The organism is Ferrigenium kumadai (genome assembly GCF_018324385.1).
Classification (GTDB): Bacteria; Pseudomonadota; Gammaproteobacteria; order Burkholderiales; family Gallionellaceae; genus Gallionella; species Gallionella kumadai.
In genome coordinates this window covers 1,823,294-1,935,037 of the sequence record NZ_AP019536.1, presented here as the reverse complement: position 1 = coordinate 1,935,037, position 111,744 = coordinate 1,823,294, and the positions used below count along the sequence as shown (strand labels likewise).

The window sequence follows — 111,744 nt, the reverse complement described above, 5'->3', positions numbered from 1 at the left end:
CGTCCATGGAGTAGGGGGAGCCGCCTTGCTTGTGCTTCATCTCGATGGGGATGCCGTGCTTCTCGGCATAGGCCAGCAGCTTCTCGCGGGAGAGCAGATCCCACTCGCGCCACGGCGCGATGATCTTGATGTTCGGGTTCAGCGCGTATGCGCCCAGCTCGAAGCGCACCTGGTCGTTGCCCTTGCCGGTCGCACCGTGCGAGATGGCCTGTGCGCCGGTCATGGTGGCGATCTCGATCAGGCGCTTTGCGATCAGCGGACGCGCGATCGAGGTGCCGAGCAGGTATTCGCCTTCGTAAACGGTGTTGGCGCGGAACATCGGGAACACGAAGTCGCGAACGAATTCCTCGCGCAGGTCATCGATGAAGATGCTTTCCGGCGCGATGCCGAACTTCAGTGCCTTCTGGCGTGCGGGTTCCAGCTCTTCGCCCTGGCCGAGGTCGGCGGTGAAGGTGACCACTTCGCATTGGTAGGTGTCCTGCAGCCACTTGAGGATGACCGAGGTGTCGAGTCCGCCGGAGTAGGCCAGGACGGCTTTTTTGATGTCGCTCATGATTGATACCCGTTAATTAAAGATCAGTTTGCTTGTTTTCTGTCGCGCTTGTCGCGCACCTTGTTGTCGAATCTCTCTTTGTCGACCACGAAGCGCTCGTGGGTGCCTTGTGCGATAACATCCACGCCGTCGTGCGCCGAGACGGCGAAGGTGACGCGTCGTCCTTCGACCGCAGTCACTTCCACCGTCGCCGTTACTTCCAGTCCCGGCGGGGTGGCCGCCTCGTGGCTGACATTGATGTGGGTGCCCAGCGATTGCTCCTGCGGCCAGTTCAGGTGGGGCTTGATGCACATGATGCATGCCCATTCCAGAAACCCGACCATGTAACCGGTGGCGAACACCTCCGGCATGGCTTGGAACTCGGGCGATTCCGGATACAGCGCGGGCACCGTCTTGGTCGGGGGAACCACGAACTTATGTTCGTAGCGTATGCCCGGCTTCAGGGAATCTTTCATGTGCATCTATTTTCAATAGCGGCCGATTTTGGCTTCGGCCACCGCTACGCGGTTCAACTTGCTGCGCAAGTTAGCCTTCGCCGAAACAGGCTGCACCCATCGAGTATCGCTTCGCTTAGCCGTTTATTTTTCCCAACAGTAAATATTCCATAAGGGCTTTTTGTACGTGCAGCCTGTTTTCCGCCTCGTCCCACACGACGCTTTGAGGGCCGTCGATGACCTCGGCGGAGACTTCCTCGCCGCGGTGCGCGGGCAGGCAGTGCATGAATACGGAGTCCTTGGCGGCGACGCGCATCATGTCGCCGTCCACTTGCCAGTCGGCGAAGGCCTTCAGGCGCTCCTCGTTCTCGGCCTCGTAGCCCATGCTGGTCCACACGTCGGTGGTCACCAGGTCGGCGCCGCGCGCGGCTTCCATCGGGTCGGCGAATTCTTCATAGTGGTCTTCGCCGAACAAGCCGGCACGTTCGGGTTCGACTTCATAGCCCGGCGGGGTCGAGACATGGACGTTGAAGTCCAGGATCTCGGCGGCCTGCAGCCAGGTGTTGCACATGTTGTTCGAGTCGCCGATCCACGCCACGGTCTTGCCTTTGATCGAGCCGCGATGCTCGATATAGGTGTAGATGTCGGCCAGCACCTGGCAGGGGTGGTATTCGTTGGTCAGACCGTTGATTACCGGCACGCGCGAGTTGGCCGCGAAGCGTTCGATGATGCTCTGTTCGAAGGTGCGGATCATCACGATGTCGCTCATGCGCGAGATCACCTGCCCGGCGTCTTCCACCGGCTCGCCGCGCCCCAGCTGGGAGTCGCGCGTGTTGAGGTAGATGGCCGAGCCGCCGAGCTGGTGCATGCCCGCCTCGAACGAGAGGCGGGTGCGCGTGCTGGCCTTCTCGAAGATCATCACTAGGGTGCGGTCTTCCAGCGGCCAGTATTTCTCATAGCGCTTGAAGCGTTCCTTGATGATGCGGGTGCGTTCGAACAGGTATTCGAACTCCTCACGGGTGAAGTCTTTGAACTGCAAAAAGTGTTTTACGTTTGCTGCCATGATTGCTTCCTATCAGGATTGCAGGAATTCTTTGATCAGCGGGCACAGGATGTTCAGCATCTGCTGTGCTTCATCTTGCGACATGATGAGCGGCGGCAACAGACGGATCACACTGTCGGCGGTGACATTGATCAGCAGGCCTTGCGCCAGCGCCTTGCCCACCAGTTCGCCGCAGGGTTTTTCCAGCTCGACGCCGATCATCAGCCCCTGTCCACGGATCGCCTTGACGCCGTCAACGCCGGCGAGTTGTGCGGTGAAGCCATCGCGAATGAACTTCCCAAGCTGCTCGGCATGCGCCAGCAGCTTGTCCTCTTCAAGAACATTCAGCGTGGTCAGGCCTGCGGTGCAGGCCAGCGGGTTGCCGCCGAAGGTGGAGCCGTGGTTGCCGGGCTTGAACAGCCCGGCAGCCTTGCCTGCGGTCAGGCACGCGCCGATGGGCACGCCCGAGCCTAGGCCCTTGGCCAGCGTCATCACGTCCGGCAGGATGCCGGTGTGCTGGTGGGCGAACCACTTGCCGGTGCGGCCGATGCCGCTCTGCACTTCGTCCAGCATCAGCAGCCAGCCATGCTGGTCGCAAATCTTGCGCAGGCCTTGCAGGTAAGCCGCATCGGGCGTGCGGATGCCGCCCTCGCCCTGGATCGGCTCAACCAGCACGGCGACCACGTCGAGGTTATGCGATGCGACCAGCTCGATGGCGGCGAGGTCGTTGTAGGGCACGCGCACGAAGCCCTTCACCAGCGGCTCGAAGCCGGCCTGCACCTTGCGGTTGCCGGTGGCGGAGAGGGTGGCCAGTGTCCGTCCGTGGAAGGATTTCTCCATCACGATGATGCTGGGCATCTCGATGCCCTTGTTGTGGCCGTACATGCGCGCCAGCTTGATCGCGGCCTCGTTCGCCTCGCAGCCGGAGTTGCTGAAGAACACTTCCTGCATGTTGGACAGGGTGCACAGCTTGTCGGCGAGCCATTCCTGCTCGCGCACCTGGTAGACATTGGAACAGTGGATCAGCTTGCTGACCTGCGCATGGAGCGCGGTGGTGAGGCGCGGATGCGCATGTCCCAGCGTGTTCACGGCGATGCCGGACAGCGCGTCCAGATAGCGCTTGCCCTCGGTATCCCAGAGCCACGCGCCTTCCCCGCGTTCGAACGCGACGGGTTGGCGGGCGTAAGTGTTCATTACATGCGACATACAGACCTCTAAAAAGAAGACGGCGGACTCGTCCGCCGTTCAGCCATAAACAGGAAGCGTATATTGAGCCAAACAGCCCTACAAAGCAAACAAGCCGACATTGCTGTCGGCTTGTGCGGTGAATCAAAGCATTCGTGGCTTATGCCACGGGGCGATTACGCCATTGCCTTGATGGCCGCAGACAGACGGCTCTTGTGTCGAGCAGCCTTGTTCTTGTGGATGATCTTCTTGTCGGCGATGCTGTCCACGGTGCTGACCGAAGATTGGTAAACGGCTTGAGCAGCGGCCTTGTCGCCGGCTTCGATAGCCTTGATCACCTTCTTGATCGCAGTGCGCAATTCCGAGCGCAGACTGCTGTTGTGAGCATTCTGTTTAACTGCCTGACGTGCACGCTTGCGGGCTTGTGCGCTATTTGCCATGACTACTCCTTGAAAATTCGGTACGACGAAAGGCGCGCATTCTAGTAGCTGGCGCAAGGTTTTGCAAATTCTTTTTTCAGGGACAGGCGGTTAAGTGGGGTGAGGTATGGCTAAAACAACTGGATACCGAAAGACAAATCTCCTGGGTATCCAGTTGCTGGGGCGCTAATCTATTGAGGTTACGGGGTTACCAGCGATTTGAACTCGGGATTTTTAACGAGTTTGCCAATCAGATTTTGAACGGCCGGCAGGTATGCTTCTGCGGTCTGTTTGCAAGCCGTGTCTGCGACAAAACCGCTGTTGAATTCGTAATGCTCGGAAATATAAGTAGATTTTCCGTTCGAGGAGCTTACCTTGAGTCCTATATCCCATGAGCCGCCGGTCAATCCGCGGGACGATGAAAATTCAAGTTGTTCAACCGTGCCACTAAGCGTGACTTTGGGGGTGCTATCGTTGAACTTGCCCGCTACCTTTAGTTCATCTGCAAGAGCTTTTTGGATATAGGCCTCAAAGCTTAGGCTATCAGGAGGAGCTATAGGGCCGGCAGCGCGGCAACTATTGTCGAATTTTGCAGGGCCTTTAAATGAGCCTACGTTGATGTTCCCCGCATCGATCGTTTTTAAGGCAACATTCGTATCCGCATTAATGCTATATCGCTGAGGCATATAGGTCGAACATGCGCTGAGAGAAATGGCTACAACTGCAACGTACACTTTCTTCACTTTATATTGCTCCCTTGTCGTAAATGTATAACGGCGGAAATCAGGCGGCATGGTTGCCTGCCCGGTTGATCAGCCAAGAGGCACACTACTTACTCTCAGCAAGTGGGTCAATATGCCGAAATATATAGGCAGTTTTAGCATCCGATAGGAGGGGCATGGCGGTGCTAGTGGCGATGGTATGATGCGCGGCGTTTACAGCGGACAGTCCACGACCAGCATGAATCTCCTCAAAGCCCTCGCCACCGTCAGCAGTCTGACCTTGCTTTCGCGCATCCTCGCGTTCGTGCGCGACGTGCTGATCGCGCGGATATTCGGGGCGGGGGCGGCGACGGACGCGTTCTTCGTGGCGTTCAAGCTGCCTAACTTGCTGCGCCGCCTGTTTGCCGAAGGGGCGTTCTCTCAGGCATTCGTGCCGATCTTCGGGGAATACAGGAACCGCAAGGGGCACGACGAGACCAAGTTGCTGGTCGATCACGTTACCACCATGCTGGCGCTGATCCTGTTCCTGGTCACGCTTGTAGGCATCGTCGCCGCGCCGATCCTCGTTTATATCAGTGCGCCGGGCTTCATCAAGGATGTGGAGAAGTTCGATCTGACCGTGCAGCTGTTGCGCATCACTTCGCCCTACATTTTCTTTATATCACTGGTCGCGGTTGCGGCGGGCATCCTCAATACCTATAACAAGTTCTGGGTGCCGGCGTTTGCACCGGTGTTGCTGAACCTGTGTTTCATCGGCGGGGCGCTGTGGCTGGCGCCGTATTTTGACCCACCCATCCTGGTGCTGGCCTGGGCGGTGTTCGTGGCCGGATTCGTGCAACTGGTATTCCAGATTCCGTTCCTGAAAAAGATCGGCATGCTGCCGAGCATCCGCTTCAGCCTCAAGGACGAGGGCATGTGGCGAGTCATCAGGCAGATGGGGCCGGCGGTGTTCGGCGTGTCCATCGCGCAGATCAGCCTCATCCTTAACACCATCTTCGCATCGTTCCTGGTGGCGGGCAGCGTGTCCTGGCTGTATTACGCCGACCGCCTGATGGAGTTCCCCACCGGGATGCTGGGCGTGGCGCTGGGCACCATCCTGTTGCCGTCGCTTTCCAAGCTGCACGCCAGCAACGACATGACCGAGTATTCGAAACTGCTGGACTGGGGGCTGCGCCTGACCTTCCTGCTGGCACTGCCCGCCGCGCTGGCGCTGGGCATGATCGCCGTGCCGCTGCTGGCGACCTTTTTCCAGCACGGGGAATTCAGCTCGCACGACGTCCTGATGTCGCGCAACGCACTGGTGGGATACAGCGTAGGGCTGATCGGGTTGATTCTGGTGAAGATCCTCGCGCCGGGTTTCTATGCCAAGCAGGACATCAGGACCCCGGTGAAGATCGGCATTGTCACGCTGCTGGCTACGCAGGCGATGAACGCGCTGTTCATCGGCTGGATACAGCACGCCGGGCTGGCGCTCTCCATCGGCCTCGGCGCCTGCCTCAACTCTGCCATCCTGTTCCATTTCCTGCGCAAGCGCGGCATCTACCGGCCGGAGCCGGGCTGGGTCAAGTTCTTCCTCAAGGTGGCGCTCGCCTTGCTTGCGCTGGGACTGGCGCTGTGGTTCGGGAAGGGCAGCGAACAGCATTGGCTGGAGGCGCATGGTTGGGCGCGCATCCTGCATCTGTCTGCGCTGGTGGTGGGCGGTGTGCTGGTCTATTTCGCCGTGCTGTTCGTGTTGGGCTTCCGGCTCAAGGATTTCGCGAAGCGCGGGGCGAACTGAGATACAGCACAGGCTGCTAGCGCTCGAGGCGTTCCACCAGCCTGTCCACCTGCTGGGCGATGGCGTCCCAGATCGCCATCGGGCCCGCCTTCCTGAGTTCGTCCTCCCGCCAGTTCTCGGGAGGCTTGCACTTGGTTTCATCGAGCCAGCACGCTAGCCTGTCGCGGTTTTCCTTCAGCTTCTGCAGTTGCGCGCTGGCTTCGGCTTCCGCGGGACTTTGGGCCAGTTTCTTTTCGGCATGCTCCAACACCTCGTCGAGGTGCTTCAAGCGCAAGTCGTATTCCTTGATGCGTTGTTCTGCCAGCAAGCTATATATGTCCACCATTTGCGCCTCCGGGAATTGTCAGGATGCCTGGGCGCATTATTTTCCCCATATCCGGACCGCACAATGGGCAAAAGTACGCAGTGCGAGTGGCGCGGAGGCTACTTGTCGTTCAGCAACCCTTGCATCGCAGCGACGGGTTTGACTTGCGGGAAATAGATAGTGTGCAGGCGGCTCGCCAGGGTGGCCGACCAGGTCATCCCATCGCTGCGTTCCAGCTTGTTCCAGTACTCCATGATGGTCTGGTCGTAGGCGTCGATGGCGGCGGGATAGCCGGAGGCGTCGTAGCGTTCGTCGTGGCGGAAGGTCCCGATGTCCATGCGGGGCTTGAGCGGCATGTCGTCCTTGATGTGGCCGATAGTGAGGCCGACCAGCGGGAAGGTGAGGGGCGGCAGGCCCAGCAGATCGATCATGCCCTGCGGGTTGCGGCGGATGCCGCCGATGGGCACGACGCCCAGGCCCAGCGACTCGGCGGCGGTGATCAGCGTGCCGAGCACGATTCCCGCATCCACGGCGGCCACGCCGAAGCCTTCCATGCTCTCGTGGATGATCTGCGTCTGGCCCGCCTTGCGCACGCCGATGTCGGTCTTGTGGAAGTCGATCACGATCGCGATGAATACCGGCGCCTGCTCGACCCATGCCTGCCCGCCGGCGAGTTCCGCGATACGCGCGCGCCTCTCCGCATCGCGCACCACCACCAGCGATATCTCCTGCGCGTTCATCGAGGTCGGCGCCCGGTGTGCCGCGGCGATGATCTGGGCCAGCATCTCGTCGCTGACCGTGTCGGTCTTGTAGCTGCGGATGCTGCGGTGGGCTTGCTGGGTGCGTAAGGTTTCGTTCATTTATTCCTCAAAGTTTGATGTGCATGGCTTTCGCCACCACGTCGCGCGTCAGGTGCGGGGCGAACAGCTCGATGAAGTCGTAGGTGTAGCCGCGCAGGTATTCGTTCTTGCGGATGGCGATGCGCGTGGTGTTGGCCTTGAACAGGTGCTTGGCATCGAGCTTGCGCAGGTGGCGGTCGCGCTCGGGGATGAAGGCGATCTCGGCCAGGATGCCGATACCCAGCCCCAGTTCCACATAGGTCTTGATCACGTCGGCATCGATCGCGGTGAGTGCGATGTTGGGCTCGATGTCGGCCTTCGCGAAGGCTTCGTCGATCTTGCCGCGCCCGCTGAAGGCGAAGTCGTAGGTGATGATGGGGTATTGCGCGATCTTCGCCAGCGTCAGCCGTTTTTCCTCTGCCAGCGGGTGTTTGGGCGGGACCACCACGCAGTGGTGCCATTCGTAGCACGGCAGGGTGACGAGCTCGTCGTAGAGCGACAGGCTTTCGGTGGCGATGGCGACGTCGGCCTCGCCGTTCAGCACCTGTTCGGCGATCTGCGTCGGGTTGCCCTGGTGCAGGCCGAGCTTCACCTTGGGGTAGCGCTTGATGAACTGCTTGACCACCGGCGGCAGGGCGTAGCGCGCCTGGGTGTGGGTGGTGGCAAGGACCAGGTGGCCGCTGTCCTGTTCCTGATATTCCTGGCCGACCTGTTTAAGGTTGTCGGCTTCTTGCAGGATGCGCTGGGCGATGCCCAGGATGGTCTTGCCGGGTTCGGTAATGGCGACGATGCGTTTGCCGCTGCGCACGAAGACGTCGATACCCAGTTCTTCCTCCAGCAGCTTGATCTGCTTGCTGATACCGGGCTGCGAGGTATACAGCGATGCAGCCGCATCGGAGATGTTCAGCCCCTGCCGCTCGATTTCGCGCAGGTAACGCAGTTGCTGCAGGTTCATATGAATTTCCTTCATAACGATAGGTTATAAAATCCTAACATAAAACCATTTAGGAATATAACTGCGCCCGACTAGAATGCGCGCCGTAACTTATAAAGAGGCAAATATGGACTGGATGTACACGCTGTCCGGCTTTCTGGTCGGGCTGATCGTCGGGGTCACGGGGGTAGGCGGCGGGTCGTTGATGACCCCGCTGCTGGTGCTGATGTTCGGCGTGTCTCCCGCGACCGCGGTCGGCACCGACCTGCTGTATGCTTCGCTGACCAAGACGCTGGGCGGCTGGGTGCACGGGCGTAACGGCTCGGTGGACTGGAAGGTGGTGGGCCTGCTCGGCATGGGTAGTCTGCCGGCAGCGGTCGTCACCATCGCGCTGTTGAAGTATCTGGTGCTGGACGAGAAGACCTTGCGCGGCCTGGTGACCGGCGTGTTGAGCGTAGCGCTCTTGCTGACGGCAGCAGCCCTGCTGCTGAAGGATCAGATCAAGAAGTTGGCTCGACGCGCGGACGGCACGGTGTATGAGCTGCACCATCGCTACCTGCCCGCGGCGACGATCACCACCGGCGCAGTGGTCGGCACCCTGGTGACGATCTCCTCGGTGGGGGCGGGCGTGCTGGGGACGGTGGCCTTGCTGTTCCTGTATCCGCGCATGTCGGCAGTGAAGGTGGTGGGCACGGATATCGTGCATGCCGTTCCGCTGACCGCGATCGCGGGGATGGGGCACCTGGCGCTGGGTACGGTGGATCTGGTGCTACTGGTCAGCCTGCTGCTGGGTTCGCTGCCCGGGATATATATCGGCAGTCATCTGAGTGCGAAAGTGCCTGAAAAGGTACTGCGTCCGATCCTGGCAACCATGTTGCTGATCATCGGCCTCAAGATGGTGTTCTACAAGTAAGGGGAAAAACATGAGTGCGAACAAACCGAACAAACCCAAGCAAGTCAGCTGGTTCAACGGATGCGGCGGCCGCATCGGTGTGGTGGTCGGCCAGACCGGCGAACATGCATATATCGGCGCGGCTTTGCGCCACGATGAGGATGCAGATGTGGAGCATATCCTGATGTATGGCGCGAAGTTCCCGCTCGATGCCGCGCTGCTATTGCCCGTGTCCAAGCGTTATCCTGACGGGGAAAACTAAATGTATCGTTACGATCAATTCGATCACCAGATCACCGCCGAGCGCGTCGCGCAGTTTCGCGACCAGGTGCGCAGGCGCTTGTCGGGTGAGCTGAAGGAGGACGAGTTCCGCATCCTGCGCCTGCAGAACGGTCTGTATATGCAGATTCATGCCTACATGCTGCGCGTCGCCGTGCCGTACGGCCTGATAAGCGCCGCGCAGATGCGCATGTTTGCATCCATCGCGCGCAAGTACGATCGCGGTTATGGGCATTTCACCACGCGCCAGAACATCCAGTTCAACTGGTTCAAGCTGCAGGATGCGCCGGAGGCGCTGGCCGACCTGGCGACGGTGGAAATGCACGCCAATCAGACTTCCGGCAATTGCATCCGCAATATCACCTGCGATGAATTCGCGGGCGTGGCGCGCGACGAGATCGTCGATCCGCGCCCTTACGCCGAGATACTGCGCCAGTGGAGCACCTTCCATCCCGAGTTTGGCTACCTGCCGCGCAAGTTCAAGTTTGCGATCAGCGGGGCCGAGCACGACCGTGCCGCGATCGCGGTGCACGACATCGGCCTGTCGGTGGTGAAGAACGCGCAGGGCGAGGTCGGTTTCCGAGTGCTGGTCGGCGGCGGCCTTGGGCGCACGCCCATCGTCGGTACCGAGATATGCGACTTCGTGCCCTGGCAGCACGCCATCACGTACCTGGAATCCATCGTGCGCGTGTATAACGAACACGGTCGCCGCGACAATATCTACAAGGCACGCATCAAGATACTGGTGAAGGCGCTCGGCATCGAGGAATTCAAACGCCAGGTCGAAGCCGACTGGCAGTTCACCAAAAACGGTCCCTGCACCATCACCGAGGCGGAGTTGAATCGTGTCTCTGCTTGCTTTACCGTGCCGGCTTACGAGCAATTGCCGGAAGGCGATTCGGCTGTGGAGGCGTTGCAACGCGACAACAAGGCCTTCGCCAATTGGCTGCAGCGCAACATCAAGCCGCACAAAGTGCCGGGCTACGCGGCAGTGGTTTTGTCGCTGAAGAAGACCGGCATTGCGCCGGGGGATGCGACGGCAGAACAGATGGACGCCGCGGCGGAGCTGGCCGATCGTTTCAGCTTCGGCGAGTTGCGCATCACGCACATGCAGAACCTGGTGCTGGCGGATGTCAGACAATCCGATCTGGTCGCGTTATGGAAAGCCGCCGATGCGATGGGCATGGCGACACCCAATATCGGGCTGCTGAACGATGTCATCTGCTGCCCGGGCAGCGATTTCTGCACGCTGGCAAACGCGCGGTCCATCTCGTTAGCGAAGGCGATTGCCGAGCGTTTCGATAATATAGACTTCCAGCACGACATCGGCGACATCGAGTTGAACATTTCGGGCTGTATCAATGCCTGCGGGCATCACCATATCGGGCATATCGGCATCCTGGGTGTGGATAAGGACGGCGAAGACTGGTACCAGGTGTCGATAGGCGGATCGCAGGGCAATTCCGCCGGGGTGGGGAAAGTGATCGGAAGCTCGTTCGCCTTCTCGCAAATGCCCGAGGTGGTCGCCCGTTTGCTCGAGGTGTACGTGCGCGAGCGCCATGCCGACGAGCGTTTCATCGACACGGTGCGCCGGATCGGTCACGGCCCGTTCAAGGAGTATGTCTACGCGACGCCGATAGCCGGCGATGCGAAACTGGACGGGGCCGAATATGCCTCGCTGGAAAAGGGCACGCCCTATGACATGCCTTACTATTCGCGGAGGTTTTAATCCGATGATCATCAAAAATAAATCCGTCGTTGATGACGACTGGAGCGTGTTGCGATTGAATGAGGGCGATACGACGGAAAGTGTTGCCGTTCCTTCCGGCAAGATCATCGTGCCGCTGAAAGTGTGGCAGGCGCAACGCGACAAGCTGTCGCAACGCGCTGATCTGGGCGTGTGGCTGAACAGCGACGAGCGCGCGGAAGATCTGCAGGACGATCTGGCGAAGTTCGCCGTGATCGCGGTGAACTTCCCGAAGTTCGCCGACGGGCGCGGTTATTCCATCGCTTATCATCTGCGTACCCGATTGGGCTATCGCGGCGAATTGCGCGCCATAGGCGATGTGTTGCGCGACCAGCTGTTCTACATGCAGCGTGCCGGCTTCGACGCATTTGCCCCGAGGGCGGATAAAGACATACACGAGGCACTGAAGGGTTTGAGCGATTTTTCACTCAGCTACCAGGCTTCGTCAGATGAAGGACAACCGCTGTTTCGGCGGGTGCAACGCGGAGGTGCGGCATGAGCGCATTGCAGCAAAAGATCGAACAGACGGTTGCCGTACTGCAACAGGCAGTGCGTGAATTCGCGCTGGTGACGTTCGCCAACAGTCTGGGCGCGGAGGACATGGTGCTGACCGACCTGATCGCGAAGAACGGTCTGGATATCGAGATGTTCAGCCTCGACACCGGACGCCTGCCACAGGAGACCTACGACCTGATGCAGGAACTGCGCAAGCGTTACAGCGTGCCACTGAAGATATATTTTCCGGACAGCGTGCTGGTCGAGGAATATGCGGCACAATACGGCGTGAATGCTTTTTACGACAGCGTAGAGTTGCGCAAACGCTGTTGCCATATCCGCAAGGTCGAGCCGCTGAAGCGCGCGCTGGCAGGCAAGAAGGCCTGGATCACCGGCATGCGCCGTGACCAGGCAGTCACGCGCGGTGGGCTGGAAGTGTCTTCCTTCGATGCGGATCACGGCCTGCAGAAGTTCAACCCGCTGCTGGACTGGACCAACGCCGAGGTGTGGGAATACATCAAGGCCAACGACGTGCCGTACAACAAGCTGCACGACCGGTTCTATCCCAGCATCGGCTGTGCGCCTTGTACGCGCTCCGTCACGCCGGGCGAAGATATCCGCTCCGGCCGCTGGTGGTGGGAGGACCCGCAAAACAAAGAGTGCGGCTTGCACGTTGGCAAAAGTACGCCGCTGAAATTCACTGCAGCCAAGTAAGTTTGAGAATAGAGAGAGAAATATGAGCAGTCATACCTTCACCCATCTGGACGCGCTGGAAAGCGAATCCATCCACATCATGCGCGAGGTCGCGGCGGAATGTAAGAATCCGGCGCTGCTGTTCTCCGGCGGCAAGGATTCCATCGTGATGCTGCGCCTGGCCGAAAAGGCGTTCCGTCCGGCGAAGTTCCCGTTCCCGCTGGTGCACATCGACACCGAGCACAACTTCCCGGAAGTGATCGAGTGCCGCGACAAGCTGGCGAAGGATCTGGGCGAGCGGCTGATCGTGCGTTCGCTGGAGGACTCGATCAAGCGCGGCACCATTGTCATCAAGGATGAGAGCAAGCCTCGCAACCCCTACCAGTCGGTGACACTGCTGGAGACCATCGCCGAATTCGGTTTCGACGCCTGCATGGGCGGTGCGCGCCGCGATGAAGAAAAGGCACGTGCCAAGGAGCGCATCTTCTCGTTCCGCGACGAGTTCGGCCAGTGGGACCCGAAGAACCAGCGTCCCGAGCTGTGGGATATCTACAACACGCGAGTTCATGCAGGCGAGAACATCCGCGTGTTCCCGATCAGCAACTGGACGGAGATGGACATCTGGGAATACATCGGGCGCGAGAAGCTGCACATCCCGGAAATCTACTATGCGCACGAACGTGAAGTGATCCGCCGCGGCAACGCGGTGATTCCGGTGTCGCACCTGGTGCAGCCGAAGCCGGGCGAGAAAGTAGAAGTACTCTCTGTGCGCTTCCGCACGGTGGGCGACATGACGTGTACCGCGCCGGTGGAATCCACCGCACGCACGGTGCAAGAGATCATCACCGAGACCTCGACCACACGCATCACCGAACGCGGCGCGACACGCATGGACGACCAGACCTCGGAAGCCTCGATGGAACTGCGCAAGAAAGAAGGGTATTTCTAATCATGAGCAACACTACACAATTGTTACGTTTCATTACCGCCGGTAGCGTCGACGACGGCAAGAGCACACTGATCGGCCGCCTGCTGCACGACTCCAAGTCCATTTTCGAGGACCAGCTCTCGGCGATCTCGAAGACCAGCGAGCGCCGCGGCATGGCTGCGGTTGACCTGTCGCTGCTGACCGACGGCCTGCAGGCCGAGCGCGAGCAGGGCATCACCATCGATGTGGCCTATCGCTACTTCGCCACGCCCAAGCGCAAGTTCATCATCGGCGATACGCCGGGGCACGAGCAATACACTCGCAACATGGTGACGGCGGCGTCCACCGCCAACCTCGCCATCATCCTGGTCGACGCGCGCAAAGGCGTGTTGACGCAGACGAAGCGCCATTCCTACCTCGCCAGCCTGCTCGGCGTGCCGCATGTCGTGCTGGCGGTGAACAAGATGGATATGGTGGATTATTCGAAGGCGCGCTTCGAGGAGATCGTCGGTGAGTACAAGAGGTTCGCCGCCCAGCTGAACCTGCACGACGTGCATTGCATCCCGATGTCCGCGCTGATGGGCGATATGGTGGTGGAGCGCGGCGACAACCTGGACTGGTACCAGGGACCGGCCTTGCTGGAGCTGCTGGAAACGGTCGCCATCGACCACGACGTGAACACCAGCGACTTCCGCTTCCCGGTGCAGTGGGTATGCCGTCCGCAGACCGAGGAATATCACGACTTCAGGGGCTTCGCCGGGCGCATCGAGGCGGGCGAAGTGTCGGTGGGCGACGAGGTCACCATCCTGCCGTCCGGCCGCACGACCAAGGTCAAGGAGATCGTCACTTACGACGGCAGCCTGCAGACCGCGTTCGCACCCCAGTCCGTGACCATCACCCTGGAGGAGGAGATCGACATTTCGCGCGGCGACATGTTCGTGAAGAGCAGCGCCCATCTGCCCAAGGTGGAAAAGGAATTCGAGGCGACGCTGTGCTGGCTGTCCGAAGCGCCGCTGGACAAGAACCGCAAGTACCTCGTCAAGCACACCACGCGCATGGCGAAGTGCCTGTTCTCGCGTCTCGACTACCGCGTGGACGTGAACACACTGGAACAGCATGCGGTCGAAAAACTGAACATGAACGACATCGCCCGCGTTGCGCTCAAGATCCAGCAACCGTTGGTATTCGACAGCTACGCCACCGATCGCGCCACCGGCAGCTTCATCGTGATCGACGAGGCGACCAACAACACCGTCGCGGCGGGGATGATCGCCTGACCCTGTTGTTGTACGGAACCACCAGGTTGTAAAGCAGGCACAAAAAAACCTGCCGGAGTCGATCCGGCAGGTTTTTTCTTTCGCGCGGGTTATTGGTCGGGAGTGAGTCCGCATCCCGCAGGCAAATGGCGCGAGGCATGAAATCTGCTGAAATAGGCGCTAAAGGCTGACAAGGGAGGGCTCTTGGTTTTATAGTGGCGGCATGAGCCTTCTCGCATTAATCTCCGCCCTGCTTCTGGAGCAGTTTCAGCCGCTGTCCTCGCAAAAATACCTGCATGGCTGGCTGTCCGGCTATGTGAATTTCTTCCAGCACCACTTCAACGCAGGCGAATTCCGGCACGGCAAGATCGCCTGGCTGCTGGCAGTGCTGCCGCTGCTGGCGGGCGTGGTCGTGCTGTACTGGCTGATGTATCGCGCCCATCCGGTGTTCGCTTGGGCGCTCGACGTGCTGGTGCTGTACCTCACCATGGGTTTCCGCCAGTTCAGCCACTATTTCACCGATATCCACAAGGCGCTGCGCGACAGCGAACTGGACAAGGCCCGCCGCCTTCTGTCCGAATGGCGCGGCGTCCCCTCGCATGAGTTGAACGCCGAGGAAGTGGCGCGCGTCACCATCGAAGAGGCGCTGCTTGCGTCGCACCGCAACGTGTTCGGCGTGATTGTCTGGTTCGTGCTGTTCAGCGTGCTCGGTCTGGGCGGTGCGGCGGGCGCGCTGCTGTATCGTCTGGGGCAATTCCTGTATGCGCGCTGGGGCGAGGAGGATGCCGCCGAACTGGGCGAGTTCGGCGGTTTCGCAAGGCAGGCGTCCTATCTGCTGGAATGGCTGCCGCTCCGCCTGACTGCCGCCACCTTTGCCATCGTCGGCGACTTCGAGGATACGGCCTACTGCTGGCGGACCCAGGCAGCAAGCTGGCCCGATCCCGAAGCCGGCATCCTGCTCGCCAGCGGGGCCGGGGCGCTGGGCGTGCGGCTGGGCATGCCCATCCCTCAGGGCGGCCTGCCGCTGGACCGTCCGGAACTTGGCATCGGCGACGAAGCAGATGCCGACTTCATGCAAAGTACCGTCGGGCTGGTATGGCGTTCGGTGGTGTTCTGGATCATCCTGTTGTCGCTGCTGACCCTGGCAAACTTGCTGGGCTGAGCGATGGGAACCATCGCGCCGGCAGCAGCTCTACCGCTGCAGTAACTATTCTCGGCACTTCAAACATGAGCAAAGACCGTATAGGCAGCAAACTGCAATTGGCTCTGGGCAACCTGGACTCGCTGCCCGCCATGCCGGCCATCGCGCAGAAGCTGCTTGCACTGCCTCTGGATACGGATCGGGGCGAGGCGCAGATGCTCAGCCTGATCGAACAGGACCCGCAGCTTTCCGCGCGCATCGTCGGTCTGGCCAATTCGCCCGCCTTGGGCGTCGGGCGCAAGATCACCGGCATCCGCGATGCGGCGATGCTGCTGGGGCTGAAACGGTTGAAGTCGGTGGCCATCGGCATCGCAACCATGTCCAAGCTGACCAGTCAGCCCGCGGCAAAGAACTTCGACCCGCAGGACCTGTGGTCGCACAGTATGACCATCGCCATCGTGATGAATACGCTCGCGCGGGAAATGCCGAGGCGGATACGTCCGGATGAAAACCAGATCTTCCTGGCAGGCCTGTTGCACGATATCGGTTTCATGGTGTTGCATCACCTCGACTTTCAGGCCAGTGACGAACTGCACCGCCAGATGCGCCTGCAACCGAAGCGCCACATCCACGATCTCGAACTGGAGTTGCTGGGCGTGACGCATTGCCACATCGGTGCGCTGCTGGCGCGGCACTGGCATCTTCCTTCCGAAATCGCCGAGGTGGTGGAACTGCATCACTCTCCGCGACCCGGCGATGTGGCGCTTGCCAATCCGTTGGTCGCGCTGGTCAGTGTCGCCGAGAAGTTGCTGCCGGATTTCGGGATCGCCGAACATACCAACGAGGAGATCGGCGAGGACGAGTGGCGCGAGTTGTGCATCGACCCGGCGCGCGCGGATGAGATATCCGCATTGGTCAACGAATTGGCTATGCAGGTCGTGCAGTTGCCGGAAACACACCAGGTATCGGCGCCGGCCATCAAGATCCCCGAAGGGCAGGGAGCCGCCTCACATCGGCGAGCAGCGCCGCAACGCGCACCATCCGCCGCAGGCAGGCCCGCTGGCGAGACCAGGTCCCCTATACGTGCGCTGCTCAACTGGTTGGGCGGGTTGTGGCGTTGATGGCGGTTGAGCTCATCCGTGTCGTCGCTGCGTAGGTCGCATGCTGTATATTTCCCATAACATTTCCATCGCCGATCACGAGATCGAGATCACGGCCGTGCGCGCTCAGGGCGCGGGCGGGCAGAACGTCAACAAGGTCTCAAGCGCGGTGCACCTACGCTTCGATATAGTCGCATCGTCGCTGCCGCCGGAATTCAAGGCACGCCTGCTAAATCTCAACGACCAGCGCATCACCAAAGACGGCGTAATCATCATCAAGGCGCAGGAATTTCGCAGCCAGGAGAAGAATCGCGGCGAGGCGTTGCGGCGCCTGAAAGAACTGGTGCAAAGCATCGCTGTTCTACCCGCCGAGCGCCGCGCCACCAAACCGACACGCAGTTCGCAACGGAAGCGCATGGACAGCAAGGCGAAGCGCGGGATGGTGAAGAGCCTGCGCGGCAGGGTGGTGGAATAAGCAGACAATTTTTGCAGGACTGATAAGGGAATTCATGGCAATCAAAGCAACCGTCTTCAAGGCCAATCTGCAGATCGCGGATATGGAGCGTCACTACTACCAGGATCATTCGCTTACCTTGGCGCAGCATCCGTCGGAAACAGACGAGCGCATGATGGTACGCCTGCTGGCGTTCGCCCTGCATGCGCACGAGTACCTGGAATTCGGTCAGGGTATGACCAATGACGACGACGCGGACATATGGCGAAAAGATCTCACCGGGGCGATCGAGCTATGGATCGACGTCGGCATGCCCGACGAGAAGCTGATCCGCAAAGCCTGCGGCCGCGCCGACCAGGTGGTGGTGTACTGCTACGGCGGTCGCGTCGCCGACATGTGGTTCGCGCAGAACAGCGCTCAGTTAGAGCGGCAGAAGAACCTCACCATCATCAATCTGCCACCGGAAAGCACTCAGGCGCTGGCAGAGCTGGCGCAACGCACGATGAACCTGCAATGCACCATTCAGGACGGACAGGTTTGGCTGGGCGATGGTGATGCCAGCGTGCAGGTGGAGCGGGTGGTGCTGAAAGAGGCCGCAAGCGGGAAGTGACCTGCGGCGACTCGTGTTAGCCAACTGATTTTTAACAAGTAGTTTGAGTCTAACCGCTTGTCTTTGGCCGGCTGAATTAAATGTCACAAATTAGAACATGCTTATATTATTATATGCTTCAGCGCTGCTCTGAGATGGAACTCAGCGCATTGGAGCGGCGTACGAGATCTTCATTGGCTATCTGCCGGCCAGATTGATCTCGGACATGCCCGGCATCGTGCTGGTCATCTCTTGGGTCTTCTTCAGAGCCCGGCCGATCGCAGAGTGATCGCCGGATTTTGACTGATGATCTGTTTGTGATTGAAGCATCACTGGAGGAGAAGGAAATGTCGCGAGTTGTAATTTTGGGCGCGGGTATATCCGGTCACACCGTTGCCAGATATCTCAACAAATGGATAGGAAAACGTCACGAGATCGTCGTGGTGTCGCCCAATGCCAAATGGAACTGGATACCCTCCAACATCTGGGTGGGCGTGGGCCAGATGACCGAGGACGATGTCACTTTCGATCTCGCCGAGTTGTACAGCAAGACCAATGTCGATTTCCGTCAGGCCAAGGCGTTATCTGTCCACCCGGAAGGCAATGCAGAAAGCGCAAAGCCTTTTGTGACCGTCGAGTACACCAACCCGGCAAAGGCCGGCGCACAGGAAAACATAACTTACGATTTTCTGGTGAACGCCACCGGGCCGAAGTTGAACTTCGGCGCCACTGAGGGCCTGGGGCCTGAGCACGGACATACCGTTTCCGTTTGCTCGGCCAAGCATGCGCTGGAGGCGAACCAGAAATTGCAGGCGAGTATAGAGGCCATGCGAAAGGGGACGCGCCAGAACATCGTGATCGGTACGGGACACGGCATGTGCACCTGCCAGGGCGCGGCGTTCGAGTATATCTACAACGTGGACCATGCGTTGCGCGAGGCCGGCGTTCGCGACAAGGCGCGCATCATCTGGCTGAGCAACGAATACGAGCTCGGCGATTTCGGCATGGGCGGCGTGCATATCAAGCGAGGCGGATACATCACCAACGGCAAGACGTTCGCCGAGTCGCTGATGGTCGAGCGCGGCATCGAATGGATAACACGTGCACACGTGAAGAAGGTCGAAGCCGGGAAGATCCACTACGAGACTCTGGACGGCAGTTTCCACGAGCTGGAGTTCGATTTCTCCATGTTGATCCCTCCGTTTGCGGGCGTCGGACTCAAGGCCTTCGACAAGACCGAGGCGGACATCACCAGTCAGTTGTTTGCACCCAATGGTTTCATGAAGGTCGATGCGGATTACACCCAGCGTCCTTATTCGGAATGGAGCGCGAAGGATTGGCCAAGGACTTACCAGACTCCGGCCTACCGCAACATCTTCGCGGTCGGCATCGCCTTTGCGACGCCGCACTTGATCAGCAAGCCGATGCAAAGCGCCAATGGAACGCCGATCAATCCGACGGCCCCGAGAACCGGCATGCCCTCCGCCGCGATGGCAAAAGCCGTTGCCATGAGCATTCGCGACATGCTGAACGGTGCCGAAAAGCCGACTCACACTGCGTCGATGGCCGAAATGGGGGCTGCATGTGTCGCATCCACCGGGTCGCACATTTTCAGGGGAACCGCAGCAACCATGACCGTATTCCCGGTGGTGCCCAACTACGAGAAATATCCGGAATTCGGTCGCGACATGAACCTGACCTTCGGTGAGATCGGGCTGGCAGGCCACTGGATGAAGTATCTGCTGCACCATGCTTTCATCTATCAGGCCAAACTGCGTCCGGGCTGGTCGTTGATACCGGATTGATTGAATACGAACATACAAGGAGCAGAACATGGGCGACATCACCAACAGAGAGCCTTACCAACAGGCTTACTATCCCCCGGCACCGACGGGATTCACCCGCTTTATGAGGACGTGCCTGATTTGGCAGTTTTTCCGTTTTTTGGTTATCAACGCCAAGATGCTCAAGTTGATTGCCAAATCGCATCACTGATACCGGCGCAAGATCGAATCAAGATAGTCAGTTGCACAGATCACGCCCTTCCGGGCGTGATCTGCATTCAGAATACGCCCTAACACCTGGCCAGGTCTTTAGCAATCTAATTTCAAATGAACTGCACGCACCCGGTTGAATAGTGATCATGTGCCAGAAGCAGATACTCGGCATGACCGACCATAACGGGGTTGTGATGTAGTTTACGATCTACTGATCTGTGACTTACATATTTCAGCTTATATGTTGCTCGAAGTTTGGCTGATATTTTTCGAGATGATGATTTGGAGTTTCCTGGTGCTTCCAGCTCCTCATCGCCATCTGAAGATATGGGGGTACGCATGGATAAAGCACGAGGAATGCTTCTCTGGAGAAGGCTTCGCATTTCGAATTATGTCAACGTTACCCTGATCCTCATTTTTTTTGCATTGATTACTCGAAATGAGCCGCCTCCAAACGATGTTGTGGCTATTTGCTTACTTATCCTGATTCCTTCACATCTAAACTACCATTACCAATTAGCGGCAGTCGCAAGCTTCTTGGGGAAAAGCAGCATTTGGGTGATTATCTCCTTTACTACCTTCCCCTTAGGACCACTAATTTCGTATCTCGCCATTAAGCCTGCAGCAATGAAATTTGGGCTGACTGATTAGAATTGGTAAGAAACAAATGTCCCCCAAATTCTTATAGCACTAGTTATCGTGTGCGGTGCCGCTGCCATGGTTGGCTTGGCCTATTGGATTAAAACCCATAGTAGCGTTCAATCCGAGTCGAGCAGCATCGTCCGATGGACGATAGTCATGGCAATTGCGTCTTGGTTTGGTGTTGCCACTGCGATTTGGAGTGTTTGGCAGCTGCGTGTTGATTTGCGGGAGGTCGTAAATGCGACTATTTCCCTTGAATTGGATAAGGAGTTTGATAGTAGCGAAATGCGGCGAGCACGGCGTGAATTGGCAACAGAGCTTCTTGAGGGTAAACGGGACCTATCTGAAACGAGGGTGTTGGATTTCTTCGAAAAAGTAGCAACATACCAACGCCTTAATCGGGTTGATGTATATACGGTCGACAGCTCATTCTCGTATTTTGTCGAACGTTATTGGATTGCCTCTCAGGGATTCATCGCAGAGTTTAGACAAAAGCAAAACGATCGTACTTACTTCGAAGACTTTGAGCGACTTAATGCAGACATGCTCGGCAGAGAAGCTAAGACGAAGCATCGGGAAATATCTCAAGTCACACCATCCCAGTCAGAAGTGAAACGATTTCTCAGGGAGGAGGCTGTCTTACCATAGCCTTCGCTTCTGACCTGTCTGATTGTGCGAAACACGTCCAATTAGTTGAGTGTCTGCAAACCAATTTCAATCATTCGGTTTGGGTTGAATCCAGCCCTTCAGTGTAGATGCTAACACCCGGCCTGGCTGATCTGCTGGAACAGCTCCAGCCTGCGCGCATCGATCTTTCCAGCCTCGACGGCGTTGCGTATCGCGCAACCCGGTTCGTGCAGGTGGTGGCAGTCGTGGAAGCGGCACTGGCCGCGGTACGGCGCGAACTCGACGAATCCTTCTTCTATTCCGCCGAAGCTCAGGTGGTGCAGGCCGAACGCCTGCACGCCGGGGCAGTCGATCAGGCTGCTCTCGTCATCCAGTCGGTACAGGCGCGCATGGGTGGTGGTGTGCTTGCCGGAATCCAGCGCGCTGGAGATCTCGCGCGTGGCGGCCTGCGCCTCGGGCAGCAGCGCGTTGATGAGGGTGGATTTGCCCATGCCGGACTGGCCGACCAGCACGCTGCTGTGTCCTTGCAAGAGCGGACGCAGGGTCGATACGTCCTGCTTCGCGCTGAGTTCGAGCACGCGGTAGCCGATGGCGCGATAGGGTTCGAGGCGGGCGCGCGCCTGCGCGGCGGGTTCGGCCAGGTCGCACTTGTTCAGTACGATCAGCACTTCGATCTGCTGATCGTGCGCGGCGACCAGGCAGCGCGCCAGCAGTTCGTCACTGAACGAGGGTTCGGCGGCGACCACGACGACGATCTGCGTCACGTTCGCGGCGATGAGTTTTTCGCGGAAGGCGTCGGAGCGGTACAGCAGCGAGCGGCGCGGGGTGATGCGCTCGATCACGCCCTGGGCGCCGTTCTCCGCAGAGGCTTCGCCGGTGCGTTTGACTTCCACCACGTCGCCGCACACCACTTCGCTTTTCTTGCCGCGCGTCAGGCAGGCCAGTTCGCTGCCGTCTTCGAGACGCGTCAGGTACTGGCGGCCGAAGGCGGCGATGACCTGGCCGTGGACTGAGGCGCTCAAATCTTGAACAGCGCGTCCACTTTCGCGGCGCAGATGAAATCGTTTTCGGACAAGCCGTGGATCGAGTGGGTCGTGTATTCCACCTGGCAGCTGTTATAGGTGACCTTGAGGTCGGGGTGATGGTCCTCGCGGTGCGTCATCCAGGCCACGGCGTTGACGAAGGCGATGGTCTCATAATAGTTCTTGAAACGGTAGGTCTTGCTGATGATGTGATCGTATTGTTGCCAGCCGTCGAGCTGTTTCAGAAGTTTGTCGGCTTCCTGCGGCGTCATCGGTGCAGTCCCGCCTTCGCAGGGCTTGCATGTCTTGGTGGTCAGGTCGCATACGGTAGTGTCCATGATGCCCTCCTACTTCAGGTTGTAGTAACGGTTGAGATAGGCACCGAGGTGTTGTTCGTCCTGCGGCGTCAGGTTCGCGCCGACGTTGCCGGTGCAGAAGCGCATCTGCTCGATCAGATTCGGTACGCTGTGCACCTTGCGGTCGGGGCGGGTGAACATCGCGCTGCCGTCTCCGCCCAGCATCGCGGCGTGGCAGCTGCCGCACTTGTACTGCGCGAACAGCTTCTGGCCGGTCTGCGCGTTGCCACTGGGGAATGGGTCGGCAGAAGCCGCCGTTGCGGCACAGAGCAGTGCAATCGAAATCGCCAGTCTCATGGTGTCTCCTATTGGGCCTGCAAATGGGCGATGCGTTCCATTGCGGGAGGGTGCGAATCGTAGAACTTAGAATACAGCGGGTCGGGCGTCAGCGTCGCGGCGTTGTCCTGGTACAGCTTCACCAGCGCGTTCACCATATCCGTCTTGTCAGTCTGCTGTGCGGCATATGCATCCGCTTCGAACTCATGCTTGCGCGAATAGGCTGACAGCAGCGGGTGCAGCAGGAAGCTGAATATCGGCATCACCATGAAGAACAGCAGCAGCGCGAGCGCGGTGGATGGGGTGGTCACGCCCAAGCCTTCGTAGAACCAGCCGGTCTGCATCAGCTGGCCGAGCAGCCACAGGAAACCGAGGCTGAGGGCGAAGCTGGCGGCGATGCGCTTCATCACATGGCGGCGCTTGAAGTGGCCGAGTTCGTGAGCGAGGACAGCCTCGACTTCGCCGCCGCTCAGGCGCTCCAGCAGCGTGTCGAAGAACACGATGCGCTTGGTCTTGCCGAAGCCGGTGAAGTAGGCGTTACCGTGCGCGCTGCGTTTGCTGCCGTCCATCACGAACAAACCGCTGGCGGTGAAGCCGCATTTCGCGAGCAGGGCTTCGATGCGCGCCTTCATCTCTTCGTCCTGCATCGGCGTGAACTTGTTGAACAGCGGTGCGATGAACGAGGGGTAGATGAACAGCACCAGCAGGTTGAACGCCATCCACACCAGCCACACATAGAGCCACCAGTATGCGCCCATGCGCTCCATCAGCCACAGCACGCCGAACAGCAGCGGCAGGCCGAGCGCCGCGCCGAGCAACAGGCCTTTCAGCGCATCCTTGAGGTAGAGCGCGAAGGTCATCTTGTTGAAGCCGAAGCGCTGCTCGATGATGAAGGTGCGGTACAGGCCGAACGGCGTCTCCAGCAGCGAGGAGAGCAACAGCACCGCGACGATGGTCGCCACGCCTTGGGTGATCGGCGTGTCGAACCAGCCATTGCACAGGCCCGCGATGAACTGGATGCCGCCCGCGATGGTGAAGCCCAGCAGCACCGCGGCATCGAACAGCGTGCCCGCCATGTCGAGACGCGCCTTGGCCGATGTGTAGTCGGCGGCCTTCTGGTGGGCGGGCAGCGGGATCTTTTCGCGGAACGCTTCCGGCACGGCGGCGCGGTGCGCGGCGATGTGCGCCAGGTGGCGGCGCGCCAGCCACAGCTTGGCCAGCGTGGTGAGGGCGAGGGCGGCGATGAAGAAAACGGTGAATTGCGCAGCAGTCATGTGTGGGCGAGTGTCCGGAATGGGCGTGGTTGTGACACAATACGCGCCTTACCGTTCATATTTTTAGACGCGCGAATTATGGCACAGAACCAAAATTACCTGATCTGGATAGACATGGAGATGACAGGGTTGTCTCCGGACAACGACCGCGTCATCGAGGTCGCGTTGGTAGTCACCGACAGCAACCTGGAGACGGTCGCAGAGGCGCCCGTGCTGGTGGTGCACCAGCCGGACAGCGTGCTCGACGGCATGGACAACTGGAACAAGTCCACCCACGGCAAGTCCGGCCTGATCGACAAGGTAAAAGCCTCCACGCTGGACGAGGCCGCAGTGGAAGTGCAGATGCTGGCATTCCTCAAGGAATACGTGCCGGCGCGCATCTCGCCGATGTGCGGCAACTCCATCTGCCAAGACCGCCGTTTCCTCGCGCGCTGGATGCCGCAACTGGAAGAGTATTTCCACTACCGCAACCTCGACGTGAGCACGCTTAAAGAGCTGGTGAAGCGCTGGAAGCCTGAAGTCGCCAACGGACTCAAGAAGCACGGCAAGCACGAGGCGCTGGCCGACATCTACGAGTCCATCGCCGAGATGCGCCACTACCGCGACAACTTCATCAAGCTGTAGGCGCCGGCACAAGCGCGCCGGGTATCCCTGGATGAACGTGATCCGAAAGCAGTGGCTCAGGATCGGGGTGCAGGAAAAACTGCACATTCTGATCCAGGGCACGCTCATCATCCTGTTCTTCATCTTGATGGAATGGGTGGTCGACCGTTTCGAGGTGCAGATCGATCGCGCCGCCGAATCGCATGCCGAAGAGACGGCGGACGGTCTCATCAACGGCATGAACATGCTGATGCTGACCGGGCAGGTATCCGACCCCGGGAATCGCAGGCTGCTGTTGGACAAGATGTCGCAATCTCGCGGGATAGCCGAATTGCGCATCATCCGCGGCAGGTCGGTGGTCGAGCAGTTCGGCCCCGGGCTGCCCGAGGAGCAGGCGGCCGACGCCATGGATCGCGAGGTGCTGGCGACCGGCAAGACGCTGTTCCACAGGGTGACGCTCGCCGACGGGCGCGAGGCGCTGCGGGTGGTGGTGCCGTTCATCGCGCAACGGAACTTCCGCGGTACCGATTGCCTTGCCTGCCACAGCGCCGAAGCCGGCAGCGTCAATGGCGCCGCCAGCGTGACCATCGATCTGACGGAAGAAGAAGCCCAACTCGCCGAGATCAAGGACTTGCTTTGGATCGGCCACATCGTCCTGCAAGTGCTGCTGCTGGTCATCATCTCGCTGTTTGTGCGCATGGTCATTGTGCGCAACATTTCCCGTCCGGTCAGGAAGCTCCATGACACGATGGCTGAGATACAGCATGACATGGACCTGTCCAGGCGCGCCGATGTGGACGCCAACAACCCGGACATCGGCGAGATGGCGCAGAGCTTCAACGTGCTGGTCGGGAAGCTGGAGGACGCGACTGCACGCCTGCAGCTCTTCGCCAAGATGTTCGACAACAGCAGCGAGGCGATTGTCATCACCGATGCGCAGCGCAACATCGTCGCGGTGAATCCGGCGTTCGTCGAGATCACCGGTTATACCGCCGACGAGATGATGGGCAAGAATCCGAAGGTACTCAGCTCGGGCAAGCAGACGGCAGAGTTCTACAACACGATGTGGATGACGCTGAATGAGACCGGGCAGTGGAGCGGCGAGATCTGGAACCGGCGCAAGAATGGCGAGATCTATCCGGAGTGGCTGTCCATTGGCGTGGTGAAGAACCACAGGGGCGAGACCATCAACTACATCTCGCTGTTCTCGGACATCACCAAGCGCAAGGAGGCCGAGCAGCGCATCGAGTTCCTCGCGCATTACGACTCACTCACCAAACTGCCCAATCGTGCGCTGTTCGCGGATCGCCTGAAGCGTGCGCTAGTGATCGCCAGCCGTAACGGGAAAAAGACCGCGCTGATGTTCCTCGATCTGGACAAGTTCAAGGACATCAACGACAGGCTGGGCCATCTGGCAGGTGACCTGTTGCTGCAATCCGTCGCAGAGCGGGTGAAGTCCTGCGTGCGCGAGTCCGATACCATCTGCCGCCAGGGCGGCGACGAATTCATGGTCCTGCTGGAAGATATCGCCGGCGCTGACGACGTGGCAAAAGTCGCGCACAAAATCATTTCCGTCATGTCGGAACCGTATCAGATCGGTGAGCATAGCCTGACCGTGACGTTCAGTATCGGCGCGGCGATTTACCCGGACGATGCGGGTGATGACAAGGCGCTCATCCATCATGCCGACCACGCCATGTATCGTGCCAAAGAGAGCGGCAGGAACAACTTCCAGTTCTTCAAACGTGCCTAGCCCGACCGGGCGCGGGCAATTCAGCGATCAGGCGAACCAGCGCAGGAAGGCTGCTGCAGTCAGCGCAGTGGCGGCGAGTGTCGTCGAGGCAGGCCATACCAGCTTCCTGATCCGGTCCTGGCAGACCGGGCACGGCAGGAGATAGGCCGCCACCAGCAGGAAGCCAAACGCCACGCACAATATCTTTACCGCCAGGGCGGCCATCGCGATCCCGGAGATGTCGGGGAAGCGGTGATAGAAGAAGTAGCTCGTCAGCCCGAAGGCCGAGCCGCTGACGGCCTGGGTCGCCCACCCGGCGAAGGCTAGCCAGGCAAGTTTTTCGCGGGACTCGGGTGGCGCGAGCAGGGCGGCGAACGAACCGCCTACCGTCGCGACCGCCCCGAAATTATGCAGGACCTGGACGGCCGAATAGGCCAGGTTCTGCGCATCGCTCATTTTGCGGTGACGTTGACGCAGGCTCCGGGTCCGGTCGGAACGTGCCCCTTGGTGTTCACCGCGAGGCAAAGCTTGTGCTTGCCCGGTGCGAGCGCATCGACCTCGACGGTTCCCTTCAGCTGGCGGATGACGTCCATCCGCTTGCCGTCCACATTGAGGTGGAGATGGTCTCCCTCGTAGCCGGTATCGGCCATGTAACTTAACTTGATCTTTTGGCCTGCCGCGACCGTCGCGCCTTCCGCCGGCGAGGAGATGGTGACTTTGCCGTTTGCGGCAATCGCCGGGTGGGCACCGAAAAGCATGGCAAGCAGGACGGACGCCATCGCATGGTTGTTCATGATCGTTCTCCTCGATTGGTTGAACGGTGGCGGGCTATGCCGCATCGCTGCTGTCCCGCGCAGTTGCATCCTGCGCGTGCGGCATGCAGGGGGCAATACGCCGGATTGCTGAATGGGAGGCGGTGCCGGGTAGTATTGCGGTGGGTGGATTGCCCAGCCTAACGCTGGCAGTGCGGACAGTAGAAGCTCGAGCGCTGGCCCTGTTTGACCTGCTTGATGGAAGCGCCGCAACGGCGGCAGGGTTCGCCCGCGCGGCCGTACACCCAGTAGTGCTGCTGGAAGTAACCCGGCTTGCCGTCGCTGTTCACGAAATCGCGCAGGGTGCTGCCGCCTTTCTCGATCGCGTCAGACAGGGTCGCGCGTATCTCCCGCACCAATTGCGCGCAACGTTCGCGGCTGAGCTTACCCGCTGCGAGCTGGGGGCGGATGCCGGCGCGGAACAGCGCCTCGTTGGCGTAGATGTTGCCGACACCGACGACCACGCGGTTGTCCATGATGACCAGCTTGATCGCGGCGGTCTTGTTGCGCGTGGCTCGGTAGAGGTGTTCGGCGTCGAAATCCCTTTCAAGCGGTTCCGGGCCGAGCGCGGCGAGCAGCGGGTGCTGCGCGGCATCGCCCTCGTGCCACAGCACAGCGCCGAAACGGCGCGGGTCTCGTAATCGCATCAGCTTGCCGTCGGCCAGCACCAGGTCGAAGTGGTCGTGTTTCTCCGGCGGCGTCTTCGCAGGCAGAATGCGCAGGCTGCCGGACATGCCCAAATGCAGGATCAGTGTGCCGTGGTCGAACTCGACCAGCAGGTATTTCGCGCGGCGGTGCAGGCGGCGGATGGTCTGGCCGCGCAGCAGCTTGGGCAGGTTGTGTGGAACAGGCCAGCGCAACTGGGGATGGCGGATGACGACATCCGCGATGGTCTGGCCGACGAGGTGAGGTGCGAGTCCGCGCAGGGTGGTTTCTACTTCGGGTAGTTCGGGCATACCTCTCCCCTAACCCCTGATGAAACTATTAGCCATTCGACTAGGCGGCAACGCCGCCAAGTCGCTGGTTATCCCCCGCATGCGGGGGAGGGGAATCAACTCTATGCACGACGGCGTTTCCACCACACATAGCCTCCCGCGCCGCAGAGCAGCAGCGGCAGGCCGAGCAGGAAGACGATGCTGATGACGTTGAGCTGGGTTTGGCTCAGTACCAGGCTGCTGTCCTTCGCGGCGCGCGGCTGGATGGTGATGAGGCGCTCCTCGCTGGCGAGCCAGTTCACCATATTCACGCCCAGGTCCACGTTGCCGCCGTTGCCGGCGAAGCTGTTGGCGAGGAAGGCGCCGCTGCCGACGACCACGATGCGCTGTTCGCGATCGTCGACGCTGCGTTGCAGCGCCACGGCGATGGCGGCGGGGCCCGGCGTGTCGTGCTGTTTGTCGAAGCGCGGTTTGCCGCCTGGTTTGTTGCGGCTGACCCAGCCGCGCGGTGCGGCTTCGACCAGTACATGGTGCTCCCACTCTGGGCTCTCGCCCCAAGCGATGGAGCGCGCCTCGGGGAAGGCGGTGATCAGGTTGAAGTTGCGGGTCACCGCATGCGGCGGATAGGCCGCCCCGAGCGACCAGGTGGCGGGCGCATTCATCTCGGCGGCGGACGGGTCGATGACGATGCCGGGCGGCAGTAGCAGATCGAGTCTTTCGGCGAGGCGCTCCAGCCCGTGCAACGGCTCGGCATCCACCAGCCACAGCAGGTTGCCGCCGTGTTCCACGTAACGCAGCAGCTTATCCACTTCGCCAGGCATCAGGTCGAGCTGCGGCTGGGTGATGACCAGCATGCTGGCGTTGTCCGGAACTTCCTGCGCGAGTGCGAGGTTGAGGCTGGCGATGCGGAAGCCATTCCGTTTGAGCTTGGCGCCGAACGGCGACCCGAGATCGTAGTTGGCGATGCCGTCCAGTTTGCGTTCGCCGTGGCCGTCCAGATACATCACCAGTTGCTCACGGCTGTGCGCCAAGCGCAGCAGCGTGCCGGTGAGGATGGACTCGTTGAGCTGGGTGAGGTGCTCACTGCGCCCCGCATGCTCGATCACCATCTCGCCGTTGAGCTGGATGCCCGCGGCACGAGTCTTCTCGGGTTCTTTTTCCGGGTCGATGAACGTCAGGTTGATGTCGCTCTTGTAGCGTTGATATAGCGAGACGAAGTCGCGGATGACCTTGCGGATGTCGCCTAGGCGCGGGTCCTGCTCGGTGGCGTAGACGATGATGTTCACCGGCCCCTTGAGCTGTTTGAGCACTTGTACGCTCGAAGGCTCCAAGCTGTTGAGTGCGTTGTGGGTGACGTCGCGTTGCAGGTGATAGCGTTTGGCGAGCTGGTACAGGCCGGTTGTCGTGGCAGCGACCAGCAGGACGATCAGGACATTGCGCAGCGATAGTGCGGTGAGGAATTTGCGCAGCATGAGTTATCCGTAGATGCGGTTGTTGTGGACGCGGCGCATCGCCAGCAGCAGGAATGCCGTGCTGAACAGCACGAAGAAGGCGGCATCGCCGCTGTCCAGCAAGCCGCTATTGAAGCTCTGGAAGTGATTGAGCGGCGAGAGCGCGTGCCAGGGCGAATCTTCCGCCGTGGCGCCGATGTCGGCCAGCCATAGCCCCGCCAATGCCGCCAGCGCGCCGATGGCGGCGATGACCGGCTGGGAGGTGAGTGCGGAAATATACAGACCAATCGCGACGTAGCTGGCGGTGAGCAGCAGCAGGCCCAGCAGGTTGGACAGCATCAGCCCGTGGTCGAGCGCGGTGCCGAGCGCCAGGGTGTAGAGCATCAGCGGCACGCCGCATGCCAGCAGCATCAGGAAGACCAGCAGTCCGAAGAACTTGCCGAGCACGATGTGGCGGCTGGACAGCGGCGAGGAGAGCAGCAGCGGCAGCGTCTGGTTGCGGCGCTCTTCGGCGATCAGGCGCATGGTGAACATAGGCACCAGCATCATCAGCAGCAGCGCGACGGTGTTGAACATCGGCGCGGCGATGGTGGCGGTGACACCGGGGGCATTGGCGAGCTGGGCAAGCTGCGGCTGGAGCTGGAGGAAGGCTTCCAGCCGCGCCAGGAAGAACCACGCGAAGACGAATTGCAGGGCGGCGAGGATGAACCAGGTCGAGGGCAGGGCGAACAGGCTGCGCAGTTCGCGCAGGGCAAGCAGGCGGATCATACGTGCGGCTCCGTAATGCGAATGAAGTTCTCTTCCAGCTTGCCCGGTTCTCCGCCGTAGCTCATCAGCGCGGACGTCGTGTCACCGTAGATCAGCTTGCCATGCTGCATGATCTGCACGCTGTCGCACACGCTTTCCACTTCGCCCAGCAGGTGGGTGGAGAGGATCACGCTGCTCTTGTTGCCCAGTTCGCGGATCAGATGGCGGATGTCGCGGATCTGTGCCGGGTCGAGGCCGACGGTCGGTTCGTCCAGCACGATCACGTCGGGCGAGTGGACGACGGCCTGGGCAATGCCGACGCGCTGCTGGTAGCCTTTAGAGAGCGTGGCTATGGTCTTTTTGCGTACCGATTCCAGTCCGCAGTGCCGCGTGGCTTGCTCAACGGCCTCGGCGACGGCGGCGGGTTTCATGCCGCGCAGGCGGGCGGCGAAGGTCAGGTAACTTTCCACGCTGAGTTCGCGGTACAGCGGCGGGGTCTCGGGCAGGTAGCCGATATGCGCCTTCGCCAGCAGGGGGCGGTGCAGCAGGTCGATGCCGCAGATCTCGATGGTGCCGCTGTCGGGCAGCAGGCAGCCGGTCAGCATCTGCATCGTGGTGCTCTTGCCCGCGCCGTTGTGGCCCAGCAGGCCGAGCACCTCGCCGCGTTTCAGTTCCAGCGATACATCGTTGACGATCTGCCGGTTGCCGAAGCGGCGCATCAGGTTGCGTGCGGAAAGCGTTGTTTCGGGAGTGGTGTCGGACAAGGTAAGAAAAGCCGTGGTTGTGAGTTGGGTTGAATATAACCTAATATGTGCGCCCGCATCAAAATCATATATTTCGATGAAGCGCTCCGAATCACTCATTCTGTGCAGCCTGCTGCTCGCCGCTTGCGCGCAGGCGCCGCAGCGCCCCGAGCCTGCTGCTGCGCCCGCGCCCGCCGCTTCGGCACAAGCCTCTGCGGAACCGGAACTCAAATTGCCCAACGTCGCGTTGAGCGATGAGTTGCTGTATGAATACCTGCTGACCGAGATCGCGTCGCAGCGCGGGTACAAGACGCTGGCCGCGGAAGGCGGTGCCGACCTGGTCAAGAAGACTCACGATCCGCGCCTCGCGCGCCGTTCCGCGCAACTGGCATTCGAGTCCGGCGATATGAACAAGGCGATCGAGGCGCTGCGCCAGTGGCAGGCAGTCGAGCCGGATTCGCCGGTGGCGGCGCGCATGCTGGCTTCGACCCTGCTGCGTGGCGGCAAGCTGGACGAGGCGCGTCAGGAGCTGGCCAAGATACTGAAGGCCGATGAAGCCAAGGCCGGACAGAATTTCATACAGCTATTCCAGCTGGTCGCCCCCTATCCGGACAAGGCCGCCGTGCTGAAATTGGTGCGCGAACTGGCGCAGCCTTATGCACAGGTCGCCGAGGCGCATTGGGCGGTGGCGCAGCTGGCGCAACTCGCAGGCGACAACCCGCTTGCGCTGAACGAGATACGCGAGGCACGCAAACTGCGGCCCGAGTGGGATATGGCCGTGTCGCTGGAGGCGCAGTTGCTGATGAAGGACTCGCCGCGGGAAGGGCTGGAGGTGCTGCACCGCTATTTGTCCGGCAATCCGCAAGCGCGCGAAATCCGCCTGCAATATGCCCGCGCTTTGCTGGAGCAGAAGCAATACCGGGAGTCGCGCGACGAGTTCCAGCGGCTGGCGCAGGACAATCCGGACAGCCCGGAGCTCGCCTTTGCCATCGCCCTGATATCCCTGCAGATGAACGATCTGAAGGGCGCCGAAGCACAGCTCAAGCTGGCGCTGGAGAAAGGCAAGAAGGATCAGGATTCGGTGCAGTATTACCTCGGTCAGCTGGGGGAAGCGAAAGAGGATGAGGATGAGGCGCTGGCGCATTACCGCGAGGTGAAGGGCGGCGAGTACCTGTTCGCGTCACAGTTGCGCGTGGCTTACCTGCTGAGCAAGCGCGGCAAGCTGGACGAGGCGCTGGAGTTCCTGCACCGGGCGCAGGCCGTCGACAACCAGCAGCGCGTGCAATTGCTGCTGATCGAGGCGCAATTGCTGCGCGAGGCACAGCGCATCGAGGATGCCTACCAGGTGTTGCAGCAGGGGTTGGAGAAACTGCCGAACCATCCCGATCTGCTCTACGAGACCGCGATGCTGGCGGACAAACTCGGCAAGTATGAGATCTCCGAGCGCTTGCTGCGCAAGCTGATCCAGATCAAGCCGGATCATGCGCATGCCTACAATGCGCTCGGCTACAGCCTGCTGGAGCGCAATGTGCGCATCCCCGAGGCGCTCGAACTGGTCGAGAAGGCGTTGCAGCTCGCGCCAGACGATGCCGCCATCATGGACAGCGTGGGTTGGGGCTATTACCGCAGCGGCAGGCTTGACGAGAGCGTGAAGATGCTGCGGCGCGCCTTTGCGGGCAATCCCGATCCCGAGGTCGCGGCTCATCTGGGCGAAGTGTTGTGGGTGCGCGGCGACAAGGACGAGGCCAGGAAGGTATGGCAGGACAGCCTCAATGCCCATCCCGGCAACACCCTGCTGCAGGCGGTCATCAAAAAATTCACGGCGCCGTAATGCGTTTGATCGTTCTGCTCTGGCTGGCTCTTTTGAGCGGCTGCGCGTTGCTGCCGACATCGCCCGCGCCGGCCGCTCGTCCAGCACAACCGGAGGCGGCGTCGTTCGCGCTGAACGGGCGCATCGCGGTCAGGCATAACGGCACACGCCATTCCGCCGGGCTGCGCTGGGTGCACCAAGCGCAATCCGACGAAGTCCTGTTGCTTGCACCGCTCGGGCAGACCGCCGCGCGCGTGTATCGCGATGCCTCTGGCGCAACGCTGGACGACGGAGGACGGCATTACCAGGCTGGGGATGCGGAATCGCTGATGCAGCAGGTGCTGGGCTGGCAACTGCCTCTGAACGGCTTGCACCATTGGGTGCTGGGGCTGCCGCTGGCGGAAAGCCAGGCGCAGATCGAACGCGATGCCGAAGGGCGGATCACGGTGTTGCGCCAGGATGGCTGGGAGGTGCGGTATCAGCGGTATGCCGGCGACAGGGCGGACAGCCTGCCGGCGCGCTTGCAACTGAGCCGTGACAACTTGCAGGTACAACTGTTGATCGACGAATGGGAAATCCAGTGAAACAAACCATCAGTTGTCCCGCCCCGGCGAAGCTCAACCTGTTCTTGCACGTGGTCGGGCGCAGGCCGGACGGTTATCACATGCTGCAAACCTTGTTCCGTTTCATCGATCTGCACGACATGCTGCATTTCTCTTTGCGCGAAGACGGGGCGGTGCATCGCAGCAATGCGATCGAGGGCGTGGCGGAGGATCAGGATCTGTGCGTGCGTGCGGCGCGGCTGCTGCAAGATGAGACCGGTTGCAAGCTGGGCGTGGATATCGCGGTGGAAAAACGCATCCCGATGGGAGGCGGCCTGGGGGGCGGCAGTTCGGATGCGGCGACCACGTTGATCGCTTTGAATCGTCTGTGGCAGCTTAACTTGTCGCGCGAACGCCTGATGCAGCTGGGTTTGCGTCTGGGCGCGGACGTGCCGGTGTTCGTGTTCGGCGAGAACGCTTTTGCCGAGGGTGTGGGCGAACAATTGCAGGCCTATCCTTTGCCGGAAGCGTGGTATGTAGTGCTGTTTCCGCCGGTGCATGTACCGACCGTACAAATTTTTACGCATCCGGAATTGACACGCGACTCGGTTTCTATCACAATGCGCGCCCTCTCGGACCTGAGGCTCCAAGAGGGGCGAAAACTTCGCAACGATCTGCAATCCGTGGTGTGCAAGCTTTACCCGGAAGTGGCGCGTTATATAGCTTGGCTGGGCAATTTCGGCCAGGCGGTGATGACCGGATCGGGTGCGTGCGTGTTCGCCGAGTTTGAAAGTCGCAGCCAGGCCGAAGCAGTGATAAGGCAGTTGCCGCATAATATGCGCGGCGTGGTGGCGCAAGGTTTAGTAAAGCATCCATTGCACGATTGGATGCCCAAGTAAGTTATTGGGGAGTCGCCAAGTGGTAAGGCACCGGATTTTGATTCCGGCATTCGTAGGTTCGATCCCTACCTCCCCAGCCAAATACAGTTCCGGCGCGAGCGAGCGGCCGGGGCTAATTTCCAGGGCGTGTGCCCTTTTTTCCGATTCTTTGAGGGGTTGCACGTGTCTTACGACAGCTTGATGGTGTTCACCGGTAATGCCAATCCTAAGCTCGCTGAAGCGGTCGCGCAGCATCTTCATATCCATCTCGGGCGCGCCACGGTAGGCCGCTTCTCCGACGGCGAGGTGATGGTGGAGTTGCTGGAGAACGTGCGCGGCAAGGATGTGTTCGTTCTGCAATCCACCTGCGCGCCGACCAATGACAACCTGATGGAAGTGATGGTGATGGTGGATGCGCTGAAGCGCGCCTCCGCCGGTCGTATCACTGCTGCATTGCCCTATTTCGGTTATGCACGTCAGGATCGCCGTCCGCGCTCGGCTCGTGTGGCGATCACTGCCAAGGTGGTGGCCGACATGCTGAGCAGCGCCGGTGTGGACCGCTTGTTGACCATGGACCTGCACTCCGACCAGATCCAGGGCTTCTTCGATATCCCAGTGGACAACATCTATGCCAGCCCGATCCTGCTGTCGGACGTGTGGAAGCAGAATTACCCCAACCTGATCGTGGTGTCGCCGGATGTGGGCGGTGTGGTGCGTGCCCGCGCCCTGGCCAAGCAACTGGATGCCGACCTGGCGATCATCGACAAGCGCCGTCCCAAGCCGAACGTGGCGAAGGTGATGAACATCATCGGCGACGTGGTGGGGCGTACTTGTCTGATCATGGACGATATGGTCGACACCGCCAACACCTTGTGCGAAGCCGCCAATGCGCTGAAGGAAAAGGGCGCGGCGCGCGTGCTGGCCTACTGTACCCATCCGGTGCTATCAGGTCCGGCGATCGAACGCATCGAAAACTCTGCACTGGACGAGCTGGTGGTTACCGACACGATCCCGCTGAGCGAAGCGGCGCGCAACTGCAAGCGCATCCGCCAGCTGAGCACGGCGGAACTGCTGGCGGAAACCATCCGCCGCATCAACAACGAAGAGTCGGTGAGCTCGCTGTTCACCGAATAAAGTAGGGGCGGGTTTCAAACCCGCCCTCAAGTTTTAGCGGCAACCACGTTGGTTGCCGCGAACCCGGAATCGCCTGGTCGCGGGCGGTTCTGTTTTTTGGAGAAGTGAAATGACTATCGAAATCAATGCAACAATTCGCAAGGCGCAAGGTACGGGTGCGAGCCGCCGTCTGCGTAATTCCGGCCGCGTGCCAGGAATTGTCTATGGTTCCGGCGACGTGGCCATGATCGAACTGGATCACAACGATCTGTACTACAAGCTGCGTGACGAGGCGTTCCACGCTTCCCTGTTGACGCTGAACCTGGATGGCAAGAAGGAATCCGTGCTGTTGCGCGACTTCGTGATGCACCCGTTCCGCCAGCAAGTCCAGCATATCGACTTCCAGCGCGTGGACGCGACGCACAAGATGCACAAAAAGGTGCCGCTGCACTTCCTGAACGAAGAAATCGCGCCCGGCGTGAAGACCGGCGGCGGCAAGATCAGCCACGTGATGACCGAACTGGACATCACCTGCCTGCCCAAGGACCTGCCGACCTTCATCGAAGTCGATCTGGGCAAGCTGGAGTTGGGCCATTCCGTGCACGTTTCCGATCTGAAGCTGCCGAAGGGCGTGGAGATCGCTGCACATGGCACTCATACCGCCGAAGCTGTGGTGGTGACCGTTCAGGTTCCGCGCGGTACGGTTGAGGCTGCTGCAGAAGCGACTGCCGAAGCTGCCGCCGCACCGGCTGCCAAGGAAGCCAAGAAGTAAGCAAAGGGTCAACCTGTGCAACCCGCCACTGCTGATTCCGGCATGGCGGGTTTTTCATTTTGAACATGTCCTCTATACGTTTGATCGTCGGCCTGGGCAATCCCGGGCGTGAATACGAAACCACCCGCCACAACGCCGGATTCTGGTGGGTGGACGAGTTCGCGCATTCGCAAAACCTGAGCTTCAGGAGCGAGGCCAAGTTCCACGGCTTGGCTGCTCGCGGTCAACTGCATGGAAACGAGGTGTTCCTGCTCAAGCCGCAGACCTTCATGAACGTGAGCGGCCGCGCCGTCGGCGCGCTGGCACAGTTCTACAAGATCGCGCCCGCCGAGATACTGGTCGTGCACGACGAACTGGACCTGCCACCGGGCAGCGCCAAGCTTAAACTGGGCGGTGGCCACGGCGGCCACAACGGCCTGAAGGACATCATCGCCCAGCTCGGCACGAAGGACTTCTGGCGGCTGCGGCTCGGCATCGGCCATCCGGGCGAGCGCAGCGAGGTGTCGAACTTCGTGTTGCACGACCCGCGCCGCGAAGAGCGCGAACTGATCGAAGAGGCGATGCGGCGCGCGCTGGATGTCGCGCATCTGGTCATCGAAGGCAAAACCGAAGCAGCGATGTTGAAGCTGCACAGTAATTAGGAGTCGGGAGACAGGATACGGAATACAGGGGTTGTCTGTATCCTGTATCCCGTACCCCGCATCCTGTTAAATTAGAGGAAAAAACATGAGTCTCAAATGCGGTATCGTCGGTCTGCCCAATGTCGGCAAGTCCACCATGTTCAACGCGCTGACCAAGGCGGGCATCGCCGCGGAGAATTATCCCTTCTGCACCATCGAGCCCAACGTCGGCATCGTCGAGGTGCCGGACCCGCGCATGGATGAGCTGGCGAAGATCGTCAAGCCGCAGCGCATGCAGTATGCCATCGTCGAATTCGTCGACATCGCGGGCCTGGTCGCTGGCGCATCCAAGGGCGAAGGCCTGGGCAACCAGTTCCTCGCCAACATCCGCGAGACCGATGCCATCGTCAACGTGGTGCGCTGCTTCGATGACCCGAACGTGGTGCACGTGGCCGGCAAGGTCGATCCGCTGGCCGATATCGAGGTCATCATCACCGAGCTGGCACTGGCCGACCTCGCTGTGGTGGAACGCACCATCCAGCGCGACGGCAAGAAGGCCAAGTCCGGCGACAAGGATGCGCAGAAGCTGGTTGCCGTGCTGGAGCGTTTGCTGCCACACCTGAACGAAGGCAAGCCCGCGCGCACCTTCGGTTTGAGCGAGGAAGATACGCAGCTGGTCAAGCCGCTGTGCCTGCTCACCATCAAGCCCGCGATGTACGTCGGCAACGTGCTGGAAGACGGTTTCGAGAACAATCCCTATCTCGACCGGTTGCGCGAATATGCAGCGAAGGAGGGGGCGCCGGTGGTGGCGCTGTGCGCCAAGATCGAGGCGGAACTGGCCGATCTGGATGACGCCGACAAGAAGGAATTCCTCGCCGATCTGGGCCTGGAAGAGCCTGGCCTGAACCGGCTGATCCGCACCGGCTACGACCTGCTCGGCCTGCAAACCTACTTCACCGCTGGGGTGAAGGAAGTGCGCGCCTGGACCATCCATAAGGGCGACACCGCGCCGCAGGCGGCGGGCGTGATCCACACCGACTTCGAGCGCGGCTTCATCCGGGCGCAGACCATCTCCTACGCCGACTTCATCGCCTGCGGCGGCGAGGCCGGTGCCAAGGAAAAAGGCAAGATGCGCGTCGAGGGCAAGGATTACGTGGTGCAGGACGGCGACGTCATGAACTTCCTGTTCAACGTCTAGGGGGCAGTGCGGCTGGCCAGGTAAACCGGGAATTCGAAGCCCTGAATTTATCGACATGAAGATCGCTCCTGATACGGATGAGATAAACAGCCTGTTCGCCAACAGCGATGCGGAGGTGGTGTGGGCGAAGGTGGCCGGTATCGTCGGCCTCATCGATCCCGCGTGCGATCTCGCGTTGGCGCGTACCGTATTTGATGACGTGGTGCGCCTGTTCCGGGGCAAATATCCCGGCTACTGCCCCATCAAGACGCCGTATCACGATCTGCCCCATACGCTGGATGTGTTCCTGTGCGCGGTGCGGCTGATGCATGGCGTGCATGTCTCGGGTACCCGTCTGGGCGCCGACGAGATATCCCTGGTCATGATGGCCACGCTGATGCACGATATTGGCTATGCACAAAAGGAAGGCGAGGGGAATGGCACCGGTGCGCAGTTCACGAAGTGCCATGTCGCTCGCGGCATTGAGTTCATGCTGCACTATGCCGACGAACGGAACTTCCCACTGTCCTTTACTGCGAAACTGGAATGCATGATCCGCAGTACCGATCCGGGTTATCCATTCGCACAGATACCTTTCCCGGACGAGCATTGCCGCCTGTTGGGACAACTCGTCGGAACTGCCGACCTGGTCGGGCAGATGGCCGATCGCACGTATCTGGAGAAGCTGCTGTTCCTGTACCTGGAGTTCAAGGAGGCGAACTTCGGGAACTATCAGAGCGTGCACGACATGCTGCGCCAGACCAGGAGGTTTTACGAAATCACCCAGGAAAAGCTGGATAGCGCCTATCAGGGGCTGTATGCCAAGCTGGTCTTCCACTTCAGGGAAGTTTTCGGCACCGGGAACAACTATTACCTGGAATCCATCGAGAAGAACATTGCCTATCTGGCGAAGGTCACTGCGCGCGAGGAGGCCGAACATCTCGTCATGCTCAAGCGCGGCGGTATCGCGGAAAAATCCATGGCCATGTCCGTCCTGGCTTGAGGCCGCGTTCCTGATCTTTGTCTGTGAGCCTAAACGGCGGGGCGAAAGCTCGTTGGATTGAGCTCAATGCCCAGTCGGCTGCCATATAAGGCGAATCCCCCCTTCCATTTTTTGCCTGCAAGCGCAGAATAGGGCGACTGGAGGTGGACCATGTTCTTTGCGAACCGGATTGCGGCGGCCAAACAACTCGCCGAGGCGCTCGCCGAATACCGCGGCAGGCATCCCCTGATCCTGGCGATACCGCGCGGTGCCGTGCCGATGGCGCAAGTTATTGCCGAGCAATTAGGCGGTGAGGTGGATGTGGTCCTGGTGCGCAAGCTGCGCGCGCCGGGCAGTCCCGAGTTCGCCATCGGTTCGGTCGACGAAAGCGGCTGGTCCTACGTCGCCGATTACGCCGCGAGCGCCGGGGCGGACAGGGAGTACATCGAGGGGGAGATCGCCGAGCAGATGGAAACCATGCGGCGGCGGCGCGCACAATATACGCCGGTGCGGCCTCCCATCGATCCAGCAGGGCGCGTGGTCATCGTCATCGACGACGGGTTGGCGACAGGTTCGACCATGATCGCCGCTCTGCACGCGTTGCGGGCGAAGCAACCGGCGGAGCTGGTTTGCGCGGTGCCGGTCGCGCCGCCCGATACCCTGGAAAAGGTGCGCGGTTATGCCGACCGTGTCGTGTGCCTCTCTGCGCCGTCCGGTTTCCATGCGGTGGGGCAGTTCTACATGGACTTCCAGCAGGTAACGGATGAGGAAGTGATCGATATCCTGGCCGCTACCGGCGAGCCCTCCCCTAACCGAGATATTTCTTGAACCAGACGGCGGCATGCTGCGCGACCTGCTCCAGCGTGCCGGGCTCTTCGAACAGGTGCGTGGCGCCCGGCACGATGACGAGTTCCTTTTCGCAGGTGAGGCTGGCGTAAGCCATCCGGTTGAGCTGGATCACCACGTCGTCATGGCCGCCGACGATGAGCAGCGTGGGGGCGCCGACCTTGCTCAAGGCGAGCTCCCCAGCCAGATCCGGGCGCCCGCCGCGAGAGACCACCGCCGAAATCTCCTTGCCCAGTTCCGCAGCCGCCTGCAGTGCCGCCGCCGCACCGGTGCTGGCGCCGAAATAACCGATCTTCAATGCCTGCGTGGCCGGATGTCGCTGCAACCATGCTGTCGTTCCCGTCAGCCGGGTGGTCAGCAACGGGATGTCGAAACGGGTGTCGTAATCGGCATCCTCGGCGGGGGTGAGCAGATCGATGAGCAGGCTGCCGACCCCGGCGTCGAACAATTCACCTGCGACGAAGTTGTTGCGCGGGCTGAAACGGCTGCTGCCGCTGCCGTGGGCGAACAGCACCACTCCCTTTGCGCCCTCCGGCAGGGCGAGATTGCCTTCCAGTTGCACTTGTCCTGTCTGGATGCGAACGGGTTCCTGTTTGCCAATAGGGTGGGACATGATGTTCTCCTTTGCGAGGATAACCAATCGAAAAGTGGGGGGGGGGCGATAGCTTAAAAATCGAGCAGTACTACATGCATGTGACAGACGGACGGTGTTTTTGTGCCCCAAAATATCCATCACATTTTGCTCCGCTTGGGGCAAAATAGACACCATTGCTGATGTGGAATTTTCGAGAAACAGATTCATGCTGGATACGACGAAGAAGCGCATAAAATTCTCCGAACTGGTTGATGTTGCAAGCCTGCAGGCATTGATGGACAGCTTTAATCAGGTGATCGGGATTGCCAATGCCATCATCGACGTGGACGGCATCGTCATCACCAGTTCGGGTTGGCAGGATGTTTGCGTCAAGTATCACCGCGTCAATCCAACCACCTGCGGCCGCTGCATAGCAAGCGACACTTCCCTCGTCGAGAGCATGCTGAACGGGGCACCGTTCGCGGTATACGGCTGCCTGAATGGTCTGGTCGATACCGCCGCGCCTATCGTGGTCGATGGCCAGCATGTGGCGAACGTCTTTACCGGCCAATTCTTCACCGCACCTCCCGATCTCGACTTCTTCCGTCGTCAGGCGCAGGAATTCGGCTTCGATGAAAACGGCTACCTGGAGGCCGTGGACAAGGTCCCCGTCATTCCCGGGGAGCGTGTCGAGGCGATCACGCAGTTCTATGCGAACTTTGCACGGGTGCTGGCGACCAACGGGCTGGACCGGCTGCGTCACCACGACGCCGAGAACAGACTGGCGCTGCTCAACCGGGAGCTGACCCAGCGCGTTCAGGAGCGGACGGCGGAGTTGCTGGAGAAGAACCTGCAGTTGCTGCGCGACGAAGAAGTATTGCGCGAGAGCCAGTCCACCCTGACTGCCTTGTTCGAAAGCATGAGCAGCGGCGCGGTGGTGTACCGGGCATCGGCCGACGGGCAGGATTTTGTGGTTGCGTCGGTCAACCGTGCGGCGGAACGCATCGAAAACATGCGGCGCAAGAACCTGGTCGGCAAGAATGTGGTGGAGATATTCCCCGGCATCGAGGAGTTCGGCCTGCTCGATGTGTTCAAGCGCGTATGGCAGAGCGGTGAACCGGAACAGGTTCCCGTTGCCTTTTACCAGGATGGGCGCATTTCCGGCTGGCGCGAAAACTACGTGTACAAGTTGCCCAGCGGCGAGCTTGTGTCGATCTACGACGATGTGACCGAGAAGCTGCAGGCCGAACAGGAGCTCAGGTGGAGCGAAGAGCGATTCCGGTCGATGTTTGAAATGTCTCCCTTGGGCATGATCCTCAATTCGATGGATGGGCGCTTCGTTGAGGCCAATTCCGCGTCACTGGACATGCTGGGCTATTCTCTCGACGAGTTGAACAAGATGAGCTACTGGGACATTACGCCGCTCGAGTATAAGGAGGAGGAAGCGCAGCAACTTGAATCGCTGAGCCGTTTTTCGCGGTACGGGCCCTATGAGAAAGAATACATCAACAGAGAGGGAATACGTTTCCCTGTACGCCTGAATGGGGTGTTGATCACCGCCAGCGACGGCGAAAAATTCATCTGGTCCATCGTCGAAAACATCACCGAGAAGAAAAAATCGGAAGAGTTGATCTGGCGGCAGGCCAATTTCGACACGCTCACCGGCCTGCCCAACCGCCGCATGTTCCGCGACCGGCTGGAGCAGGAGATCAAAAAAGCGCACCGTGCCAATCTGCCGATGGCATTGATGTTCATCGACCTCGATAAATTCAAGGAGGTGAACGATACCCTGGGGCACGACATGGGGGATATCCTGCTGGTCGAGGCCGCGCGGCGCATCGTCGAGTGCGTGCGCGAGTCCGATACAGTTGCGCGGATAGGGGGCGACGAGTTCACCGTCATCCTGTCCGAACTGGAAGATGCCGCCAGCATCGATCGCATCGCGCAGAGCATCATCGGCAAACTGGCGGCGCCCTTCCTGCTGGCAGAGGACAAGATTTTCATTTCCGCCAGCCTGGGCATCACCCTGTACCCCAATGACGCGACCGTGATCGACAGCCTGCTCAAGAACGCAGACCAGGCCATGTATGCCGCCAAGGCCCGCGGCCGCAACCGTTACAGTTACTTCACTCCCGCCTTGCAGCAGGCCGCCGAAGCGCGCATGCGCCTGACCAACGACTTGCGCGGCGCGCTTGAGAACAACCAGTTCAAGGTCTATTTCCAGCCCATCGTGGATTTGGGTTCGAACAGCATCCACAAGGCCGAGGCGCTGATACGCTGGGAGCACCCGGTGCGCGGATTGGTCAGCCCGGCGGAGTTCATCCCGTTGGCCGAAGAAACGGGGATGATCGTCGAGATCGGCGACTGGGTGTTCAGGGAGGCGGCGCGCCAGGCGAAGCGCTTGCGGGAGATGCACCACCCCGATTTCCAGATCAGCGTGAACAAATCGCCCATCCAGTTTTGCAACAATGACAGCCCTTACCAATCATGGTTCGGCTATTTGCAGGAACTGGGGCTGCCAGGGCAGAGCATCTCCATCGAGATCACCGAAGGGCTGTTGATGGATGCGACGCCCCATGTATACGACAAGCTGGGCGCTTTCCATGATGCGGGCATCCAGGTCTCGCTCGACGATTTCGGCACGGGCTATTCCTCGTTGTCCTACCTCAAGAAATTCGATATCGACTACCTCAAGATCGATCAGGCCTTCGTGCGTAACCTGAGCAAGGATACCGACGATATGGCGTTGTGCGAGGCCATCATCGTCATGGCGCACAAGCTAGGGCTGAAGGTCATCGCCGAGGGGGTGGAGACCAGGGAGCAGGAAGAGTTACTGGCTGCGGCCGGTTGCGACTACATCCAGGGCTACCTGATCTCCAGACCCGTTCCTCCCGAAGAGTTCGAGGCGCTGTTAATGCAACGCTTGCGCTGAGCGGCTGGGCCTTAGCGCCGTTTGCCGAGCAGCGAACCCAGCACGCCGCGGATGATCTGGCGTCCGACTTCCGAACCGATGGCGCGCGCGGCGCTCTTGGCCAAGGCTTCTGCCGCGCTTTCCCGGCCACGGCTTCCACCACTGCCGCCCAGCACGCTGCCGAGTATCCCGCCCAAGCCGCCGCTCGAGGCGGGTGCCTGAGCCGGCTGGGATGCGGCCTGTTTCTCGGTGGCGCGCCCCTTGAGTATCTCGTAAGCGGATTCACGATCCACGGCTGTTTCATAATGCCCTGCGAGCAGCGAACCCGCGATGACGGCTTTGCGTTCCGCTTCGCTGATCGGGCCGATCTGCGCCTGCGGCGGCACGACGAAGGCACGCTCGACGATGCCGGGGCGGCCCTGCTCGTCCAGGCAGGAGACCAGGGCCTCGCCGACGCCGAGCTCGGTGATCGCGGAAGCCTCGTCGAGTTCGGGGTTGTCGCGCATGGTCTCGGCGGCGGCCTTCACTGCCTTCTGGTCGCGCGGGCTGAAGGCGCGCAGCGCATGCTGCACTCGGTTTCCGAGCTGCCCCAACACCTTGTCCGGCACGTCGGCGGGGTTCTGCGTGACGAAATAGACGCCCACGCCCTTGGAACGGATCAGGCGCACGACCTGCTCGATCTTGTCGAGCAGCACCGCGGGCGCGTCGTTGAACAGCAGGTGCGCCTCGTCGAAGAAGAACACCATCTTGGGTTTGGCGAGGTCGCCGGCTTCCGGCAGGTTCTCGAACAGCTCGGCCAGCAGCCACAGCAGCATGGTCGAATACACCTTAGGCGAGGTCATCAGCTGGTCGGCGGCGAGGATGTTGATCATGCCCAAGCCGTTGGCGTCGGTCTGCATCAGGTCCTCGATGTTGAGCATCGGCTCGCCGAACAGCTTGTCGCCGCCTTGCGTCTCGATCTGCAGCAGTCCGCGCTGGATCGCGCCTATGCTGGCGGTGGAGATGTTGCCGTATTCGGTGGTGTATTCGCTGGAGTTGTCGCCGACATGCTGCACCATCGCGCGCAGGTCCTTCAGATCGAGCAGCAACAGGCCGCTGTCGTCGGCGATCTTGAATACCAGCGTCAGAACACCTTGCTGCACCTCGTTGAGGTTGAGCATGCGCCCCAGCAGCTGCGGCCCCATGTCGGATACGGTGGCGCGCAGCGGGTGGCCCATCGTCCCGAATACGTCCCAGAACGTCACCGGATAGGCGCGATGCGCGAAGTTTTCCAGCTTCAGTTGTTCCACACGCGCCGCGACCTTGGCGTTCCCGCCACCAGTTTTGCTCATGCCGGACAGGTCGCCCTTGATGTCGGAGAGGAACACCGGCACGCCGATGCGGCTGAACGACTCCGCCAGCGACTGCAGCGTGACGGTCTTGCCGGTGCCGGTCGCCCCCGTGATCAGCCCGTGGCGGTTCGCCATCTGCGGCAGCAGGAAGAGTTCGTGTTCGTCGTTCTTGGCGATCAGCAGCGGCTCGGTCATGTCGGGGCTTGGGTTGGGGTAAAGGGGCGAAAATGATACCATCGCGGGGTTATTTTTTTGAATGATGTAACAGGTTTTCGGAGAGCAATATGGCTGGACACAGCAAATGGGCGAACATCCAACACCGCAAGGGCAGGCAGGATGCCAAGCGCGGCAAGATTTTCACGCGGCTGATCAAGGAGATTACCGTGGCGGCGCGCATGGGCGGCGGCGACCCGGGCACCAATCCGCGTCTGCGCCTGGCGATGGACAAGGCCTATTCGAACAACATGCCCAAGGACAACGTCGAGCGTGCGATCAAGCGCGGCAGCGGCGAGCTCGAAGGCGTGGAGTATCAGGAGATTCGCTACGAAGGTTACGGCATCAACGGCGCGGCGGTGATGGTGGACTGCATGACCGACAACAAGACCCGTACCGTCGCCGACGTGCGCCACGCCTTTTCCAAGTACGGCGGCAACCTCGGCACGGATGGCTCGGTGGCTTTCATGTTCAAGCATTGCGGTCAGATGATCTTCGCGCCGGGCACCGATGAGAACGGCCTGATGGAAGTCGCGCTGGATGCCGGTGCGGAAGATATCGTCACCAACGACGACGGCAGCATCGAAGTGATCACCGCACCGAACGATTTCGTGAACGTGAAGCAGGCGCTGGAGGCGGCCGGCTACAAGCCTGAATTCGGCGAAGTCATCATGAAGCCGGCCAATGAGGTGGAGTTCACCGGCGACGACGCGGTTAAGATGCAGAAACTGCTCGACGCACTGGAAGACCTGGACGATGTGCAGGAAGTCTTTACGACGGCTGTCATTGAGGAGTAAGTCATCCGCATTTTCGGCATAACTTATCGTGGTTTTGGTTTCGACATAACTTGCATGCGCAAGTTAGTCTGCACCGAAACCCGTCTCCGCCATTTCAGTTCGCGGTTCAGCGTATGACAACGAGGATACTTGGCATTGATCCGGGTCTTCGAGTGACGGGTTTTGGCATTCTCGATAAAGAAGGGCAACAGTTGCACTACGTCGCCAGCGGCTGCATCAGGACGCCGGACGGCGAGTTGCCGGGGCGGCTGAAGGTGATCCTCGATTCGTTGCGCGAAGTGATCGAGCAGCACCGGCCGCAACTGGCGGCGGTGGAAAAGGTGTTCGTCAACGTCAATCCGCAATCCACACTGTTGCTCGGCCAGGCCCGCGGCGCGGCGATCTGCGCGGCGGTGTCGGCCGACCTGCCGGTGGCGGAATACACCGCCTTGCAGGTGAAGCAGGCGGTAGTCGGCAACGGCCACGCCGACAAGGAGCAGGTGCAGGCCATGGTGACGCGGCTGCTGAACCTGTCCGGCACGCCCAGCCCGGATGCGGCGGACGCGCTGGCCTGCGCCATCTGCCACGCACACGGCGGTCTGGGAACGATGGGCGCACTGGCAACAAAGGGATACAAGGTTCGGGGAGGGAGGCTGGTATGACGCAGCCGCTGGAGCCGACGCTGGATGCATTACAGAATCCGTTCGCGCGCTATGTCGCAGCGACCCGCCCGGCCTTCCTCACCGCGAGCCTGATGGCCTGTCTGATCGGCCTGGCGATCGCACGCCACGACGGTCTTGCCGTCGATGCGGCTCTGGCGGCTGTCACGCTGCTGTTCGCGCTGATGGCGCAGGCCGGGACCAATGTGCTGAACGATTATTACGATGCGCTGAACGGCACCGATGCGCGCAATGTCGAGCGCATCTTCCCGTTCACCGGAGGCAGCCGCTTCATCCAGAATGGCGTGCTGACGCTGGCGCAGACGCGCAACTTCGGCTTCGTGCTGCTGGCGTGCGTGGCCGCAGCCGGGCTGTGGCTGATGCTGGCCTCGTCGCCGCAACTGATTTACATCGGTCTCGCGGGGCTGTTCATCGGCTGGGCGTATTCCGCGCCGCCGTTCCGCCTGAACAGCCGCGGGCAGGGCGAACTGTGTGTGGCGGCGGGAATCCTGTCGATCACGGTGGGAACGGATTTCGTGCAGCGCAAAGGCTTTGCCGCCGCGCCGTTCATCGCGGGTTTGTCATATGCGCTGCTGGCGACGAACCTGCTGTACATCAATCAGTTTCCGGACCGCAAGGCCGACACCGAGGCGGGCAAGCTGCACTGGGTGGCAAGGCTGGATGTGCAGCATGCACGCTGGGGCTACGTGCTGATCGTCCTGCTGGCTTACGCGTGGCTACTGTCCGTTGTGGCGCTGGGCTGGTTGCCGATGTTGGCCTTGCTGGCGTTTCTGGCGCTGCCGTTGAGTGTCAAGGCCGCGCGGCTGTTGTTGCGGCATGCCGCGCAGCCGCAGCAACTGGGCGATGCGATCAAACTGACCATCGCCGCGATGATGGCGCATGGTGCATTGTTGTCGCTGGGTTTGATTTTGGGATGAGGAAATGATCGGTCGTTTATCTGGAATATTGCTGGAAAAGAATCCGCCGCAGATCGTGCTGGATGTGCAGGGTGTGGGCTACGAGGTGGACGTGCCGATGAGCACTTTCTACAATCTACCTGGCCTCAATGAAAAAGTGGTGCTGCACACACAGCTTATCGTGCGCGAGGATGCGCACCTGCTGTTCGGCTTCCTGAGCCAGGAAGAGCGGGTCGCCTTCCGCCAGTTGCTCAAGATCAGCGGCGTCGGGCCGAAGCTGGCCCTGTCGGTGTTGTCCGGCCTGAGCCTGTCCGAACTGGCACAGGCGGTGGCGAACAAGGAGGCGGGGCGGCTGACCAAGATACCGGGCGTTGGCAAGAAGACCGCCGAACGCCTGTTGCTGGAATTGCAGGGCAAGTTCGTGGTCGCCGCGCTTGCGGGCGGGGCATCAGAAAGCATCACCGCTTCCGCCGACAACGACATCGTCAATGCGCTGATTGCGCTCGGCTACAGCGAGAAGGAAGCCGACTGGGCCGCGAAGCAGCTGCCCAAGGATGTCGATGTCTCGGGCGGCATACGCCAGGCACTTAAGTTATTATCCAAAGCATGATCCAGCACGACGACCTGTCCGCCCAGCCCCGCATCATTTCCGCCACACCCGCCTCGGCGCAGGAGGAGGCGCTGGAGCGCGCGCTGCGTCCAAAACAGCTCGACGAATATGTCGGGCAGGAGAAGATACGCGGGCAACTGGAGATATTCATCCAGGCCGCGAAGCGGCGCAAGGAGCCGCTCGACCACGTGTTGCTGTTCGGTCCGCCGGGCCTGGGCAAGACCACGCTGGCGCAGATCATCGCGCGCGAGATGGGAGTCAACCTGCGCCACACTTCCGGCCCGGTGCTGGAGAGGGCGGGCGACCTCGCTGCATTGCTCACTAACCTCGAGCCGCACGACGTGCTGTTCATCGATGAGATCCATCGCCTGTCGCCGGTGGTCGAAGAGATCCTGTATCCCGCGCTGGAGGACTACCAGATCGACATCATGATCGGGGAAGGCCCGGCGGCGCGTTCGGTGAAGCTGGATCTGCCTCCGTTCACGCTGGTCGGTGCGACCACCCGCGCGGGCATGCTGACCAATCCGCTGCGCGACCGTTTCGGCATCGTGGCACGCTTGGAATTCTATTCGCCGCAGGAATTGCAGCGCATCGTGCTGCGCTCGGCGAATCTGCTGGAGATGAACCTGTCGGATGAAGGCGCGCTGGAGATCGCCAACCGTTCGCGCGGCACGCCGCGCATCGCCAACCGTTTGTTGCGCCGCGTGCGCGACTTCGCCGACGTGAAGGCGGGTGGCGACGCGACGCGCGAGGTGGCCGATGCCGCGTTGACGATGCTCGATGTGGATGCGCGCGGTCTGGACGTGATGGACCGCAAATTGCTGCAGACCGTGATCGAGAAATTCATGGGCGGGCCGGTCGGCGTGGACAACCTCGCCGCCGCGATAGGCGAGGAGCGCGACACCATCGAGGATGTCCTCGAACCCTACCTGATTCAGCAAGGCTATCTGCAGCGCACGCCGCGCGGACGCATCGCGACCGCAAACGCCTATCGCCACTTCGGGCTGGCGGTGGCGAACAACCCGGTCATCGGAGACCTGCTCGATGAGTAGGCACAAGGTCTTCGCGCTGCCGACGCGCGTGTATTACCAGGACACCGATGCGGGCGGGGTGGTGTACCACGCGAACTATGTGAATTTCATGGAGCGTGCGCGCACCGAGTGGTTGCGTACCTTCGGCTACAGCAACGCCGGCCTGATGACGGAGTTGGGCGTGATGTTCGTCGTGCGCAAGCTGGAACTGAACTATCTCCGGCCCGCGCTGCTCGACGATATGCTGAGCGTGACCGCCCAGCTCAAGGATGTCGGCCGCAGCCGCATTACGCTGGTGCAGACCGTGCTGCGCGGCGATGCGGTGCTGGCCGAGGGCGAGGTGCATCTGGTGTGCGTCGGCGCGGAGAGTTTCAAGCCGGTCAGCGTGCCGGAAGTATTGAGCAGGCATTGGAAGATTTGAACGGGAAGGGAATGCAATGGAAGTGACGCAGGATTTGTCTTTTATACATCTCATCAGCAATGCCAGCGTGCTGGTGCAACTGGTGATGGGGCTGCTGCTGGCCGTGTCGCTGCTGTCTTGGTGGTACATCTTCCTCAAGATGTTCACCATACGCGCCGAAGCCAAACAGACGGACGAGTTCGAGGACTCGTTCTGGCGCAATCCGGACCTGAGCCAGTTGTACAAGCATGCCACCAGCGTCTCGCGCAGCGACCAGGGCGCGCTGGAGCGCATCTTCGCCGCCGGTTACGCCGAGTTCGTCAAGCTGAAGAAGCAGCGCGGCGTGGACGACAGCGGGCTGATGGACGGCACGCGCCGCGCTATGCGCGCGACCTACCAGCGCGAGATGGACCGGCTGGAAGCGCATCTGGCCTTCCTCGCCTCGGTCGGTTCGGTCAGCCCCTATGTCGGCCTGTTCGGTACAGTGTGGGGCATCATGAACGCGTTCCGCGGCTTGGCGAACGTGGGGCAGGCGACGCTGGCGCACGTCGCGCCCGGCATCGCCGAGGCGTTGGTGGCGACGGCGATGGGCCTGTTCGCTGCGATTCCGGCCGTGGTCGCCTACAACCGCTATGCCCACGACATCAACCGTCTGGCGACGCGCTTCGAGAGCTTCTCCGAAGAATTTTCCAACGTGCTGCAGCGCCAGCCATGAAGATTCGCATGGATAACTTATGCAGTTTGTTGAGAGGTTTCTGTGAACGCTAATCGCCGTTCGGCGCGACGCCTGATGAACGAGATCAACGTCGTGCCCTACATCGACGTGATGCTGGTGCTGCTGGTGATCTTCATGGTCACCGCGCCGTTGATGAACCCCGGTCAGATCGACCTGCCGCAGGTCGGCAAGTCGCTGGCGCCACCCGTCGCGCCGCTGGAAGTGATCATCCGCAAGGACAGCTCTCTGGCCTTGCGCGACCACAGCAAGGGCGGCAAGGAGAGCAGCGTGACGCGCGAGGAACTGGTGGCGATCCTGAAGGGGCGTCAAGGCGAGTTCGCGGAACAATCGGTGGTGATCTCCGCCGACAAGAACGTGCGCTACGAAGAAGTCATCAACGTGATGGACGTGCTGCAACAGCAGCAGATCAAGAAAGTCGGGTTGCTCACGCAAGCCAAGGGCAAATGAGCGCAGCGGTTTACCACGAACCATACAAGCTGCCCGCGGGACTGCTCGCGCTGGCAGTGCACGGTGCATTTTTTGCGCTGCTGTATTTCGGCTTCTCCTGGCAGACCCAGCCCGCCGCGACGATGAGCGTGGAGCTGTGGCAGAGCATTCCGGATGCGCCCGTCTCCGCACCGCCCAGGCCCAAAGTGGAAGAGGTCGCCAAGCCGCAGGCGCAAGAGCAGGAGCAGCCGGATATCGCGCTGCCGGACAAGAAGAAGGCAGAAAATAAACCAACGCCCAAGTTTGTTGCACAGAAACCGGGCACCAGCATCCTGGACAGGCAATACGCACTCGAACAGGCCGCTCGCGCCGAGCAGGCCGCGGCGGCCGGACGGGTGGTGGACGAATACACCGGCAAGATCGCCGCCAAGATACGCAGCCGCATCGTGATGCCGCCGGACGTGCCCGACGATGCGCGCGCCGTGTTTGAGGTGACCGTGTTGCCGGGCGGCAGGGTGCTGAGTGCGCGCTTGAAAAAATCGAGCGGCAATGCGGCGTACGACAATGCGGTGGAGCGTGCGATCTTCAAGGCGGAACCGCTGCCGTTGCCACCGGATGCGGGGCTGTTCAATCGTTTTCGTGAAATGGAACTGGGCTTCAGGCCTAAGGAGTAGGGGTAGTGTTTATGAGATTCATACGGGGCATATTCGGTTTGGTGTTGTTGGCGCAGGCGTCCGTCGCATCTGCGGTGCTGAGCATCGAGATCATCGGCGCGGGAGAACACCAGATACCCGTGGCGCTCGTGCCGTTCGGCGGCGACAGCAAGCTGGCGCAGACCGTCAACGAAGTGGTGGCGGGCGACTTGCAGCGCAGCGGCCTGTTCCGTCTGGTCGATCCCGCGGGCAAGTCGCCGCACGAGCCCGGCGAGGTCAACTATGCGGATTGGCAGGTGCGCGGCGCGGACGCGCTGGCGATAGGTACAGTCGATGTGCCGGCCAAGGGGCGCATCGAGGCGCGCTTCCGGCTGCTGGATGTGGTCAAGCAGGGTGAACTGATCGGCGAGGCGGTTTCCGCCGCCGAGGGGCAGGAGCGCGCCATCGGCCATCGTATCGCCGACCTGATCTACGAGAAGCTGACCGGTGACAAGGGCGTGTTCAGTTCGCGCATCGCCTACGTGAATCGCCAGGGGGCGAGATTCAAGCTGCTGGTGGCGGACAGCGACGGCTACAACGAGCAGGTCATCCTCTCCCAGAGCGAGCCCATCATGTCGCCGGCCTGGGCGCCGGACGGCAGCCATCTCGCCTATGTCAGCTTCGAGACGGGACACGCCGTGGTGTATGTGCAATCGCTGTACACGAATCAGCGCAATGTGCTGGCCGACTTCCCGGGCAGCAACAGCGCGCCGGCGTGGTCACCGGACGGCAAGCAGATGGCCGTTGTGTTGACCCGCGACGGCAGTTCGCAGATATACCTGGTGCGACCGAACGGCAGTGGGCTGCGCCGCATCACCTTCAGTGGCGCGATCGATACCGAACCGCATTTCTCGCCGGACGGGCAATACCTGTTGTTCACTTCGGACCGCGGCGGCAGCGCGCAGATATACCGCATGGCGGTGGAAGGCGGGCCGGTGGAGCGCATGACTTTCGGCGAAGGCGCGAACTATTCGCCGCGGTACAGCCCGGACGGCAAGAGCTTTGTGTTTGCGCATCGCAACAATGGGATGTTCTACATCGCTGCGCAGGATTTTCAGACCGGGCAGATGGGCCTGCTCACCGAGGGCGGATGGGAGAAAAAACCCAGCTACGCGCCCAACGGCAAGCTGGTCCTGTTTGCCAGCGAGGCGCGTGGTCGTGGTATATTGGCGACCGTGTCCAGCGACGGTCGTGTCAAGCAGCATATGTTCACGCAAAGCGGCGATGCGCGCGAGCCAGTATGGGGACCCAATCCTTAATCAACCTAGCGAAGGAGAATCACAATGAAAAAAATCATAATCAGCATCGTGTTGGTTAACCTGCTCGCCGCTTGCGCCAGCAACAAGCCGGCCGAAACCACAGCGGCACCGGCTGCCGCACCTGCTGCTTCCGCGACGGCTGCAGCACCCGCAACCCAAACCGCAGTCGATCCGTTGAACGACCCCGCCAGCATCCTGGCCGGGCGCAGCGTGTACTACCCGTTCGACGTGGATGCAGTGCAGGAAGCCGACAAGCCGCTGGTGCAGGCACATGGCAAGTACCTGGCTGAACACGCTGACCGCAAGGTGCGCCTGGAAGGCAACTGCGACGAGCGCGGCAGCAACGAGTACAACCTGGGCCTGGGTCAGCGTCGTGCGGATGGCGTGAAGAAGATGCTGGAACTGAGCGGTGCAAAGGCCGGCCAGTTGTCTAGCGTCAGCTATGGCGAAGAGAAGCCCAAGGCTTCCGGTCATGACGAAGCTTCCTGGAAGCAGAATCGCCGTACCGATCTGAACTACGCGAAGTAATATGAAGCAACGCTTTCTCCTGTTGCTGGCTCTCTGTTTTGCCGCACCCGCGCAAGCGGGGTTGTTTTCGGACGACGATGCGCGTAAGCAGATCCAGCAACTCGAGGAGCGCGTGCTCAGGCTGGAAGATGCAAGCAAGCAGCAGACCAAGTCCATGCTGGACTTGCAGGGGCAGATCGAGGCCCTGAACACCGAAATCCGCAAACTACGCGGACAGAATGAAGAATTGGCGCACGGCTTGCAGGATGCCGAGAAGCGCGAAAAGGATTTTTATGTGGATCTGGACACGCGCTTGCGCAGGTTCGAATCCACCAATGAGGCGGCTCCGGCAGCAGGTGGCGCAGAGGCCGCACCCGCCGATCACGACGATCCGGTCGCCGAGAATCGTGCCTATGAGGCCGCTTACGGCTTGTACAAGGGCGGCAGCAACGCGAGCGCGGCCAAGGCGTTCCAGGAATTCATCAAGAAGTATCCCCAGTCGGTGCATGTTCCCAACGCCAGCTACTGGCTGGGCAATGCGCTGTTCAATCTGGGTGACTACAAGGGCGCGCTGGATACCTACCAGGCCTTGCTGAAAGCCTATCCCTCCACGCCGAGAGCGGCCGACGTACTGTTTGATATCGCCGGTTGCCAGCAGGAACTGAAACAGGGCGCGGCGGCACAGAAGACGCTCAAGCAGATCGTCGCCAAATATCCTTCCAGCGAAGCTGCAGCAAAAGCCAAGAAGCAGCTCGCTGCCAAGAAGTAGTCCATCATGTCGCAGTCCGATCCCGGCGCGCAATTGCGCATCAGTGAAATTTTCTTTTCCATCCAGGGCGAGACACGGCGCATCGGCCTGCCCACAGTGTTCATCCGCCTGACCGGCTGTCCGCTGCGCTGCACCTATTGCGATACCAGTTACGCATTCAGCGGCGGCGAGAACATGGGAATAAGCGAGATACTCGGTCGGGTTGCCGAATATGCGCCGCGCTACGTCTGCGTCACCGGCGGCGAGCCGCTGGCGCAGAAGAATTGCCTGTTGCTGCTGGGTGCGTTGTGCGATGCAGGCTATGAGGTGTCGCTGGAAACCGGCGGTGCACTGGACATCGGCGCGGTGGATGCGCGCGTGATGCGGGTGATGGACATCAAGACGCCGGCTTCCGGCGAGGTGGAAAAAAACCGCTGGGGCAACCTGGCGCTGCTGACGCCGCACGACGAGATCAAGTTCGTGCTGTGCGACGAGAGCGATTACCGTTGGGCCAGGGAGATCATGTCGCAACATCGCCTGGCTGAAAAATGCGAAGTGACTTTTTCGCCCGCTCAGGGTTCGCTGGATGCGACGCAACTCGCGGAGTGGATATTGCGCGACCGTCTTGCAGTGCGCATGCAGGTGCAATTGCACAAGGTATTGTGGCCGAACGAGGCGGGACGATGAAGAAGGCGGTAGTGCTTCTTTCCGGCGGGCTGGATTCCGCGACGGTGCTGGCGATGGCGCGGACGCAAGGTTTCGAGTGCTATGCGCTGAGCGTGGATTACGGCCAGCGGCACCATGCCGAACTGGCCGCCGCGCAGCGCGTCGCGCGCACGCTGGGCGCGGTGGAGCACCGCGTGGTGAACATCGACCTGACCGGCTTCGGCGGCTCGGCGCTCACCGACAACAACATCGCCGTGCCGCAGCAGCCCAGCGCAGGCATTCCGCTGACCTATGTGCCCGCGCGCAACACCATCATGCTGTCGCTCGCGTTGGCGTGGGCCGAGGTGTTGCAGGCGCAGGACATCTTCATCGGGGTGAATGCCGTCGATTATTCCGGCTATCCCGATTGCCGCCCCGCTTTTATCGAGGCATTCGAGCGCATGGCCAATCTCGCCACCAAGGCCGCGATCGAAGGACATGCACTGGCCCTGCATGCACCGCTGATGCACTTGTCGAAGGCGGAGATCATCCGCGAGGGCGATGCGCTCGGCGTGGATTACGCGCAGACCGTATCCTGCTATCAGGCCGATGAGGAGGGGCGCGCCTGCGGCGTGTGTGACTCGTGTCGCTTGCGGCGTGCCGGTTTCGATGCGGCCGGGGTGAAAGATCCGACGCCGTATCGCTCTGCCTAGATGCAGTCGTTTTCAGACGGCATTTTGCGTTGACAGGGTGAGTTGATTACGTATAATGCGCGCTCCCTTTGGGAGGGGTCGGTAGCTCAGCCGGTAGAGCAGCGGACTTTTAATCCGTTGGTCCCGAGTTCGAATCTCGGCCGACCCACCAGTTTCAAAAATCGCCGCTTTAGCTCAGTTGGTAGAGCAACCGCCTTGTAAGCGGTAGGTCGTCAGTTCGAATCCGACAAGCGGCACCATCTCGCATCAGTTTCACCATTCCCCTCAGTTTCAGATAATTTCGCCGCGTTGCCGCCGATATTTCGGTAAAATTGCGCCTGCGCGCCGATGACGGTGCGCTTTCTATTTTAGCGAACAAGTTTGACATGAAAATTCACGAATATCAGGGGAAGGACATTCTGCGCCAGTTCGGCGTGGCGACGCCGCGCGGCATCGCCTGCTTCAGTGTGGACGAGGCAGTTGCGGCGGCGCAGCAATTGGGCGGAAGTGTCTGGGTGGTGAAGGCGCAGATCCATGCGGGTGGTCGCGGCAAGGGCGGCGGCGTGAAGGTGGCGAAGTCGCCGGATGAGGTGCGCCAGTATGCACAACAGATCCTCGGCATGCATCTCGTCACGCACCAGACCGGCCTCGAGGGGCAGCTGGTACGCCGGCTGCTGATCGAAGAAGGCGCCGCCATAGTTAAAGAATTCTACGTCGGCATGGTAGTGGATCGCGCTTCGCAGCGCGTCGCCTTGCTGGCTTCCAGCGAAGGCGGCATGGAGATCGAGGAGGTCGCCAAGCACAGCCCGGAGAAGATCCATACCGTGCGCATCGATCCCGTTGCGGGGCTGGCGGATAGCGACGCGGCTCAAGTCGCCCGCAATATCGGCATCCCCGATGCGGCGAATGCCGATGCGGTGAAAGTGCTGCAGGGCTTGTATCGCGCCTTCGTGGAGAAGGACGCGATGCTGGCGGAGATCAACCCGCTCGTGCTGACCGCGGACAATCGCGTGCTGGCGCTGGATGCAAAGTTCAATTTCGACAGTAATGCGTTGTACCGTCATCCCGAGATCGTCGCGTTGCGCGACCTCGACGAGGAAGACCCCGCCGAGATCGAGGCGTCGAAGTTCGACCTGTCCTACATCTCGCTCGACGGCGACATCGGCTGCCTGGTGAACGGCGCGGGACTGGCGATGGCGACCATGGACATCATCAAACTGTACGGCGGCAACCCGGCGAACTTCCTCGATGTCGGCGGCGGAGCTACCAAGGAGAAAGTCACCGAGGCGTTCAAGCTGATGCTGAAGAATCCGCACCTCAAGGCGATCCTGGTCAACATCTTCGGCGGCATCATGAAGTGCGACGTGATCGCCGAAGGCGTGGTTGCGGCGGCGCGTGAAGTGAGCCTGAACGTGCCGCTGGTGGTGCGTCTGGAAGGTACCAACGTCGACCTCGGCAAGAAGATACTGGCGGAATCGGGCCTGCCCATCATCTCCGGCAACGACATGGCGGACGCGGCACAGAAGGTCGTCGCCGCCGCGAAAGGTTAATCAGCATGTCCATTCTCATCAATAAAGATACCAAAGTCATCACCCAGGGCATGACCGGCAAGGTCGGCCAGTTCCACACGTTCCATTGCAAGGAATACGCGAATGGTGCGAACTGTTTCGTCGCAGGCGTAAATCCGAAGAAGGCGGGCGAACAATTCGAAGGCATTCCGGTATATGCCTCGGTGCGCGATGCGAAGCAGGCAACCGGCGCGACCGTGTCGGTGATCTATGTGCCGCCCGCGGGCGCTGCGGCAGCCATCGACGAAGCGGTGGAAGCCGAACTGGACCTGGTGATCTGCATCACCGAAGGCATTCCGGTGCACGACATGATCAAGACGCGCTACAAGATGCAGGGCAAGAAGACCTTGCTGATCGGGCCGAACTGTCCTGGCATCATCACGCCGGACGAGATCAAGATCGGCATCATGCCCGGCCACATCCACAAGAAGGGACGCATCGGCGTAGTGTCGCGTTCAGGAACCCTGACCTATGAAGCGGTGGGGCAGCTCAGTGCGCTGGGCTATGGGCAATCATCCTGCGTGGGCATCGGCGGCGACCCGATCAACGGCATGAAGCATCTCGACGTGATGAAGCTGTTCAACGAAGACCCGGAGACCGATGCGGTCATCATGGTCGGCGAGATCGGCGGCAGCGACGAGGAAGAATGCGCGCGCTGGATCAAGGACAACATGCAGAAACCCGTGGTCGGCTTCATTGCGGGCGTCACTGCGCCTGAAGGCAAGCGCATGGGCCATGCTGGTGCGATCATCTCCGGCGGCCAGGGCGGCGCCAACGAGAAGCTGGCGGTCATGGAAGAGTGCGGCATCCACATCACGCGCAATCCGGCGGAGATGGGGCGCGTCATGCAAAAGGTTCTGAAAGGCTGAGAAGGGGGAAGAGGGAAGGGAGAAGGGTGAATTCCCTTCTCCCTTGAGCGCCACAGGCGGCCCCTTATCCCTTCTCCAGAAAGGTTCTTAAAATGCTGGAAATGTTGTCTAGTGCCCAGTTCTGGGTGGATGTACTCAAGATCATCATGATCGACCTGCTGCTGTCTGGCGACAACGCGGTGGTGATCGCGCTAGCCTGCCGCAACCTGCCGGTGGAACAGCGCAAGAAGGGGATCTTCTACGGCGTGGTCGGCGCGATCGGGTTGCGCGTGGTGCTGACCTTCTTCGCGGTCGGCTTGCTGGCGTTGCCTTACCTCAAACTGGTGGGCGCATTGCTGCTGATCTGGATCGGCATCAAGTTGATCCTGCCGGAAGAAGATGAGCACGGGGAGGGCAACATCAAGGCCGAGGCGCATCTGTGGGGCGCGGTGAAGACCATCATCATCGCCGACTTCGTGATGAGCCTGGACAACGTGCTTGGTGTGGCAGGGGCCGCGCATGGCAATGCGATGCTGTTGATCTTCGGCCTGCTGGTGAGCATCCCGATGATCGCCTGGAGCAGCCAGCTGGTGCTGAAGCTGATAGATCGTTTTCCGTTCATTATCTTTGCCGGTGGCGCGCTGCTGGGCTATGTCGCGGGCGAGATGCTGGTGAGCGAAGCGCTGTTCAAGCCGCTGGCAGAGGCGCAGCATGCGCTGCATTGGCTGGTGCCGGCGGCATGTGCGCTGCTGGTGCTGACCGTCGGCAAGTGGCTGGCGTTGCGCAAAGTCGAGGCAGCCCCGGTGGTCGATCTGGTGGATGAATCCGTTTTGACCGGAATGGGCGGCAAGTCGCCCGATAATAAATAGCAAAGGGAATGACGATGAAGATACTGATTCCAGTCGATGGTTCGGCCAATGCCCAGCGGGCGGTCGATTACGTGATCAATAACATCGCTACGCTGAAAGATGCACCGCAATTGTTGTTGCTGAACGTGCAGTGGAATGTGGCGGCCGGCAACGTCAAGCTGTTCATCGATCAGGCGACCATCGACGGCTATTACCGCGAACAGGGAGCGGCAGCCCTGCAGGCTGCCCGTGCCGCACTGGATGCTGCCGCCTTACCATACCAGTACCACATCAGTGTCGGCACTCCGGCGGAAGCGATCGCGCGCTATGCCGATGAGCAGGCCGTCGACCAGATCGTCATGGGCAGGCAGGGACAGGGCGGTTTGCAAGCGCTGTTGCTGGGGTCGGTCGTGCACAAGGTATTACACCTGACCAGCCGTCCGGTGCTGCTGGTGAAGTAATCCACCCGTCCGGGATAATTCGTAATAAATCAAATGGATTGTGGTTTGTTGTTGCGAAATACCTTAATATCCGCCGCATAAATTGCTTGTCGGGGTGGCGATGAATAAGTGGTCGTTCTGGAAAAAAGACTGGTTTGTGGGATTGCTGGTCGCATTGGTGTTCCTGTTCGGTGCTAACAGTGACCTGATACAGAGTCTGGAACGCAAAGCTTATGACTGGGGTGTGCTGGCCTCCTCGCGCACACCGAGCGACAAGATCGCGGTGATCGCGATCGACGAACAAAGCATCGCCAATCTGGGCCGCTGGCCTTGGCCGCGCGAGATCCATGCCAGGATGGTCGACATTCTGTCGGCGGGACATGCCAAGGTGATCGGGTACACGGCCTTCTTCTCCGAGCCGCAGGTCGATGCCGGCCTGGTTTACATCCACAAGATCGCCGAGTTGCTGGGCAAGCAATCCCTGTTGAGCGGAGAGAAGCCGCTGGAGGTCGCTTCCGGGGTTCCGGCTTTGCCGACGAGTCAGGAGGTTCTGCCCGCTTCCGGGGTGATAGCGACCCCGGAGCCGTTGTCGCCGCTCGATGCGTTGCTGCTGGAAGCGATGCAGAACCTCGATAACGACAAGAAGCTCAGCGAGAGCATGGCCAAGGCCAATGATGTGCTGCTGGCGATGTTCTTCGAGCTGGGGGCGCCGCAAGGTAATCCGGATCGGCCGTTGCCCGACTACGTGCAGCGCAACAATCTCACCAACCTGCAGAGTGCTGGAGGCGCCAGTACGGGGCCGCTACTCGCGCGTGCTGCCTTGCCGCCGATTCCCGTGCTGGGTGATAAGGCTTTGGCGATCGGCCATTTGAACAGCACCCCCGATGTGGATGGAGCGGTGCGCACCGAGCCGCTGGTGATTGGCTATTACGATCAACACTACCCTTCGCTGTCGTTGATGCTGGCGGCGAGGAGCCTCAATCTCGGGCCGAAGGACATCCGGGTCAATCTGGGCGAGGGAGTGCAACTGGGCAATTTGAAGATCGCCACAGACCCGACCTTGCAGATGCACACCTATTTCTACAAGGATAGAGATGGTCGTCCCGCCTTTCCGGTGGATTCTTTCTACGACGTGTATACCGGCAAGATCCCTGCTGAAAAATACCGCGACAAGATCGTGCTGATCGGTGCATCGGCAGCGGGCGTGGGCTCGCTGCAAGTGACGCCGGTCTCCGCGGGGATGGCGCCGGTGGTGACCCTGGCGCATTCGGTATCGAGCATCCTTCAGGGGGATTTCTTCGTTTCTCCCGGCTGGACCGGCTTCGCGGAAGCGGGCGTGTTCCTTCTGGTCGCGCTGTACCTTATCCTGTTGCTGCCGCGCCTGAATGCGGCGGTCGGCGCGGTGGTGACCGGGGGGCTGTTCGTTGCGCTGCTCGGCGCGCACTTCGTGCTGATGACGACGCAGGCGATGTGGCTGCAACTGATGCTGCCGGCCGCGCTGTTGCTGACGGGACATCTGCTGCTGACCACCAAGCGCTTCCTGGTGACGGAAAAGGGCAAGCAAAAGTCCGATGCGGATTCTGCGGAGAGCAATCGCATGCTGGGCCTGGCGTTCCAGGGGCAGGGGCAGTTGGATATCGCCTTCGACAAGTTCCGCAAGGTGCCGATGGACGACAGCCTGATGGAAGTGCTGTACAACCTCGGGCTGGATTTCGAGCGCAAGCGCCAATTCAACAAGGCCGAATCGGTGTTCAAGTACATGGCCGAATACAATCCGAAGTTCCGCGACCTGGAGCAACGGCTGGCCCAGGTTCATGCGATGTCCGAGACCGTGATCCTGGGCGGCGGGGGCGGCGGACGCACCAACGCCAGCACCATGGTGCTGGACAAGGCCGGTGTATCCAAGCCCATGCTGGGACGCTACGAGATAGAGAAGGAACTCGGCAAGGGCGCGATGGGCGTGGTTTACTACGGCAAGGATCCCAAGATCGGCCGTGTGGTGGCGATCAAGACCATGGCATTGGCGCAGGAGTTCGAGGCGGACGAGCTGCAGGACGTGAAGGAGCGTTTCTTCCGAGAGGCAGAAACGGCGGGGCGGTTGAATCATCCGAACATCGTGGCCATCTACGACGCGGGCGAAGAACATGATCTGGCCTACATCGCGATGGAGTTCCTCAAGGGCAAGGATCTGGTGCCCTATACCAAGCCGGACAATCTGCTGCCGCTGCCCAAGGTGATGGGCATCATCGCTCGCGTCGCCGATGCGCTGGACTATGCGCACAAACAGAACGTAGTGCACCGCGACATCAAGCCTGCCAACATCATGTACGACATCGAGACGGACATGCCCAAGGTGACAGACTTCGGCATCGCACGCATCACCGATTCCAGCAAGACCAAGACCGGCATGGTGCTGGGCACGCCTTCCTACATGTCGCCGGAGCAGCTGGCGGGCAAGAAGATCGGCGGGAGCTCCGACCTGTTCTCGCTGGGGGTGAGCTTGTACCAACTGGCTTGTGGTAAGCTCCCGTTCGAAGGCGACTCGATGGCGCAGTTGATGTATCGCATCGCCAACGAGCCGCACACCGATATTTTGAGCATCAAGCCGGATCTGCCGCCGTGCCTGGTGGCGATCATCAACAAAGCGTTGGCGAAACAGATCGAGGAGCGCTATGCCAATGGCGCAGAATTGGCCGAAGCTCTACGGCAGTGTGCCGCGAGCCTGCAGGGGTAAGCTATGAAAGTAGAAGACGCGCTGGAGATAGTCAGTCAAACCGACCCGGGGATGGTGCGTTCGCACAACGAGGACAGCGTCGCGCAGGAGCCTGCGTGCGGCCTGGTCGTGCTGGCGGACGGCATGGGCGGATACAATGCCGGCGAGGTGGCGAGCGGTATCGCGGTGTCGGTGGTTGCGACGGAGATCAGCCACCGTCTGCAGGAGGCCAGCCCTGTGGAGTACGACGAAGAGACGGGCGAGGAGCTGGGGGTGTCGTTGCTGCGCAGCAACATCCAGAAAGCGAACGCTTCGATCTATCACGCTTCACAGAGCCAGCCGCAGTATGCGGGAATGGGCACGACCATCGTTTCCGGATTGTTCTATGACAATCGCCTGGTGGCTGGCCATGTGGGCGATTCGCGCATGTACCGCTTGCGCGGCGAGACACTGGAGATCGTCACGCGCGATCATTCGCTGCTGCAGGAGCAGATCGACAGCGGCATGATCAGCCTTGAGGACGCACGCCTGTCCAAGAACAAGAACCTGGTGACGCGCGCGGTCGGGATCGATGCCGAAGTCGTGCCGGAAATTCATGTATATGACGTGCAGCTCGGCGATATCTACCTGCTGTGTTCGGATGGTCTGAACGACATGGTGGAGGACGGGGATATCGAGGCCACGCTGTATGCGATGCAGGGCAACCTGCCGCTTGCCGCGGAGCAGCTGATCCAGATGGCGAACGACAACGGCGGACGCGACAATGTCTCGGTGATATTGGTGAAAGTGAAAGGTGATTTCGCCGTGCCGCGCGGCTGGCTGACGGAATTGCTCAACTGGTTCAAGAAATAATTTAGTACGGGGATCGCGACTATGGCTGCAAAATTGATACTCAGCATGGATGGGGTGGTAATCCAGGAATACCCCCTGGTCAAGGAACGCATGACTATCGGGCGCAAGCCGCACAATGACATCGTCATCGACAACCTGGCGGTGAGCGGCGAACATGCCGCGATCGTCACCATCCTTCACGATTCCTTCCTTGAAGATCTGGACAGCACCAACGGGCTTGAAGTGAACGGGGTGCCGACCAAGAAACACTTCCTGCAGAACAACGATCTGATCGAAATCGGCAAGTACAAGCTGAAATACATCAACGACCAGATCAGCCAGACCACCGCGGCCGATTTCGAGAAGACCATGGTGCTGCGCGCGCCGGTCAAGCAGGCTGCTGCCGGTACGGGGAAAACCGGCGAGACCGGCAGCTTTACCCAGACGCAGATCAATCCGAACGTCATGCCGGCGGGGGAGCCGGCGGAGAAGACAGGCAAGTTCGAGGCACATCAATCCGTTGCTCCCCAAATGGCGCCGCCAATTGCCACGCACCCGGTGTCACAGAACGCTGCCGTGCAAATTCTGACCGGCCCCAACGCCGGCAAGGAGTTGGAGTTGGTTAAAAACCTGACCACCCTGGGTAAGCCCGGAGTACAGGTCGCCGTGTTGACCCGCCGTCCGCATGGCTTCTTCATCACGCATGTCGAAGGCGCCCTCCATCCATCTGTGAACGGGATAACGCTGAGCGACCAGCCGCACCAGTTGAACGACCATGACGTGATCGAGCTGGCCGGAGTGAAGATGGAGTTCTATTTCAAGGATTAGTGCCGGGCGGAAAGGGCGGAACTGGTGCCCTCGCTCGGCCTTCAGTGAGGGCGCTGCGTGAGGAAAAACGCGATCTTGATCGGGCTTGGACTGTTGATAGTCCTGGTTTTTGTCGGCAACGCCGCCCGGTTCTATCAGCTGGGTTTTGTCGACCAGCTGTCCTCCATCCTTTATGACTACCGCTTGCGCCTGACCATGCCGCGCACGGTCGATGAACGTATCGTCATTCTCGACATCGACGAAAAAAGCCTCAAGGAAGAGGGGCGCTGGCCATGGAGCCGGGACCGCCTGGCCTTATTGATGGACAAGCTGTTCGACAAGTACGGCATCGCGATCGTCGGTTTCGACGTGGTCTTCGCCGAAAAGGACGAAAGCTCCGGCCTCAAGGTGTTGCAGGATCTGGGACGAAACCAGCTCAGGGATGTTCCGCAATTCCAGTCAACTCTGGAACAGATCAGGCCGAAGCTGGATTACGACAGCCTCTTCGCCAGCAAGATCAAGAATCGCAACGTGGTATTGGGGTATTTCTTTACCAACAGCGCAAAAGGCTCTGGGAAAAATGTTTCCGGAGCCTTGCCCGAGCCAGTGTTTCCTTCCGGCACATTCAATGGGCGCCCGATCAACTTCATGACGTTCGACAGCTATGGTGGAAATCTGCCTGGGCTGCAAAAGAACGCGGTCAGTGCGGGACATTTTACCCAAGCCCCGGATTCCGATGGCGTGGTGCGGCGTGTGCCGATGATCGTGGAATACAACGGCGCCTACTATGAATCCTTGTCTCTGGCCATGGCGCGTACCTTGCTTGGTCAGCCCAAACTGCTGCCGGGTTTCGCCGAGGGGGGGGACAATGGCTATGTCGGCCTGGAGTGGCTGGAACTGGATGCCGCGGGCGGCAAACTGAAGATTCCGGTGGACAGCGCGGTGGCGACCTTCGTTCCGTATCGCGGCGGACAGGGCAGCTTCCGCTATATTTCCGTCGCCGATGTGTTGCACGACCGAGTGCCTTTGGATGAGCTGAAAGACAAGATCGTTCTGGTCGGCACATCCGCCCAAGGGCTGCTGGACTTGCGTGCCACTCCTGTTGCGGCGGTGTATCCGGGGGTGGAGGTTCATGCCAATATGATTTCCGGCATCCTCGACCAGAACCTGAAGGAACGGCCGGCCTACATGGCCGGGGCGGAAGTGCTCTGGCTGCTGCTGATCGGCATTTCCCTTAGTTTTCTGTTGCCGCAGTTGGGGCCGGGAAAGGCCATGCTGGTTTCATTGTTCATGTTCGCAGTCACCCAAGGGGTAAGTCTGGCTCTCTGGCAATATGGCAATGTGTTGATGCCCATTGCGAACAGTCTGGTGATGATCGCCCTGCTGTTCGCGCTGGATATGTCATACGGCTATTTCGTGGAGTCGCGCACCAAACGCCAGATCACCGGCCTGTTCGGGCAATATGTGCCCAGTGAATTGGTCGAGGAGATGGCGGAACATCCGGAGAGCGTGTCGATGGAAGGCGACAGCCGCGAGATGACCATCCTGTTCTCCGATGTGCGCGGTTTTACCACCATCTCCGAAGGGCTGGACGCCAAGGAACTGACCCTGCTGATGAACGAGTTCCTGACGCCTTTGTCGCGGGTGGTCTACAAACATCGCGGTACGATCGACAAATACATGGGCGATTGCATCATGGCGTTCTGGGGCGCGCCGCTGCCGGATCCGGAACATGCGAAACACGCCATTCTTGCAGGCATCGAAATGCAGAAGACCTTGCACGATCTGCAACCGTACTTCAAGGAGCGCGGCTGGCCTGAGATCCATATTGGCGTCGGCATCAATACCGGCAGGGTGAGCGTGGGCAACATGGGCTCGGAAGTGCGTGTGGCTTATACCGTCATGGGTGATGCGGTCAATCTGGCTTCCCGCCTGGAAGGCATCACCAAGCAATATGGCGTGGGCGTCGTGGTGGGCGAACACACCAGGGAAGCCGTGCCGGACTTCGTGTATCGCGAGCTCGATCACGTGCGCGTGAAGGGAAAGGACAAGCCAGTCGCCATTTTCGAACCGATAGGACTGAACGGCGAAGTGGACAGGGACGTGCTGGAAGAAATCAAGATGTTCCACCAAGCGCTGAAGATGTATCGCAAGCAGGATTGGGAGGAGGCGGAATTGCAGCTGTACAACTTGCAGCGCATCTACCCGCAATGCAAGCTGTACCAAGTCTATGCCGAGCGTGTCGCCTACTTCCGCAAGAATCCGCCGGCGGCGGATTGGGACGGCGTGTTCGTGTTCGAGACCAAATAACGCAGTATTGATAACGAGGCTAACAGGACGATGAAGCTCAGGGTATTGGGGTGCAGCGGGGGGATCGGGGGCAATCTGCATACTACTTCGTTCCTGCTCGACCACGATGTGTTGATCGATGCCGGCACCGGCGTGAACGAACTCAGCCTGACCGAGTTGAGCCTGGTCGACCACGTCTTCATTACGCATTCCCATCTCGATCACATCGCTTGCATTCCCCTGCTGGTGGACAGTGTCGGTTTCATGCGCGACAAGCCGTTGACCGTTTATGCCACCGAGGGAACACTGGACATTCTCAAACAGCATGTATTCAACTGGAAAATCTGGCCGGATTTCAGCGAGATACCCAGCGCCCAACATCCTTTTATGCGTTACCAGGCCATCGAACTGGGGGAGACCATCGTATTGGACGGGCGCAGCATTACGGCCGTTCCTGCGACTCATGTGGTGCCTGCGGTCGGTTACTGGCTGGACAGCGGCAGGGCAAGCCTGGTGTATAGCGGTGATACCACCAGCAACGATGCTTTCTGGGAGGTGGTCAACAAGATCGAGAACTTGCGCTACCTGATCATCGAAACTGCGTTTTCGGATAGCGAAAGGGAGCTGGCCATCCTGTCCAAGCATCTCTGCCCCAGTTTGTTGGCCGAAGAATTGCAGAAATTCCAGGGCGAGGCGGACGTGTTCGTCACCCACCTGAAGCCGGGGGAGGTGGAACTGACCATGAGGGAAATCGAGAGCGTGGTGCGGGGGCGCAGGCCGAGGATGTTGCTGAATAACCAGGAATTCGAGTTCTAGTGCAGGCGATGACTTACGCACTCGATATCAAGATTCTGGCAGGACTGGAGCCCATTTCCTCATTCGGTCCGGCGCGGCTGCGCGAGCTGTTGGACTATAGCCATATCGAAACGGTTATCAAGGGGAAAGACCCGTTCAAGGCGCATGGCCTGCAAGGCCAGTCGGTTTACCTGGTGGACGGCGAGGTCGAACTGACCTACCGGGATGGCAACAAGGTGATCGTAAGCGCCCAGTCCGAGTGGGCCAAGCACCCATTGGGCAAGCGGCAGCCGGACATCGTTTCGGCTGCAGCATTGCGTGAAAGCCATTTGTTGCGCATCGACGATGAGCTGCTGGATCGCATGGTGACCCTCGATCAGTTTTCGCAGCACGACCTGGATGCGCCTAGGCTTGCCGCAACCGGACAGGAAGAACGCGCCGACGTCTCGGCCAGCGTCAAACGCCTGCTGAGTTCCAGCATGTTCAGCGCGGACAACCTCAAGAACGGGCCGCTGGCGCACTTGCCGATGACGAATATCAGCGCGCTGTTGCAGCGTATCGAAGCGGTTGCGGTGTGGAGTGGCGACATCATCATCCGCGAGGGCGACGAGGGCGATTATTACTACCTGATCGACAGCGGCCGTGCCCAGGTGACGCGGCGCGTGGGCGGCATGGTGATACCGCTTGCCGACCTGAAGGCGGGCGACGTGTTCGGCGAAGAGGCGCTGGTCTCCGGAGCCAGGCGCAATGCGACCGTCACGATGAAATCCAACGGCGTATTATTGCGCCTCGGGCGGCAGGATTTCCTGTCGCTGCTGCAAGAGCCATTGCTGCACAAATTGAGTTACGAACGGGCCGGGCAGGCAGTCGCGCAGGGCGCGGTGTGGCTGGATGTGCGCAATCCGCCGGAATACCGATACGACAAATTGCCGGGCGCGATGAATGTGCCGTTGAACGACATACGCAATGCAGTCGGCGTGCTGGACCGCAGCAAGCGGTATATCGCCTACTGCCAGAGCGGGCGGCGCAGCGCGGCGGCCGCTTTCATCCTGGCGCAGGCCGGATATGATGTGCAGGTTCTGGATGGCGGTTTATGGTCGGTGCCCAAGTCGGCACCGCAGTAGCGAGTGAGATAGGAGCGGTAATGAGTACAGTAATGGCGGCCAATGGCGCAATGAACAATACCGGTGATATCGGCCTCAAGCTCGAGTTCACCAAGAATCTCAATCATGTCATCAACAAGATACATGCCACCAGCAACATCGACGAGATCATGCTGGATGTCAGCAAGGATATCTGCACACTGTTCAATGCGGACCGGCTGACCATCTATGTGGTGGGGGAGGACAATGCCTCGCTGATTTCCAAGGTCAAGACAGGCCTGAATTCGTTCAAGGATCTCAAGCTGCCGATCGCCGAGCAAAGCGTTGCCGGATATGCGGCGATGCACAAGCGGCTCCTCAATATCAGGGACGTCTACGACGAGAAGGAACTGGCCGGTTACAGCGCGCATCTGCGCTTCCTGCAGGAGGTGGACAAGCGCACCGGCTACCGGACCAAGCAGATGCTGGTCGCGCCGATTATGGATGCCGGCAATGGCGACCTGGTCGGCATCATCCAGGTCATCAACAACAAGGCGGGAACTCCTTTCTCGGCAGTGGTCGAGGAGGGCGTGCAGGAACTGGCGCAGACCATGGCGGTGGCGTTGCGCCAACGGCAGCAGAGCGCGACCATCAAGACCAAGTACGACTATCTGGTCGCCGATGCCGTGCTTTCCGCGGCAGAGTTCGAGTTGGCGGCCCGCACCGCGCGCCGCAAGGGGATCGACATCGAGGAGGTACTGATCGACGAATTCCAGGTCAGCATCCCGGCACTGGGCAAGGCGCTGTCCACATTCTTCGGGGTGCCTTACGAGCCGTACAAGTCCGACCGCATCAAGCCCGCCGACCTGTTGCGCAACCTGAAGCGGGAGTACGTCGAAAGCAGCCACTGGATACCGATAGAGGAGAACCAGGACGGATTGCTGATCCTGACCACCGACCCGGAGCGGACCCAGGCCTCGCGGGTGGTCAACAACATTTTTCCCAAGCACCGTCTGATTTACAAGGTCTGTTCCCAGCGAGAGTTCAAGCAGACTCTGGACTTGTATTATGGCGGCGGTGGCGCCGACGCGACCGGAGGCTTTTCGATGGACGAGTCGTCGATGGACGACCTGTTGTCCAGTCTGGGCGGAGACGAAGAAGAAAACGGCGGCGGCATCAGCCAGGAGGATGTCAATGCGGCGGCGGACAACGAACTGGTCAAGCTGGTCAACAAGATCATCGTCGATTCCTACCGTATGGGCGCCTCCGATATCCACATCGAGCCGGGGCCGGGCAAGATGAAAACGCAGATCCGCGTACGCAAGGATGGCTCGCTGCTTAACTATATCGAAGTGCCATCCACTTACCGCAATGCTTTGGTGACGCGCCTCAAGATCATGTGCGACCTGGATATCTCCGAGAAGCGCAAACCGCAGGACGGCAAGATCAAGTTCAAGAAATTCGGCCCGTTGGATATCGAGTTGCGCGTGGCGACCATCCCCTCGCAGGGCGGCGTCGAAGACGTGGTGATGCGTATCCTCGCATCCGGCGAACCGTTGCCGCTGGAGAAGATGGGCTTTTCCGCGCGCAACAACGAACTGGTCAAGGCGACGGTCAGCAAGCCGTATGGCCTGTTCTTCGTGTGCGGCCCCACCGGTTCCGGCAAGACCACCACGCTGCACTCCATCCTGAAATACATCAACACGCCGGATACCAAGATCTGGACTGCCGAAGACCCGGTGGAAATCACCCAGAAGGGCCTGCGCCAGGTGCAGATCAACAAGAAGGCGGGACTGGACTTCGCCACCATCATGCGCGCATTCCTGCGCGCCGACCCGGACGTGATCATGGTCGGCGAAATGCGCGACAAGGAGACGGTGTCCATCGGCATCGAAGCCTCGCTGACCGGTCACCTGGTGTTCGCCACGCTGCACACCAACAGCGCGCCCGAATCCATCATCCGCCTGCTCGACATGGGTATGGACCCGTTCAACTTCGCCGACGCCCTGCTGGGCATTCTCGCGCAGCGCCTGGCGAAACGCCTGTGTGCCGATTGCAAGAAGCCGCACATCGCCACGGCCGACGAAATCAAGGCGCTGCTGAACGAATATAGCGAAGAACTGAAGAACACCACGACATGGAAGAAGGACCCGGTAGCGGCGACCAAGGCGCTGTATGCCGAATGGGCGAAGCTGTTTGCCGATGATAAAGGGCAATTCACCCTGTACGAGCCGGTCGGCTGCGACAAGTGCACCGGCACGGGTTATCGCGGGCGCGTCGGCTTGCACGAGTTGCTGATCGGGTCCGACGCGGTGAAGAAGGCCATCCAGGAACACGCTCGCGTCGCCGAGTTGCTGGCCATCGCGCTGGAGGAAGGCATGCACACCCTGAAGCAGGACGGTATGGAGAAGGTGCTGCAAGGGATAACCGATATGCATCAGGTCCGTGCAGTCTGTATCAAGTAAAGCCCGCGCATGAATTCCGCCGAGAACCTGCTGCGACGGCTCAAGGAACTCAATGAGATCGGCATCGCGCTGTCCCGGCAGCACGATATCAGCAGCTTGCTGGAGATCATCCTGGAGGCGGCCAAGCGCATCACTCGTGCCGATGCTGGCACGCTTTATCTGCTTGAGCCGGAACAACGGGTGCTGCGCTTCGAGATCATGCGCACCGACTCCCTCAATATCGCGATGGGGGGAACCAGCGGCGTGCCTATCAGTTTCTACCCGATCCGGCTTTACGATGAAGCCGGGAATCCCAACAACGCGATGGTGGTGAGCCACTCGGCCTTGAGCGGCGAGACGGTGAACATTTCCGACGCCTACACCGAGCAGGGGTACGATTTCTCCGGCACCAAGAAATTCGACGCCAAGACCGGGTATCGCTCGCAGTCGTTCCTGGCGGTGCCGATGCGCAATCATGAGAATGAAATCATCGGCGTGTTGCAGCTCATCAACGCGCAGGACCGCGAGAGCGGCGCGATCGTGCCGTTCTCGGCCGACGACCAGCAGCTGCTGGAGTCGCTCGCTTCGCAGGCCGCCATCGCGCTGACCAACCGCCGCCTGATCGAGCAGATGGAAAAGCTGTTCGAGGCCTTCATCCAGCTCATCAACACCGCCATCGACGACAAGTCTCCCTATACCGGCGGACACTGCGCGCGCGTGCCGGCGTTGACCATGATGCTGGCCGAAGCGGTCAATCGCACCCAGTGCGGGCCGTTGAAGGACTTCGTGATGACCGAGAAGGATCGCCATGAACTGAAGATCGCCGGCCTGTTGCATGACTGCGGCAAGATCACCACCCCGGTGCATATCGTGGACAAGGCGACCAAGCTGCATACCCTGTTCGATCGAATCCAGCTGGTGGACACGCGGTTCGAGGTGCTCAAACGCGATGCCGAGATCGCGATGTTGCGAGCGCTATCAAACCTTCCTTCTCGCGCGAGCGGGGGAGAGGGGGACGTTTCGGCAGAGGCTGCGGCGATCCGTGCCGGGTACGAAGTGCACATCCGGCAACTGGACGACGACCGCGAATTCCTGCGTCATTGCAACATCGGCAGCGAGGCCATGTCGGAAGAGGAACAGCAGCGCGTGCGCCGGATCGCCGCCTATCGCTGGCGCGATGTCGGCGGGGCTGAAAGCAATTTCCTCAGCGAGGACGAGATCGAAAACCTCACCATCCGGTACGGCACGTTGACCGAGGCCGAGCGCGGGATCATCAATCATCATATCGATGTCACCATCAAAATGCTGGAATCGTTGCCGTGGCCCAAGCACCTCAAGAACGTGCCGGAATATGCGGGCGGTCATCACGAGCGCATGGACGGCAAGGGCTATCCGCGCGGCCTGACGCGCGAGCAGATGTCGGTGCAGGCGCGGGTGATGGGTATCGCCGACATCTTCGAGGCGCTCACCGCGAAGGACCGCCCCTACAAGGAAGGCAAGACCCTGGCCGAATCGCTCGCCATCCTCGGCAAGTTGAAATTGGCCGGGCATATCGATCCCGACCTGTTCGATATCTTCATCCGCGAGAAGGTCTATCTCGACTACGCCAGGCAATTCCTCGCTCCCGAGCAGATCGCCGAGGTGGACCTGAGCAAGATTCCGGGCGTGAATCCGGATGTATGTCATGGCGGGTGACGAAAAATGTCACCATGTAGGCAAGGCTGGGCAGGTGCGGCGGTTTGCTTCTGGTGGGTAACTCACCGCTTGTGAGTGCAAATCAACTTTATCGGCAATCCTGGATAATATTATTTGATAAAAATCATTCGGTTGCGCTGGCTGGATGGCTTTGCTGGGACGAGCTTCAATGTTGGCATGGCTATTGCTTATAAAGACATCGACACACGGCGTGTGTGTTTAACCTAAATAGGAGCTTTTATATGAAAAACGTACAAAAGGGCTTTACCCTGATCGAACTGATGATCGTGGTCGCGATCATCGGCATTCTGGCTGCCGTGGCAATCCCGGCTTACCAGGACTACACCATCAAGGCCAAGATTTCGGAAGCTACCAGCTTGACCAGCCAGCCCCGTCTGGACCTCGGCGTATTCTGCAGCGATAACGGCGGTTTCACTGCCCTGACCGGCGCAACTACCACCAATCTGACCCCCGCTGTTCCGGCCGGTGCCAAGGTCGTGAATACGATTGCTGTTGCCAATACTACCGGTGCTATTACCGTCACGTTTAAATCCGCTGCGAATGGTGCACCTGCTGCGATTGCGGGCCTGAACGTTGTGTGGACACCGACCTGTACAACTGCTGGAACGACTTGGGGTGTTACCGGTTCTATCCCCTCGAAGTACTATCCGAAGCCCTAATCCTTATAGGATTTGACTCGACGAAAAAGGAGGCGACAGCCTCCTTTTTTGTTCTAACTTGATCCATTTTCCATGCCTATTCCTATCCTCAAACCATTTGTCCTGTTTTGCCTCCTTGCCGCTACGGTTGCCTGCTATCTGCCTGGACTCACGGGGCATTTCATTTTCGACGATAGCGCCAATATTGGCACAAATTCTCTCCTGAGAATTGATAGCCTGGACTTCTATTCTCTCTGGCAGGCCGCGTCTTCGGGTGGGGGGGCGTTAAGCCGGCCCATCAGCATGGCGAGTTTTGCCGTCAATTATTATGTTTCCGGCATGGATGCCTATTATTTCAAGGCGACCAATCTTGCGATCCATTTGGTCAACGGGATGCTGGTGTTTGTACTGGTCCGGCTGCTGCTCAACCTGTACCGGCGTATTCATCATTCAACAGTGGATGAGGGGGCCGAAACATGGATTGCCATCGCTGTCGCCGCGATCTGGCTGTTGCATCCGTTCAACCTGACGGGCGTGCTTTACGTGGTACAGCGCATGACCAGTCTTTCGGCGTTATTCACGCTGGCTGGCTTGGTGCTGTATCTGTATGGCAGGAAAAAACTGCTGGATGGGGCGCGGTCGGGTTTTGTGGCAATTGCAGCAGCCATATTCGTCATCACGCCGCTTGCTGCGCTATGCAAGGAAAATGGCGCCTTGTTGCCTTTGCTTATTTTTGTGACCGAAGGGATTTTGCTGCGCTGGAAAACTTCCGATCAGGGGACACGCCGCATCCTTATGGCGGTTGTCGGTTCGGCGGCGATAGTCCCGGTGTTGTTCGGCTTATTTTACATCTTGAATAATCCCGGCCTGATTCTGGGCGGCTATGCATGGCGCGATTTTTCGCTGACCGAACGGTTGATGACCGAGGCGCGCGTGCTGTGGTTCTATCTGCATATGATCGTACTGCCCAACATGGCCGAGATGGGCTTGCATCACGACGACATCCTGATTTCGAGGGGGCTGCTTACGCCCTGGACGACGTTGCCTGCCATAGCGGGGCTGCTGGTGCTTGCGGGCGGCGCGTTTGCGTTGCGCAATAAACAACCCATGATCGCTTTCGGGATCGCGTTCTTCTTGACCGGTCATGCACTGGAGTCCACGGTCATTCCACTGGAAATCGCTTTTGAACACCGCAACTATTTGCCCATGTTCGGCATCTTGCTGCCCTTGGCCTATTACACATTGAATCCCCGGTTGCATCTGCCCAGTTTGCGCTTGCGCCGAATGGCTTTCATGGCGTTGGTGATCCTGTTCGCCGGACTGACCGCGGCCCGTGCCCAGCAATGGGGAGATACGCTATTGATGCGCACGCTGGAGGTGGAACGGCACCCATATTCGGTGCGGGCGCACACCGACCTGGCGGGACTTTACGACCACCTGCCGCCAACGTCGCGCGAAGAGGCAATTGATCTCTATAACAAAGCCATATTCCATTACCAGCAGGCTGCATATAATGCGCCGTCAAACATCTCCGGGTTGCTCGGAATCCTGGTGGTGAATGCGGAAAGGGGACTACAGCCGGATGAAGCACTGATAGAGATGCTGGAGCAACGCCTTGCGACGGTTCCTTTTGGGCCGCCAAACAAGAATTCCCTCATCGGCTTGGCAAGGTGCCTTGCCGACGGGAGTTGCGTAGTCAATGCGGAAATCATTGCACGTCTTTACCGCGCCGCGTTGTCGAACCCGCTGCTAACTGGCAGCCACAGAAGCCAAATAGTCACTGAATTCGGCAATTTGCCGCCGGAAATCCGGCCCAAGGCGGAACTGATAAAATGAAAAACTATGTAATAGACGCAACGGAACAAGTTGCAAGACCGGTATTCACGTGCATGTTCAGTTTGGTTGCAGGATGAGTGAAAAGATAAAGCCGCTTATGGATATCACACTGGTTATTCCGGCCCGCAACGAGGCTGAAGGATTACGTCGTTTGTTGCCCGAGGTCGTGGCGAGATTACCGGAGGCGGAGATCATCGTCGTCAATGACGGTTCGGACGATGACACGTTGTCGGTGTGCGCCAAGTTTCCCGTGCGAGTGGTCAGCCATCCGTACCCGAAAGGCAATGGCGCAGCGGTAAAGTCCGGCGCACGCGCCGCAAAGGGCGACGTGCTGATCTTCATGGATGCCGACGGACAGCATCAGCCGCAAGATATTCCGTTGATGTTGGAAAAACTCGAGCGAGGCTATGACATGGTGGTGGGGGCGCGCGGCAGAGGCTCTCAGGCCGGCGCGCACCGGGCGGTCGCCAACGGGTTCTACAATTGGCTGGCGAGCTGGATGGTGGGGCAAAAAGTGGATGACCTGACCTCGGGCTTCAGGGCGGTCAAGGCCGACAAGTTCCGCCAATTCCTTTACATGCTGCCCAATGGTTTTTCCTATCCGACCACCATTACCATGAGTTTCTTCCGGGCCGGCTATAGCGTGGGGTATGTGCCGATCCATGCCCCCAAGCGTATCGGTAACAGCAGTCACATGCGTATCGTGCGCGATGGGGTGCGATTCCTGCTTATCATCTTCAAGATCGGCTCGCTGTATTCGCCGCTGAAACTGTTCTTCCCGGTCAGCGCCCTTTTTTTTCTGCTGGGCGCGGGTAATTATGTCCACACCTACCTGACTCTGCACCGCTTCACCAACATGAGCGCTTTGTTGTTCATCAGCGCGATCATCGTATTCCTGATCGGACTGGTTTCTGAACAGATCACCATGCTGGCATATAAGGACAGTGACCATTAGAAAACGAGTCCTGGTGCTGACCTCCACCTTCCCTCGCTGGCAAGGTGACAAGGAGCCGCCGTTTGTTTTCGAGCTTTGCCGGCGGCTTGGTGACAAGTTCGATGTCGTTGTCCTCGCCCCTCATGCCCATGGCGCTGAACGTTTCGAGAGTGTTGATGGCATTGAAGTCGTGCGTTTCCGCTATTTTTTTTCCCGATGGGAAAGATTGGCCTATCAGGGAGGGATCCTTGCCAATCTCAAGCGCAGCCGCTGGTGTTATCTGTTGCTGCCGTTTTTCTTCATCGCGCAACTCATCGCGCTGTTGCGAATTCTGAGGCATCGGCGCATCGATGTGATTCACGCTCACTGGATCATCCCGCAAGGGCTGACGGTCGCGATTTCCGGACTGTTCACGAAAAACATGCCGCCCTGGATTTGCACTTCGCATGGCGGCGACCTGCTGGGATTGAACGGCTGGCTGCTAAGCCCGATCAAGCGCTGGGTCATCCGCTGTTCATCGCTGCTTACGGTAGTCAGCAAGGCGGTGGCGGATTGTGCCCTGTCGCAAGGTGTGGAACCCGAGCGGTTGCATACCATCTCCATGGGCGTGGACACCAGAAAGCTTTTTGCGCCATCCCCAGCGACCCGGCGCACGGACAATGAAATATTGTTTGTCGGGCGCCTGGTCGAAAAGAAGGGATGCGCACATCTGCTCGATGCGATGCCGATAATCCTCGAGCGGTACCCGGACATGCGGCTTAGCATCGTCGGGGATGGCCCTGTGGAAAATGCCCTGAAGCAACAGGCGGCTCGACTCGGGATCGCCCACGCAGTCACTTTTCTTGGCTCGCTAAACAATTCGGAAATCTCCGAACTATATAGACGAGCAACAGTTTTCGTAGCGCCTTCCATTGTCACAGCCCAAGGAGATCAGGAGGGGCTGGGGCTGGTACTGGTCGAGGCATTGGCCTGCGAATGCCCGGTCGTGGCGTCCGACCTGCCGGCTATACGGGATGTCATCGTTCACGGGACCTCAGGTTGGCTTGTGCCGCAGAAAAATCCGCGAGCTATTGCCGGAGCGGTGGTGGAACTGTTGGCCGAACCAGGGCTGCGCAGGCAACTGGCCGCCAAAGGCAGAGATTACGTATCACGAAATTTCGATTGGTCAATTGTTGCCGCACGTTATGGTGCATTGCTCGAAAAACTGGCCGGGCAATAATGGCTTCTCAGGTTGGCCGGCGTTCGCCTTTGATGCCGTCGACCAGCCCTTTCAGAATTGATTTGAATTGACCGGTTCGCTGCACGTCGAACAGTGAGAAATAGAAAAACGTGAATAGTATCTTAAGGAAATTATTCAATTTCCAGGCGAACGGTACGTGCTTATAGCGATAGAGCCATAGACTGTTGCGCACTATGTAATAGTGCCTTGGGGGGCTGCGGCGCGGCATGTGCCGCCATCCGAAAAGCCAGTAACGGATCACCGCATCGCCCATGTAGTGCTCGAGAGCACCACCGCAGAAGCCGTAACATGCGTACCCCAACGATTGGGCGCGCATGAACCATTCCGTATCGACGTGATCAACGAAGAATTGTTCATTGAACGGCCCGATGTCTTCGAATGCGGAAATGGGAATGAAACTGCCGGACGAGTTCAGATAATCGCAGGGAAGCAATCCATGGGTCGATACCCCACACTTGATCTTGTCCCAGTGTCCATTGTGCATGCGATAGAACCCCAGTTCTTCGCCTGAGCGCGGATCGAAGATCTTCGCCCCGATCGCGGCAATCTTTTCGCCGGAATGTTGCTTCTCTTTCATTGCCAGGAGCAATCCCTCCAGAAGCCCAGCCTCGGCAATGCTGTCATGGTCGAGCAGAAGGACAAACTCGGCATCCAGGGATTTCGCCTCAGCTATTCCCAAGTTGAGTGCCGCGGCGATACCCAAATTCCGCCCCAGCGGCAGTACATGCAGGTTAGAGGAATTCGCAGCATGGTCGTGCAGGCCGGCGACGAACTGCGGCGACGATCCGTTATCCACTACAATGACTGCCGGCGATTGAGCAAGAGACGCATCCAATACACGATGGAACTGTGCTGCATCCGGGTTTAGCGTGACAATGACGCAGGCATGCGATATTCGACGGTTGGTGTTGCCAGAATCGGACATTCTTCATTCCATGTTGGATGTAAAGCACAGTGAGGCGGGAGCGGCCAATCCCGGCTAGTACTCGGTGCGTTCAGTATAGTGGATTATGGTCCATCGACAGTTCATTAAGAAGATTTCCGTCAAACGAATTAGCAGGGTTGTGAGGCATGCCTTCCATACATCAGGTTCCAGATAAGAGTGGTACGTTGAAATCCTCATCCGTTTGCGCGGTAGTGGTGGCATATTTCCCGGATCAGGGTTTTGATCAGCGGCTTCATATGGTGCTTCCTCAGGTGGGGAAGGTGGTGGTCGTAGATAACACGCCTGAGGAGGACCGCATTCTTGGACTTAAAGAGTTTTATGGGAATGATGCACGAATATCCGTGATTGAGAATCCAGCCAATGTGGGTATTGCGGCTGCGCTAAACCAGGGGTTGGCATTCGCACTCGAATATGGCTACGAGTGGATCATCACGCTCGATCAGGATACGAAATGCTACCCCAACATGGTGCAGACGCTTCTCCAGGTATATGAGGCTTGTGGGGCAAAGCCTGCAGTGATTGGAGGGAATTATTATGATTTACGAAAGGGGCGGTTGCGGCTTCCCGCGGGGGAGGGGCTGTTCCTTGAGCAGAAGGCAGTTATTACCGCTGGTAGCCTGATCAACACAAGTCTGGCTCGTGCAATTGGCGGCTTTCGCGAGGATTATTTTATTGATCAAGTGGATCACGAGTTCTGCCTTCGGGCGCGAGCTAATGGATACCGCGTGTTCATTAGCCGAATTCCGGTGATGGAACATGGTATAGGTGGCGCGGATTCCCCTCTGATACCGCTGCTCGGTATTGTTCTTCCTGATCATTCTCCATTGCGCAAGTATTACATCGTACGCAACACGCTTGTTGGTGTAATGGATTACTGGAGGCACGAACCCCTATGGTGTTTGCACCGATTGGCGCGTCTGCTGTTTGAGCTGGCGTCGATAGTTGTATTGCAGAAAGACCGATTCTCCAAGCTCCATGCATTCGCGGCGGGTGTGATGGACGGTATGCTTGGGCGCATGGGGCCTTGCCGAAGGGAATGGCTCTGTCGACAGCCTTGTGCAAAGAATGAATCCCCCTCGATTCACTAGACACTATCCGGCTTTGTAAAATGTCGCTTCTGGGGGGGCTTACCGGGATTCCTTGGGAGAGCAAGATGCGCCGGGATGCCTGCTGATCAGGACGCGTTTGAGAGTTCGGCTTGCTGCCTTTGCGCTTCACTGCGCTAGCTTCGGGCATAGAAGTTAGTGTTTATGCTCATTCATCCATCGTGCCATTCGGGCAAGCCCTTCGGTAAAAGGTACTTGAGGGCGCCAGTCGAGCGACTGAGTTGCCAGAGAGATGTCCAGGACGTTTCTTGGTACGTCAAAGGGGCGTGGCGGAAGGTATGACCTATTTACGGAGCGCCCCAATAACCGTTCAATAGCAGTCAGAATTTCGTTCAAACTTAGTCCCGCCCCGCTTCCAATGTTTAAAACTCGGTTGTTGCCGTCATAGGTCATGGCTTTTACAAGGGCGGAAACGGCATCACTTATGTAGAAATAATCACGCACCACTGAGCCGTCCCCCCAGATTTCGATCAGCTCGTTGCGTAGTGCTTTGTGCAGGAACACTGCAACCGCCCCTTGCGCGGCCGAAACGCGTTGTCGTTCGCCGAAAGGATTGGAAAGACGTAGCACGCAGTAATCGAGGTCGTACAAGTGCTTGTACAGGGACATGTATTTCTCGATGGTCAGCTTGCTGATGCCATAGGAGCAGACGGGGTCTGTCGGATGGGATTCCGGAATCGGGAGTTCTTGTGGAATGCCATAGACAGTACCGCCGGATGATATAAAAATCACCTTTCTGATCCCATTCTTTCGTGCGGCGTCGAGCAACTGCAATGTGCCGATGACATTGGTCTCGATATCGTAAACAGGGTTTTCGTTTGAGGAACGGGGCAGGGTTGTTGAAACCAGGTGAAATACTATTTCACAGCCCTTTATTGCCGGAGCAAGGTCATCAAGATTGAGAAAGTCCCCCTCAAAGCGATTAACTGCCTCATGTTGAGCAATGTGCTGAGGCAGAACCAATCTTGGGCGATCAAACAAATTTACATTATGTCCAGCTGCAACCAACGCTTCTACTAGATGCAGGCCGATGAAGCCCGCCCCGCCGATAACACAACAGTTCATATCCCCACCTCCTCAGGCTGTGATGGATTCCATTTCTTGAAAGAACGATACAACTTTCTCGGATTCTGATTCCCAGCTTGTTGCCCTGGCAAACCTGGAGGCGTTCTCAATCAACTGTTTTCGTTTGTTTTCATTGACGAGAAGATCGATGATCGCGTCGCATAAGGATTCCGGGTTCGGGTCGGCCAGCAGGGCGTTGTTTTCATTCAAAAGCCATTCGACGTTCTCCCCTTTGTTGCTTACGACGGGACACCCACATGCCATTAACTCCAAGGGAAGAAGCGAAAGATTTGTCAACGACAGCACTAAGGCAACATCACATTGGCTGTACAGGTCCGGAAGGTCATTCACCGAGACATTCCCTGCATCAATGTGCTTAAACGGTATTTGATAGGATGAAGAGTCCCATCCTGCTAACACGAACTCAATATCGGGGTGGCGCTCTGCGACTCTGTGTAAAGCCAATATGCCAAGTTCAAAGCCACGTCGTGGTGTAACTGAACGGGCATAAAAAAATACTCGTTTCTGATGGGGGGCTAGCCGCTTGCGTGGATAATACAAATGGTGATCGAATGAAAATCCCATCGAGACGGTTTTCATCCCGTATTTATCAGCCAACTTGGTCGCCAACCAATCTCCGGCAGTAATTCCGAGTAAGCCCATGCGATAAGTCGCTTCTGCGAAATAATAATCGCTGCCATGTGCATAAAAATAGGGCTCGTAATCTTGCACAAAATAACAACGGTGTTGCGTCGCCATAAAATTTCGAACGGTGTACGCAGTAATCCAACTGGTAGCCACTGTGAACTTCGCTGGTTTCAGGCTGCATTCCCCGATGCTTACTTCCGCCTCTATTGGAAAAAAATGTTTTCTGATGACATCTCGCGCTTCCTCGCCGGTGCAAAAGAGCGTGTAACCGACGATGATTACACGGCAACGAAAACCTCTTTTCTCTAAATGAGAAATGAGCCTGAAAATATTCAGGTGCCCGCCGGACCCGACTCTAAAGTCAGGGATCACCCAGTTGATTGTCTGGGCATCCATATTATCCGGATCCATTGTTTCGCCAATTGAGCGATTGTTTATGAAGTCGTAGGTTTTAACAATATCCGCGGCTTTGCTTCTAGGCTCGAGCCTGATGAGTAGTCGACCTCCATATATGTACTCAAACCACAGGAATTTAACCATGCCCCATGCGCCGAGCTTGATTCGTAGCAAGTTTAATAAACGAATTTTTCTAATCAACACGTTGGGGTTCCATTCGGAAGTATGAGTTGCATTAACTGGCCTGAAGCGCCTTATCTAGAGAAATGGTGCGTACCATCCATTTCGGGAGCCTTTCCCATTTTGTGCCGAGATAACGTCCGACCATGCGTGAAAAATTGAGGAATGGGATTGTCACTATCTGGCGCAATTCGTCGACGCCGTGGCAATTGCTCGCCACGTACTGAGTGTCTGCAGCGATGGAGTAAAGTATGGTGGCCAATAGATGGGCAATCGTGGGGCAGGATTTATATCCGAAGAGTCGATTCAAAGCCATCGATTCATCAAAGGCTCTACGCCCAGCCTCAATTACTGAATAGTTGTGAGAATGGTAGACCACAGCATTGTCGGCATATGCTTTGGCGAAACCTGCATCTATGATGGTTTTGGCCCAAATTTGATCTTCAGCAAAATCGACGTCGGGATATGGATACTTGACCCACACACTACGACGCAAGCAAGCATTGTTGTCGGAAAAAAAATGCATCATCTGCCGGTAGCCTTCTTCTCGCTCATATCGTTGCTCATCATCAGACCTTCTGATAACGGATGGCCAGCGCAAAAAATGATCGAAGTGCAGCTTCAGATCCCTTTTTAGGCAGGGGCGCGCTTCAGGGTAGGGCAGATGGCGCCCAAATGCACCGGCTACATCGGGAGCTCGTTCAACTGCACTTACCAGATTGAATAGCCATTGATTGTTCGCCGGAAGCGCGTCCTGAGTGATCAGGGCGATGAATTCCCCGCCGGTTTTTGAGATACCCAGATTTCTCGTTCTGCCATGGCCGAATTCGGCAGGAGGAATAGACAGTACCGGGACACTTCGCTGTTTGCAATTTTCCACTGTGTCATCAGTTGAGCCAGAGTCGATCACCAGGATTTCAAATTCCCAGGGTGTTTCTTGTTGGAGCAGTGCATCCAATACTTTGGCAAACGATGGCCCGCCATTCTTGGTGGGAATAACAACAGAAGCTTTCATTTTTTCATAAGAACTGCTTTGATCAGTTGAGGGAGGTTGGCGAGGAGCCTCAATGGCTTGGTAATTTGCCACGAATATGTTGATGTTAGACGTTGAATCTCTGCATCTCGTCGTCGAATTTCCTCATTCAGTATGTTGACCTTGTATGTGTCAGCCGAGGTTTGGCGCGCTATTGCCAAGCGCTTATAACAGGCGTGTTCCAAGATGAGTTGTTGATACATTGAACCGGAATTGGGAATGGAGAACGGCTCATAATTAAACATTTGCTTGAGATTTCGTTCAAGATCAAAGTGGTTTTTGGCGAATTCATGATGCTCCTCAAGTTGTTCCACCGCCTTCTCAAAGCCTGCATCGAGTTCATGGATGATGGAGTGGCTGTCTTTTTTTGAGAAGCCGCGACCTGAAAAGTTGTTGCGGTAAGCCAAGTCGAAGTTATGCTTGTTTAGCCAGCCCGGGCCGCCAAAATGATCATAACAATAAACCGGGATTTTTAAGGCGAAACAGTATTGGACTGTCTTCCCTATGGAAATCACCGCATCGTAGTTCATCAATTCGCCAGGGGTGACCAATAGGGGCTCGCCCTTTATTCCAATGTGCCGAACCTCCCGCCCGGCTTGCTGGAGTATGGAGATAAGTTCGGTGATCTCTTTGGGAGGGTGATTACTTACCAAAGCGATTTTTTTCGGTTGTGAGGGATAGTTCGCTTTGGATACCTTCCAGAAATGTTGCGGTACAGAATTAGGAAATATCTTGACCGAGCCTTCTGGCAACCCCCGTTCGCTTAAGATGTGGTCTGCATTTTCCCGGGAATTGGCAAGCAACAGGGTGACAGAGTCTAACAGCGCAGGAACTGCCTCAAAAGGTTCGTATGGGGAGAGGCTGCAATAGATCAGCTTGCTTCCAGTGATTTTTCTGAATAGGACGATTTCATGAAAAACGGGCAAATGGTGTATCCAGACCAAATCGAAATGCTGATTATCGATAGGCAGTTCTGTTTCAAGTAGATTGAATAATGGGATTGACCTTGAGTGGAATTCCCAGATCATAGGCTCCCCGGTCAAGATCGCGGCTACGGTTACCTCCCAGCCCATGGACATCAATGTGGTGGCGAGTTCCAGTGTGGAAATCTCCGAACCGGCAAAGTCGACAAGGTGGTGAGTGGCAATTAAAGCACGATTCTTTTCAGCCATTGAGAGATTGAATCCGTGTGAATGAGCGGGGCTAGGTGCGTGTGCGTGGTTAGATTAATACCGCATTTGAGAAAAGATCATCTCCCCAATCGTAAAGCGGCCGCGAAAAGTCGGATTGTGTGTGTATGGCCTTGCCCTTTCGGCTTAACCACTTTTTCCCATAAGGCTCCGGCGGGAAGTGGCGGGCGTAATAGTCACATGTCTCTTCCCATTGTTGGACTGAAATGGATTTTCCATAATGTTGGCAATGAAAACTGGTGATCGCGTGGGAGACACCTTGTGGCTCTCGTGCATCCAGCCCATGATAAAAAACGGATGGGGAGTTTTTCCACAACATCAGAATTTCTCGTTTTTCCGGCCCGAATTTTCGCCGGAAATTAAGGAGGCTTCGGCCCGAAGAGTAGGGCAGGCAGTCGTCTGCAGTCATGTATGCGTCGAACAGTTGAATGCGTATCCCATCGTTTTTGTGCGACTTCATGGCGTGCAGGGTATCTCGGATATTCCCGATATACCGCTCGTCCGCATCAAAGCAAAAAACCCAGTCAGCAGATAAATGGGCGTTCAGGAGGGACAATAAAAGCCCGCGATGTCTGGTTTCTGCTTCCAGTCGCGCGTCTATGCTTGGCTCCCAGTTGGTATTGGCTACCACCATCGCGACCTTGGGGCAGTTGCGAAGAATTTCCAGCGTGCTGTCCGTGCTTGCATCATCATAGGCCACGATCGCATCAACAAACCCGCTCATATGTGACAGGGTGTCTTCCAGGATCAGTGACTCATTGCGCACCCGGATGATTCCCACTAGCAAGTGATGATGAGTGCACAAGCTCCGATTGGTGAATATAAGGTGTTCCGAATTCCTTAATTCCCAGTTATTTGGTCCAGCGGTGCTCACACGCAATCTCCCCTTCCCAGCGAGGTATCCCGTTCAAATTAAATTCCTCCATTACTTCAAAGGCCGCACAATGGTCCAATTTGTCGAACGAGAAGACGCCCGCATAGTCGCAAACATTCACCGAGACCAGATAATGGCCCGGAATAAAAGAGATTTTTGGAATCTCCAGTTTAATGCAATCATCCGGAACTTCCGGAATTACATTGTCACGTATGGTGTTGAACAGAGTACACAGGCGGCCATCGTCGTGATAGACAATGATTCCGACGCCGAATTCACTTGCATTCACTTCTTTGAAAAACGTTAGCGACACTGATATGGATAAGTTGTCGCCAACATATAGCGATTGTTTATCCAGCGAAACTTGTTTTATCGAGATTCCTGTTGTTTTGTTCGGTTCAAATACGGCCATTTCAGCAGCACTCTTTATTTGAGACCGAATTGATTCGGGAGCCGCCTGGGTGTGCGAGGCATACTCGCGGCAGATCTCTGATGCTGGCCCTGCCTTTATCAATTTGCCATGATCCAGCCAAATGGCACGTTGGCAAAAGTTTCTGACTAATGGCAGCGAGTGAGTGACCAGAAAGATCGAAAGGCCATCTTCCTGCATTTTTCGCATGGCCTGGAACGATTTGGCCTGAAACTCCATGTCCCCGACTGATAGCGCTTCATCAACGATCAGGATTTCGGGATCGACCCGAATCGAAACGGCGAATGCCAAACGCACAAACATTCCGCTCGAATAGGTGCGTACGGGTTGATCGATAAACTCGCCGATATCGGCGAATGACGCTATCTCGTCGAAACGCTCATCCATCTCATCCTTCGAGATACCCATCAGCGCACCCTGAAAATAAACGTTCTCCCTTCCGGTGAACTCAGGGTTGAAGCCGGCACCAAGTTCCAGCAGTGCTGAGATTCGGCCATTTACTTCTACAGAACCACATGAGGGTTTGAGGATGCCGCAAATCAGTTGCAGCAGTGTGCTCTTTCCCGATCCGTTGCGGCCGATGATGCCTACGGTTTCCCCCTTTTGGATATCGAAGGAAACATCCTGTAACGCGGTGAATTCGCGATGGAAATGCATGCGGCCGAGCGTAAGCGCCTGTTTTATGCGATCGGTCGGATGGCCGAAGATGCGGTAATTTTTGGTCAGGTTCCTGACCGAGATGGCAATGTCAGAGTGCATCGGCAAACTCGTCCCTGCTGTGCTGGAAGAATGCGTAACCCAGAATCGATACGATCATGCTAAAGCCCAATGCCATTCCCCATGTGCTCCATTCAATCGGCTGACCGATGATTGCGGTGCGGGAGGTTTCAATTACGGCCCCCAGCGGGTTGTATTGGTATAGCGGACGCAATATTTCGGGTACCGCACTGACTGGGTAGAAAACAGGAGACAGGAACAGCAGCATCTGCACGAACACCGGCACGATCTGGGTCATGTCCCTGATGAACACCCCCCAGGCCGCCAGGAACCACGATAATCCCAAGGCAAGCAGCAGCAGCGGGATGATCAGAAAAGGGAATAGCAGGATGCTGGCATGTAGATGGCTGGTCCATGCGAGGGCGGCGAGCAGGATCAGAAAGTTGAATCCGCCGTGCACCAGCGCGGCACCGAGCGGCACGATGGGCAGTATATTCACCGGGAAGATGATCTTCTTTACGAAGCTGGGATAGCCGCGTACGGACGTCGGTGCGCGGGAAATCGTTTCGGCAAACACGTTGAAGGCGATGAGGCCGCTATAGAGCAGCAGCCAGAAAGGGATTCCGGCGTCCTGTTGCGGCCAGCGCGCCTGGAAGATATGGCCGAAGATGAAGGCGAAGACTGCCAGCATGATAAGCGGACTGAGAAATATCCACAGCACGCCGAATATCGCACCCCGGTATCGCATCAACACATCGCGCTTGATGAGCTGGCCGAGCAGGTGGCGGCTGCGCCAGATATCGGCGGGGATGCGTAGCGGATTTAAAGGCGCGGTGCTCATTGTGGTGCGGAAATGAGCGGGTAGTTGATGACTTGGTCGACGCATTGATCCCGCGTCACGCAGGCATGATGCCAGACGGTGTTCGAACTTTTTTTCATGCCGGGAATGGGGCTTGAGTGCGCTAAATAATCCAGTGGCATTATATCTTTATCAGGCTTATCGGAAGCATAAGGGATGTGGGACTATTTTTGAGGCCGAGCCTCCACCATTTCCCTCAGCTCCCGCAAATCGCTTTCTATGGTGGACATCTGGTAGAAGCTTCCCCCCGCCTGTTTTGCCTGTTCCAGTTGTTCGATGGCCGCGTACAGGTTGCCTTGCCAGGCATAACTGTAGGCTTGTGCCTGGTGTTGTTCCAGGCGCTTGTCCAGTATGGCGTAGCCGTGGGCTTGCAGGTCGTATAGCGTTGTATCGCTGGGGTGGCGGGTGAGTTGCTCTCCGATCAGCTTGACGGCGGTGTCGGCCTGGTTGGTTTGCAGCAGAAGCTCGGCGTAGTCATAGATCAGTGCACGATGCTGCGGGAAGTTCTGTACCGCGTTGCGGTAGAACGCCAGTGCTTCGGTATCGTTCTTCGCTGCGCGCTTCACCTTTCCGGCGAGGGTTTCGACCATCGGGTTATTCCTGACCTGCTTGCGCAGCGTCGCCAGTTCCTGAGTGGCGCGCTCGATCTCGTTGTTGCGCAACAGCGCGCCGACCAGGCCATAACGTTGTGCGACGGGATTGCCATATTTCTGCGTACCCAAGGCATCGTTGAAGTAGGTGATGGCATCCGCGGCGGTCTTCTGGCTGGCAATGAGCTTGGTGCGTACCAGCTGGAAGTTCAGGCTATCGGGAAGCAGGCGGTACGGTTGTTTCTGGACGCGGTTCTCGATATCGGCGACGCGCTCGCTGGTGATCGGGTGGGTACGCAGGTAACCGGGGGTGTTGCCCTCCAGAAGGCGTGTGGCCTTTTGCAGCCGGTCGAGGAATTCCGGCATGGCGTGGGTGTTGAAGTTCGATTTCTGCAAAATCTCGAAGCCGATGCGGTCCGCTTCCTGTTCGTGAGTGCGGGTGTAATCCAGCTGTTTCTGAAGGGCGCGCGCCTGCATACTGGCGATGGCCGCCTGCGAAGCCTGCGAGTTGCTGCGCGCGGCGAGGATGGCGACGGCGAGCGCGGCCATCGAGGCCAGACTGTCGTTTTGCTGGCCTGCCACCATGCGAGCCGTATGGTGCTGGGTGACGTGGGCGATTTCGTGACTGAGTACCGCGGCGAGTTCCGATTCGCTCTGAACCGTCAGCAACAGGCCGCTGTTTACGCCGATGAAGCCGCCGGGCATGGCGAACGCATTGACGTTGTAATCGTCGAGCGCGAAGAATTCGAAGCCCAGACCGGGCTCGGCGCTGTTCTCCACCAGCCGGTATCCGAGCTGGTTGAGGTAGTCGTTGATCTCGGCATCGTTGAGGAACTGTTTGCTGGCGCGTATCTGCAGCATGCTCTGCTGGCCGATCTGGCGTTCCTGCAGCGGTGTGAGTACGGTCTGCGAGACATCGCCCAGATCGGGCAGTCCTTCGCTCACGGCACAGGGCGAAAAACATAGCAACAGCAGCAATGGCAGTTTTTTCATGGCATCTATGATAGTTGCTTTTGCCCTTGGTTCACACCCGGAGTTTGCTGCAATGTGGACTTTGCGCGCCAAAGTGCGCAGAATTGCGCCGTTCCGGACAATAAAAGCCAAAATGGACAAGATCGGCAAATACGAACTCGCTCGCGAAATCGGCCGGGGTGCGACCAGTACCGTTTATCTGGCCACCGATACCTTCAGCAAGCAGCAGGTCGCCATCAAGCTGTTCGACATGAACAGCTTGCGCGATCCCAATCGCGCCAAGGTCTATCGTAAGCTGCTGATGACCGAGGCCTCGCTGGCGGGCAAGCTGTCCCATCCACACATCGTGAAGATACTCGATGCGGTGATGGAGGGTGACGTCAACTACATGGTGATGGAATATGTGGAGGGCGACACGCTCGACCGGTATGCCGAGGTGGATCACCTGCTGCCCATCAGCACCATCGCGGAGATCGTCTATAAGTGCTGCAAGGCGCTCGAGTACGCGCAATATCAGGGCGTGATCCACCGAGATATCAAGCCGGCCAACATCCTGTTGCAGGGCGAGACCGACATCAAGATCTCCGATTTCGGTTCCGCCGCGCTCCAGGATGCCCAGACCACGCAGGTGTCGGGTGTGGGGTCGCCGGCCTACATGTCGCCGGAGCAGGTGCAGGAACTGCCCCTGACCCATCAGACCGACATCTATTCGCTGGGTGTGGTGATGTACAAGCTGCTGAGCGGCAAGCTGCCGTTCGATGCGAGCAATAACTTCAGCATGATCTACCACATCCTCAACATCGATCCGCCACCACCTAGCGCGTTCCGCCCGGAAACGCCCCCGGAGCTGGATGCCATCGTCCGGCGCGCGATGGAGAAGGATACGGCGAAGCGTTACCCGACCTGGGACGAGTTTGCGCGCGATCTGGTCGGTTTTTTCAGCCATGTCGTGCCGGCACAGAATGAAATCTTCGATACCGAGAAATTCGATACCTTGCGCAGCCTGGCGTTCTTCAAGAATTTCAGCGATGTGGAACTATGGGAAGTGTTGCGCATCAGTAGCTGGCGCAAAGTGCCGGAGGCGGAATACATCCTGCGCGATAGCGAGGATGGGCGCTCTTTTTTCATCCTGGCGCAAGGCACGGTGCGGGTACTCAAGCAGGGCAGGCTGCTCAGCCTGTTGCGTAGCGGCGATTGTTTTGGTGAAATGGCACACCTCTCCGAGCACGCTTTCAAACGAAGTACCGACGTGATCGCCAAAAACGACGTGGTGCTGATCGAAATCGATCCCGATATGCTGGCCAATGCTTCGACCGGTTGCCGTTTCCAGTTCAGCGACGCATTTTTGCGCATGCTGGTCAGGAGGCTGGCGGTGGCGAACACCCGTATCTCGCACTTGCTGGCGGATCAAATTCAAACAGAAAAGGAATAAGTAATGAGCAGTTTCAAGAACCTCAGCGTCGCCGAACTGGAAGCGATGTTGCAGAAGGGCGGCTTGCGCCTGGTGGATGTGCGTACCGATGCGGAGGTCGCGCGCGGCAAGATCCCGCAGGGCGAATCCATCCCTCTGCACCTTATCCCGTTGCGCCTGAGCGAGCTGGACAAGAACGCGCCGACCGTATTCTATTGCCAGATGGGCGGGCGTTCGGCGCAGGCCGCGGCATTCGCCGCCGCGAACGGCTTTGTCGACGTGTACAACCTGCAGGGCGGCATCACGGCTTGGGCGCAGGCGGGACTGCCGGTCGCATGATGAACTACGATGTCGAACTGGATGTGCGCAGGCTGGCGTGTCCGTTGCCCATCCTGCGCGCCAAGAAATCGCTGTCCACGATGAACAGCGGACAGGTGCTGAAAGTGGTGGCAACCGATAAAGGAGCGCCCAAGGACTTCGCCGATTTCTGCAAAAAGACCGGCAATGAGCTGCTCTCCTCGACCGAGGAGAACGGCGAATTCGTATTCCTCATCCGACGCCGCGCAGTCTGATACCCCCTCATCAGGCAGGACGGGGGCGCATGGCGCCCCTGCACTGAAGGTAGGGCTGGCCCTGCCCGCGACTAAGCGGCTTCGCAGGCAGGACCTACCCCTACACGTTATCCTAACTTCGCGCGCTGCGCCTGCAACTGGGCCAGCGTCGCACCGAAATCTTCCAGGCGTTTTTTCTCCTGCTCCACCACGGCAGCCGGAGCGCGCGCGACGAAGCTCTCGTTGCCGAGCTTGGCTTGCGCCTTGGCGATCTCGTTGGTCAGGCGCGCGATCTCCTTGTCCAGGCGCTCGCGCTCTGCTGCGACGTCGATCTCTACCTTCAGCATCAGTTTGAAATTGCCGACGATGGACACGGGCGCATCGCCTTCCGGCAACTCGGCGACGATCTGCACTTCGCTCAATTTCGCGAGGCTGCTGATGTAAGGTGCAAGTGCGTTCAATACCGTCGCATCGCCAGCTGCAATGAGCGGCACGCGCGCGGCGGGCGACAGGTTCATCTCGCTGCGCAGGCTGCGGCAGGCGGAAATCAGTTCCTGCAGCAGGGTGATCTGCGCGCTGGCAGCCTCATCGATCTTGCTGCTGTCTGCCTTGGGATAGGCTTGCAGCATGATGCTGTCGCCGGATTTGTTGGCCATCGGCGCGACCGACTGCCACAGTTCTTCTGTGATGAACGGGATGATCGGGTGTGCCAAGCGCAGGATGGTCTCCAGCACGCGCACCAAAGTTCTACGCGTCCCGCGCTGCTGCGCGTCGTTGCCGTTGGCCATCTGCACCTTGGCCAGTTCCACATACCAGTCGCAGTAGGTGTTCCACACCAGTTCGTATACCGCACGTGCGGCCATGTCGAAGCGGTAATCGGCGAAGTGCGTCGCCATCTCGGCCTCGGCCTTTTGCAGTTCGCCGATCATCCACTTGTCGGCGGCGGAGAATTCCAGCGGCAGCGACTCATCGAGACCGACGTCCTTGCCGTCGCAGTTCATCAGCACGAAGCGTGTGGCGTTCCACAGCTTGTTGCAGAAGTTACGGTAGCCTTCGCAGCGCTGCATGTCGAACTTGATGTCGCGGCCTGGCGATGCGAGCGATGCGAAGGTGAACCTTAATGCATCCGTGCCGAAGGCAGTGATGCCTTCCGGGAATTCCTTGCGTGTGCGCTTTTCGATCTGCTCGGCCTGCTTGGGATTCATCAGGCCGGTGGTGCGCTTCTTCACCAGGTCTTCGAGGGAGATGCCGTCGATCAGGTCGATAGGGTCGAGCACGTTACCCTTGGACTTGGACATCTTCTGGCCTTCCGCATCACGGATCAGGCCGTGCACATACACGTCCTTGAACGGGATCTTGCCGGTGATGTGCTTGGTCATCATCACCATGCGCGCCACCCAGAAGAAGATGATGTCGAAGCCGGTGACCAGCACGGAAGAGGGCAGATATTGCTGAACGAACGGATTCTGTTGTTCAAACGGTTTGCCTTCGTCCCAGTCCAGAGTGGAGAACGGCCACAGCGCGGAGGAGAACCACGTGTCGAGCACGTCGTTGTCGCGGTCGAGTTGTCCGGCATAGCCCGCCTGGTCGGCCAGGTGGCGCGCTTCGGCTTCGTCGCGCGCGACGAATACTTCGCCGTTCACGCCGTACCACGCGGGGATCTGGTGCCCCCACCACAGTTGGCGCGAGATGCACCAGTCCTGGATGTTGTTCAGCCACTGGTTGTAGGTGTTGACCCAGTTCTCCGGATGGAACTTGATCTCGCCGGAGCTCACGCATTCCAGAGCCTGCTCGGTGATGCTCTTTCCTTCGGGGCCGGCCTTGCTCATCGCCACGAACCACTGGTCGGTCAGCATCGGCTCGATCACCACGCCGGTGCGGTCACCGCGCGGCACTTTCAGTTTGTGTTTCTCGGCCTTTTCGAACACGCCTGCGGCTTCAAGGTCGGCAACGATCTGCTTGCGCGCATCGAAACGGTCCATGCCGCGGTACTTGGCAGGCGCGTGGTCGTTGATCTTCGCGTCCAGCGTGAGGATGGAGATCATCTCCAGCTTGTGGCGCTGGCCCACCGCGTAGTCGTTGAAGTCATGCGCGGGCGTCACCTTCACCACGCCGGTACCGAATTCCTTGTCCACATATTCGTCGGCGATGACCGGGATGGTGCGGTCGCACAGCGGCAGCGTGACTTGCTTGCCGATGAGGTGCTTGTAGCGCTCGTCTTCAGGGTGCACCATCACCGCGACGTCGCCCATCATGGTCTCGGGGCGGGTAGTGGCGACGGTCAGATGACCGGAACCATCTGCCAGCGGATAGCGGATGTGATACATGAAGCCGTCTTCTTCTTCCTGCACGACTTCCAGATCGGACACGGCGGTGTGCAGCTTCGGGTCCCAGTTGACCAGGCGCTTGCCGCGGTAGATTAGGCCTTCGTTGTACAGGCGCACGAAGGTCTCGGTAACGGACTTCGACAGCCCCTCGTCCATGGTGAAGCGCTCGCGCGACCAGTCGGGCGAAGTGCCCAGGCGGCGCATCTGCCGGGTGATGGTGCCGCCGGAGTATTCCTTCCACTCCCACACCTTTTCGATGAACTTTTCGCGGCCCAGGTCGTGGCGCGAAATCTTTTGAGCATCGAGCTGGCGTTCCACGACGATCTGCGTCGCGATGCCCGCATGGTCGGTTCCCGGTTGCCACAGGGTATTGTCGCCCTTCATGCGGTGGTAGCGCGTGAGCGCATCCATCAGTGTCTGGTTGAAGCCGTGCCCCATGTGCAGCGTGCCGGTGACGTTGGGCGGCGGCAGCTGGATGCAGAATGATTCAGTCTTGTTCGGGTCGAGTCCGGCCTTGAAGTAGCCGGAGGATTCCCACTCGGGATACCAGCGGGCTTCGATGTCTTTCGGTTCAAAACTTTTTGCGAGTTCCATGATGTTCGGCTTTGATGCTGCGGAAAAGGGCGGGATTATACAGCCAGTCGCTAGTAGCTAGCAGGTGGTCGGGACTGCCGGGGGAAGGTTTTTGCTTAACGGCGGGTGTGCGGTGCGTCCAATGCATCGCGCAGTATCCGGGGGAGTTCAGCCTTTAGTTCGCCGACTGCCTGCTCGATGGCCTGCCGCTGTAGCTGTTCGAGACGGAGACTGAGTTTTTTCGTGAACACGGATTCGATATGCGCTTCGAGCCGCTGCAGTAACAGTTGCATATCCGCTTCGCTCAGTGCGGCGGGCGGAGGGGCATCTTCCATCACCTGCCGGGCGGCCACGATGTCGGGGGGCGGTTCGGCTGCGATAACCTCCATCAATACCGGCAGTTCGTCCCCGGCGATAGCGGGTACTTCGAACGGCGGCAAGGCAGGATGAATTTCTTCGACGACCTCGGTCAGGGTGGGCAGGTCATGCTGTACATCCTCGTCCACCACCTTGGTCAGCAAGGGCAGGTCGTCCGTCGGGACTGGCTGTTCGATGGCGCTCATGCTCGCGGCTTGGAAAGGTCGGTGTGGCTCAGTTCGTAGCCACGGTCCTTGTAGAACTTGTAACGCTCCCGCCCCCTGCGGCTGTCCTCGGCTTCCTGGCTGACGATTTCGATGACGCGCTCGAAGCGGCTGAAGAACGGCACGCACTCGTCATGCAGGCTGATCAGCAGGTCGTGATGGGGAAATCGCTCGCTGCCGCTGTTCAGTACGACAGGCATTTCCCCGGCACCGGCGTCATCGCTGCGGCAGTGCGGGATGAAGGCGGTGGCCGGGAGCTGCCAAAGCAGCTTGTCCAGCGCGTCCGCGGTCGCCGCATCCGGCGCGCTGAGCACCACGCGCACGCCGTTCTGCATCGCCTTGTGGCTCAGCTGACAAGCGGTGCGCAGCTTGTCTTCCGAGCCGGTGTAGAAGTCGACTTTGGTCACTTGGTCGTGCGGTTGATGAGGTATTGCGTAAGCAACGGCACGGGACGTCCGGTCGCGCCTTTATCCTTGCCGGATTTGTTCGCCGTGCCCGCGATGTCCAGGTGCGCCCAGCGATAGTCCTTGGTGAAGCGCGACAGGAAACATGCGGCGGTGATGGTGCCGCCCGCCCGCCCGCCGATGTTCTGCATGTCGGCGAAGTTGCTGTCGAGCAGCGACTGGTAGTCGTCCCACAGCGGCAACTGCCACACGCGGTCGTGCGACTGCTCGCCCGCGGCGATCAGTTCCTTCGCGAGTTTGTCGTCGTTGCTGAACAGCCCGCTGGCGACGTATCCCAGGGCGATCACGCAGGCGCCGGTCAGGGTGGCGATGTCGATCACAGTGTCGGGATTGAACCTGGCCGCGTAGGTCAGTGCGTCGCACAGGATCAAACGGCCTTCTGCATCGGTGTTCAGGATCTCGATGGTCTGGCCGGACATCGAGGTGACGATGTCGCCGGGCTTGAGCGAGATGCCGCCGGTATCGAACGTGATGCCCTTGCCGACCAGCACGATAGGTTTCTGTTTCTTGTCCGCTCCGGAATACTCAAGCGTGATGAGTTTGGGCGGCTGGGCACTGCCGCGTGTAACGGACAGGAAAGAACCCATGCCGAGTTTCTTCATGTCCTTCTCTTCGAGCACGGTGGTCTTGATGCGTTTGTGCGCCTTCGCCAACGCCAGTCCCTTGGCGGCGAGGTAGGTCGGTGTGCAGATGTTGCCGGGCAGGTTCCCGAGGTCTTTGGTCAGCGCCATACCGTGCACAATGGCAGCGGCCTGATCGACGGCCTGCTTCAGGGGAGCAGCGGGCTTATTCAGCGTGGCGAAAGTGACATGCTTCAACGTGGCAGCCTTGGAAGGTTTGCTCTTCAGGCTGTCGGAGCGGTAGGCACCGTCGGCGGCGGCGATGACGGCCTGCTTGACCACCCACGCAGCATCCTTGCCGACGCCATCGTCGGTGATGAACAGGGCCGCATCTTTCGCCGGGGTGCCGTGCAGGGCTTTGAATGCTGCTGCCAGAATTTCCACGCTGGCCTTGTTGTTCAGTTCGCTGGCTTTGCCCAAGCCGACCAGCAGTACGCGCTCGGCAACGATGCCGGGTACGGCGTGCAGCAGCAGGGTGGATGCGGCCTTGCCGCTCATGTCGCCGCGCGCGATGAGGTCGCTGAGCGCATGTTGCGCAGCCTTGTCGAGCACCTGCGCGGCAGCGGATAACTTGCCGCCTTCGAACACGCCAACTGCCACGCAACCGCTCTTCAGCTTTTCCGGGCTACCCTGTTTTGTGCTAAATTCCACGCGCTACTCCTTAAAAGATATTCAAGCCTACATTTCGATGCCGGATTATCCGCAAACTCGCCGCATAAAGTCAAAGCCGCTACGCTCAGGTATCTTCCACCGCGCCTTGGTGAGTGAATTCGCCGGCAATGGCTTTCTGGTATTCGTGGTTTTGCTGGGTATCGTGGTGGTCACACAGTTGATTCGCCTGTTGGGAGATGCGGTCGGCGGCAAGCTGGCGGTCGATGGTGTGCTGGCCATGCTGGGTTTCAGCGCGATGAATTACCTGCCGGTGCTGCTCTCCATCAGCCTGTTCATTTCCATATTGCTCACCTTGTCGCGCTGTTATCGCGACAGCGAGATGGTGGTGTGGTTCTGTTCCGGCATCGGGCTGACGCGCTGGATACGGCCGGTGATGTGGTACGCCTTGCCGGTGGTAAGCGTGATCGCGCTGCTCAGTCTCGTACTGTCGCCCTGGGCGTTGAAAAAGGCCGACGAATTCAAAAGCAAGCTGGAGAGCCGTGATGATGTGGCTACCGCGGTTCCGGGAACGTTCCGCGAATCGAAGCAGGCTGACCGTGTCTATTTTGTCGAGAACTTGCACCCGGGATCCAATCGCGTCGGCAACGTGTTCGTGCAGTCGATGCAGAACGGCAAGCTGGGCACCATGGTGGCGCGGCAGGGTTTGCAGGAAACCTTGCCGAACGGCGACCGCTTCCTGGTGTTGCTGAACGGCACGCGTTATGAAGGGGTGCCCGGGCAGCGCGATTACAACATCGTGGAGTTCGAGCGGTATGCGCTGCGCATCGACAGTGTGCCGCCCAAGCAGGCACAGCCTTATTCTCGAATCATGTCTACGCCGGAACTGTGGCGTAACCCTACCACATGGAATCTTTCCGAATTGGAGTGGCGGCTGGGGTTGCCCATCAGTGCTGCGATTCTGGCCTTGTTGGCCATACCCCTGAGCTACGTCAACCCGCGTGCCGGACGTTCCCTCAATCTGGTTCTGGCCATTGTCCTTTATATGCTGTACAGCAACATGATCAGCGTCACCAATGCATGGGTTGGACAGGGTAAGTTGTCGCCCGGCATCGGGTTATGGGGCATACATGTGGCGATGCTGGCGGTCACGGCGGTGATGTTCTACCGGCGCATGACTTTGTCCTCGCTGCGGAGGGTATGGTCGAAATGAATCTGCTGACGCGTTATCTCGGCCGCGAAATCTACCTCAGCATCGCGCTGGTGTTCGCCGCGCTCATCATGCTGTTCGCCTTCCTGGATCTGATCCATGAACTGAACGTGATGGGGCAGGGGCAGTACCATCTGGGGTATGTGTTGCTGTTCGTGGCGCTGACAATCCCCGGCCATGTCTATGAACTGTTCCCGGTGGCGGTGCTGGTCGGCGCCATATTCGCCCTGGTACAACTGGCGGCCAGTTCGGAACTGACTGTTTATCGTGCCTCCGGCGCCTCACTGTGGCAGATGCTGGGGGCGCTGTTCAAGATATCTTTGCCATTGATTGCGCTGAGTTTCGCATTTAGCGAGTTTGTTGCTCCGCCCAGTGAACGGATGGCCCAGCAATTGCGCCTGAAGGCGCAGAATTCGCAGGTCTCGCTCAAGGAGTTCCGCTCCGGGGTGTGGGTCAAGGACGAGCGCAGTTTTGTGAACGTGAAGAGCGTGATGCCGGACACCAGTTTGTCGAATGTCAATATCTACCTTTTTGACGATACCTATCACTTGCAGGCGATCACCAATGCCACGCGGGCGAACTTCATCGAGGAGGGGCGCTGGCAGTTGGAGGAAGTGATGGAGACGCGTTTCGACAAGCAAGGAACCACTGTCAATACGGCAGCCAGCCAGGAGTGGCGTTCAGCACTCAATCCGGGCATCCTGAGCGTGTTGCTGGTGGTGCCGGAGCAGATGTCGGCCTATGACCTCTATCAGTATGTGGGACACCTGCAGGACAACCGGCAAAAGAGTGCACGCTATGAGATCGCCATGTGGAATAAGCTGGTCTACCCCTTGGCGCTGCTGGTGATGATGCTGTTGGCGCTGCCATTCGCGTCGTACCAGCGGCGCTCAGGAGGGATCAGCGCGATGATATTCGCCGGCATTGTGCTGGGGCTGGTGTTCCACTTCGTCGGGCGGTTGTTCGCCAGCCTGGGGGCGCTCAATGATTGGTCGCCTTTTGTCAGCGCCACAGCGATGACGGGCTTGTTCCTGTTACTGGGGCTGGCGATGCTATGGTGGACCGAGCGGCGTTAATCGGGTCTGGATTATTCCGCTTTTCTGGCCTGTTCTTCCTTGACCATCTGCCTGACTTGTTTGCGTTTTTCCTCGGGCACCTTGCTGAAGGCGCGATATTTGTTGCGTGCCGCCTCGCGTTGTTTCGGGGAGAGGCGACTCCATGCGCCTAACCGGCTCAGGAAGCGTTGCTTTTCTTTTGCACTTAGTTCCGGATAGTGTTTGGCGACATTCAGCAAGCTACGCTGCTGTGTCTCGGGCAGGCCGTCCCATTGCTGGGACATCGGGGCGAGCGCTTCCTGTTGTGCCGGTGTAAGGGTGCGCCAATAGGCGGGGGCCGCGATGGCCGCCGGGGTGTTCAGTGCGCAAAATAGGGCGAAAGCGGAGACGGCTCGTTTCATGCGGTTATCGGTCTACAAAAACTTCCATGGGCAGGTCGTCGGTGAGGATGGCGACATCCAGATGGCTCATTTCTTCACGCGAATGATGCCAGTAGCTTACGCCACCGGCAACTATCGCAACGAGAAAAACGGTCATGCCAATCCATTGCGGGATGGCGTGCGCTAACGGCCAGTGTATGTGGTGTCCGGTGCTGAGCGCGAAAGCAGGGTTGGTCGCCGCTTGTCGTTCTAGGGCTCTATTGCGTGCGTGGCGCAGCGCAGCCACGGTGTCGTCGTCCAGTTGTTCGGCGGCGCGAGTGAGCAGCCTGGCGATGTGTTTTGGGTCGATTTCTCTCGGGGTGGTATTTTTGCTCATGGCAGCTCTACTCCTTTTGCTTTAAGGGATACAGCAAGCGCATTCACTGCGCGAGAACAGTGGGTTTTTACACTGCCTTCGGTGCATCCCATTGCTGCGGCTGTTTCGGCAGTGTCCAATCCCTCCCAATAACGCAGCAGGAAGGCTTCGCGTTGACGTGCCGGCAGTTTGTTTAGCGCCTGTTCGATCTGCGCAATGATCTGGTTCTGTTGAAGCGATTCGTCGGGTGTGGCGGGTACGGCATGGTTTTCATCGTCTTGCAGGGTTTCGAGCGGGTCAAATTCCTCCCCCTCATTCTGGGGGGCGAACGAGGAGAACAGGCTTGTCCAGGCCGTCCTGACTTTTTGCCTGCGGTAGTGGTCACGTATGGTGTTTTGCAGGATGCGCTGGAACAGCAACGGCAGTTCCGCGGCTGGTTTGTTTCCATATTTTTCGGCGAGCTTGATCATCGCTTCCTGCACGATATCCAATGCGGCATGCTCGTCGCGCACGGCGAACAAGGCCTGCTTGTATGCGCGCCGTTCTACGCTGACGAGAAAATCGGATAGTTCGGTGGAAGTGGACAGTTTTGGCTCCTTGGATTGAGGGAATGGTAACAAAACGTTTCCTGTGCCGCCTGAAAACGCATCGATTTGGAGGCGAAGGTTGACCAAAATGCCGCTAACCTTTATCTTACGCGGTTCTTTTTTGGCAGAAATAGAAGGTATTTGTGATGGAGTTGACCGGCGCGGAGATCGTCATCCGCTGTTTGCAGGAGGAGCAGGTCGAATATGTATTCGGCTATCCCGGCGGGGCGGTGCTGTTCATTTACGACGAGCTGTTCAAGCAGGATAAGGTCAAGCATGTCCTCGTGCGTCACGAGCAGGCCGCGGTGCATGCCGCGGACGGCTACGCGCGCTCATCGGACAAGGTGGGCGTGGCCATCGTGACCTCCGGTCCCGGGCTGACCAATGCCGTGACCGGTATCGCTACGGCTTACATGGACTCCATTCCGATGGTCGTCATCAGCGGACAGGTGCCGACCTCCGTGATCGGCGAAGATGCCTTCCAGGAAGTGGATGCGGTGGGCATCACCCGCCCCTGCGTGAAGCACAATTTTCTGGTCAAGGACCCCAAGGATATCGCCGCGACCATCAAGAAGGCATTCTATTTGGCACGGACCGGCCGTCCCGGCCCGGTGCTGGTGGATATCCCCAAGGATGTTTCCAACCAGAAGGCGGTGTTCGAGTATCCGTCCAACGTGAATATCCGCGCCTATCATCCGCCCGGTAAGGCCGACAGCGCGCAGATCCGGCATGCGGCGCAGATGCTGCTGGAGGCCAAACGTCCCATGGTTTATGCCGGCGGCGGCGTTGTGCAGGGCGGTGCTTCGCAGCAGTTGACCGAATTGGTGCGCCTGCTCGGCTCGCCGTGCACCAACACGCTGATGGGGCTGGGCGGCTATCCGGCCAATGACAAGCAGTTCGTCGGCATGCCGGGGATGCACGGTACCTACGAAGCCAACATGGCGATGCAGCACTGCGACGTGCTGCTGGCGGTGGGTGCGCGTTTCGACGATCGTGTGATTGGCAACGTCGAACACTTCGCCCAGGTGCAGCGCAAGATCATCCATATCGACATCGATCCGTCCTCGATCGCCAAACGCGTCAAGGTGGACCTGCCTATCGTCGCCGACCTCAAGCTCGCGCTGGACGAGTTGCTGGGCGCGCTGCGCAGCAGCAAACAGAAGCCGGATGCGGCGGAGCTGGCCGCGTGGTGGAGGCAGGTGGACGAGTGGCGCGCCAAGGGCGGCGGGCTGCGTTACAAGAATTCCACCGAGGTCATCAAACCGCAGTATGTGATCGAGACGCTGCACAAGATCACCGGCGGGGACGCGATCGTCACCTCCGACGTCGGCCAGCACCAGATGTGGGCTGCGCAGTACTACAAGTTCAACCAGCCGCGCCGCTGGATCAATTCCGGCGGCTTGGGTACGATGGGTTTCGGCCTGCCCGCCGCGATGGGCGCACAGCTGATCAACCCGGACGCGACCGTGGCCTGCGTGACCGGCGAGGGCAGCATCCAGATGAATATCCAGGAGTTGTCCACTTGCAAGCAGTTCCGACTGCCAATCAAGGTATTGGCGCTGAACAACCGCTATCTGGGCATGGTGCGCCAATGGCAGGAGTTCTTCCACGGTAACCGTTATTCGCAGTCCTATATGGACGCGCTGCCGGACTTCGTCAAACTGGCCGAGGCTTACGGGCATATCGGCATGCGCATCGAGAATCCGGCCGATGTCGAGCCGGCCATCAGGGAGGCGTTTGCGCGCAAGAACGATCTGGTGTTCATGGATTTCCGCACCGACTCGACCGAGAACGTGTTCCCGATGGTTCCGGGCGGCAAGGGCTTGTCCGAAGTGATTCTGGCGGAGGACCTGTAATGAGGCACATCATTTCCCTGCTGATGGAAAACGAAGCGGGCGCGCTGTCGCGCGTGGCCGGCCTGTTCTCGGCGCGCGGCTACAATATCGAGTCGCTGACGGTGGCACCGACCGAAGACCCGACCCTGTCGCGCATGACCATCGTCACCAGCGGCTCCGACGCGGTGATCGACCAGATTAACAAGCAGCTCAACAAGCTGGTGGATGTGGTTGCAGTGATGGACCTGAGCGAGGGCGATCACCTGGAACGCGAGCTGATGCTGGTCAAGGTCAGGGCGCTGGGCGAAGATCGCGAGGAGCTGAAGCGCATGGCGGACATCTTCCGGGGGCGCATCATCGACGTGTCGACCGACACTTACACCATCGAACTGACGGGGGCGCGCGCCAAACTGGATAATTTCCTGGAGGCGATCGGCCGCGAACTGATTCTGGAAACGGTGCGTACCGGTGCCTCTGGCATCGGGCGCGGCGAACGGATTTTGAAACTTTAATTTTTAATGAAAGAGGGCAACATGAAAGTTTATTACGACAAAGACGCAGACCTTTCCCTGATCAAGGGCAAGCAAGTGACCATCATCGGCTACGGCTCCCAAGGCCATGCCCACGCGCAGAACCTGAAGGAATCCGGCGTCAACGTGACTGTCGGTCTGCGCAAGAACGGTGCTTCCTGGAAGAAGGCCGAAGGTGCCGGTCTGAAAGTGGCCGAAGTGGCCGACGCAGTGAAGAACGCCGATGTGGTGATGATGTTGTTGCCCGATGAGACTATTCCTGAAGTCTATAACAATGAAGTCGCGCCGAACCTGAAGGCAGGCGCTGCGCTGGCGTTCGCGCACGGCTTCAACGTGCACTACAATCAGGTCGTGCCGCGCGCCGACGTGGACGTGATCATGATCGCTCCCAAGGGCCCCGGCCACACCGTGCGCTCCGAATACCTGAAGGGCGGCGGCGTGCCGACTTTGATCGCGGTGTACCAGGACAAGAGCGGCAAGGCCAAGGACATCGCACTGTCCTATGCAGCAGCCAACGGCGGCACCAAGGGGGGCGTGATCGAGACCAATTTCCGCGAAGAGACCGAGACCGACCTGTTCGGCGAACAAGCCGTGCTGTGCGGCGGTGCGGTGGAACTGGTGAAGGCCGGTTTCGAGACGCTGACCGAAGCTGGCTACGCTCCGGAAATGGCTTACTTCGAGTGCCTGCATGAGCTGAAGCTGATCGTCGACCTGATGTACGAAGGTGGCATCGCCAACATGAACTACTCGATCTCCAACAATGCGGAATACGGCGAATACGTCACCGGCCAACGCGTGATCTCCGATCAGGCGCGCGCCGCGATGAAGGAATGCCTGACCAACATCCAGAACGGCTCTTACGCCAAGCAGTTCATCCTGGAAGGCCGCACCAACTATCCGGAAATGACCGCACGTCGCCGTCTGAACGCAGAGCACCCGATCGAAGTCGTCGGCGGCAAGCTGCGCGCAATGATGCCGTGGATCAGCAAGAACAAGCTGGTCGATCAAAGCAAGAACTAGTGAAAAGTGGAACGTGAAAGGTGAAACGTCAGTTTCGCCTTTCATGTTTTGGCCGTTTCATATTTCACATTTCACGTTTCACTCATGAATTCCTATCCTCATCCCATCATCGCCCGCGAGGGCTGGCCGTTTCTGGCCATATCCCTGATTCTCGCCATCGCCGCCACCGTCTGGTGCGTCGTATGGTCGATCCCGTTGTGGATCATTTTTATCTTTGTGCTGCAGTTCTTCCGCGATCCTCCGCGCGAGATTCCGCAGGACGCCGGTGCAGTGCTGTCTCCGGCCGATGGTCGCGTCATCAAGGTCGAGCGCACACAAGACCCTTATGGGCAGCGCGAGGCGATCCTGATCAGCGTGTTCATGAACGTGTTCAATGTGCATTCCAACCGCAGCCCGGTGGACGGCACGGTGCAGCAGGTGCAGTATTTCCCCGGCAAGTTCGTGAATGCCGATCTGGACAAGGCGTCGGCGGAGAATGAGCGCAATGCGGTGGTGTTGACCACGACCGATGGCCGGACGGTGACCTTCGTTCAGGTAGCTGGGCTGATCGCTCGCCGCATCCTGTGCTACATCAAACCCGGCGATGTGCTGACACGCGGTCAGCGTTACGGCTTCATCCGCTTCGGTTCGCGTGTGGACGTCTATCTGCCGCTGGATACCAGCGTTAAAGTCAGTATCGGCGACAAGGTGTCGGCGACCACGACCATCCTGGCAATATTGCCGCAAAACTGATAGCGCTAAATTGATGGATAATGGGCGCATGGACGAATTCAATACCCGCAAATCGATGAACCTGCGCAAGCGGGGTATCTACCTGTTGCCCAACCTGTTTACCACCGGCGCCTTGTTCGCGGGTTTCTACGCCATCGTGCAGTCGATGAATTGGCGTTTCGAATCCGCCGCGGTGGCCATCTTCATCGCGATGGTGCTTGACGGCCTGGATGGCCGTGTGGCCAGGCTGACTCATACGCAGAGCGAATTCGGTGCCGAATACGACAGCCTGTCCGACATGGTGTCGTTCGGGGTCGCCCCCGCGCTGGTGATATACGAATGGGCGTTCAAGGGGCTCGGCAAGTGGGGCTGGTTCGCCGCGTTCATCTATTGCGCGGCCACGGCGTTGCGTCTGGCGCGTTTCAACACCAACATCGACGTGGTCGACAAGCGTTATTTCCAGGGCTTGCCCAGCCCGGCCGCAGCCGCGCTGGTGGCCGGTTTTGTCTGGGTGATGTTGGATTACGGCTTCAAGGGCGATGAATTGCGCTGGTACGCTGCGGCCCTGACGGTGTTCGCGGGATTGAGCATGGTCAGCAACCTGCCGTTCTACAGCTTCAAGGACATCAACCTGCGCAAGAGCGTGCCCTTCGTGGTGATCTTCCTGATCGCGCTGTTTTTCATCCTGATCTCCAGCTATCCGCCGGGGGTATTGTTTGCATTGTTCCTTTGCTACGCATTGTCCGGCTATGTGCTGTGGGCACTGCGCCGCCGCAGCAAGCCTGTTGCGTGAGTCGATAAAACTGGTAATATTCTAGCCATGCACTTCTCTATGCACATCGCAAAGCTCCACTCCACGTTCAGCCTGTTGGCTGCGCTGCTGCTGCGCAGCGCGCGCTAATTCATAATTCCCCCCCCCAGAAAAATTTGAGCGAGTGCGGCTACCCAAGCGGTTCCGCAGGTTTAACCCCATGTAGGGAGCATCCATCATGAAAAGCAAATTGATCGTATTCGATACCACCTTGCGCGACGGCGAGCAGAGTCCAGGTGCATCCATGACCAAGGAAGAGAAAGTGCGCATCGCACGCCAGCTGGAAAAGCTGGGCGTGGATGTGATCGAGGCGGGTTTTGCTGCCGCCAGCCCCGGCGATGCCGATGCAATCCACAGCATCGCCAAGGTGATCGAGCGTTCTACCGTGTGTTCGCTGGCGCGCGCCAGTGAAAAGGATGTGCGTGCGGCGGGCGAGGCTATCAAGCCGGCCAAGCATAAACGCATCCACACTTTTATTGCGACTTCTCCCATTCACATGCAGCACAAGCTGCGCATGACGGAAGACCAAGTGGTGGAGCGCGCGGTGCAGGCAGTGAAATGGGCGCGCGAATATACCGATGACGTGGAGTTCTCGGCCGAAGATGCGATACGTTCGGACATGGATTTCCTGGTGCGTATTTTCGATGCGGTCATTCAGGCAGGTGCGACCACGCTGAATGTGCCGGATACCGTGGGTTACAGCATCCCCGTGTTGTTGGGCGAGCACTTCAAACAGCTGATCGCGCGCGTGCCGAACAGCGACAAGGTCATCTGGTCTACGCATTGCCACAACGACTTGGGCATGGCTTCCGCCAATTCGCTCGCAGCGGTGATGAACGGTGCGCGTCAGGTGGAATGCACCATCAACGGCTTGGGTGAGCGCGCGGGTAATGCCGCGCTGGAAGAAATTGTGATGGCGGTGAAAACGCGCCGCGACGTGTTTGACTGCGATACGCGCATCGATACCACCCAGATCGTGCCGACTTCCAAGCTGGTGTCCAGCATCACCGGTTACCCGATACAGCCGAACAAGGCCATCGTCGGCGCGAACGCCTTCGCGCACGAGTCCGGCATCCATCAGGACGGCGTGCTTAAGCACCGCGAGACTTACGAGATCATGCGTGCCGAGGATGTGGGCTGGGGCGCGAACAAGATGGTGATGGGCAAGCATTCCGGCCGCGCCGCGTTCCGTGCGCGCCTGCAGGAACTGGGCATCGTGCTGGAGGGCGAAGAGGCCGTGAACGCCGCCTTCGCGCGCTTCAAGGATCTGGCCGACAAGAAGCATGACATTTTCGACGAGGACTTGCAGGCGCTGGTGAGCGATGAAGAAGCCACGCAAGTGAGCGAGCATTACCGACTGGTCTCGATGAGAGCTCATTCCGAAACCGGCATCCTGCCGAAGGCTCAAGTTACAGTCAGCGTCGGTGGCGAGGAAAAGAGCGCTGAGATGCATGGCGGCGGCCCGGTTGATGCTACCTTCAAGGCTATCGAGCAGATCGTGCAGAGCGGCACCGAGTTGTTGTTGTATTCGGTGAACAACATCACCAGCGGCACCGATGCGCAAGGCGAGGTGACGGTGCGACTGTCCAAAGGGGGACGCATCGTCAACGGACAAGGGGCGGATACCGATATCGTCGTAGCCTCAGCCAAGTCTTATCTGAATGCGCTCAACAAGTTGCACAGCACAGAGGAACGCGCGCACCCGCAGGTGTGAACTTTTTCAGGTAGGTCTGTCTGACTCGACGGCGCACACAAGTGCGCCGTTTTTTACGAACTTCATCGGAGGTTGTTTTGAAAAGAATTCTGTTGGGTAGCACGTTCCTGCTGAGTGCGGTGGTTGCCAATGCGAGTTGGGCCGACTGCTGGATCATTCCTAAATCGCAATGCCCGCATGCCGAACTATCCGGCAAGAGCCTGATCGGCGTGGATATGCACGAAGCACAGTTGCTTGAAGGCGATCTGACCAAGTCGGATTTCTCGAAGGCCAACCTCAAGGGTGCAAACATCTATCACGGCAAGCTGATGGGCGGCAATTTCACCGAAGCGGACATGACCGGTGTCACGCTTTATAACGCTGACCTGACCGGCGCCAACTTCACCGGCACCAACCTGACCGGCGCGAAGCTCAAAGGCGCCAACCTGAGCGAAGCCAATCTGACCGATGCCAACCTGACCAATGCCGAGATCGACGGTGCCAGGTTCATCAAGACCACTTTCTGCCGTACCACGATGCCGAACGGCATAGTGAACAGCGGCCCGAACTGTCCGGCTGTAAAGCCCAAGGGGGTATCGGCTGTTGCGCCGGCCGAGACCACCGAAGGGGCGATCAACGGCTGCGTGATCCAGCCGCGTAGCGTGTGCCTGAACGCTTCGCTGGTCGAGGCTAACCTGGGCTCCGCCAACCTTTCCGGCGCGCAGCTTTATATGGGCAACCTGGCGCAGGCCAACCTGTTCAAGGCCAATCTCGGCAAGGCCAACTTGACCGAAGCGAACCTGGCGCGCGCCAACCTGACCCGTGCCAACCTGTCGCAGGCCAACCTCACCGATGCGAACCTGAGCAAGGCCGTGTTGCGCGGCGCGCAACTGGAGCGTGCCAACCTGACCGGCGCGATCCTGCTGAACGCCGACCTGACCGACGCCGACCTGTCCGGTGCGAACACTGCCGATGCCACACTCACTGGCGCGACGTTCTGCAACACCGTGATGCCGAACGGCACCGTGAACAATGGCAGTTGCTGGACAGACAAGAAGCCGGAAGCGGTTGCCGAGCCGGTGAAAGCAGAGCCGGCAAAAGTGGAGCCGGTGGTGCAGCAAGTCCAGCCGGCTCAGCCAGTCAAACCGGCGCCAAAAGCGAAAACCAGGAAATAAGCGAGTTGTAGTGAGCTTGGCGTAAGGGCACCCGGGGGTGCCCTTTTGCTTTTATGGTGTGGCGGTAAGCAGCTGCGCCAGGGATTCGGTGATGGATTCGATGCCGGCCGTTTCGGGAAAATCCAGACGCCAAGTCTGTTCGGCGTGATAGACGTCCAAGCCGTCGCAATCGATGCCGACCGCATGTGCTTCCATTGCGCTAATGCCATGCCGCTGCTGGAGCAGGCGGCACAGCGCATTCGATGATCTCGCGTTTACCTCCGCGAGCAGTGCATCTTCCTGCTGCACGAACGCCTCGGCATCGGCGACGGCATAGTTATTCATATTGACCCAGTGGATGCGGCCGAAGCCGCCGATGTAGCGGATGGCGACAGGGCGGATGCGGTAGAAGGAAAAGTCGTGCATCGCAAAATAGGTCTGCGCCTCGGGGAAATAGCGCAGGTAGCGCTGCCCGGCTTTTTCCCGTTCCGGCTCGGGCTGCGCATCGCCGACGACCGTGACGCGCCCCTGGGTCTGGATGTGCGGGTCGCGCTGGTCATGGGTGATCAGACTGACGCGCGGATCGTTCTGGATGTTCTTGGTGTGTTCGGCGAGGGTGCTGATGAGTATCAGCAGGCTTCCATCGTGATCTGTCAGGTACGGCGTGATCGAGCCGAACGGATAACCGTCGAATTTCTTCGACAGGGTGCTGAGGGCGCCGTAACGGTGGGCGCGCAGTATGCGGCGGGCTTCCTGGGCGTTGTTCATATGGCGAGTTTTAAGGCTGTGGTTGCAAGCCGTTTGCCGAGCGCAAGGCACAGTTTCTTCTCGGCATCGGAAATGGGGTGATTGTTAGCCAGGCCGGCAACGTGGCTTGCACCATAAGGCGTGCCCCCGCTTTGCGTAGTGGCGAGTTCCGGTTCGGAATAGGGCAGGCCGACGATGACCATGCCGTGATGCAGTAAAGGCAGCATCATCGACAGCAGGGTGCTTTCCTGTCCGCCGTGCATGGTGCCGCCGGAGGTGAACAGCGCGGCGGGTTTTCCGGCCAGTGTGTGCTTCAGCCACATTGCGCTGGTGCCGTCCCAGAAGTATTTCATCGCCGAGGCCATGTTGCCGAAACGGCAGGGGCTACCCAAGGCGAGGCCGACGCATTCCTCCAGGTCACGCAATTCGACGTAGGGTGCGCCGTCCTCGGGAACGCCCGGTTCGGTCGCTTCGCAGACCGCGGAAATCTTGGGTACGGTGCGCAGCCGTGCGCGCACGCCCGCCACCTGCTCAGTGCCACGCGCGATGAATTGCGCCATCTGGCGCGTGGCACCATGCTGGCTGTAGTACAGCACCAGGATTTCTTTGTCGGTTATCATGCGCGCATTATAGGGAAACGTATCGAGCATGCAAAAGAATTGGCGGGACTTCACGGCTTTCATGCGCTTCGTCGCGGCGCGCTTCGGCGAGGATAGGTGCACGCAGGTCGCGGCCAGCCTGACTTTTACCACTCTGTTGTCGCTGGTCCCGCTCGTGACCATTGCTCTGACCCTGTTCTCCGCGTTTCCCGTATTCGAGAGCTATTCGTCGCAGATCAAGCTGTTCTTGCTCAATAACCTGATGCCGGATATGGCGAGCAAGATCATTACACGATATATGCAGCAGTTCACCGACAGCGCGATGCGGCTGACGGCGCTGGGCCTCGGGATCCTTGCGGTGACCGCGATGTGGCTGCTGCTGACCATAGAGCAGGCGTTCAATGCGATCTGGCGAGTGGAGCGCCAGCGCCCGCTGTTCAAGCGGCTGGTCATCCATTGGGCAGTGCTCACCCTTGCCCCTTTGCTCGTCGGTGCGAGTCTGGCGTTGACTTCATGGCTGGTCGGCCAGTCGATGGGGTATGCCCAACATGTTCCGGTATTCGGTGTGGGGATATTGAAGTTGTTGCCAGTATTGCTCACATGGCTGGCGTTCACCATGCTGTTCCACCTCGTGCCCAACCGATACGTGCCGCGCCGGCATGCCATCATCGGCGCATTGGTGGCGGCAGTCGCATTTGAGGCGATGAACCATGCCTTCGGCTACTACGTCAGCCATTTCCCGACGTACAAGCTGGTGTATGGCGCGTTCGCCAGCGTACCGATATTCCTGATGTGGATATACCTATCCTGGCTGGCTATTCTGTCTGGCGCGGTGATCGCAGCTTCGTTGTCGTATTGGCGTGCGCCGATGGAGAAACATCTGTCGCCTGCCGCGCAATTGCTGGATGCCTTGCGAGTGTTGCGGGCGATGACAGAGGGTTTGCGCGAGGGCAAAGTGGGCACTTTGCCTGAATTGTCCAGGTCGCTGCATCTTTCTTATGACGCGCTGGAAGAAATACTCAGCAAGCTGGAGGGGGCCGATATGGTTTGCAAGGCGGAAGGAGAGGGCTGGTTGATGATGCGCGATGCGCAGCATATCCGCACCCCCGAGTTGCTGCGATTGTTCGTGCTGGATCAAGGCTCGCTGCCTGCAGGACGCAACGACGCGTTGCGGCAGTGGCTGGCGGGCTGTGCGATCCGGCTCGAAAAGGACGCCGACCTGAATCTGCAGGAACTATTTGCGCGCGGCGCTGCCTGATGCGCTTGCACTGAACTAATCATATACGCTTTAATGCGCGACGTTTTTTATAGCTAGGAGTACGACATGGGTTTTCTGGAAAAATTGTTCGAAGGCGCGTTGTGGAACAGCCGCTTCATGATCGTGACTGCGGTCGTCGGCAGTCTGTTGGCAGGTATCGCGATCTTTTACATGGCCACCGTCGATGTGGTGAACCTGTTCAGTCATACCTTGCACTATGCCGATCCCAGCCTGACGGTAGAAGCGCGCAAGGCGCTGCATGACGCCACGGTGTCGCACATCGTTGAAGTGGTGGATGGCTACCTGCTGGCGACGGTGATGCTGATTTTCTCGCTGGGTTTGTATGAGCTGTTCATCAGCGACATCGACCAGGCGCATGGCACCAAGGCTTCCAGCAAGATTCTTGTCATCAACAATCTGGATGACCTCAAATCGCGCCTTGCCAAGGTGATCCTGATGATCCTGATCGTCACGCTGTTCGAAGAGGCGCTGAACATGCATCTGGAGACGCCGCTGGATCTGGTCTATCTGGGGGCAAGCATCGCGCTGGTCGCGCTGGCACTGTATTTCACCCATGCCGCCGATGGCAGCGGACACAGCCAGGTCGCCGCCGACGACGGCGAAGGTCAACCCGACAAGCACGGACACTAACTTCCCGGGAAAAGCCCAGATGGGACGCAGGCATAACCGGTCGGCAAGGCGCAGCGCAGGCTGGCTGTGCGGGCTGTTGCTGCTCTTGCCGTTGGCGGTCTTCGCGGAAGATTTTTCCCTCAAGGATATGCAAGGCAAGATGCAACGCTTGGCGGACTATCGCGGCAAGTGGGTGCTGGTGAATTTCTGGGCGACCTGGTGCCCGCCGTGTCTGGCCGAAGTGCCCGAGCTCATTGCCCTGCACAACGCCCACAAGGACAGCGATCTAGCGGTGATCGGCGTGGCGCTGGACTCGACTCGTTCATCGGTCGCCGAATTCGCCGCCAGAAAAAACATCAGCTATCCGCTGGTGCTGGGGGATCACAAGATGGCGGCGCAGATCGGCGAGGTGGATGTGCTGCCGACCAGCTACCTGTATGCACCGAACGGCGAACTGGTCAGCTATCAGGCCGGGGAGGTGACGCGCGAAAGCGTAGAGACTTACATCCGGAATAAGAAGCTCAACTAGCGGGAGAATGGCCGTTGTCGGCGGTCCTGCGCGGCAATGTCCAGTGGTTGTGCCAGGCGGCACGTACCAGGTTCGGATACTCCGGACGGCCCAGACTGCCGTTGTAGCGGCCCAGTGCGCGGTACAAATCTCCCTTTTCGATATCCAGGTAATGGCGCAGGATGGTGCAGCCATAGCGAAGGTTGATGCGCAGGTGGAACAGGTTGTGTTCCGCTGTACCGATCTCCTTTACCCAGAACGGCATCACCTGCATGTAGCCGCGCGCGCCGACGCTGGAAACGGCGTATTTCTTGAAACCGCTCTCCACCTCGATCAGTCCCAGCACCAGTTGCGGGTCCAGCCCGGCGCGGGTTGCCTCGTAATGCACTGTGTTCAGGAAATCGATACGGTACTCCGCATCGGGGATGCGCTTCTGCAGACGACGCGACATATCATTCAGCCAGGCATCGGCTTCGTATTGCGTGGGGAATGCCGGCTTGGATACGGCTTGATCCGACACGCTGTGCTGCAATACCGCGCGGACGCTGGCGGATAGTGCTTCCTGCTTTTGCGCGCCGGCCTGTGCGGCGAGTGGCAGGCAGAGAGCGAGCAAGGCAGGATACAGGATACGGGATACGGAGTTCAGGATACGGGGATGCGGCATCGCACAACGGAGCACATCGCCGCCGTATTCCGTATCCCGCATCCCGTATCCCGTTTTCATAATTTGGATTGTACGAGCTTGGCGACGTCTTGCAAGGGCACTGCCTGTGCCGCCGGGTCGCGCCGACCCTGATATTCCACGTTGCCTTCCTTCAGGCCGCGGTCGCCGATGACGATGCGGTGCGGGATGCCGATCAGTTCCAGGTCGGCGAACATCACTCCGGGGCGCTCGTCGCGGTCATCCAGCAGTACTTCGATGCCGGCCTTGGTGAGCTCGGCGTAGAGCTGTTCGGCGGCGTTGCGCACCGCTTCGCTCTTCTTGATGCCGATGGGCGCGATGGCGACCTGGAACGGTGCCATGCCGGCGGGCAGGGTGATGCCGCGCTCATCGAAGTTCTGCTCGATGGCGGCAGCCACGATGCGCGACACGCCGATGCCGTAGCAGCCCATCTCCATCACCTGTGTCTTGCCGTTCTCGTCCAGATAAGTGGCTTGCAGCGATTCGGAATACTTGGTGCGCAACTGGAAGATGTGGCCGACTTCGATGCCGCGGCACAGTTCCAGCGAACCCTTGCCGTCGGGCGAGGCATCCCCCTCGACCACGTTGCGCAGGTCATGCACATTGGCTTCATCCAGATGTACGTCGCGTCCGAAGTTCACGCCGCTGTAATGGAAACCATCTTCATTCGCGCCACAGATGAAATCGCTCATCGCGGCAGCGGCACGGTCTGCCAGCACACGTATCTTGGCGTTCACCGGCCCGATGTAGCCGCTGCGGCAATTCATGTTGCGGTGGATATCATCGTCGCTGGCGAAGCGGAACTCGCCCAGCACCTTGCTTGCCTTGATCTCATTGAGTTGATGGTCGCCGCGCAACAGCAGCAGCACGAACTCGCCTTCGTGAGTGATCACCGCGATGGCTTTCAGCACGCTCTGTGCAGATGTGTCGAAGAACGCGGCGACCTCTTCGATGGTCTTCTGGCCGGGGGTAATGACCTTTTGCATCTCTTGGGTAGCTGGAGCGCGCGGTGTGCTTGGTGCAACCGCTTCCGCCAGTTCCACGTTGGCCGCGTAGTCCGAATCCGGGCAGAATGCCAGCGCGTCTTCGCCGGAATCGGCCAGCACATGGAACTCGTGCGAGCCGCTGCCGCCGATGGCGCCGGTGTCCGCCGCCACGGCACGGAACTGCAGGCCAAGACGGGTGAAGATGCGGGTATAGGTGTCGTACATCACGCGATAGGTCTGTTCCAGGCTCGCGAAATCGGCGTGGAAGGAATAGGCGTCCTTCATCACGAACTCGCGCGCGCGCATCACGCCGAAACGCGGACGCACCTCGTCGCGGAACTTGGTCTGGATCTGATAGAAGTTGATCGGCAACTGGCGGTAGCTGCGGATCTCGCGCCGCGCGATGTCGGTGATGACCTCTTCGTGGGTGGGGCCGAAGCAGAACTGGTGATCGTGCCTGTCCCTGATCTTCAGCATCTGCGGGCCGAACACCTCCCAGCGTCCGGTCTCCTGCCACAGTTCGGCGGGTTGCACGGCCGGCATCAGCAGTTCCACGCCGCCGCTGCGATCCATCTCCTCGCGCACCACGTTCTCCACCTTGCGCAACACGCGCAGGCCGAGCGGCATCCAGGTATACAGGCCGCTGGCCAGTTTCTTGATGTAGCCCGCGCGCATCATCAGCTGATGGCTGGGCAGTTCGGCTTCGGACGGGGCTTCCTTGAGGGTGGAGATGAAGAATTGCGAAACGCGCATGATGTTACGGCCTGAGGTTATGGAAACGAGGGCGGGATTTTACAGGGAATAGGTGATATACGGTATGGCAGGGCGCATTTGCTTTCCATAACATGGGAAATGTGAAAGAATCCGCCCCATTGAAATTAACCGTATAGAGTGGCAAATGATAGACCGAGACGGCTACCGCCCGAATGTCGGCATCATTATCACGAATGACAGG

At 59.1% G+C, this 111,744-nt stretch carries 116 protein-coding genes and 3 tRNA genes (2 of these 119 only partly in view); 78 read left to right on the top strand and 41 right to left on the bottom strand.

Annotated features, from left to right (window positions below):
• The 6 genes from FGKAn22_RS09265 to FGKAn22_RS09240 form a co-directional block, all read right to left on the bottom strand.
• Nucleotides 1–553, bottom strand: partial view of an argininosuccinate synthase gene (locus tag FGKAn22_RS09265; RefSeq protein ID WP_212785365.1) — the 5' end (the start) only. It extends 674 nt beyond the left edge of the window; 553 of the gene's 1,227 nt are visible here — the first part of the coding sequence; it begins with the start codon at nucleotides 551–553; its stop codon lies off the left edge, out of view.
• 23 nt (nucleotides 554–576) lie between these two features.
• Nucleotides 577–1,008 (bottom strand): thioesterase family protein, encoded by a 432-nt coding sequence (locus FGKAn22_RS09260; RefSeq protein WP_212785364.1) that lies wholly within the window; start codon nucleotides 1,006–1,008, stop codon nucleotides 577–579.
• Between the two features lie 115 nt (nucleotides 1,009–1,123).
• On the bottom strand, nucleotides 1,124–2,050 hold the full coding sequence (gene argF / locus FGKAn22_RS09255) for an ornithine carbamoyltransferase (protein WP_212785363.1): 927 nt from the start codon (nucleotides 2,048–2,050) through the stop codon (nucleotides 1,124–1,126).
• 12 nt (nucleotides 2,051–2,062) lie between these two features.
• On the bottom strand, nucleotides 2,063–3,235 hold the full coding sequence (locus FGKAn22_RS09250) for an acetylornithine transaminase (protein ID WP_212785362.1): 1,173 nt from the start codon (nucleotides 3,233–3,235) through the stop codon (nucleotides 2,063–2,065).
• A gap of 155 nt (nucleotides 3,236–3,390) precedes the next feature.
• Complete coding sequence (gene rpsT, locus FGKAn22_RS09245; RefSeq protein WP_212785361.1) at nucleotides 3,391–3,654, bottom strand: 30S ribosomal protein S20; 264 nt, start codon at nucleotides 3,652–3,654, stop codon at nucleotides 3,391–3,393.
• A gap of 179 nt (nucleotides 3,655–3,833) precedes the next feature.
• Nucleotides 3,834–4,427 carry a hypothetical protein gene (locus FGKAn22_RS09240; RefSeq protein WP_212785360.1) on the bottom strand — a complete coding sequence of 198 codons (594 nt, stop codon included), beginning with the start codon at nucleotides 4,425–4,427 and terminating at the stop codon, nucleotides 3,834–3,836.
• A gap of 166 nt (nucleotides 4,428–4,593) precedes the next feature.
• On the opposite strand from FGKAn22_RS09240, the gene murJ reads away from it, so the two are divergent.
• On the top strand, nucleotides 4,594–6,132 hold the full coding sequence (murJ, locus tag FGKAn22_RS09235) for a murein biosynthesis integral membrane protein MurJ (RefSeq protein ID WP_212785359.1): 1,539 nt from the start codon (nucleotides 4,594–4,596) through the stop codon (nucleotides 6,130–6,132).
• A 16-nt stretch (nucleotides 6,133–6,148) separates the two neighbouring features.
• Here the strand turns inward: murJ and FGKAn22_RS09230 are convergent, their stop codons facing one another.
• The 3 genes from FGKAn22_RS09230 to cysB all read right to left on the bottom strand — a co-directional run bounded on the left by FGKAn22_RS09230 (nucleotide 6,149) and on the right by cysB (nucleotide 8,230).
• Nucleotides 6,149–6,457: a hypothetical protein gene (locus FGKAn22_RS09230; RefSeq protein WP_212785358.1), complete on the bottom strand. Its 309-nt coding sequence runs from the start codon at nucleotides 6,455–6,457 to the stop codon at nucleotides 6,149–6,151.
• A gap of 98 nt (nucleotides 6,458–6,555) precedes the next feature.
• The gene (locus tag FGKAn22_RS09225; protein WP_212785357.1) at nucleotides 6,556–7,296 is read right to left on the bottom strand and encodes an NADPH-dependent oxidoreductase; all 741 of its coding nucleotides are present in this window, start codon (nucleotides 7,294–7,296) and stop codon (nucleotides 6,556–6,558) included.
• Nucleotides 7,297–7,303: 7 nt separating this feature from the next.
• Entirely contained in the window at nucleotides 7,304–8,230 is a 927-nt protein-coding gene (cysB, locus tag FGKAn22_RS09220; RefSeq protein WP_212785356.1) for an HTH-type transcriptional regulator CysB, read from the bottom strand.
• Between the two features lie 106 nt (nucleotides 8,231–8,336).
• On the opposite strand from cysB, the gene FGKAn22_RS09215 reads away from it, so the two are divergent.
• From FGKAn22_RS09215 to FGKAn22_RS09145, 15 genes are all read left to right on the top strand, one after another.
• Nucleotides 8,337–9,122: a sulfite exporter TauE/SafE family protein gene (locus FGKAn22_RS09215; protein ID WP_212785355.1), complete on the top strand. Its 786-nt coding sequence runs from the start codon at nucleotides 8,337–8,339 to the stop codon at nucleotides 9,120–9,122.
• 10 nt (nucleotides 9,123–9,132) lie between these two features.
• Entirely contained in the window at nucleotides 9,133–9,363 is a 231-nt protein-coding gene (locus FGKAn22_RS09210) for a hypothetical protein (protein ID WP_212785354.1), read from the top strand.
• Nucleotides 9,364–11,109 carry a nitrite/sulfite reductase gene (locus FGKAn22_RS09205; protein WP_212785353.1) on the top strand — a complete coding sequence of 582 codons (1,746 nt, stop codon included), beginning with the start codon at nucleotides 9,364–9,366 and terminating at the stop codon, nucleotides 11,107–11,109.
• Between the two features lie 4 nt (nucleotides 11,110–11,113).
• Nucleotides 11,114–11,626: a DUF934 domain-containing protein gene (locus FGKAn22_RS09200; protein ID WP_212785352.1), complete on the top strand. Its 513-nt coding sequence runs from the start codon at nucleotides 11,114–11,116 to the stop codon at nucleotides 11,624–11,626.
• Nucleotides 11,623–12,336: a phosphoadenylyl-sulfate reductase gene (locus FGKAn22_RS09195; RefSeq protein WP_212785351.1), complete on the top strand. Its 714-nt coding sequence runs from the start codon at nucleotides 11,623–11,625 to the stop codon at nucleotides 12,334–12,336. Before FGKAn22_RS09200 ends, FGKAn22_RS09195 begins: the two co-directional genes overlap by 4 nt.
• Nucleotides 12,337–12,358: 22 nt before the next feature.
• Entirely contained in the window at nucleotides 12,359–13,264 is a 906-nt protein-coding gene (cysD, locus tag FGKAn22_RS09190; RefSeq protein ID WP_212785350.1) for a sulfate adenylyltransferase subunit CysD, read from the top strand.
• Nucleotides 13,265–13,266: 2 nt separating this feature from the next.
• On the top strand, nucleotides 13,267–14,520 hold the full coding sequence (cysN, locus tag FGKAn22_RS09185) for a sulfate adenylyltransferase subunit CysN (protein WP_212785349.1): 1,254 nt from the start codon (nucleotides 13,267–13,269) through the stop codon (nucleotides 14,518–14,520).
• A 202-nt stretch (nucleotides 14,521–14,722) separates the two neighbouring features.
• On the top strand, nucleotides 14,723–15,661 hold the full coding sequence (locus FGKAn22_RS09180) for a CobD/CbiB family protein (RefSeq protein WP_212785348.1): 939 nt from the start codon (nucleotides 14,723–14,725) through the stop codon (nucleotides 15,659–15,661).
• Nucleotides 15,662–15,726: 65 nt separating this feature from the next.
• Nucleotides 15,727–16,761: an HDOD domain-containing protein gene (locus tag FGKAn22_RS09175; RefSeq protein ID WP_212785347.1), complete on the top strand. Its 1,035-nt coding sequence runs from the start codon at nucleotides 15,727–15,729 to the stop codon at nucleotides 16,759–16,761.
• 40 nt (nucleotides 16,762–16,801) lie between these two features.
• Nucleotides 16,802–17,215, top strand: coding sequence for an alternative ribosome rescue aminoacyl-tRNA hydrolase ArfB (gene arfB / locus FGKAn22_RS09170; protein ID WP_212785346.1), 414 nt, complete (start codon nucleotides 16,802–16,804; stop codon nucleotides 17,213–17,215).
• Nucleotides 17,216–17,249: 34 nt separating this feature from the next.
• Nucleotides 17,250–17,804: a YaeQ family protein gene (locus FGKAn22_RS09165; RefSeq protein ID WP_212785345.1), complete on the top strand. Its 555-nt coding sequence runs from the start codon at nucleotides 17,250–17,252 to the stop codon at nucleotides 17,802–17,804.
• A 326-nt stretch (nucleotides 17,805–18,130) separates the two neighbouring features.
• The gene (locus FGKAn22_RS09160) at nucleotides 18,131–19,588 is read left to right on the top strand and encodes an NAD(P)/FAD-dependent oxidoreductase (RefSeq protein ID WP_212785344.1); all 1,458 of its coding nucleotides are present in this window, start codon (nucleotides 18,131–18,133) and stop codon (nucleotides 19,586–19,588) included.
• A 28-nt stretch (nucleotides 19,589–19,616) separates the two neighbouring features.
• Nucleotides 19,617–19,778 (top strand): hypothetical protein, encoded by a 162-nt coding sequence (locus tag FGKAn22_RS09155; RefSeq protein ID WP_212785343.1) that lies wholly within the window; start codon nucleotides 19,617–19,619, stop codon nucleotides 19,776–19,778.
• A 341-nt stretch (nucleotides 19,779–20,119) separates the two neighbouring features.
• On the top strand, nucleotides 20,120–20,431 hold the full coding sequence (locus FGKAn22_RS09150) for a hypothetical protein (protein WP_212785342.1): 312 nt from the start codon (nucleotides 20,120–20,122) through the stop codon (nucleotides 20,429–20,431).
• 147 nt (nucleotides 20,432–20,578) lie between these two features.
• Nucleotides 20,579–21,070 carry a DUF4760 domain-containing protein gene (locus FGKAn22_RS09145; RefSeq protein ID WP_212785341.1) on the top strand — a complete coding sequence of 164 codons (492 nt, stop codon included), beginning with the start codon at nucleotides 20,579–20,581 and terminating at the stop codon, nucleotides 21,068–21,070.
• Between the two features lie 110 nt (nucleotides 21,071–21,180).
• Here the strand turns inward: FGKAn22_RS09145 and rsgA are convergent, their stop codons facing one another.
• From rsgA to FGKAn22_RS09125, 4 genes are read right to left on the bottom strand one after another with little or no spacing between them, the layout of a single operon-like run.
• Nucleotides 21,181–22,071 (bottom strand): ribosome small subunit-dependent GTPase A, encoded by an 891-nt coding sequence (rsgA, locus tag FGKAn22_RS09140; protein ID WP_212785340.1) that lies wholly within the window; start codon nucleotides 22,069–22,071, stop codon nucleotides 21,181–21,183.
• Nucleotides 22,068–22,409, bottom strand: a complete 342-nt coding sequence (locus FGKAn22_RS09135) for a 4a-hydroxytetrahydrobiopterin dehydratase (protein ID WP_212785339.1) — start codon at nucleotides 22,407–22,409, stop codon at nucleotides 22,068–22,070. Before FGKAn22_RS09135 ends, rsgA begins: the two co-directional genes overlap by 4 nt.
• 9 nt (nucleotides 22,410–22,418) lie before the next feature.
• Nucleotides 22,419–22,724: a c-type cytochrome gene (locus FGKAn22_RS09130; RefSeq protein WP_212785338.1), complete on the bottom strand. Its 306-nt coding sequence runs from the start codon at nucleotides 22,722–22,724 to the stop codon at nucleotides 22,419–22,421.
• Nucleotides 22,725–22,732: 8 nt separating this feature from the next.
• Complete coding sequence (locus tag FGKAn22_RS09125) at nucleotides 22,733–23,977, bottom strand: M48 family metallopeptidase (RefSeq protein ID WP_212785337.1); 1,245 nt, start codon at nucleotides 23,975–23,977, stop codon at nucleotides 22,733–22,735.
• 78 nt (nucleotides 23,978–24,055) lie between these two features.
• Between FGKAn22_RS09125 and orn the strand changes: the two genes are divergently transcribed.
• Entirely contained in the window at nucleotides 24,056–24,601 is a 546-nt protein-coding gene (gene orn / locus FGKAn22_RS09120; RefSeq protein WP_212785336.1) for an oligoribonuclease, read from the top strand.
• A gap of 31 nt (nucleotides 24,602–24,632) precedes the next feature.
• Entirely contained in the window at nucleotides 24,633–26,333 is a 1,701-nt protein-coding gene (locus FGKAn22_RS09115; RefSeq protein WP_212785335.1) for a diguanylate cyclase domain-containing protein, read from the top strand.
• 27 nt (nucleotides 26,334–26,360) lie between these two features.
• Here the strand turns inward: FGKAn22_RS09115 and FGKAn22_RS09110 are convergent, their stop codons facing one another.
• From FGKAn22_RS09110 to FGKAn22_RS09085, 6 genes are all read right to left on the bottom strand, one after another.
• Entirely contained in the window at nucleotides 26,361–26,768 is a 408-nt protein-coding gene (locus FGKAn22_RS09110; RefSeq protein WP_212785334.1) for a hypothetical protein, read from the bottom strand.
• On the bottom strand, nucleotides 26,765–27,106 hold the full coding sequence (locus FGKAn22_RS09105; protein ID WP_212785333.1) for a M23 family metallopeptidase: 342 nt from the start codon (nucleotides 27,104–27,106) through the stop codon (nucleotides 26,765–26,767). Before FGKAn22_RS09105 ends, FGKAn22_RS09110 begins: the two co-directional genes overlap by 4 nt.
• Before the next feature lie 158 nt (nucleotides 27,107–27,264).
• Nucleotides 27,265–28,080 (bottom strand): bifunctional DNA-formamidopyrimidine glycosylase/DNA-(apurinic or apyrimidinic site) lyase, encoded by an 816-nt coding sequence (gene mutM / locus FGKAn22_RS09100; RefSeq protein WP_212785332.1) that lies wholly within the window; start codon nucleotides 28,078–28,080, stop codon nucleotides 27,265–27,267.
• A gap of 101 nt (nucleotides 28,081–28,181) precedes the next feature.
• On the bottom strand, nucleotides 28,182–29,531 hold the full coding sequence (locus tag FGKAn22_RS09095; protein ID WP_212785331.1) for a GldG family protein: 1,350 nt from the start codon (nucleotides 29,529–29,531) through the stop codon (nucleotides 28,182–28,184).
• Between the two features lie 3 nt (nucleotides 29,532–29,534).
• On the bottom strand, nucleotides 29,535–30,278 hold the full coding sequence (locus FGKAn22_RS09090; RefSeq protein WP_212785330.1) for an ABC transporter permease: 744 nt from the start codon (nucleotides 30,276–30,278) through the stop codon (nucleotides 29,535–29,537).
• The gene (locus FGKAn22_RS09085; protein ID WP_246487379.1) at nucleotides 30,275–31,021 is read right to left on the bottom strand and encodes an ABC transporter ATP-binding protein; all 747 of its coding nucleotides are present in this window, start codon (nucleotides 31,019–31,021) and stop codon (nucleotides 30,275–30,277) included. The genes FGKAn22_RS09090 and FGKAn22_RS09085 overlap by 4 nt, the downstream gene beginning before the upstream one ends.
• A gap of 76 nt (nucleotides 31,022–31,097) precedes the next feature.
• Between FGKAn22_RS09085 and FGKAn22_RS09080 the strand changes: the two genes are divergently transcribed.
• From FGKAn22_RS09080 to FGKAn22_RS09035, 10 genes are all read left to right on the top strand, one after another.
• Nucleotides 31,098–32,831 (top strand): tetratricopeptide repeat protein, encoded by a 1,734-nt coding sequence (locus FGKAn22_RS09080; protein ID WP_212785328.1) that lies wholly within the window; start codon nucleotides 31,098–31,100, stop codon nucleotides 32,829–32,831.
• Nucleotides 32,831–33,394: a lipoprotein insertase outer membrane protein LolB gene (gene lolB / locus FGKAn22_RS09075; protein ID WP_212785327.1), complete on the top strand. Its 564-nt coding sequence runs from the start codon at nucleotides 32,831–32,833 to the stop codon at nucleotides 33,392–33,394. The genes FGKAn22_RS09080 and lolB overlap by 1 nt, the downstream gene beginning before the upstream one ends.
• Entirely contained in the window at nucleotides 33,391–34,251 is an 861-nt protein-coding gene (gene ispE / locus FGKAn22_RS09070; RefSeq protein ID WP_246487378.1) for a 4-(cytidine 5'-diphospho)-2-C-methyl-D-erythritol kinase, read from the top strand. The genes lolB and ispE overlap by 4 nt, the downstream gene beginning before the upstream one ends.
• A 5-nt stretch (nucleotides 34,252–34,256) precedes the next feature.
• Nucleotides 34,257–34,331, top strand: a tRNA-Gln gene (locus FGKAn22_RS09065).
• Nucleotides 34,332–34,413: 82 nt separating this feature from the next.
• Nucleotides 34,414–35,364 (top strand): ribose-phosphate diphosphokinase, encoded by a 951-nt coding sequence (locus FGKAn22_RS09060; protein WP_281411869.1) that lies wholly within the window; start codon nucleotides 34,414–34,416, stop codon nucleotides 35,362–35,364.
• 109 nt (nucleotides 35,365–35,473) lie between these two features.
• On the top strand, nucleotides 35,474–36,115 hold the full coding sequence (locus tag FGKAn22_RS09055; protein WP_212785325.1) for a 50S ribosomal protein L25/general stress protein Ctc: 642 nt from the start codon (nucleotides 35,474–35,476) through the stop codon (nucleotides 36,113–36,115).
• Nucleotides 36,116–36,180: 65 nt separating this feature from the next.
• Entirely contained in the window at nucleotides 36,181–36,756 is a 576-nt protein-coding gene (gene pth, locus FGKAn22_RS09050; RefSeq protein ID WP_212785324.1) for an aminoacyl-tRNA hydrolase, read from the top strand.
• 85 nt (nucleotides 36,757–36,841) lie between these two features.
• Nucleotides 36,842–37,933: a redox-regulated ATPase YchF gene (gene ychF / locus FGKAn22_RS09045; RefSeq protein ID WP_212785323.1), complete on the top strand. Its 1,092-nt coding sequence runs from the start codon at nucleotides 36,842–36,844 to the stop codon at nucleotides 37,931–37,933.
• A 55-nt stretch (nucleotides 37,934–37,988) separates the two neighbouring features.
• On the top strand, nucleotides 37,989–38,915 hold the full coding sequence (locus FGKAn22_RS09040) for an HD domain-containing protein (RefSeq protein ID WP_212785322.1): 927 nt from the start codon (nucleotides 37,989–37,991) through the stop codon (nucleotides 38,913–38,915).
• Between the two features lie 150 nt (nucleotides 38,916–39,065).
• Nucleotides 39,066–39,722: a phosphoribosyltransferase gene (locus FGKAn22_RS09035; protein WP_212785321.1), complete on the top strand. Its 657-nt coding sequence runs from the start codon at nucleotides 39,066–39,068 to the stop codon at nucleotides 39,720–39,722.
• On the opposite strand, the gene FGKAn22_RS09030 is transcribed toward FGKAn22_RS09035, so the two are convergent.
• Nucleotides 39,703–40,353 (bottom strand): dienelactone hydrolase family protein, encoded by a 651-nt coding sequence (locus FGKAn22_RS09030; RefSeq protein WP_212785320.1) that lies wholly within the window; start codon nucleotides 40,351–40,353, stop codon nucleotides 39,703–39,705. The genes FGKAn22_RS09035 and FGKAn22_RS09030 overlap by 20 nt on opposite strands.
• Nucleotides 40,354–40,540: 187 nt before the next feature.
• On the opposite strand from FGKAn22_RS09030, the gene FGKAn22_RS09025 reads away from it, so the two are divergent.
• Nucleotides 40,541–43,246, top strand: a complete 2,706-nt coding sequence (locus tag FGKAn22_RS09025) for an EAL domain-containing protein (protein WP_212785319.1) — start codon at nucleotides 40,541–40,543, stop codon at nucleotides 43,244–43,246.
• An 11-nt stretch (nucleotides 43,247–43,257) separates the two neighbouring features.
• Here FGKAn22_RS09025 and FGKAn22_RS09020 read toward each other — a convergent pair whose 3' ends face one another.
• On the bottom strand, nucleotides 43,258–44,751 hold the full coding sequence (locus FGKAn22_RS09020; RefSeq protein ID WP_212785318.1) for a helicase HerA-like domain-containing protein: 1,494 nt from the start codon (nucleotides 44,749–44,751) through the stop codon (nucleotides 43,258–43,260).
• Between the two features lie 89 nt (nucleotides 44,752–44,840).
• Here FGKAn22_RS09020 and FGKAn22_RS09015 point away from each other — a divergent pair, with 89 nt between their 5' ends.
• The 32 genes from FGKAn22_RS09015 (at nucleotide 44,841) to FGKAn22_RS08860 (ending at nucleotide 75,875) form a co-directional block, all read left to right on the top strand.
• Complete coding sequence (locus tag FGKAn22_RS09015; protein WP_212785317.1) at nucleotides 44,841–45,566, top strand: YebC/PmpR family DNA-binding transcriptional regulator; 726 nt, start codon at nucleotides 44,841–44,843, stop codon at nucleotides 45,564–45,566.
• A gap of 113 nt (nucleotides 45,567–45,679) precedes the next feature.
• The gene (ruvC, locus tag FGKAn22_RS09010) at nucleotides 45,680–46,207 is read left to right on the top strand and encodes a crossover junction endodeoxyribonuclease RuvC (RefSeq protein WP_212785316.1); all 528 of its coding nucleotides are present in this window, start codon (nucleotides 45,680–45,682) and stop codon (nucleotides 46,205–46,207) included.
• Nucleotides 46,204–47,142 carry a prenyltransferase gene (locus FGKAn22_RS09005; protein WP_212785315.1) on the top strand — a complete coding sequence of 313 codons (939 nt, stop codon included), beginning with the start codon at nucleotides 46,204–46,206 and terminating at the stop codon, nucleotides 47,140–47,142. Before ruvC ends, FGKAn22_RS09005 begins: the two co-directional genes overlap by 4 nt.
• Nucleotides 47,143–47,146: 4 nt before the next feature.
• Nucleotides 47,147–47,731 (top strand): Holliday junction branch migration protein RuvA, encoded by a 585-nt coding sequence (gene ruvA, locus FGKAn22_RS09000; RefSeq protein ID WP_212785314.1) that lies wholly within the window; start codon nucleotides 47,147–47,149, stop codon nucleotides 47,729–47,731.
• Nucleotides 47,728–48,783 carry a Holliday junction branch migration DNA helicase RuvB gene (gene ruvB, locus FGKAn22_RS08995; RefSeq protein WP_212785313.1) on the top strand — a complete coding sequence of 352 codons (1,056 nt, stop codon included), beginning with the start codon at nucleotides 47,728–47,730 and terminating at the stop codon, nucleotides 48,781–48,783. Before ruvA ends, ruvB begins: the two co-directional genes overlap by 4 nt.
• Nucleotides 48,776–49,183: a tol-pal system-associated acyl-CoA thioesterase gene (ybgC, locus tag FGKAn22_RS08990; protein ID WP_212785312.1), complete on the top strand. Its 408-nt coding sequence runs from the start codon at nucleotides 48,776–48,778 to the stop codon at nucleotides 49,181–49,183. The genes ruvB and ybgC overlap by 8 nt, the downstream gene beginning before the upstream one ends.
• Nucleotides 49,184–49,199: 16 nt before the next feature.
• Nucleotides 49,200–49,877, top strand: coding sequence for a protein TolQ (tolQ, locus tag FGKAn22_RS08985; RefSeq protein ID WP_212785311.1), 678 nt, complete (start codon nucleotides 49,200–49,202; stop codon nucleotides 49,875–49,877).
• A gap of 75 nt (nucleotides 49,878–49,952) precedes the next feature.
• Nucleotides 49,953–50,345: a protein TolR gene (gene tolR, locus FGKAn22_RS08980; protein WP_212785310.1), complete on the top strand. Its 393-nt coding sequence runs from the start codon at nucleotides 49,953–49,955 to the stop codon at nucleotides 50,343–50,345.
• Nucleotides 50,342–50,998 (top strand): cell envelope integrity protein TolA, encoded by a 657-nt coding sequence (tolA, locus tag FGKAn22_RS08975; protein ID WP_212785309.1) that lies wholly within the window; start codon nucleotides 50,342–50,344, stop codon nucleotides 50,996–50,998. Before tolR ends, tolA begins: the two co-directional genes overlap by 4 nt.
• A gap of 11 nt (nucleotides 50,999–51,009) precedes the next feature.
• Nucleotides 51,010–52,275: a Tol-Pal system beta propeller repeat protein TolB gene (tolB, locus tag FGKAn22_RS08970; protein ID WP_212785308.1), complete on the top strand. Its 1,266-nt coding sequence runs from the start codon at nucleotides 51,010–51,012 to the stop codon at nucleotides 52,273–52,275.
• A 24-nt stretch (nucleotides 52,276–52,299) separates the two neighbouring features.
• Nucleotides 52,300–52,803, top strand: coding sequence for a peptidoglycan-associated lipoprotein Pal (gene pal, locus FGKAn22_RS08965; protein WP_212785307.1), 504 nt, complete (start codon nucleotides 52,300–52,302; stop codon nucleotides 52,801–52,803).
• A 1-nt stretch (nucleotide 52,804) separates the two neighbouring features.
• Nucleotides 52,805–53,551 carry a tol-pal system protein YbgF gene (gene ybgF / locus FGKAn22_RS08960; RefSeq protein ID WP_212785306.1) on the top strand — a complete coding sequence of 249 codons (747 nt, stop codon included), beginning with the start codon at nucleotides 52,805–52,807 and terminating at the stop codon, nucleotides 53,549–53,551.
• Nucleotides 53,552–53,557: 6 nt separating this feature from the next.
• Nucleotides 53,558–54,217, top strand: coding sequence for a 7-carboxy-7-deazaguanine synthase QueE (queE, locus tag FGKAn22_RS08955; protein WP_212785305.1), 660 nt, complete (start codon nucleotides 53,558–53,560; stop codon nucleotides 54,215–54,217).
• Nucleotides 54,214–54,888, top strand: a complete 675-nt coding sequence (gene queC, locus FGKAn22_RS08950; RefSeq protein WP_212785304.1) for a 7-cyano-7-deazaguanine synthase QueC — start codon at nucleotides 54,214–54,216, stop codon at nucleotides 54,886–54,888. The genes queE and queC overlap by 4 nt, the downstream gene beginning before the upstream one ends.
• 75 nt (nucleotides 54,889–54,963) lie before the next feature.
• Nucleotides 54,964–55,039 (top strand) — tRNA-Lys (locus tag FGKAn22_RS08945).
• A gap of 12 nt (nucleotides 55,040–55,051) precedes the next feature.
• A tRNA-Thr gene (locus tag FGKAn22_RS08940) sits at nucleotides 55,052–55,127 on the top strand.
• Nucleotides 55,128–55,253: 126 nt separating this feature from the next.
• On the top strand, nucleotides 55,254–56,417 hold the full coding sequence (sucC, locus tag FGKAn22_RS08935; RefSeq protein WP_212785303.1) for an ADP-forming succinate--CoA ligase subunit beta: 1,164 nt from the start codon (nucleotides 55,254–55,256) through the stop codon (nucleotides 56,415–56,417).
• Between the two features lie 5 nt (nucleotides 56,418–56,422).
• On the top strand, nucleotides 56,423–57,304 hold the full coding sequence (gene sucD / locus FGKAn22_RS08930) for a succinate--CoA ligase subunit alpha (RefSeq protein ID WP_212785302.1): 882 nt from the start codon (nucleotides 56,423–56,425) through the stop codon (nucleotides 57,302–57,304).
• A gap of 92 nt (nucleotides 57,305–57,396) precedes the next feature.
• On the top strand, nucleotides 57,397–58,152 hold the full coding sequence (locus FGKAn22_RS08925; protein ID WP_212785301.1) for a TerC family protein: 756 nt from the start codon (nucleotides 57,397–57,399) through the stop codon (nucleotides 58,150–58,152).
• 14 nt (nucleotides 58,153–58,166) lie between these two features.
• Nucleotides 58,167–58,592 (top strand): universal stress protein, encoded by a 426-nt coding sequence (locus tag FGKAn22_RS08920; RefSeq protein WP_212785300.1) that lies wholly within the window; start codon nucleotides 58,167–58,169, stop codon nucleotides 58,590–58,592.
• A gap of 94 nt (nucleotides 58,593–58,686) precedes the next feature.
• Nucleotides 58,687–61,305 carry a CHASE2 domain-containing serine/threonine-protein kinase gene (locus FGKAn22_RS08915; protein ID WP_212785299.1) on the top strand — a complete coding sequence of 873 codons (2,619 nt, stop codon included), beginning with the start codon at nucleotides 58,687–58,689 and terminating at the stop codon, nucleotides 61,303–61,305.
• A gap of 3 nt (nucleotides 61,306–61,308) precedes the next feature.
• Nucleotides 61,309–62,136: a Stp1/IreP family PP2C-type Ser/Thr phosphatase gene (locus FGKAn22_RS08910; RefSeq protein WP_212785298.1), complete on the top strand. Its 828-nt coding sequence runs from the start codon at nucleotides 61,309–61,311 to the stop codon at nucleotides 62,134–62,136.
• Between the two features lie 21 nt (nucleotides 62,137–62,157).
• Entirely contained in the window at nucleotides 62,158–62,943 is a 786-nt protein-coding gene (locus FGKAn22_RS08905) for an FHA domain-containing protein (RefSeq protein ID WP_212785297.1), read from the top strand.
• A 75-nt stretch (nucleotides 62,944–63,018) separates the two neighbouring features.
• On the top strand, nucleotides 63,019–65,232 hold the full coding sequence (locus FGKAn22_RS08900; RefSeq protein WP_246487377.1) for a CHASE2 domain-containing protein: 2,214 nt from the start codon (nucleotides 63,019–63,021) through the stop codon (nucleotides 65,230–65,232).
• A 30-nt stretch (nucleotides 65,233–65,262) separates the two neighbouring features.
• Nucleotides 65,263–66,027, top strand: coding sequence for a 3',5'-cyclic-nucleotide phosphodiesterase (locus FGKAn22_RS08895; protein ID WP_212785295.1), 765 nt, complete (start codon nucleotides 65,263–65,265; stop codon nucleotides 66,025–66,027).
• Between the two features lie 8 nt (nucleotides 66,028–66,035).
• Nucleotides 66,036–67,130 carry a cyclic nucleotide-binding domain-containing protein gene (locus tag FGKAn22_RS08890; RefSeq protein WP_212785294.1) on the top strand — a complete coding sequence of 365 codons (1,095 nt, stop codon included), beginning with the start codon at nucleotides 66,036–66,038 and terminating at the stop codon, nucleotides 67,128–67,130.
• 20 nt (nucleotides 67,131–67,150) lie between these two features.
• The gene (locus FGKAn22_RS08885; protein WP_246487376.1) at nucleotides 67,151–69,553 is read left to right on the top strand and encodes a GspE/PulE family protein; all 2,403 of its coding nucleotides are present in this window, start codon (nucleotides 67,151–67,153) and stop codon (nucleotides 69,551–69,553) included.
• Nucleotides 69,554–69,562: 9 nt separating this feature from the next.
• Nucleotides 69,563–71,227: an HD family phosphohydrolase gene (locus FGKAn22_RS08880; protein WP_212785293.1), complete on the top strand. Its 1,665-nt coding sequence runs from the start codon at nucleotides 69,563–69,565 to the stop codon at nucleotides 71,225–71,227.
• A 242-nt stretch (nucleotides 71,228–71,469) separates the two neighbouring features.
• Complete coding sequence (locus FGKAn22_RS08875; protein ID WP_212785292.1) at nucleotides 71,470–71,907, top strand: pilin; 438 nt, start codon at nucleotides 71,470–71,472, stop codon at nucleotides 71,905–71,907.
• Between the two features lie 72 nt (nucleotides 71,908–71,979).
• On the top strand, nucleotides 71,980–73,722 hold the full coding sequence (locus tag FGKAn22_RS08870; protein ID WP_212785291.1) for a hypothetical protein: 1,743 nt from the start codon (nucleotides 71,980–71,982) through the stop codon (nucleotides 73,720–73,722).
• Between the two features lie 73 nt (nucleotides 73,723–73,795).
• The gene (locus tag FGKAn22_RS08865) at nucleotides 73,796–74,677 is read left to right on the top strand and encodes a glycosyltransferase family 2 protein (protein WP_246487375.1); all 882 of its coding nucleotides are present in this window, start codon (nucleotides 73,796–73,798) and stop codon (nucleotides 74,675–74,677) included.
• Nucleotides 74,678–74,690: 13 nt separating this feature from the next.
• Complete coding sequence (locus FGKAn22_RS08860; protein WP_212785290.1) at nucleotides 74,691–75,875, top strand: glycosyltransferase; 1,185 nt, start codon at nucleotides 74,691–74,693, stop codon at nucleotides 75,873–75,875.
• A gap of 7 nt (nucleotides 75,876–75,882) precedes the next feature.
• On the opposite strand, the gene FGKAn22_RS08855 is transcribed toward FGKAn22_RS08860, so the two are convergent.
• Nucleotides 75,883–76,821 (bottom strand): glycosyltransferase family 2 protein, encoded by a 939-nt coding sequence (locus tag FGKAn22_RS08855; RefSeq protein ID WP_212785289.1) that lies wholly within the window; start codon nucleotides 76,819–76,821, stop codon nucleotides 75,883–75,885.
• 146 nt (nucleotides 76,822–76,967) lie between these two features.
• On the opposite strand from FGKAn22_RS08855, the gene FGKAn22_RS08850 reads away from it, so the two are divergent.
• The gene (locus FGKAn22_RS08850) at nucleotides 76,968–77,930 is read left to right on the top strand and encodes a glycosyltransferase family 2 protein (RefSeq protein WP_212785288.1); all 963 of its coding nucleotides are present in this window, start codon (nucleotides 76,968–76,970) and stop codon (nucleotides 77,928–77,930) included.
• Nucleotides 77,931–78,083: 153 nt separating this feature from the next.
• On the opposite strand, the gene FGKAn22_RS08845 is transcribed toward FGKAn22_RS08850, so the two are convergent.
• The 8 genes from FGKAn22_RS08845 to FGKAn22_RS08810 form a co-directional block, all read right to left on the bottom strand.
• Nucleotides 78,084–79,013, bottom strand: a complete 930-nt coding sequence (locus FGKAn22_RS08845; protein WP_212785287.1) for an NAD-dependent epimerase/dehydratase family protein — start codon at nucleotides 79,011–79,013, stop codon at nucleotides 78,084–78,086.
• 12 nt (nucleotides 79,014–79,025) lie between these two features.
• Entirely contained in the window at nucleotides 79,026–80,261 is a 1,236-nt protein-coding gene (locus FGKAn22_RS08840) for a glycosyltransferase family 4 protein (protein WP_212785286.1), read from the bottom strand.
• A gap of 31 nt (nucleotides 80,262–80,292) precedes the next feature.
• Nucleotides 80,293–81,252 carry a glycosyltransferase family 2 protein gene (locus tag FGKAn22_RS08835; protein WP_212785285.1) on the bottom strand — a complete coding sequence of 320 codons (960 nt, stop codon included), beginning with the start codon at nucleotides 81,250–81,252 and terminating at the stop codon, nucleotides 80,293–80,295.
• Entirely contained in the window at nucleotides 81,249–82,442 is a 1,194-nt protein-coding gene (locus FGKAn22_RS08830) for a glycosyltransferase family protein (protein WP_212785284.1), read from the bottom strand. The genes FGKAn22_RS08835 and FGKAn22_RS08830 overlap by 4 nt, the downstream gene beginning before the upstream one ends.
• Nucleotides 82,443–82,491: 49 nt before the next feature.
• Nucleotides 82,492–83,226, bottom strand: coding sequence for a glycosyltransferase family 2 protein (locus FGKAn22_RS08825; RefSeq protein WP_212785283.1), 735 nt, complete (start codon nucleotides 83,224–83,226; stop codon nucleotides 82,492–82,494).
• A gap of 85 nt (nucleotides 83,227–83,311) precedes the next feature.
• Nucleotides 83,312–84,523 (bottom strand): ABC transporter ATP-binding protein, encoded by a 1,212-nt coding sequence (locus FGKAn22_RS08820; RefSeq protein WP_212785282.1) that lies wholly within the window; start codon nucleotides 84,521–84,523, stop codon nucleotides 83,312–83,314.
• Nucleotides 84,513–85,322 carry an ABC transporter permease gene (locus tag FGKAn22_RS08815; protein ID WP_212785281.1) on the bottom strand — a complete coding sequence of 270 codons (810 nt, stop codon included), beginning with the start codon at nucleotides 85,320–85,322 and terminating at the stop codon, nucleotides 84,513–84,515. The genes FGKAn22_RS08820 and FGKAn22_RS08815 overlap by 11 nt, the downstream gene beginning before the upstream one ends.
• Nucleotides 85,323–85,504: 182 nt before the next feature.
• Nucleotides 85,505–86,923, bottom strand: coding sequence for a M48 family metallopeptidase (locus FGKAn22_RS08810; protein WP_212785280.1), 1,419 nt, complete (start codon nucleotides 86,921–86,923; stop codon nucleotides 85,505–85,507).
• 112 nt (nucleotides 86,924–87,035) lie between these two features.
• Here FGKAn22_RS08810 and FGKAn22_RS08805 point away from each other — a divergent pair, with 112 nt between their 5' ends.
• From FGKAn22_RS08805 to FGKAn22_RS08795, 3 genes are read left to right on the top strand one after another with little or no spacing between them, the layout of a single operon-like run.
• Nucleotides 87,036–88,334 carry a serine/threonine-protein kinase gene (locus FGKAn22_RS08805; protein ID WP_212785279.1) on the top strand — a complete coding sequence of 433 codons (1,299 nt, stop codon included), beginning with the start codon at nucleotides 87,036–87,038 and terminating at the stop codon, nucleotides 88,332–88,334.
• Between the two features lie 3 nt (nucleotides 88,335–88,337).
• Entirely contained in the window at nucleotides 88,338–88,652 is a 315-nt protein-coding gene (locus tag FGKAn22_RS08800; protein ID WP_212785278.1) for a rhodanese-like domain-containing protein, read from the top strand.
• Nucleotides 88,652–88,885 carry a sulfurtransferase TusA family protein gene (locus tag FGKAn22_RS08795; protein WP_212787197.1) on the top strand — a complete coding sequence of 78 codons (234 nt, stop codon included), beginning with the start codon at nucleotides 88,652–88,654 and terminating at the stop codon, nucleotides 88,883–88,885. Before FGKAn22_RS08800 ends, FGKAn22_RS08795 begins: the two co-directional genes overlap by 1 nt.
• A 107-nt stretch (nucleotides 88,886–88,992) precedes the next feature.
• Here the strand turns inward: FGKAn22_RS08795 and FGKAn22_RS08790 are convergent, their stop codons facing one another.
• The 4 genes from FGKAn22_RS08790 to FGKAn22_RS08775 form a co-directional block, all read right to left on the bottom strand.
• Nucleotides 88,993–91,785, bottom strand: coding sequence for a valine--tRNA ligase (locus FGKAn22_RS08790; protein ID WP_212785277.1), 2,793 nt, complete (start codon nucleotides 91,783–91,785; stop codon nucleotides 88,993–88,995).
• A gap of 95 nt (nucleotides 91,786–91,880) precedes the next feature.
• On the bottom strand, nucleotides 91,881–92,327 hold the full coding sequence (locus FGKAn22_RS08785) for a hypothetical protein (RefSeq protein WP_212785276.1): 447 nt from the start codon (nucleotides 92,325–92,327) through the stop codon (nucleotides 91,881–91,883).
• Complete coding sequence (locus tag FGKAn22_RS08780; RefSeq protein WP_212785275.1) at nucleotides 92,324–92,752, bottom strand: DNA polymerase III subunit chi; 429 nt, start codon at nucleotides 92,750–92,752, stop codon at nucleotides 92,324–92,326. The genes FGKAn22_RS08785 and FGKAn22_RS08780 overlap by 4 nt, the downstream gene beginning before the upstream one ends.
• Entirely contained in the window at nucleotides 92,749–94,080 is a 1,332-nt protein-coding gene (locus FGKAn22_RS08775; protein ID WP_212785274.1) for a leucyl aminopeptidase family protein, read from the bottom strand. Before FGKAn22_RS08775 ends, FGKAn22_RS08780 begins: the two co-directional genes overlap by 4 nt.
• 37 nt (nucleotides 94,081–94,117) lie before the next feature.
• Here FGKAn22_RS08775 and lptF point away from each other — a divergent pair, with 37 nt between their 5' ends.
• A complete protein-coding gene (gene lptF / locus FGKAn22_RS08770; protein ID WP_212785273.1) occupies nucleotides 94,118–95,251 on the top strand; it encodes an LPS export ABC transporter permease LptF in 1,134 nt (377 codons plus the stop codon).
• A complete protein-coding gene (gene lptG, locus FGKAn22_RS08765) occupies nucleotides 95,248–96,324 on the top strand; it encodes an LPS export ABC transporter permease LptG (RefSeq protein ID WP_212785272.1) in 1,077 nt (358 codons plus the stop codon). Before lptF ends, lptG begins: the two co-directional genes overlap by 4 nt.
• A gap of 11 nt (nucleotides 96,325–96,335) precedes the next feature.
• On the opposite strand, the gene FGKAn22_RS08760 is transcribed toward lptG, so the two are convergent.
• From FGKAn22_RS08760 to FGKAn22_RS08750, 3 genes are read right to left on the bottom strand one after another with little or no spacing between them, the layout of a single operon-like run.
• Nucleotides 96,336–96,704, bottom strand: coding sequence for a DUF3106 domain-containing protein (locus FGKAn22_RS08760; protein ID WP_212785271.1), 369 nt, complete (start codon nucleotides 96,702–96,704; stop codon nucleotides 96,336–96,338).
• 4 nt (nucleotides 96,705–96,708) lie between these two features.
• Entirely contained in the window at nucleotides 96,709–97,059 is a 351-nt protein-coding gene (locus FGKAn22_RS08755) for a DUF3619 family protein (RefSeq protein ID WP_212785270.1), read from the bottom strand.
• On the bottom strand, nucleotides 97,056–97,658 hold the full coding sequence (locus tag FGKAn22_RS08750; RefSeq protein WP_212787196.1) for an RNA polymerase sigma factor: 603 nt from the start codon (nucleotides 97,656–97,658) through the stop codon (nucleotides 97,056–97,058). The genes FGKAn22_RS08755 and FGKAn22_RS08750 overlap by 4 nt, the downstream gene beginning before the upstream one ends.
• A gap of 113 nt (nucleotides 97,659–97,771) precedes the next feature.
• On the opposite strand from FGKAn22_RS08750, the gene ilvB reads away from it, so the two are divergent.
• The 7 genes from ilvB (at nucleotide 97,772) to FGKAn22_RS08715 (ending at nucleotide 105,400) form a co-directional block, all read left to right on the top strand.
• On the top strand, nucleotides 97,772–99,481 hold the full coding sequence (gene ilvB, locus FGKAn22_RS08745; RefSeq protein ID WP_212787195.1) for a biosynthetic-type acetolactate synthase large subunit: 1,710 nt from the start codon (nucleotides 97,772–97,774) through the stop codon (nucleotides 99,479–99,481).
• Nucleotides 99,481–99,972, top strand: coding sequence for an acetolactate synthase small subunit (gene ilvN, locus FGKAn22_RS08740; RefSeq protein WP_212785269.1), 492 nt, complete (start codon nucleotides 99,481–99,483; stop codon nucleotides 99,970–99,972). The genes ilvB and ilvN overlap by 1 nt, the downstream gene beginning before the upstream one ends.
• A 21-nt stretch (nucleotides 99,973–99,993) precedes the next feature.
• Entirely contained in the window at nucleotides 99,994–101,010 is a 1,017-nt protein-coding gene (gene ilvC, locus FGKAn22_RS08735; RefSeq protein ID WP_212785268.1) for a ketol-acid reductoisomerase, read from the top strand.
• Nucleotides 101,011–101,094: 84 nt separating this feature from the next.
• Nucleotides 101,095–101,742, top strand: a complete 648-nt coding sequence (locus tag FGKAn22_RS08730) for a phosphatidylserine decarboxylase (RefSeq protein WP_212785267.1) — start codon at nucleotides 101,095–101,097, stop codon at nucleotides 101,740–101,742.
• A 28-nt stretch (nucleotides 101,743–101,770) separates the two neighbouring features.
• Nucleotides 101,771–102,514, top strand: coding sequence for a CDP-diacylglycerol--serine O-phosphatidyltransferase (gene pssA / locus FGKAn22_RS08725; RefSeq protein ID WP_212785266.1), 744 nt, complete (start codon nucleotides 101,771–101,773; stop codon nucleotides 102,512–102,514).
• 196 nt (nucleotides 102,515–102,710) lie between these two features.
• On the top strand, nucleotides 102,711–104,246 hold the full coding sequence (locus FGKAn22_RS08720; protein ID WP_212785265.1) for a 2-isopropylmalate synthase: 1,536 nt from the start codon (nucleotides 102,711–102,713) through the stop codon (nucleotides 104,244–104,246).
• Between the two features lie 77 nt (nucleotides 104,247–104,323).
• On the top strand, nucleotides 104,324–105,400 hold the full coding sequence (locus FGKAn22_RS08715; RefSeq protein WP_212785264.1) for a pentapeptide repeat-containing protein: 1,077 nt from the start codon (nucleotides 104,324–104,326) through the stop codon (nucleotides 105,398–105,400).
• A gap of 51 nt (nucleotides 105,401–105,451) precedes the next feature.
• On the opposite strand, the gene FGKAn22_RS08710 is transcribed toward FGKAn22_RS08715, so the two are convergent.
• Together FGKAn22_RS08710 and wrbA are read right to left on the bottom strand one after the other, a co-directional pair.
• Nucleotides 105,452–106,147, bottom strand: a complete 696-nt coding sequence (locus FGKAn22_RS08710; protein ID WP_212785263.1) for a HugZ family pyridoxamine 5'-phosphate oxidase — start codon at nucleotides 106,145–106,147, stop codon at nucleotides 105,452–105,454.
• The gene (gene wrbA, locus FGKAn22_RS08705; protein WP_212785262.1) at nucleotides 106,144–106,746 is read right to left on the bottom strand and encodes an NAD(P)H:quinone oxidoreductase; all 603 of its coding nucleotides are present in this window, start codon (nucleotides 106,744–106,746) and stop codon (nucleotides 106,144–106,146) included. The genes FGKAn22_RS08710 and wrbA overlap by 4 nt, the downstream gene beginning before the upstream one ends.
• A gap of 28 nt (nucleotides 106,747–106,774) precedes the next feature.
• On the opposite strand from wrbA, the gene FGKAn22_RS08700 reads away from it, so the two are divergent.
• The 3 genes from FGKAn22_RS08700 to FGKAn22_RS08690 all read left to right on the top strand — a co-directional run bounded on the left by FGKAn22_RS08700 (nucleotide 106,775) and on the right by FGKAn22_RS08690 (nucleotide 109,142).
• Nucleotides 106,775–107,983: a YihY family inner membrane protein gene (locus tag FGKAn22_RS08700; RefSeq protein WP_212785261.1), complete on the top strand. Its 1,209-nt coding sequence runs from the start codon at nucleotides 106,775–106,777 to the stop codon at nucleotides 107,981–107,983.
• 66 nt (nucleotides 107,984–108,049) lie between these two features.
• Nucleotides 108,050–108,634: a YqhA family protein gene (locus tag FGKAn22_RS08695; RefSeq protein WP_212785260.1), complete on the top strand. Its 585-nt coding sequence runs from the start codon at nucleotides 108,050–108,052 to the stop codon at nucleotides 108,632–108,634.
• Nucleotides 108,635–108,653: 19 nt separating this feature from the next.
• Nucleotides 108,654–109,142 (top strand): TlpA family protein disulfide reductase, encoded by a 489-nt coding sequence (locus FGKAn22_RS08690; protein ID WP_212785259.1) that lies wholly within the window; start codon nucleotides 108,654–108,656, stop codon nucleotides 109,140–109,142.
• Here the strand turns inward: FGKAn22_RS08690 and FGKAn22_RS08685 are convergent.
• Nucleotides 109,135–109,785 (bottom strand): lytic transglycosylase domain-containing protein, encoded by a 651-nt coding sequence (locus FGKAn22_RS08685; RefSeq protein ID WP_212787194.1) that lies wholly within the window; start codon nucleotides 109,783–109,785, stop codon nucleotides 109,135–109,137. The genes FGKAn22_RS08690 and FGKAn22_RS08685 overlap by 8 nt on opposite strands.
• A gap of 56 nt (nucleotides 109,786–109,841) precedes the next feature.
• Entirely contained in the window at nucleotides 109,842–111,542 is a 1,701-nt protein-coding gene (locus FGKAn22_RS08680; RefSeq protein WP_212785258.1) for a proline--tRNA ligase, read from the bottom strand.
• Between the two features lie 145 nt (nucleotides 111,543–111,687).
• Here FGKAn22_RS08680 and FGKAn22_RS08675 point away from each other — a divergent pair, with 145 nt between their 5' ends.
• A protein-coding gene (locus FGKAn22_RS08675) for an RNA pyrophosphohydrolase (protein ID WP_212785257.1) crosses the window boundary here: on the top strand, nucleotides 111,688–111,744 show its 5' end (the start). 453 nt of this gene lie beyond the right edge of the window; only the first 57 of its 510 coding nucleotides appear in the window; it begins with the start codon at nucleotides 111,688–111,690; its stop codon lies off the right edge, out of view.

Coding starts and splice junctions, on each gene's coding strand:
- pssA (WP_212785266.1), top strand. CDS start 101,771: ATGGACGAATTCAATACCCGCAAATCGATGAACCTGCGCAAGCGGGGT.
- FGKAn22_RS09155 (WP_212785343.1), top strand. CDS start 19,617: ATGGGCGACATCACCAACAGAGAGCCTTACCAACAGGCTTACTATCCC.
- murJ (WP_212785359.1), top strand. CDS start 4,594: ATGAATCTCCTCAAAGCCCTCGCCACCGTCAGCAGTCTGACCTTGCTT.
- FGKAn22_RS09195 (WP_212785351.1), top strand. CDS start 11,623: ATGAGCGCATTGCAGCAAAAGATCGAACAGACGGTTGCCGTACTGCAA.
- FGKAn22_RS09135 (WP_212785339.1), bottom strand. CDS start 22,409: ATGGACACTACCGTATGCGACCTGACCACCAAGACATGCAAGCCCTGC.
- queC (WP_212785304.1), top strand. CDS start 54,214: ATGAAGAAGGCGGTAGTGCTTCTTTCCGGCGGGCTGGATTCCGCGACG.
- FGKAn22_RS09095 (WP_212785331.1), bottom strand. CDS start 29,531: ATGCTGCGCAAATTCCTCACCGCACTATCGCTGCGCAATGTCCTGATC.
- lptG (WP_212785272.1), top strand. CDS start 95,248: ATGAATCTGCTGACGCGTTATCTCGGCCGCGAAATCTACCTCAGCATC.
- FGKAn22_RS09040 (WP_212785322.1), top strand. CDS start 37,989: ATGAAGATCGCTCCTGATACGGATGAGATAAACAGCCTGTTCGCCAAC.
- FGKAn22_RS08880 (WP_212785293.1), top strand. CDS start 69,563: ATGAATTCCGCCGAGAACCTGCTGCGACGGCTCAAGGAACTCAATGAG.
- tolB (WP_212785308.1), top strand. CDS start 51,010: ATGAGATTCATACGGGGCATATTCGGTTTGGTGTTGTTGGCGCAGGCG.
- FGKAn22_RS08730 (WP_212785267.1), top strand. CDS start 101,095: ATGAATTCCTATCCTCATCCCATCATCGCCCGCGAGGGCTGGCCGTTT.
- FGKAn22_RS08850 (WP_212785288.1), top strand. CDS start 76,968: ATGCCTTCCATACATCAGGTTCCAGATAAGAGTGGTACGTTGAAATCC.
- FGKAn22_RS09165 (WP_212785345.1), top strand. CDS start 17,250: ATGGCAATCAAAGCAACCGTCTTCAAGGCCAATCTGCAGATCGCGGAT.
- ybgF (WP_212785306.1), top strand. CDS start 52,805: ATGAAGCAACGCTTTCTCCTGTTGCTGGCTCTCTGTTTTGCCGCACCC.
- FGKAn22_RS08830 (WP_212785284.1), bottom strand. CDS start 82,442: ATGGCTGAAAAGAATCGTGCTTTAATTGCCACTCACCACCTTGTCGAC.
- FGKAn22_RS08700 (WP_212785261.1), top strand. CDS start 106,775: ATGCAAAAGAATTGGCGGGACTTCACGGCTTTCATGCGCTTCGTCGCG.
- FGKAn22_RS08865 (WP_246487375.1), top strand. CDS start 73,796: ATGAGTGAAAAGATAAAGCCGCTTATGGATATCACACTGGTTATTCCG.
- FGKAn22_RS08820 (WP_212785282.1), bottom strand. CDS start 84,523: ATGCACTCTGACATTGCCATCTCGGTCAGGAACCTGACCAAAAATTAC.
- FGKAn22_RS08720 (WP_212785265.1), top strand. CDS start 102,711: ATGAAAAGCAAATTGATCGTATTCGATACCACCTTGCGCGACGGCGAG.
- lptF (WP_212785273.1), top strand. CDS start 94,118: ATGCCGGATTATCCGCAAACTCGCCGCATAAAGTCAAAGCCGCTACGC.
- cysN (WP_212785349.1), top strand. CDS start 13,267: ATGAGCAACACTACACAATTGTTACGTTTCATTACCGCCGGTAGCGTC.
- FGKAn22_RS09150 (WP_212785342.1), top strand. CDS start 20,120: ATGGATAAAGCACGAGGAATGCTTCTCTGGAGAAGGCTTCGCATTTCG.
- FGKAn22_RS09030 (WP_212785320.1), bottom strand. CDS start 40,353: ATGTCCCACCCTATTGGCAAACAGGAACCCGTTCGCATCCAGACAGGA.
- wrbA (WP_212785262.1), bottom strand. CDS start 106,746: ATGATAACCGACAAAGAAATCCTGGTGCTGTACTACAGCCAGCATGGT.
- FGKAn22_RS08845 (WP_212785287.1), bottom strand. CDS start 79,013: ATGAACTGTTGTGTTATCGGCGGGGCGGGCTTCATCGGCCTGCATCTA.
- cysD (WP_212785350.1), top strand. CDS start 12,359: ATGAGCAGTCATACCTTCACCCATCTGGACGCGCTGGAAAGCGAATCC.
- FGKAn22_RS08815 (WP_212785281.1), bottom strand. CDS start 85,322: ATGAGCACCGCGCCTTTAAATCCGCTACGCATCCCCGCCGATATCTGG.
- sucD (WP_212785302.1), top strand. CDS start 56,423: ATGTCCATTCTCATCAATAAAGATACCAAAGTCATCACCCAGGGCATG.
- FGKAn22_RS09090 (WP_212785330.1), bottom strand. CDS start 30,278: ATGATCCGCCTGCTTGCCCTGCGCGAACTGCGCAGCCTGTTCGCCCTG.
- FGKAn22_RS08885 (WP_246487376.1), top strand. CDS start 67,151: ATGAGTACAGTAATGGCGGCCAATGGCGCAATGAACAATACCGGTGAT.
- FGKAn22_RS09115 (WP_212785335.1), top strand. CDS start 24,633: ATGAACGTGATCCGAAAGCAGTGGCTCAGGATCGGGGTGCAGGAAAAA.
- FGKAn22_RS09260 (WP_212785364.1), bottom strand. CDS start 1,008: ATGAAAGATTCCCTGAAGCCGGGCATACGCTACGAACATAAGTTCGTG.
- FGKAn22_RS08760 (WP_212785271.1), bottom strand. CDS start 96,704: ATGAAACGAGCCGTCTCCGCTTTCGCCCTATTTTGCGCACTGAACACC.
- FGKAn22_RS09005 (WP_212785315.1), top strand. CDS start 46,204: ATGACGCAGCCGCTGGAGCCGACGCTGGATGCATTACAGAATCCGTTC.
- FGKAn22_RS09225 (WP_212785357.1), bottom strand. CDS start 7,296: ATGAACGAAACCTTACGCACCCAGCAAGCCCACCGCAGCATCCGCAGC.
- FGKAn22_RS09175 (WP_212785347.1), top strand. CDS start 15,727: ATGAGCAAAGACCGTATAGGCAGCAAACTGCAATTGGCTCTGGGCAAC.
- FGKAn22_RS08785 (WP_212785276.1), bottom strand. CDS start 92,327: ATGAGCGCCATCGAACAGCCAGTCCCGACGGACGACCTGCCCTTGCTG.
- FGKAn22_RS08710 (WP_212785263.1), bottom strand. CDS start 106,147: ATGAACAACGCCCAGGAAGCCCGCCGCATACTGCGCGCCCACCGTTAC.
- FGKAn22_RS09250 (WP_212785362.1), bottom strand. CDS start 3,235: ATGTCGCATGTAATGAACACTTACGCCCGCCAACCCGTCGCGTTCGAA.
- FGKAn22_RS08755 (WP_212785270.1), bottom strand. CDS start 97,059: ATGAGCAAAAATACCACCCCGAGAGAAATCGACCCAAAACACATCGCC.
- ilvN (WP_212785269.1), top strand. CDS start 99,481: ATGAGGCACATCATTTCCCTGCTGATGGAAAACGAAGCGGGCGCGCTG.
- argF (WP_212785363.1), bottom strand. CDS start 2,050: ATGGCAGCAAACGTAAAACACTTTTTGCAGTTCAAAGACTTCACCCGT.
- FGKAn22_RS09210 (WP_212785354.1), top strand. CDS start 9,133: ATGAGTGCGAACAAACCGAACAAACCCAAGCAAGTCAGCTGGTTCAAC.
- FGKAn22_RS08690 (WP_212785259.1), top strand. CDS start 108,654: ATGGGACGCAGGCATAACCGGTCGGCAAGGCGCAGCGCAGGCTGGCTG.
- FGKAn22_RS09110 (WP_212785334.1), bottom strand. CDS start 26,768: ATGAGCGATGCGCAGAACCTGGCCTATTCGGCCGTCCAGGTCCTGCAT.
- FGKAn22_RS09020 (WP_212785318.1), bottom strand. CDS start 44,751: ATGACCGAGCCGCTGCTGATCGCCAAGAACGACGAACACGAACTCTTC.
- FGKAn22_RS08795 (WP_212787197.1), top strand. CDS start 88,652: ATGAACTACGATGTCGAACTGGATGTGCGCAGGCTGGCGTGTCCGTTG.
- FGKAn22_RS09205 (WP_212785353.1), top strand. CDS start 9,364: ATGTATCGTTACGATCAATTCGATCACCAGATCACCGCCGAGCGCGTC.
- FGKAn22_RS08910 (WP_212785298.1), top strand. CDS start 61,309: ATGAAAGTAGAAGACGCGCTGGAGATAGTCAGTCAAACCGACCCGGGG.
- ybgC (WP_212785312.1), top strand. CDS start 48,776: ATGAGTAGGCACAAGGTCTTCGCGCTGCCGACGCGCGTGTATTACCAG.
- cysB (WP_212785356.1), bottom strand. CDS start 8,230: ATGAACCTGCAGCAACTGCGTTACCTGCGCGAAATCGAGCGGCAGGGG.
- FGKAn22_RS08695 (WP_212785260.1), top strand. CDS start 108,050: ATGGGTTTTCTGGAAAAATTGTTCGAAGGCGCGTTGTGGAACAGCCGC.
- pal (WP_212785307.1), top strand. CDS start 52,300: ATGAAAAAAATCATAATCAGCATCGTGTTGGTTAACCTGCTCGCCGCT.
- tolA (WP_212785309.1), top strand. CDS start 50,342: ATGAGCGCAGCGGTTTACCACGAACCATACAAGCTGCCCGCGGGACTG.
- mutM (WP_212785332.1), bottom strand. CDS start 28,080: ATGCCCGAACTACCCGAAGTAGAAACCACCCTGCGCGGACTCGCACCT.
- FGKAn22_RS08810 (WP_212785280.1), bottom strand. CDS start 86,923: ATGAAAAAACTGCCATTGCTGCTGTTGCTATGTTTTTCGCCCTGTGCC.
- FGKAn22_RS09200 (WP_212785352.1), top strand. CDS start 11,114: ATGATCATCAAAAATAAATCCGTCGTTGATGACGACTGGAGCGTGTTG.
- FGKAn22_RS08895 (WP_212785295.1), top strand. CDS start 65,263: ATGAAGCTCAGGGTATTGGGGTGCAGCGGGGGGATCGGGGGCAATCTG.
- ruvB (WP_212785313.1), top strand. CDS start 47,728: ATGATCCAGCACGACGACCTGTCCGCCCAGCCCCGCATCATTTCCGCC.
- FGKAn22_RS08890 (WP_212785294.1), top strand. CDS start 66,036: ATGACTTACGCACTCGATATCAAGATTCTGGCAGGACTGGAGCCCATT.
- orn (WP_212785336.1), top strand. CDS start 24,056: ATGGCACAGAACCAAAATTACCTGATCTGGATAGACATGGAGATGACA.
- FGKAn22_RS09105 (WP_212785333.1), bottom strand. CDS start 27,106: ATGAACAACCATGCGATGGCGTCCGTCCTGCTTGCCATGCTTTTCGGT.
- FGKAn22_RS08805 (WP_212785279.1), top strand. CDS start 87,036: ATGGACAAGATCGGCAAATACGAACTCGCTCGCGAAATCGGCCGGGGT.
- lolB (WP_212785327.1), top strand. CDS start 32,831: ATGCGTTTGATCGTTCTGCTCTGGCTGGCTCTTTTGAGCGGCTGCGCG.
- arfB (WP_212785346.1), top strand. CDS start 16,802: ATGCTGTATATTTCCCATAACATTTCCATCGCCGATCACGAGATCGAG.
- FGKAn22_RS08870 (WP_212785291.1), top strand. CDS start 71,980: ATGCCTATTCCTATCCTCAAACCATTTGTCCTGTTTTGCCTCCTTGCC.
- ilvC (WP_212785268.1), top strand. CDS start 99,994: ATGAAAGTTTATTACGACAAAGACGCAGACCTTTCCCTGATCAAGGGC.
- pth (WP_212785324.1), top strand. CDS start 36,181: ATGTCCTCTATACGTTTGATCGTCGGCCTGGGCAATCCCGGGCGTGAA.
- sucC (WP_212785303.1), top strand. CDS start 55,254: ATGAAAATTCACGAATATCAGGGGAAGGACATTCTGCGCCAGTTCGGC.
- queE (WP_212785305.1), top strand. CDS start 53,558: ATGTCGCAGTCCGATCCCGGCGCGCAATTGCGCATCAGTGAAATTTTC.
- FGKAn22_RS08790 (WP_212785277.1), bottom strand. CDS start 91,785: ATGGAACTCGCAAAAAGTTTTGAACCGAAAGACATCGAAGCCCGCTGG.
- ilvB (WP_212787195.1), top strand. CDS start 97,772: ATGGAGTTGACCGGCGCGGAGATCGTCATCCGCTGTTTGCAGGAGGAG.
- FGKAn22_RS08905 (WP_212785297.1), top strand. CDS start 62,158: ATGGCTGCAAAATTGATACTCAGCATGGATGGGGTGGTAATCCAGGAA.
- FGKAn22_RS08875 (WP_212785292.1), top strand. CDS start 71,470: ATGAAAAACGTACAAAAGGGCTTTACCCTGATCGAACTGATGATCGTG.
- FGKAn22_RS08680 (WP_212785258.1), bottom strand. CDS start 111,542: ATGCGCGTTTCGCAATTCTTCATCTCCACCCTCAAGGAAGCCCCGTCC.
- FGKAn22_RS08685 (WP_212787194.1), bottom strand. CDS start 109,785: ATGCCGCATCCCCGTATCCTGAACTCCGTATCCCGTATCCTGTATCCT.
- FGKAn22_RS08855 (WP_212785289.1), bottom strand. CDS start 76,821: ATGTCCGATTCTGGCAACACCAACCGTCGAATATCGCATGCCTGCGTC.
- FGKAn22_RS09160 (WP_212785344.1), top strand. CDS start 18,131: ATGTCGCGAGTTGTAATTTTGGGCGCGGGTATATCCGGTCACACCGTT.
- FGKAn22_RS09215 (WP_212785355.1), top strand. CDS start 8,337: ATGGACTGGATGTACACGCTGTCCGGCTTTCTGGTCGGGCTGATCGTC.
- rpsT (WP_212785361.1), bottom strand. CDS start 3,654: ATGGCAAATAGCGCACAAGCCCGCAAGCGTGCACGTCAGGCAGTTAAA.
- tolR (WP_212785310.1), top strand. CDS start 49,953: ATGAACGAGATCAACGTCGTGCCCTACATCGACGTGATGCTGGTGCTG.
- FGKAn22_RS09025 (WP_212785319.1), top strand. CDS start 40,541: ATGCTGGATACGACGAAGAAGCGCATAAAATTCTCCGAACTGGTTGAT.
- ruvC (WP_212785316.1), top strand. CDS start 45,680: ATGACAACGAGGATACTTGGCATTGATCCGGGTCTTCGAGTGACGGGT.
- FGKAn22_RS09180 (WP_212785348.1), top strand. CDS start 14,723: ATGAGCCTTCTCGCATTAATCTCCGCCCTGCTTCTGGAGCAGTTTCAG.
- FGKAn22_RS08800 (WP_212785278.1), top strand. CDS start 88,338: ATGAGCAGTTTCAAGAACCTCAGCGTCGCCGAACTGGAAGCGATGTTG.
- ruvA (WP_212785314.1), top strand. CDS start 47,147: ATGATCGGTCGTTTATCTGGAATATTGCTGGAAAAGAATCCGCCGCAG.
- FGKAn22_RS09035 (WP_212785321.1), top strand. CDS start 39,066: ATGTTCTTTGCGAACCGGATTGCGGCGGCCAAACAACTCGCCGAGGCG.
- tolQ (WP_212785311.1), top strand. CDS start 49,200: ATGGAAGTGACGCAGGATTTGTCTTTTATACATCTCATCAGCAATGCC.
- FGKAn22_RS09015 (WP_212785317.1), top strand. CDS start 44,841: ATGGCTGGACACAGCAAATGGGCGAACATCCAACACCGCAAGGGCAGG.
- FGKAn22_RS08920 (WP_212785300.1), top strand. CDS start 58,167: ATGAAGATACTGATTCCAGTCGATGGTTCGGCCAATGCCCAGCGGGCG.
- FGKAn22_RS09240 (WP_212785360.1), bottom strand. CDS start 4,427: ATGCCGCCTGATTTCCGCCGTTATACATTTACGACAAGGGAGCAATAT.
- FGKAn22_RS09130 (WP_212785338.1), bottom strand. CDS start 22,724: ATGAGACTGGCGATTTCGATTGCACTGCTCTGTGCCGCAACGGCGGCT.
- ychF (WP_212785323.1), top strand. CDS start 36,842: ATGAGTCTCAAATGCGGTATCGTCGGTCTGCCCAATGTCGGCAAGTCC.
- FGKAn22_RS09055 (WP_212785325.1), top strand. CDS start 35,474: ATGACTATCGAAATCAATGCAACAATTCGCAAGGCGCAAGGTACGGGT.
- FGKAn22_RS08835 (WP_212785285.1), bottom strand. CDS start 81,252: ATGAAAGCTTCTGTTGTTATTCCCACCAAGAATGGCGGGCCATCGTTT.
- FGKAn22_RS09080 (WP_212785328.1), top strand. CDS start 31,098: ATGAAGCGCTCCGAATCACTCATTCTGTGCAGCCTGCTGCTCGCCGCT.
- FGKAn22_RS09145 (WP_212785341.1), top strand. CDS start 20,579: ATGGCAATTGCGTCTTGGTTTGGTGTTGCCACTGCGATTTGGAGTGTT.
- FGKAn22_RS08925 (WP_212785301.1), top strand. CDS start 57,397: ATGCTGGAAATGTTGTCTAGTGCCCAGTTCTGGGTGGATGTACTCAAG.
- FGKAn22_RS09230 (WP_212785358.1), bottom strand. CDS start 6,457: ATGGTGGACATATATAGCTTGCTGGCAGAACAACGCATCAAGGAATAC.
- FGKAn22_RS09125 (WP_212785337.1), bottom strand. CDS start 23,977: ATGACTGCTGCGCAATTCACCGTTTTCTTCATCGCCGCCCTCGCCCTC.